This is a genomic window from Asaia sp. As-1742 (genome assembly GCF_011753235.1).
Lineage (GTDB): Bacteria > Pseudomonadota > Alphaproteobacteria > Acetobacterales > Acetobacteraceae > Asaia > Asaia bogorensis_B.
In genome coordinates, this window is the sequence record NZ_VWWA01000004.1 from 1 (window position 1) to 115,343 (window position 115,343).

Below are 115,343 nucleotides of genomic sequence, written 5' to 3' on the forward strand. Positions count from 1 at the left end.
ACAGAACGAGGGACGTTGGCGAGCGCGGTCCCGTCGGACGATCCAGAACATCTGACCGCTTCTTCCACTTCGCGACGGTCTTCTGATTGATGCCGTAGCGCGCAGCCAGTGCCCTCAGGCTCTCTTGACTATGCTGTATCGCTCGACGGACTGCCGCTGTCGTCGTGGCGCTCCCGTGGTGAACCTGGCCCATAGTGCTTCCTTCCATTCCGATGAAAAGATTGCACCATCAAAACCCGGGACCAAACATGTAGCCCACATTCGACCCGCCTGTTTCAGCAAAGCTGGGAACGCGGAAGCCCTTCTGGAACGTACCACGGAGGGTCAGCTTTTCGGTCGGCTTGAACTGCACACCGAATTTCGGCGAGAAATGGCTGAAGCCTTCGGAATAATGATCGTAACGGCCCGAGGCATCGGCGCTCAGCATCTTCACGATCGGTGCATCAGCCTGGAAGAAGGCTGATTCAACCCAGCGGCTGCCCTGAGCATTCACAGGATTGATATAGCTGGTGTATTGGTTGGCCGGATTGGCCGTATCGAGCGGGTTGGCGTTCGGATCGTTCAGGGCTTCGTAACGGACGTTGCCACCGATGGCGAGCTTGGCCATACCACCCGGCAGGTGGAACAGACCCTTGCTGAGCGTGGCTTCGCCCGAATATTCCTGCGTGCGCGCATTGATGACATTACGCGGCGCGATGGAGTTCAGCACCGACTGCGAGTTCTGCGACGGATCCACGAAATTGTAGCTGCCGCTGGTGATGGCGTTCTGGATGCCGGAGATCGTCGGCACGCCCGTGATCGTCTGGTTCAGCAGCGTGTTCATGCCAACGAAGTTGACGTCGTAATTCCAGTCCGAACCCCAGCGAGACGGATGCCAGCCATTGTAGCGCACCGAGCCACGGAAGTTCTGGCTCGTGTCCATGGTGGTCGGAATCAGATCGCCGAAACGGTAATTGACCTGAGCCTGCTCACCCTGTGCGGCGTAAGGGTTGTTCGGGTTGAGCGAGCCATCAGCCAGATAGACAGGCAGATATGTGTTCTGCGCTGTCGCCAGCTTTGCCTGGCTGTAAGACGTGCCACCATAGGTTGAATAGGGCGTACCCGTGATGATGGAACGCGCCTGCGACCAGGTGAACATGGCTGTCAGCTGTGAACGCTCGGTGACATTGGCCGTGAAATGAGCCGTGGCACTGACGCGACGCAGATCAGGCGCAACCTGGGCGTATTTCTGTGTATTCCACGAGCAGGCCTGGCTTATGCCGGTGCTTCCTCCGACGCTTCAGGTCACGAGCCCGTCCAGATTACGGCACCCTGCCTGCTGATTGAGAAGCGACCAGGGCGCAGTGTTGGTACCACTTCCTGTCACAGGGCGGACAAGTGCCACGGTTGACGGTGCAAAATTGGTGATCGAGCCACCCGAGACGATGTTATCGTTACCGTTGCTGCCACCAATCCCGGTCAGGTCACCATTGTTATATGGTGCATTGAGCTGACGGTAATAAAGCGGATCGTCCTGCTGATATTCCGAGTTGATGTAGAAGTTATAGCCGTCCTTATGCAGGTCGCCATGACCCCAGGTGGCGTAGAGGCGCTGATGCCCCGCATCGCCACGCTGTGTCAGGCCACCTTCGGCGTTACCTTCGAAACCCTTGATTTCCTTGCGGGTGATCATGTTGACCACACCGGCAACGGCGTCGGCACCATAGGTTGCCGAACCGCCATCCTGCAGCACGTCCACGCCCTGCATGATGGATTGCGGCATCCAGTTGGTGTCGACAAAGTTGCGCTCGCCGTCATCGGCCAGCGGATAGTACGACAGGCGCTGCCCATCCATGAGGACTAGGGTCGAATCCGTGCTGAGACCGCGGAGCGACGGAGCCGATGCACCGGCGGCAAAGCCACCACCCGCCGACCAGGCATTGGTCAGATTACCTGCACCGTTGGAAGACAGAAGCTGCAGCGCATCGGTCACGGTCTTGATGCCGCGCTGCTGCATGTCCTTCATGGTGATGTGCGTGATCGGTGACGCACTGGTCGTGTTCGGATCGCGAAACAGCGAGCCCGTCACCATGATGGTTTCGGGGCGCGAGGTCGCAGGAGCGTCCTCAACCGGTGCGGAAACAGCCCTGGCGCGCGTCGAGCGACTCTGGGCATTGACCTTCACCTTGCTCTTGGCAGGAGCCTTGGCGGCATTGACAGGGATTGTCGATGTTTCAGGGGCCGAAACACTCTGTGCCCGTGCGTCACTGACGAAATGCAACAGAGAGACACAGGCTGTGGCACTCATGAGACCGGCGGCAAGCGGTCGCTTGCGTCGGGTTGACGGGGCGACGATCGGGTTATGGCGACCCGAATCGTGCGTCTCTCTTGGGAGCAGCGTCATGGAACGTTCCGTCAAAATGGGTTAATTCGCGATATTACGCATCGCAACGTTCCCAAGCCGTAACGGAAGATTGTTAACGCCCGCAAGGCACGTTACATTTATATTACATAGTTCGAGCAATGCTGTGCAACAAAGTCACACTGCCTGAAGCACCGTTACCAATCGGAAATCATTTTCTGTCAGTTACTTACAACGATCACAGATCATCGGGCTCTCGGGTGGCTCAGCTCTATTTCGAGAAAAACCGAAATTTTTGGGAACCATTAATCGTTAACTATTGACAGCGGCACGCATCATTCCCCTGCGCGGCCATCGGCATGAATGGGGGTCGCATGAAACAAAAAAGGCGGGGCTTCGCGCCCCGCCTTTTTCTCCTTCGTCTCAAGAAGGAAACCGGTCACTCAGTGGGAGAAGCCCTTGGCTGAGGCGCGGGTGGAGTGGAGATGGGCTTCCACTTCCGGGTCCAGCTTCAGGAAGTAGGTCAGAACCGCACTGATGAAGTAGATGATGGAGTAGACAACCATCACACCGAACACTCCGAAGGCAGGCTCGAAGATGTAGACGATGGCCGGGCCGATCCAGACACTGGCACCTGCACCGAGGTTCAGCAGCGACATGGCGGCTGCCTTGTTCTCGGGAGCGAGGTAAGGCATCAGGGCGGACAGCGGCACATAGCCAGCCAGGGTCATGCCATAGAAGGCGCCGGCGATCATGACGATGAACAGGTGGTCAGGGCCCAGCAGCGTCGGTGCGAAATACAGTGCCATGGTGCTCAGCGTCGAGCCGATACCACCCATGATCAGCACCGTGTAGCGCCAGCTCAGCTTGTCACTGATGATACCCAGGAACAGGTTGAAGAAGATGTTGCTGATGAAGATGGCCTGAAGAACAGCCAGCCACTGCCCCATGGTGAAGCCGAGCGTATGGGTGAAGTAGAGCGGCATGAACACCAGGAAGCCGAACTCGGCTGAAGTGTTGATGGCGCGCACAATGCAGCCAATACCCACTTTCGGACGCTGCCAGCCGATGGCCAGCGACATGAACAGGGTCTTGATGGCTCCCTTGTTGCCAGTTTCGACGCGAGGCACGCGGTTCATGCCGAGCAGGGCCAGCGCACCACCGAAGACGACGAAGCTCAGGGCGACCCAGAGGGTTGCATAACCACCGATGATGGGCAGCAGGACACCGGCAATCGTCGTACCCAGCGTGGGCAGACCTGCCGTGAAGCAGAACCAGAACCAGCCGACGGCGGAGCCCAGTTTCTGCACGGGCGCCGTGTTCACAACCCAGACGAGAAAGCCGAAGGCGAAGAGCGGATAGCCAAAGCCACGCAGACCGTAGAACAGCGTGATCAATGTCCAGGACTTGGACGGCAGGGCGAAACCCAGGAACCCGATCTGGAACAGGATCCAGATGGCCAGACCCACAAGCATGACCTTGCGGCTGCCCCACATGTCGGAAAGGGCACCCGAGGCCCAGGCCGATACAGCTGCCGTCAGGCCATAGATGGTGAACAGGCCGGCGACGTCATGCTCCTGAAAACCAAGCGAGACGAGATAGGGAGAGAGGTAACCACTCTCTACGCCGTCACCGATCATGAAGAGCAGAGTGCCGATAAAGCCCCAGATCATGATCGGCGGAATGCCGGCCCATGAGATGAACCGTCCGAAAGCCGTCTGTGGCTCAATGTCTGGCAAAGTGTCGGTTGCGGACCGTGCCCCGCCGACGAATGTCCCGCCTGCCATTGTGTTTCTCCTGAGTCTCAAAAAAGGCATCTTGCTGCCCCGCAGCGTGCCTGGCCCGTCCTCCTTTGCGCGGGTTACCCCCCTCCGGCAAATCACAAAAAAGAGTTATAGTTACCAGACGGTCTGTTCGTATGAGACATTCAGGGTGTCAGATTTGGTATGATAAACGTTTTTTAATGAGATCATACAAGAACTTTTATAGAACACAATCTGTATCCCATGCGCAAAATGACAGAAATTTGAATTGTTCATGTAGGAAACTCTGTATTCCACAGATATAAGTCTCATGCTTATACATAGACAACGTTCTAGTTATCTATCACGCCATCGTGCATCGATTGTGTTAAAATCTCACTATCATAGATTTTTATTCGATGGTTACAATCATTCTATAGTATTCGCTCAATGCAACAAACTGGGTATTATTCATGCTTCGTAAAACAAGCTTCATGAACAGAGTTTAATACATATCATTTCATCAGCCGAATCTAACATTGCGGCCAATGGCCGGATCAGACCGAGGGCTCCTCATGACAACCCGCAAGCAACGCGCCAACGCCATCCGTATCCTGGCCATAGATGCCATCTTCAAGGCCCAGTCCGGCCATCCCGGCACGCCAATGGGCATGGCTGATATCTCTGAAGTGCTGTGGCGTGACGTGATGCGCTACAACCCGGCCAATCCGGGCTGGTGCAACCGTGACCGCTTTGTCTATTCCAACGGCCACGGCTCGATGCTGCTCTATGCCCTGCTGCATCTGAGCGGGTTCGACCTGACAATCGAGGACATCAGGCAGTTCCGCCAACTCCATTCCAGAACGCCCGGACACCCCGAATTCGGCTATGCACCCGGAATCGAAACCACCACCGGCCCGCTGGGCCAGGGTATCGCTAACGCTGTCGGGATGGCGCTGGCAGAAAAGACTCTGGCCGCCCAGTTCAATCGCCCCGGTCTGCCTGTCGTCGATCACCACACCTATGCCTATGTGGGCGAAGGTTGCCTGATGGAGGGCATCTCGCATGAAGCCTGCGCTCTGGCGGGCACGCTCGGGCTCGGCAAGCTGATCACCCTCTATGATCGCAATATGGTCACCAATGATGGGCCGATCGACGGGGTTTATACCGATGATACGCGCAAGCGTTTCGAGGCCTATGACTGGCAGGTGATCGGCGAGATTGACGGGCATGACCCCGATGCTGTGCTTGGCGCACTCAACGCAGCACGCGCCGAAACCACGCGCCCCAGCCTGATCATCTGCCGTACCACCATCGGTCAGGGTTGTTCCGAAGGCTATGCCGGTACCAACAAGGTGCATGGCGGTGTTCTTCCCGCCGATGAAATCGCCAGAATTCGTGAGCGTCTGGATTGGGCCAGTCCGGCTTTCGAAATTCCCGACGCCATCTATCGCGACTGGGATCATCGCCCTGCCGGTGAGGTAGCCGAGGCAGCCTGGAACGATCTGTTCTCCCGCTATCGCGATGCCTATCCGGATCTGGCTGCCGAATTCACCCGCCGTCAGGCCGGCGCCTTCCCCGCAGACTGGGCAACCCTGTCGCGTGAGTTCGTCGCCACCCTGCAGGCAGCCCCCAGGGATATTCCCTCGCGCAAGGCATCGCAAAACGCCATTGAGGCCTTTGCCCCCCATCTGCCCGAAATGTTCGGCGGCTGCGCCGATATAACCCCGAGTTGCCTCACACGCTGGTCAGGGTCTTCCTCTGTCTGCTTCGATGCAGCCGGCAATTACGTCGATTACGGGGTGCGCGAATTCGGCATGGTCGCCATGGCCAATGGTATTGCCCTGCATGGCGGCCTCATCCCTTACACCGCCACCTTCCTGATGTTCATGGAATATGCGCGCAATGCCGTGCGCATGGCAGCGCTCATGAAACAGCGTCAGATTCTGGTCTATACGCATGATTCCATCGGTCTGGGCGAGGACGGGCCCACCCATCAGCCTGTCGAACAGCTCGCGAGCCTGCGCCAGACGCCCAACATGGTAACCTGGCGCCCCTGCGATCAGGTCGAAACGGCCATCGCCTGGGTCAGCGCGCTTGAACGTCGTGACGGACCCACCGCCTTTTCGCTCTCGCGCCTGCCGCTCAAACAACACAACCGCAGCGAGGAACAACTGCGCAATGCCTGGCGCGGTGGCTACGTCCTTTCCGACTGTGCGGGCATCCCTGACCTCATCCTGATTGCTACAGGCTCGGAGGTCACACTGGCCCTCGACGCCGCCGCCATTCTGCGCAACCGGAATCTCGCGGTCCGCGTGGTCTCCCTGCCGTCACCCGAAACCTTCGATGGCCAGGACGCAGACTATCGCGAAAGCGTCCTGCCCGATGGCGTACGCACCCGTCTGGCCATCGAGGCCGCAAGCACGATGTACTGGTCGCGTTATGTGGGGCTCGATGGTGATGTCGTGGGCATGACGGGCTTTGGTGAATCCGGCCCGGCACAGGATCTGTTCCGCCATTTCGGCTTTACGACAGCCAATGTCGTCACGCGCGCCGAAGCGCTTCTCGCCCGTCACGCCAGGCGCCTTAGCGCCTGAAAGCACGCCCTTTCCCGACATTTCTGCGGGCGGCACCCACCCATGCCGCCCCCACCCATACTGGATGAATTCATGGACCTTTTCGATCTCTCCGGCGATGTCGCTTTTGTCACCGGGGCCGGAAGCGGCATCGGGCAACAGATCGCCATCGGCCTTGCCGAAGCCGGTGCTTCGGTTGCCTGTTTCGACCTCCCCGGCTCACGTCAGGGCCTCGACGAGACCGCCGACCGTATCCGCGGTCTCAAACGTGCCGCGCTGGTCTGCACGGGTGATGCAACCGACGAAACCAGCCTGGCCGATGCCATTGCGGCCACACAGGCCGAACTCGGCCTGCTTTCGGTTGCCGTCAATGCCGCAGGCATCGCCAATGCCGCCCCGGCCGAGGAGATGGGACGCGACCAGTGGCAGCGCGTGCTTGATATCAATACGACAGGCGTCTTCCTCTCCTCTCAGGCCGAGGGGCGCGCCATGCTGGCCAATGGTCGTGGATCGATTGTCAACATCGCCTCCATGTCCGGCGTGATCGTCAATCGCGGTCTGATGCAGGCGCATTACAATGCGTCCAAAGCCGCCGTCATCCATCTGAGCAAGAGCCTCGCGATGGAATGGGCAACGCGCGGCGTGCGTGTGAACACCATCAGCCCCGGCTATACCGCTACCCCCATGAACACACGCCCCGAATGGGCCGAGCGTGTGAAGGTGTTCGAGAACGATACCCCCATGAACCGCATTGCCGCCCCGCGCGAAATGGTGGGACCCGCCATTTTCCTCTCCTCCCGCGCTGCGTCCTTCTGCACCGGGGTCGACCTGCTTGTGGATGGCGGTTTCTGCTGCTGGTAAGGGTGCGCAGGGCTCCGCCCAGAGACCTTCAGAGGGGCTGACGCCTGCGGAACCTGTTTTGCGTCATCCTGTCTTTCGCCCGTTCCGCCGTTCATCTGTGGATGGGGAAATCCCTGTTGCTGGCATGGCTGTTCAGGGCGCTGCCCTGAAACCCGCAAAGGGGCGTTAGCCCCTTTGATCCCGGATTGTTGTGCCGTTCAGTTTTTACGCATGGGGCGGGACGTGAAGCCGGACATATCGGCCTTGTAAGCTGAACCCGTCCGACGCGCCCTTTACGCCTTGTCCTGCATCGTTGCGTCTCGTGTCGCAAATGATCTGCTCGCTCGACCTCGAAAACAGCCTTGTTCTCGGCCTTCAGGAGGCGAGACGCTCTATGGGAAGTTCGAGCGTATGCTTGATTTCCGACAGAGCCACCATTGAATTGACCTCCTGTATTCCCGGGATCAGGGCCAGTCTTTTCAGAAAGAACTGCTCGTAGGATTCGATATCCCGCGTCACGATGCGCAGGATGAAATCGACCGAGCCAAGCAGAACATAACAATCCTGCACCTCAGGGAATTCACGTATGGCCTCCTCGAACGCAGCCAGATTGGCGCGGGCATGGGCTGTGAGCTTCACCAGAGCATAAACCTGCGCGTTCAGCCCGATCTTGCGCCGATCCACCAGATAGACCTGTTTTTGCAGGATTCCAGATTCCTTGAGGCGCTGTATGCGACGCCAGCACGGTGCCTGCGAGAGCCCGACAGATTCGGCCAGTTCAGCCGTCGGGCGTGATGCATCCTGCTGAAGCAACTGCAGCAGATGGCGGTCAATCGCATCCAGATCTTCAAGCATCTTCATACCCCACAACTCGACTTAAGGCGCATATTTTATGCGCTCAGGCCATATTCATGAAGCTGAAAACGCAATTTTTATCAGAAGATTGCATGATACCGTTCCGGCAAAGAGATGCTGGCTCAACTGGCCGACATCCCGCAAAAACTCCCTTTCTGGAGCCAGACCATGTCAGCCAGCTTCGCCAAGACAAGCACGCTCGACGCCCGCAGTGGTGCCGATATCCTGCTCGAAATCCTTGCGAGTGAGGGGGTCGAGTATATCTTCGGTAACCCCGGCACGACGGAACTCCCTCTTATGGATAGTCTGCTGCGCCGGCCCGATATCAGCTACATCCTCGCCCTGCAGGAGGCGAGCGCTGTGGCAATGGCCGATGGCTATGCCCAGGCAGCGGGCCGACCGGGTTTTCTCAACCTGCATACAGCAGGCGGGCTGGGTCATGGCATGGGTAATCTGCTCAACGCCCATGTCTCGCAAACACCCCTTGTCGTCACGGCAGGGCAGCAGGATCTGCGCCACGCCGTTACCGATCCGCTCCTGTTTGGTGATCTTCTGAAAATTGCCGAGCCTGCGGTGAAATGGGGCAAGGAAGTTGCCTCTGCCGAGCAACTTCCCACGCTGGTTCGGCGCGCCTTTCACGACGCCGATGCCGCACCTTCCGGCCCGGTCTTTCTGTCCTTGCCCATGGACGTGATGGAGGAGATGAGCACCGTCAGTGCCGGGGCCCCTTCACGCATCGACCGCAATGCCATCGCCGGCGCCCTGCCAGAACTGGCAAATGCCCTTGCCGCCATCGCGCCCGGGCGCCTTGCCCTGATTGCAGGCGACGAAATCCATGCCAGCCGCGCCGCTGCCGAAACGGCAACTTTGGCCGAGACACTGGGGGCGCCCGTCTATGGCTCTTCCTGGCCCTCGCGCGTTCCCTTCCCGACCGCCCATCCGCTATGGCGTGGCAACCTGCCCACCACGGCGCGCGGTATTGCGGAAGTGCTCTCCCAGTATGACGCCATTTTCGCCATTGGCGGCAAATCGCTCATTACCATTCTCTATACCGAGGGCTCGGCTATTCCTGAGGGATGTACCGTCTATCAGCTTTCTGCCGATGTGAACGATCTGGGACGCACCTATCCCACGGCGCTCTCGACCTGCGGCCATCTGAAGGCATCGCTCAACGCGCTACAGTCACTGGTGGAAAACGCCTCGCTTGCCCATGCCCCCGCCTATGACGCCCTGCGCCGAGAAGCGGCCACGCAGCGCGCCTCGGAGCGCGCCACCCTTCATGGCCGCGCTGATGCGGCCATGAATGAGGCGGTCATCCCACCCATCCTAGCTGCGCGTGAAGCCGTACGGGCCATCGGCCCCGACACACCGATCGTGGATGAGGCCATTGCAACATCGGGTTTTGTCCGCAGCTTTCTCGAAAGCAGCGATCCGTCCCAGTACTCCTTTCTGCGCGGCGGGGCTTTGGGGTGGGGTATGCCCGCTGCCATCGGCTGCTCACTCGGCCTGAAGCGCGAGCCTGTCGTGTGCCTCGTCGGTGATGGCGCGGCGCTTTATTCGCCTCAGGCGCTCTGGACGGCTGCTCACGAAAACCTCCCCATCACCTTCGTTGTCATGAATAACTGCGAATACAACGTGCTGAAAAACTTCATGCGTGGTCAGCAGAACTACACGGCTGCACAGACCGGGCGCTTCATCGCGATGGATATCGTCAACCCCACCATTGATTATCAGGCACTCGCCACCTCCATGGGCCTGCCTGCCCAGCGCCTGACACGCGCTGGCGATATCGCCCCTGCCATTCAGGCCGGGATTGCGAGCGGCAAGGCCAATCTGATCGAAATCATGATCAGCCGCTGAATGTTGCGGCGAGGGTTCTGCCCTCGCCCCCACACGGGGCCTCGCTGCGTTAGACCCGCTTTTACAACGCCAGATGGAAGAACTGGTTATGCGCGGTGGCCTTATACGGGCCGAAGGGCGGACCACTCTCGAACCCGTAGCGGCGATAGAGCCTTATCGCAGCCTCGAACGATGGTGACGTCCCGGTTTCGAGGCTCAACCGCATCAGACCACGCACTCTCGCAGCCTCGATAAGCGTGCCGAGTATGGCCGCTCCAGCGCCACGCCCGAGAAAATCGGGGTGGGTCCGCATGGATTTGACCTCGCCCACACCCTCACCGAACTGCTTCAGCGCCCCAATGGCGGCGACACGCCCCTCGATACGCGCAGTCCATACCGTAACCTCGGGCGTGGTCAGTCCTGAGAGATCGAGGGCAAAACGGAATGCCTCTGGCGTGCTTTCCGCCATGCCCGACAAATGCAAGGCCAGCAGCGCCCGACTTTCCGCGCTGGAGAGATCGTCGATCCCTATCTCCATGGGCCAATATCCCTTTCCTGTTGCCTGAGCCGCTTCAGAGCAGGAGAATGATCGCAAAGTCGTACCTGGCCCATACGCTCTCCTGCGTTTGCCTGATGATGGGCACACCCTTCCAAGGATCGTCGCCTTTGTCAGCCATTTTTCCGCATAGCGTTCTCGACCGGGCCGAAGCGTTTCTGGCTTCCCAGCCAATTCGGGGTGGAGGCACCTTGCTCGATGCATCCGGCGCCGTCCTCTATAGCGACGTCATGACGCTTGTACCGGGTCCGGTCTATTTCCTTGGGCTGAATCCCGGGGGGAGCCCTGACAACAACCGTGACGGGACCATACGACACTCACTGGCTGCCAGCCGATCAGGGATAAATGCGTTTCTGGACCAGTCATGGGGTGATCCGCCAAGAAACTCGCCCTCAGGAGAGGCGCCATTACAGCGCCGTATACGCAAACTGTTGGCGATGATGGGGCTGGAGACGCGCCAAGTTGCGGCGAGCAATCTGGTATTCACCCGCTCACGCAATCTGCGTTTGCATATGAATTTTGAGAACGCCATCGCGCAATGCCGCCCTGTTCATGAATTCTTTATCGACTCAATCCAGCCGGAATTAATTCTCACGCACGGCAACCGCGATACATTCAGACAGGGAATAGGCGCGCATTTTACCGAAAATCACGAGGCGCATCATGCTGGCTGGAAAATTCACTTAGGCACATGCGCGATTGCCGGCCGGACCATTCCCGTAATGAACATGCCTCACCTTTCATTCTGGGCCATCAATGCGGAAACACCCAAAGCCGAGCGACGACGTGCCATTCTTCGCACCCTTTTCAAGGAATACGGTTTTTCACCGCAATAACCAGCCATCAATGACGCGCTCCACAATCAGAGCCATTCGTCAGATCACGGCACTTCAAACTTGGTCAAAAGCCAGCCATAGCCCGCCAACAGATCCTCGTGATGCCGGCGTGTCAGTGCGGCCAGACAGGCGACATGCTCGAGGGGGCCCGCTGTTCCACCGTCATAAAGCCCATATTCGGCATGGCAAAGCTGGTCCCGGTAAACCAGCCACGCGCGCTCAGCCTGCCTCAGCGCGTCACGATCATTTAATCGCGGCTGATCACTACGCTGAAACAGGGCAATAATTCGTTGATAATCCCTGTTGAGCGCAGCGTCCTCCTGTCGTCGGACCTTTTCAAAACAGTCATAGGTTCCAGCCTGTCCCATTTGCCCATCCTGGCTCCTACAGGCTGCCATGAGCGGCTTGTCCTCATTCATCCTCTGGGCATGGGCGCAAGGCGAAATGCCGCAAAGCACAGCGACGGTGAACTGAAGCGCTATCTTCTTCACCGTTCATGCTTTCTTGAGAAAACATTGAACTGAAACGCCTGAATCGTGCCGTTCGGCGTTTCATGTAAGTGATCGACCGTTCGGAGCAGGGTAAAATCATTCCCCAGCAAAGCACACAACGATGCGCTGTCATGACGCATGACAGGCAGGCCGGAACAGCGAAGGGGCCCATCCGGGGAAAAACCGCCTATGACAGCAATGCCACCGGGCACGAGAGCTGATCGCAAGGCGGTAACGTAGCGTGCCTGATCGGCGGCTTCTGTCAGGAAATGAAACGCCGCGCGGTCGTGCCAGACCATGTAGTGCCTGTCTGGCGACCATGCCGTGACATCGGCGACAATCACATGATGCCGTGTGCCGAAAGGCGCGAGGCGTCTGGCAACACCAGACAGGGCGACAGCAGAAAGATCGAGGCTCGTGACCTCGGCAAATCCAGCTTCAAGAAGCCTGTCGGGCAAGAATGAGGCCCCGCCCCCGATATCGATTACCGGCCCCTTCCCGGGGGCCGCTTTCATAATCAGGTCAAGCGACAGGGTTGGACAGGGCTCGTACCAGCTACAGCCTGTCGAGGGTTTGTCCGTATAGACCCTGTCCCAGTGTTTCTGACGACACTCCATGTTCTCTTGCCCTTTATACTGCCCCCGGTTCTCTATCCTGCCGAGCGGCTCTATAAAATACCGGCCTCCAGCCCGGGTGGGCATATACAGACCGTACAAAAACCGTCCCATCCAACGCGATGACGACCCCAACTCGTGCCAGAACAACCGCCAAGGAATGCGTGATGCGTTCTGAACAACCTTGCCTGCGTACGGGCCTTTGCAGGTCTCTCCCGTGCGTGTCGGTCCGAGGTAGTACAGTCCACTGCCTGCCTGATCTGAATTCTCAACCAGTCACACATCAACCCGAGACCAACACTATATGTCGAATTGAATTCTGTTCGATGAATTCTTGATGACTTCCCCGTTTTGAGTAGTCGCTCCTTCTGCAATGCTCTTTGATGCGCCGCGTCATTCCCTGCCTTTTCAGGATCTGTCGATGCGCTTTCGCCACCTGCTTCATTCATTTCCCACAATCAGCCACACGATGCTTGTCTCAGGGCTTGTCTCGGCGCTTACCACCGTGGGATTTGCCTCTGCCCCGGCATCATGGGCCCAAGATCTTGCCCCATTGAAAACGCACGCAGTCTCGCACACCGTGGACGACGCCGTGCATGTCAACCAGATCCAGGTGATCGGCACCCATAATTCATATCGGCGCGACATCTCGCCGGTGACACTGCAATGGCTGACCAGCCTCTCCCCGCAGGCCGCGGTTGCACTTGATTATCATCACGACACCCTGACAGCACAGCTCGATCACGGTGTCCGCCAACTTGAGATCGACATCTATGCCGATACGCAAGGCGGTCGTTATGCCCATCCCAAAGGTGGCGAATGGGAGCGAAAGGCGGGGCTGACACCCGATGCCGATCCGACCCCGGCACAGGCCATGCAAGGCACGGATTTCAAGGTGATGCATATTGTCGACATCGACCAGAGATCGAGCTGCCAGCCTTTCCGAGCCTGTCTTGAACAGATCAAGGCATGGTCGGACGCCCACCCCAATCATGTCCCGGTCTTCATCGATCTGGAAACCAAGCAGGATATCCCCTTCGGCGGAGGCAAACTGCCCTTCACGCCTCCTGAAGTTTTCACACCGGCCACGTATGACCGGCTCGACGCCGAACTGGTGGCAGTTTTCGGTCGCGACCGCATCATCACCCCCGATGACGTGCGTGGCGATGCCCCGACACTCGATGAAGGGGTCAGAAAGCATGGCTGGCCTGCGCTGTCACAGGCACGGGGCAAGATCGTGTTCCTGTTCGATCGCCCGCATGACACGGCGCGCTACGTCAAGGATCACCCGGCCCTGCGCAATCGTATCGTGTTCACCAATGCGCATCCCGGCGATCCGGATTGCGGCTTTACCGAAGTGAATGAGGGATTCATCGGGGCCAAGGGCAATGGCAGCGATGCGGTGGACAACAAGGCAGCGGCAACGACCATCCCTGCCCTCGTGAAACAGGGCTATCTCGTGCGTACCCGGGCCGATGCCAACACGATCGAGGCGCGTCAGAATGCGCTTGAGCGTCGTGACGTGGCTTTTTCATCCGGCGCACAGCTGATCAGTACCGATTATCCCACCTTCGAGCCAGCGCCCTGGCACAACTACTCGGTCGGGTTCGGGCAGGGTCTGGTGGCCCGATGCAATCCGGTCAATGCGCCAGCCTCCTGCCGCTCTTCGGCTCTTGAGCCGTAAGGCACCCGACGCCGGCGTCACGCTGGTCTGTTAATCTTTGATGACGGCGGGAATGTCATGCCGATATTTCCGCGTCTTGCTCCATTTCTTCATGTCCAGGCCAAATGATCCGAGACATGTTCATGAAACGCTTCTCTCTTTTTCTCGCCGCTTCCGCGCTCACGGTACTCTCATCGTCCGGTCATGCGCAGAATGCGCCAGGCGCCGTGCCGGCATCGCCCGACGAGGCAGTTCACCTCAACGAAATTCAAGTGATTGGCACCCATAATTCCTACCGTGCCGCCATGTCGCCCGTCACCATGCAGTGGCTTTCAAAAGTCGCACCTGACGCCGCAATCACGCTCGACTATCAGCACGCGCCGCTTGCCGTGCAGCTCGATCACGGTATCAGGCAAATCGAGCTCGACCTCTATGCGGACATGAAGGGTGGTCGTTATGCCCATCCCAAGGGGCCCGACTGGCTGCGCAAGGCAGGCCTCACCCCGGAGGCCGATCCTGTCGATCCCGCCATCATGCAAGGCAATGACTTCAAGGTCATGCATATCGTCGATATCGACCAGCGTTCGACCTGCCAGCCGCTCAAGGCCTGCCTTGGCATCATCCGCACCTGGTCAGACGCCCATCCGGGGCATTTGCCGATTTTCATCGATCTGGAGACGAAGCAATCCGCGCCACCGGGAAAAGTCCCTTTCACGCAGCCTGAGATTTTCACCCCATCCACCTATGACCGGCTGGACGCCGAACTACTCGAAGTCTTCGGACGCGACCGTATTCTGGCGCCGGATGATGTGCGTGGCGACGCCCCGGATCTGAACACGGCCATACGCACCAAGGGCTGGCCCAGCCTCGCCAAAGCCCGGGGCAAGATTGTCTTCGTGTTCGAGCGCCCTCATGACACCGAGCGCTATCTGGTAGGGCACCCAGCGCTCAAGGGACGGCTGATCTTTCCCAATGGCAGGCCCGGCGAGCCAACATGTGCCTTTACTGAGATCAACGAAGGCTTTGTCGGCAAGAAGATCGGTGAATTCGAGGCGGTAGATAATGCCAAAGCGGCAAAGATCGTCCCCGATCTGGTCCGACAGGGCTATCTCATCAGGACACGTGCCGATGGCGACACGCTGGAAGCGCGTCACAACGATCTCGCCCGTCGTCAGACCGCGTTTGAGGATGGTGCACAGCTGATCAGCACGGATTATCCGCTTTATGCCCCTGCCCGCTGGAACGGTTACAGCGTGTCATTCCCGGGTGGGGCCATGATGCGTTGCAACCCGGTCAATGCCCCCGCTGCCTGCCGCGATTCGGCGCTGGAACCCACTACACCCAAACTCTGAGCGTTGTCCCGGAACACAGGAAAACAGGGGCAAGTGGAAGAAAATGCAAAATTCTTTCTTCCCCCCTGTTGCCAAACACAATGAGGACTGGTAGTTCCCCCTTCACCGAAGACGAGGTCGCCACAAGTCTCCTCCGACGCGGTCGCCGGAGCGGTAACGCTCCATGCGGGTGTAGCTCAGTTGGTTAGAGCGCCGGCCTGTCACGCCGGAGGTCGCGGGTTCGAGCCCCGTCACTCGCGCCACTTTCCCATAAAAATATGAGAAAATGGTGCCTTACGCTGCCATCGCGTGCGTATCACCTCTTGATCGACCGATCATGCCGGGCCGAGGCGCCTTGCCTCTGCCCCAGGTACCACGCGACCTTGTCTCATGTCGCGAGATAGGCATCCAGCACCGCGCTGGACGGACCATCGAGGCGGATACGCCCTTCCTCAAGCCAGATCAGACGTGTGCACCATTTACGCATGACCTCGGGCTGATGCGATGACATGATGAGCACATCCGCATCCTGCACGAGCGCTTCCAGCCGGAGCTTTGCCTTTTCCATGAAGGTGATGTCACCCGCCATGAACCATTCATCCATTAGCAGAACATCGGGCGTGATAGCTGTCGCGAGACCAAAAGCCAGACGTACCAGCATGCCGCTGCTGTAGGTCTTGACCGGCAGCGCGATGAAGTCGCCCAGCTCGGCAAATTCGGCAACATTCTCCAGCACGGATTTCGTCCCGGCGCGGCTCATGCCATGAGAGAGGCAGCGCAGGCGCACGTTCTCCATGCCTGTCAGCTCCATGTTCATACCAAGCTGGGTATCGAGAAGCGTGCCAATCGTACCACGGATGCGCACCCGTCCTGCGACAGGCTCATAGATACCAGCCAGCGCCCGCAGCAGGGTCGTCTTGCCGGCACCATTGCCGCCGATCAGACCAAGCCGCTCACCGCTTTGCAGGGTGAAGCTGATATCCCGAAGCACATCTACCGTTACGCGGTGGCGACTATCCTCGATCAGGGCGCTTCCAGCACGGTTGGTTGTCCGGCTGGACACGGCCCGCGCCATCGAGCGTTTAAGGGTGCGATTATCAGCATGATAGACGGGAAAGCTGAGTGACAGGCGATCCACAAGAACTCTGGTCATGATCAAACCCAGTACGCGATGCGTGCGCGGAAACGTGTAAAGACAAAGACTGCAAACCCGACCAGCACGGCGCTATGCGCCAGAGCAACCTCCCACAGGGCAAGTGGGGTTGGCTCACCCAGAAGCGGCGTGCGCATGATGGCAATCAGCGAATAAAACGGATCGAGCAATATCCAGTGCTGCAACGTTCCCACCAACTCCGGACGCCAGATGATGGGGGTAATGAAAAAGAACACCTGAAGCAGCGATTGCACGATAGGCGGGATATCGCGAAACCTCGCACCCAGCAGCCCCAGACAGAGCATGAGAGCAAAGCTGTCTACCAGCCAGAGCGCCAGAGCGGGCAAGACCAGCCATATATGCAGGGGCGCGACACGAAAGATGAGAAATACGACCAAAACAACGACAGCATTGTGAAGGAGAACCAGAATGTTGCGCGTGATGGCCTGCAAGGCAAAGACTGTAAAAGGCATGCGGGCTGCCTGGATCATGCGACTTTCCTGGGAAAATACGGTCGTACTTTCTCCGATCAACGTCGAGATATAACCCCACAAGACCAGTGAGAGAGCAAGAAACGGCAGGTAGTCCCTGATCACCATGTTGAAAAGTTCGGCATAGAGAAAGCCGAGTGCCGCTACCATCACCGCTGTCGTGATGGTCAGCCAGAAGGGCCCCAGCATTGAGCCCCGATATCGCATCTTGATATCGAGCCAGCCGAGCGTCATCGCGAGAGGCAGAAGACGCAAACCGGCGCGCATATCTGCCAGGGCTGCCCTGAAACGCCCTGCGGCACTCAGGGGAAACAGATCGAGAATAGGCTCTTTCCGACCTGACTCTGCCTTGATTGTCTTCATGCTTCTTGCTCTTCGCTGGATCAGGAGAAAATCTCTACCTGCTCCGCGCCCTTCCTCCAAGAGCAGGAAAGAGGCGTCGCATGTCGCTCAGAACAAAAACTGGTGCCCGGCTTATCGCTTGCCGTCAGGAGATGGATTCATCACCGAAGATCCGTCTATGATCGATATTCATTGCTCAGGACAAGCAAACAGGAATGAATGCCGGCGATTACTTCATGATCGGTTTTGTCTTTGCGACATACGCGATTGGCCCCCTACTGGCCGCCTTTCTGGTGCGGCGGATCTATCGCTCAGGCCTGTTCAAAGAGCAGGACGATTAAACCCGGCATCGACCCGCATTCCTGCGCCTCTCTCATAAAGCTGCAAAAGAATCACTTGCCGGTGCAGTCCCCCCCCCCCTCCTACGCTTCAACCATTAACAGGAGACTGCACCGCGGCCTCAGACATGGCCTGAATGCACGTCAGAAACGCTGCGTCATGCCCTGACTGGCCAGAATAAAATGCACACCCAGCTGGTTACCCTGATCCAGATCATTGCGGATACGCGTTTGCGCCGTCGGTCCGGCTTCAAGCAAGGGCTTGATGTGCGAAACCAGAACAGGAAAACCCGTCATGGGCACGCCTGCGAGGGCCTGAAGTGTCGCGAGTTCTGACAGCAGCCATCGAGGCGTCAGATGGCCGAAAAGCTGCTTGTCTGTCCGTCGGTTGTCATACGAACATTCGATGATGATCCCGCGTAAATGGCCAGCCCTTATCAGTGGGGCCACCTCGTGCCAGAGCGCCGCCAGATGGCCACCCGGTTCGATGGCATCCGGGCCGGTATCCCCGAGATAAAGCAGGGCATCCTGACCTGAATGGAGAAGAAATGCGGTGGATTCTACCCCGCCATGACTGAGCGGATAAGCCGTAACACTCAATGGTGTTCCTGAGAGCGGCACCGTCTGACCCGGCGTGAGGTCATGATAGTGAAGCAGCCCGAACGCCGGTTTCACGCCCCTGTCACCCAGATTGGGCCAGACACGGTGATTGAACAGGTCATCCTGAAGTACCGACAGAACCGACGGAAGGGCATAGACAGGCTTGCCCGGATCCTCAGGCGAGATGGCCACCAGACCTGCCACATGATCGAGATGGGCATGGCTCAGCAGATAGCCCTTGATCATACGATGGAGGATCATCCCGCTGCGCGAGGCTGATGCGTCCGGGCCCAGATCAATGCCATCGAAGGCATGAGCCGCATCGGCTTTTTCGATGCCGTTGAGGACTGTGCCTGCGTCCAGAAGCACGCCGGACGACGTTCCCGCTTCGCGGACCAGGTAAGCGCTCAGATTGCCATCCTCGAGGCCGCCAGCCGCCCCCAGTACAGTCACGTCAAACTCATGCGCCTGAACGGTGGCAACCGGTACCGTCAGGGCTAGCAGCAGCAATAGCCTGATCAAGCCTGAAGGTAGCGCAGGCAACAGACATGCGGGCAATCGGTAAGAAATCATCGGGCCTCCGGCATCATGAAGACTGAACCCCATGCCAGCTTCTCCCCGAATGATGAAAGATATTTGTCAGCAATACCTGTTGCCTGCACCCGCCCGGCGGGATTCGCACGCTGTGCAGACCAGCGTGGAAACGACCGGGTCCTGACCCGCAGTGAGTCAGTGACACCGTCTGATCGGCAGTCATAAGACGCGTCATGACTGGCAAGCATTCGCAACACATGTAACACTTGGAGGAACAGCCCCGGTTAAGAGCATCCAGATGTCCCGCAAAAACTCATTCTTGCGCTGCCTGCCCCTGATGATGGGCCTTCTTGTACTGGCAGGGTGCGATGACCAGCCACCGCTTCAGCCCGGTCATTGCGAGATCCGGACATTGGGCCGCCTGAGGCTGCGTAGTCTGGCGTCGATCCCGGTGGTTGAGGCCAGGATCGATGGCAAGCCCGTATTGTTCATGGTCGATACCGGCGCTTTCAACTCTGTCATTTTCAAGAAAAATGCCAGCATGCTCAGCCTGAACTACACAGGCGCGACAGCTCAGGTAAGAGGTGTGCATGGCATCGAAAGCAGCGCCGTTGTTCGCATCGACAGGCTTGATCTGGGCTCCGGAGCCACGACCGACCATGCGTTTGTCCTCACAGAGTCGATGGCGCCCAGAACGCCCAAAGGGTTGCCCCCCATTGTCGGCCTGCTCGGCGCAGAGCTGCTGATGGCGTCCGATCTGGTGATCGATATGCCGCATCATGCGATGTATATGCTCGACATGCGCCGGTGCCCCTATATCACCCCCTACTGGCAGGGAACGGTTCACAAGATACCGATTGAACGGGACTGGGACGATAACAAGGTTCGCCTGACATTCACCATCGATGGCAGCAAGCCGATCCCGGCAATTTTCGATACAGGCTCCTCCCACGTTCTGCTGCCCTATTCACTGGCCCATGAGAAACTTGGCATCACCCGTCGCGACCTCAAGAAAGACCCGTCAAGCACGGATAGCATGGCCGTTGGAGAGGACACGGTTACAAGCTATCACCAGCAATTCGACCATCTGGATATGGGAGATTTCCGTATCAGCAATGCGTGGGTGACCATTGATGATGCGGATAATATCGACCATGCCCTGTTCGGTGCGCGATTCCTGCATCAGACCCGCATCTGGCTGACCACGAAGGATGTGATGTATGTGCAGCACGTCTCGGAAATGAAAGATGCGCCGCCCATTCCCATCACCCCGGTCGCTGGCGTTACACCGGTGACGAAATAACCCGGCCGCCCCTTATTCGTTGTTTTTTCACTTGCATATACAGCCCGCCTCGCCGACATGCGGAGCATGCCATACGCTGTGAAGGAAATGTTTGCGACACTTCAGGGAGAAGGGGCCCATACCGGGCGCGCCTCCGTGTTCTGCCGCTTTACCGGATGCAATCTCTGGTCGGGTCGCGAGGAAGATCGTCACAAGGCGGCCTGTCAGTTCTGTGATACCGATTTCATCGGAACGGATGGCGAAGGCGGCGGGCGTTTCGCAACAGCCGACGCTCTGGCTGAGGCGCTTGTGCGATGCTGGCACAGCGAGGCTGGCGATCAGGCGGGTCGCTATGTCGTGTTCACAGGCGGCGAACCGCTCCTGCAGATCGATCCCACCCTGATCGCTGCTGTCAAGGCAGCGGACTTTGAGATCGCTATCGAGAGCAATGGCACGATCAACGCCCCGGAGGGGATCGACTGGATCTGCGTGAGTCCCAAGCCGTCCAGCGTTGTCACGCAGCAGACCGGTCAGGAACTCAAACTGGTTTTTCCGCAGGAAAGTCTGCCCCCCGAACTGTTTGAGGGCTGGGATTTCGAGCATTTCTGGCTGCAGCCCATGGACGGGCCGGATCGCATCGCCAATACCGCCAAGGCCGTCGCCTACTGCCTGAAGCACCCACGCTGGCGCCTGTCCCTGCAAACCCACAAGCTGATCGGGATTCCCTGATGCTCTCTGATGATACGGCCATCGTCCTTTTTTCAGGTGGGCAGGATTCGGCGACCTGTCTCGCCTGGGCGCTCGACCGCTTTCCCCATGTCGAGACTCTCGGTTTCGCCTATGGCCAGCGTCATGCGATCGAGCTGGAATGCCGCGATACCTTGCGCGATGCCATGATGCGCCAGAACCCGCAATGGCGTGAGCGTCTCGGACCGGACCATACGCTCGATCTATCGGTGCTGGGGCAGATTTCGGAAACAGCCCTGACGCGCGAAGCGGCGATCGAGATGAACGAGAATGGCCTGCCCTCGACCTTCGTGCCGGGGCGCAATCTGCTCTTCCTGAGTTTTGCCGCAACACTTGGCGTCCGGCGCAACGCCCGCCATATCGTGACAGGCGTGTGCGAAACCGACTACTCCGGTTATCCTGATTGCCGTGACGATACCATCAAGGCCCTTCAGGTCGCGCTCAATCTGGGTATGGAAACACGCTTTGTGCTGCATACGCCCCTGATGTGGCTCGACAAGGCGGAAACCTGGCGTCTGGCCGAGCGTATCGGGGGTGACGGCCTGGTGGCGCTCATTAATCGTGAGAGCCATAGCTGCTATATGGGCGACCGCGCCCATCTGCATGACTGGGGCTATGGCTGTGGCACCTGCCCTGCCTGTGAGCTCCGTGCCAAGGGATGGGCCAGTTATGTCAGCGCTTGAGTTGAGTTTCACACGGCGTTTCAGCATGGGCCACCGGCTGATCGCTGGCAGTTCGGAGCGCTGTGCGATCCCCCATGGTCACAATGAATTCGTGACCGTCACTTTGCAGGCTCGGTCACCTGCGCGATTGGACGGCGCACGGAATATGGTTGTCCCGTTCGCCGATGCCAAACGGCGTTGGCATGATTTTGTGGATACGCGACTGGATCACGCTTTTCAGATTTCCTCATCTGATCCGCTTTTAGGCTGGTTTCTGGCCAACGAACCCGCGCGTGCGGACCGGCTCGTGGTGACACCGGGAGACCCAACGACGGAGATGATGGCCGCTCTGCTATACGCAAAGCTGCAAGCCTTCCTTCGGGCTGATGGTGATGTTCTGTGCTGCACCAGTTTGTCACTCGAAGAAACACCGACAAACACTGTTTGCCTCACGGGTGGGCCTGAGGCCTATCTACCGGTAACGGAAGAACCACCTGAGGCCCGGTGGTGGAACCGGGCGGATAGATCCATATCTGACTTATGTCCCATCTTATAGCTGGCTGGGTGACAACAGAGGTATGCAGCCTGCAGCGCGCGATCTGTACGGACTGACAACCTCAGGAATGCCGAACGAGACATTCCTTGCTTACTTCGCCCGCGCCTCACTCACAGACCGCGTTTCGCGATGCGTCTGGGACCATTCACTACCGAGTAGCTGCACGTGAACGCGAAAAGCGCCGTGATCATTGGACTTGATATCACACGGCTTGGTCGTGCCCAGTTTGACCGCCTCGCTGATGGGAGGCAATTCAGTCTGAGGCAGGATGACATTCTTGCTCATGACCATCTCCTTTATTGGCACGACAACAGGGGAACGTGTCATCAATCCGGCATCACCGTGAAAGAATGGGGCGCGCGATCGCTGATTTATTCCTGTATGTGCTCAACGCACGATTTACAGGGCAGTTTTACTGCGCACATGAATCCCGAAATTTAATTTCTGGTCCTCAATGTGATGTTTCAAGAAACAATCCGCCCGAAACCCTTCCTGGTCCAGAAAAACAGGTCTGAACAGAGCCATGAGACTGCGCGTTATTGATCTTGAAACATCCGGGGCTCACCCCATCGCCTCCGAAGTCATCGAATTTGGTTCGGTCGATCTCGTTCTGCACGGTGATGTGTGGCTGATCGAGCCGGTCCATACGCAGCTTTTCAAACCGAAAGCGCCGTTGACACCCGAGACACAGGCCGTTCACCATTTGATGGACGAGGATTTTTCCGATGAACTGCCCACGGCCACGCCAGAAACCCTGAGTGCTCTGGTGCGGCGCGATCCAGTGCCTGACATGCTTTGCGCGCATCATATCGCTTTCGAGCGGCATTTTCTGACCGATACGATGACGCAAGGTCTGCCTTGGCTCTGTACGCTGCGTATCGGTCAGAAACTCTGGCCCGACGCCCCGCGCCATACGAACCAGATTCTGCGCTACTGGCTCAAGCTTGATCTGGATCGTGCAAGTGCCTCACCCGCTCACAGGGCGGGACCCGATGCCTACGTCACCGCCCATATCCTGCAACGTCAGCTCGCCTTGGCCGACCCCGAGGCGCTGCTGCGGCTTACACAGGCGCGTCACATCCGCCGTGGTGTGGCCTTGCGTGCAGGGCGTGACATGCAGCGTCAGGAGCAGCTTTTTACCTGACGCCCCATCGTGATCCAGTGCATCAGGCAGCCGCGCCATATCGTGCTGTTGCCTTGATGGTCAGGCCCAGAACACCCGGCGCGCCAGCCCGGCGCATCCCCAGAGGCAACCGCGCATTACCTCCGGTCCAACGCATCGGGGCCGCTTCGAGCCCGTTCCACCCTTCAAGGGCAGCATCGCTGAGATGGGTGTCGATCCGGGTCATACCGCAGCTATCCCAAAGATGAACATCGCCAACCAGCACGCCGAGATGACGCCTGTCATCCACAAACGGCCCCTCGGCCATGTCAGGACGGGCTGCGCGTGAACGTATCCGAACCTCTTCCAGCTCGGACGGGATCTGGAAGATCACCATGTCCTCGATTCGTCTGACCGGTCTGATGATCTCGCCATCGTCACTGACAAGATGCAGATCGGCATCTTCATGACGTGGCGCGCTTCCTTCTGCCGGCGCTCTGGATGACGCGCCGTCTGCACGATCGGCCAGCGAACGGTGCAGGGGCTCAACGAAGCTGCGCTCGACACGCAGAGGGGCCGCCCGCTCGCCCCCTGCGATAGCGGGGATGCTCGGCAATACGTCGCTCAGGACTTCTCTCCGCGCAGAGGGCATCTGTGCCGAAACGGCAGATTCCTGCGGCTCATAAGGCGTGAGACCCATCGTCTCGCCATGATCAAGGAGCGTTTCTGTCAGCATATTGTTCGACCAGACGACCGCGTGGGTCTCGGTACGAAAATGATAGATCCTGAAGCGGGTCCGCGTACGGTCATAGGCAATGCTGTGACCATTGACCAGCATGCGCGCTGGTACCAGAGCCCCATCGATATAAACGCAATGCTCAGGGGTGATGAAGAGGTCACGATCAGGAACGCCATTGCCCAAAGCCCCGGCCCGAATGCGGACAGGGTATCCCGCCACATCATCAGAACGTGCGGGGTCAACCACGATTTCAGCTGAACCGACCCATTCGATCCGATGAATACCGGACCCGCCCGCACCATTCACCGAGACCAGATCACCAACGCGCAAGGTCTCTACTGCCCGCTCGCCCTCAGGCGTGCGGATCATGGTGCCAGCCAGGAAGCACTTGTCATAGACAAGTTCGGTGCTGCCATCGCTATCGGCTTCCAGATGAAAATCGCCCGCCTTGTAGGAGCCTGCAAGTGCAGTGGACCAGCTCGACCCATCCGCATGGGTCACAGTCAGAATGCCGTTACTGAGGGTGATCTTGCCGCCCGGCTTGTAAGACAGGCCTTCGATGTCGATACGTCCCCGCCAGCCAACCGACAGATTTGTCAGGACCGCACCCGGTGAGACTGTCAGCAATCCCACTGCCCCCGTGCTGGAGGTCGCACCAGCCACCACCAGACCGGCAATGGTTGCCCCGGAAGCGACAATCATGGAACCGCCGGCAGAGATAACCGCCTTCAGCACCGTGGCACCCGAAGATACGCTTTGTGCACCTCCCGAGAGAATGGTGGCACCGCTGACAACCCCACCGGAAAGGACGGTTTCTGACGCGCCAGAAGCGATCGTCGCACCGCTGACAACACCGCCGGATGAGACGATAGCCACACCATTTGCTGCAACCGACTGATTGACCACGAGGCCCCCTGACAGCGTCAGCCCCGTGCCACCGCTCCCAATGGTCAGCCCGTTGATTGTACCCCCGCTACCTGCAACGACCGTCCCACCGGCTGAAACCACGGAACTGGACGCCAGACCGCCCTGCACCAGCTGCACACCCGCGCTGAAGATACCATTCATCGCCAGAGCGCCCGACGAGACAACCTGCGTCCCGCCAAAAGTACCGCCGATATCCGTCCCGCCGCTGGCCAGTTGCTCGGTCGAACCGACATCGAACGTGCCGCCGGATATGACCCCGGACCCGGCAAAGGTCTGGCCCTTGATGGTGAACCCACCTCCGACGATCGCCTGACCGCCATTCAGCAAATGAGGCGCAATGGCGCTGGCTTGCGCGCCGTTGTAGCCAGAGAGATTACCTACAGCGAGACCTGCACGGGAGGTGATGGTAGCACTGATGACCACACCCTGATTGAGCGCCGCGAAAGAGCCGCTCTCATAGGCTGTACCACCGTAAGTCGTACCATTGGCGGCTGCGGCAACGACTCCTCCCGAATGGACGGTAGCGCCCGTTATCGTCCCGCCAGATGCGAGGTCGACCGCCGGATTGTTTGTGCCCCCATTACAACCGTAGACGAGATCACCAGAGGTTACCTGTCCACCAGTGACATAATTGGTAGCCCCATTGGCAACGGTGGCACCACTCGTAGTGCGGCGAATGGACAAGAGCGCTCCTTAACGATTTTTAACTGCGATTAATCTGAATATCTCAGGATATGGGCATATATCCCGATATTTAACGGTAACGGCGCCGTGATATATGATTGTATCGCAACGTGACAAGCGTTTTCGTGCGCGCAAGACTGAACTGTATTGTTCATTAAGTGAATTAATTGGCAAATATAATAATAGGTTAAATATACTTCATCCAAGTATGCTGGCGCATATTAAATACACAAATAGTATTTATGACAATACTTGTTATGTCATTATTATAGAAATTCGTTTTATACTTTACTTCCAGAATGGTGACCTCTCATCATGCCACCCGCCTGACCTGCGATCGCCCGCAGGATACGGCGCCTGATCAAGCCACTGACAGGCCGTATCAGAGCCCAGTAGAGCGCCATTCTCCGCCGCTCTGCATCTTCCGGACATGAAATGAGGGTCCGTGTCACAAGATATGTCGTGCCTCGGTCATGGGAGCGCGCCTCGAACTCCAGCAGGAGGCGGGTCTGGCCATACGCCGCCTGCCATGCCTCTGGCGTACACATCCCGCTTCGGGAGAGGCCGTAATCCGCACGCCAGAATTGCCCGCTGAGCCCGTAACGCAGGAACCTGTCCCCTTCCCGACCGAGAAAGACGAAGCTCTTCTTGCTGAAACGATGAGACTCCCGCCCCTTGACCATCCTGCCGGGCAGATCGCGCAGGGCGAGGCAAAGCCTGATCAGCCAGTCCTGATCGATCTCAAAGGCCTCGGCAGCATCCAGACAGGATTTTGCATCAGCTTTGATGACACGGGCATGCTCTTCCCGAAAATACGCATGTCCCAGGATGAAATTATCCGTATTCCCGCGCGACCGATGCGTTCGCAGCCCTGTCATCTACCCCACTCCTGTTTGTTTACGCCCGTTCTGACGGGAGCCTGTATGATCCAGCCGGGAAACAACCGGAACATAGATCCGGAGAGCAGGAGAAAACCATGCGCCGTCTCGAAAACAAAACCGCCGTTATCACCGGGGCGGCCCGCGGCATCGGGCTGGCCATCGCCCGGCATTTTCGTGACGAAGGCTGCACGGTGATCATGACCGATATCGACCGCGAAAACGGCGAGCAATCTGCCGAGGCGCTTTCATGTCGTTTCATACCGCTTGATGTACGGCGCGAGGCTGACTGGCTTGCACTCGAAACCCTTTGTCCTGAACCCGATATCGTTGTGAATAATGCGGGAATTACCGGCTTCGAGCAGGGCACGGTCGCGCATGACCCCGAACATGCCACCCTTGCCGACTGGCACGCCGTCCATGCCACCAATCTGGATGGTACCTTTCTGGGGTGTCGCTACGCCCTGCGCCAGATGGGCGGCAGGGGCACGGGCTCCATCATCAACATTTCATCGCGCTCCGGGCTCGTCGGGATACCCGCCGCAGCGGCCTATGCCTCATCCAAGGCCGCCATACGCAACCACAGCAAAACGGTCGCACTCTATGCCGCGCAGAGAGGCTGGGCGATACGCTGCAACTCCGTACACCCGGCTGCCATTCTGACCCCGATATGGGATGCCATGCTGGGAGATGGTCCTGACCGCGAAACGCGTATGGCAGCGCTGGTTGCCGATACGCCACTCAGGCGCTTTGGAACGGTCGATGAAGTAGCCTCACTCTGTGTCATGCTGGCTTCCGATGAATCAGGCTACATAACGGGGTCGGAATTCTCGATTGATGGCGGTCTGCTTGCTGGTTCTGCCGCCCAGCCAGGCTGAAAGCCTCAGAACGTCTAGACCAGATATCGGCCAGCTGCACAAAGCAGGTTCACAGATATTCCCCTTGCCTGGCGCCATGTTCTAGACAGGCCGGACCAGCCCATGATCAAGACTGGAGCGCCCGATGCGCTTTATCGAAACGTTCGACCTTCATTCCTTCACTGATTCGAGCATCAGCCTGCTCAGCGCCTTCGTGTTCGGCACCCTGATCGGTGCCGAGCGGCAATACCGACAGCGAACAGCCGGTGTGCGCACCAATGCGCTGGTGGCGCTTGGGGGCGCGGCTTTCGTCGATCTGGCGCAGCGTATTGCCGGCGATGTCGAATCCCTGCGGGTTATTGCCTATGTCGTGTCAGGCATCGGCTTTCTGGGGGCCGGCGCGATCATCAAGGAAGGGGCGAATGTACGCGGCATGAACACGGCCGCCACGCTCTGGTGTTCGGCAGCGGTAGGCGCGTGCGTGGGCAGCGATATGCTGGCAGAAGGGTTCCTGCTTACCTTCTTTATCATCGCAGGCAATACCCTTCTGAGACCGATCGTGAGAGCGATCGATCGTATTCCCCTGCAAGCCAAGACCATGGAGACGGGCTACGCCCTGCGCATCGTCACCTGCGCGCTCGACATCCAGACGATGACGGCCCTGATCAAGGAACGTCTGGAGGAGGCCGATTATACGATCGGCAAACTGGCGCTCAGCGACGAGAAAGACGACCAGACTGCCATCGCCATTTCCCTCATGGTGTCGTCAAACGGCCCCGCTGCGCTGGAACAGCTTGTCACGAGTCTGATGACTGACAGCCGTGTCACAGCCGCGTCGTGGTCGCTCAACACCGATAACTGAGCGACCACGAAAAGATAAAAACGCCAGAACAGGCAAATTCACACGCCTGTAGGCGGTCCAGTCCGTAACGTTCTCAGGGTGCCGGTGATGGCAGGGAAATCTTGACCACAAGCCAGGGGCGCTGCTCCTGGTTTACCCCATTATGGAAAGCAGGCTGACGCGACCATTGGCCGATCGTCGCATAGAGCGCGTTGCCCTGATAGGCCAGACCATCAGGGGCGATCAGTCTCGGGTCATGGGCAACAACAGAAATCGTGCCATCCGGCGCCCTTTGCAGGATACCGTGACGCTCGATATCGGTCAGGAAAAGGCGTCCATCGGGGGCGGTGGCCATGCCATCACCCATGCCTGCCTCGCCCTCATCCTTCACGCTGAACTCGATTTCGGTTTCGGTCGCCCGTGGGTCTGCCAGAACGGCTGTCGGGGCCGAATAGAGTTCACGGCTGGTCAGAGGCTGCCAGAAAAGCGTCTGCTGATCGGCACTCAGCCCGATCCCGTTGGCGCCTGCCTGCGCCATTGTCGGCTTGTCCGGGTTGTACCGCGAGGCCTTGCCATCGAGCACGGCCATGAAACCATGACGGGGCATGACCGGCTCTGTATCAGCCAGAAGGCGACGCTGATGGCCGGTGGCGATGTCGACCACGATCAGCGCAGGATGCACGGTCAGGGAAGAATCGGTAATGAACGCCGTCCCCCGATCGCCATGCGTCAGATCGATGCGAACATCGTTGGGATGGCTGTCAGAACGCAATGCCGGCGCCGTGAGCGCAATCTCTTCCACAATCCGGCCTGCCACCGGGTCGATATGAAACAGACGCGCAGCCCCCGGCACAGTGCCCTTCTCTGCGAGAATACCCTCATCCAGCACCCAGAGCTGCCCGCTGGCATCGACGGTCATGCCCAGCGGCGACACAAACCGTCCCTGGCTTTCAGCGTCTGGGAAAGGCGTGAGCTGGCCATGACTGTAAAGGGCAAGACGGGGGCCATCATGATCGTGCAGGCTGCGGGGAAAGCCCAGCACCATGCGATGATCGGACAGGATGGCGATGCCGGAGGGCTGGGCATCCTGAAACCGGCCGATGACCGTCACATTGCCGCTGGGCTTGTAGCCGGCGTCGATACTGTCGGCAGGCGCATCGCCCATGCCGGTCATATCCGGCATGGAGGCGTCGTCAGCCCCGTATGAGGGGGGCGCTACAAGTGTGGCTGCGAGAGACAGCGCAAGGGTACACAGGGTCAGACGTGTTTTCATATTCCCTCTTCCTGTCCGTCATCAAGGCGATCAGGGCTCTCGCGTCAAACCACAGCAGCGTGACGTTCAGCCCTTGAGCAAGGACATGATCTCGGCACGTAACGCCGCATCACGCTGCCAGGTGCCACGCACAACCGTCGTAACCGTACGACTGCCGACATTGCGTATGCCGCGCATGGCCATGCACATGTGCTCGGCCTCAACCAGCACCATGACAGCCTTGGGTTCGAGAACCTCGATGATGGACGCGGCAATCTGGTCCGTCAGGCGCTCCTGCAACTGGGGGCGACGGGCCAGAACATTGACCGTGCGCGCAATCTTGCTCAGCCCGGTCAGGCGCCCGCCCTCAGGCAGATAGGCCACATGAGCCTTGCCGAAAAACGGCAGGAGATGGTGCTCGCACATCGAATGAAAGCCGATATCGCGCACGATAACCGCCCCTTCATGCTGGTCCGCCAGAAACTGCTTGTGCAGATGGTCGCGCGGGTCCTCATGCAAGCCACCCAGCACGTCCAGATACATGCGCGCGACACGACCCGGCGTCTCGAACAGCCCTTCCCGGTCAGGATCCTCACCGAGAGCCTCAAGAATTTCACGCACGGCACCGGCGATGCGTGTCTCGGCATCATCCGGCCTGGCAATCGGTGCGATGGGGCGCTCGCCACCCTGCCCCTTGTGGCGGGCGGCATCCAGCGCCACGAGATCGGCAGTCGGTTTGGTCATTTCTGGTCCTCGGCAATGCAAGACGGGTCTTCCGCGCAGGGGACAACGTCATCAGCCTCGCGGGGGAGCCTGTCCAACATGTCCGAAACCGAAAGTCCACTGATTTTCTGTTCCGATGCGATTTCTGCAAGGGGAACGAGCACAAAAGCCCGCTGCGCGATACCGGGATGCGGCAGGGTCAGAACGGGATTGCTGATTTCCTGTGTCCCCAGATAAAGCAGATCGACATCCATCGCGCGCTGCCCCCAGCGTACCGAAGGCACCCGCCCGAGACGGGTCTCGATATCCTTGCAGACGCGCAAAAGCGCCATCGCATCGAGACTGCTGCGACCCGTGACGCAGAGATTATAGAAATCGGGCTGCTCAACCCCACCCCATGGCGCTGTACGATAGAGGCCTGACACCGCAGTGATTTCAAGACCCGGCGTGAGGCCAAGCCATGTAACCGCAAGCGCGAGCGCACTCTGCCGATCCCCCATATTGCACCCAAGCGAAAATCCGACCGGCAGGGTTCGCTCTCTGGTTGTCTCGACACTCACCATGCCGAACGTATGGGCGATGGGGGCACCCGGCTTGCTCACCCGCACGGTCAGGCGCGCAATGGTGGGGAAATGCGCCAGCAGATCCTGCGCGATGCGGTCGGCCAGCGTCTCGATCAGCTGCACCGGCTCACCAGCGGCAATCGCCACCACATGGTCGCACAGCGCTGCATAACAGACTGCATGACGATAATCGTCGTTGGCCGTCGCCTGGGCGGTATCGGCCGTGACAACCAGATCGATCAGGAATTTCTGCCCGAGCCGTGTTTCTTCAGGCAGTACGCCGTGCCGGGCAAAGACCTGTATGCCGTCAAGGCGAATGACCGACTGGGTCATGACAGGGGGGACCTCTCGGGTTGCGGGCGGAAGGTGCCCAGCATTGCAGCAATACGCACCGCATCGACATGCGGGGCCACATCATGAACACGCAAAATGGCCGCGCCCTGTGCCAGACCGCCAAGATTGGCGGCCAGGGTACCCGACAGACGCTCATTCACATCGCGGCCAAGCAGGCGACCGAACAGCGATTTGCGCGACAGGCCCAGCAGCACCGGCACGCCATATGTCTCACGCAGGAAACCGATCAGCCGGATACTTTCGAGATTTTGCGGGTCTGTCTTGCCAAACCCGACACCGGGGTCGAGCACAATATGCTCGCGCCTGATGCCGGCATGCAGCGCCTGCGTCAGGATTGCATCGAAACAGCGCCGGAATTCGTCACGCAGGTCCAGTCCGGGGTCGATGGTCTCGCGATTATGCATCAGCACGGCCACTGCCCCGGTTTCGGCCATCACCGACGCCATGGCGGGGTCGCGCTGCATGCCCCATACGTCGTTGATCATGACCGCCCCGGCGCGTACTGCTTCACGCGCCACACTGGCCTTGTAAGTGTCGATGGACAGGAAACAGGGTTGGTCGCGCAGCGCCAGTATAACAGGGTGCGTGCGCATGATCTCTTCAGATGCGGGGACAAAAGCCGCGCCGGGCCGTGTGGACTCACCCCCGATATCGATCAGGGCCGCCCCTTCGGCAATCAGCTGACGCGCATGGTCGATGGCAAGGTCCGGGGCGTCATGCAGCCCACCATCGGAGAACGAATCAGGCGTCGCATTGACGATACCCATGATCAGCGGTTCATGCGCCTCATGCGCACCCCATATCGCGGCTCTGAGCGCATCGCGCCTGTCCTGCCACTGGGCCTTGTGAACCGCGGAGCCGACCGCTTCCATAACATCCATTCATGTCGGGACTGAGGGAACCACGCTCTTAGAGTATGGGAGCGGACAGGTCCAGAAAAACGAACCGGCCCCTTCGCCCGCTGTTCTATCCTGCAAGAAGGAGACGCATCATGGCCAACGACCAGTTCGACACCCCCGTGTTCGATGGGGAAGACAACAAGCATCATAGCGCCCGCGCCCTTGCAGAGGCCGCCCTGCGCGCCGAGGAGGAAGGCGAACAGGAAAAAGCGGAGCAGCTTTTCCGCCAGGCAGAAGCCGCCGATCCATCAGCGCTCGAGAGCGTCCTGCTTGAACGACGCAGCGAGCACCCCGGCTTCAGCCCACAGCCCGCCTCGAAGGACGAGGAAGTTGCTGCCATGAGCCGCACCGTCGAACCCGAGCGTCATGCCCCGCCCCCGGAGGCCATGGACGAGAACTACTGATCACGTAACGCAGGTCAGAACGAGACAGGGCCGATCTGGTATCATCCCGACCGGCCCTGACCGCATAAAATACGCCACTGATGGGTCCTACCATGACAGGACCCCTGGCAACCCTGAAAAATGGTTCAGGTGATGGCGTGGATCCAGCCATGCGCATCATTGGTCTTGCCGGCCTGAATGTCGGTCAGGGCTTTCTTGATCGCAAGCGAGACCTCACCCGGCGTCTTGCCGTCGCCAAAGACAGCCTCGCCACCCGTGCGACGCAGGGCGCCGATCGGGCTGATAACGGCAGCCGTTCCGCAGGCAAAGGCCTCCTTGTAGCGGCCAGAAGCGGCACCGGCGAAAATCTCGTCGATCTCAAGCGGGGTCTGCTCGATTTTCAGACCGCGATCCTTCGCAAGCTGCAGGATGGCATCGCGCGTGATGCCTGGCAGGATGGTGCCCGTCAGCGGAGGCGTGACCAGCGTGTTGTCATCGCGCAGGAACATGACATTCATGCCCCCCATCTCCTCGACGAAACGCTGCTCGCGGCTATCGAGGAACAACACCTGATCGCAGCCATGCGTTTTGGAATCGCGCTGGGCCACAAGGCTTGCTGCGTAATTGCCACCACATTTGGCAGCCCCCGTGCCACCCGGTGCGGCACGCGTGTAGTCTTCCGACACCCACACGGACACGCAGCCGGAACCGAAATAGGCGCCCACAGGACAGGCAATGACAATGAACAGATATTCGGATGCAGGCTTGACGCCAAGGAACACTTCCGTCGCGATCATGAACGGTCGCAGATAGAGGCTTTTGCCCTCACCGGTCGGCACCCAGTCCTGATCGATCTTCACGAGCTCATCGACGGCCTGCATGAAAATTTCCTGCGGCAGGTCGGCCATGGCCATACGCTCTGCCGAAGCCCGGAAGCGCCTGGCATTCTCTTCGGGACGGAACGTCGCAATACCCCCCCCTTCGGTGCGGTAGGCCTTCATGCCCTCGAAAATCTCCTGCGCATAATGCAGGACCGAAGCCGCCGGATCGAGGGTGAGCGGCTTGCGCGCGGTGATGCGCGCATCGTGCCAGCCGCGGCCCTCGGTGTATTTCACAATGGCCATATGGTCGGTGAAGACACGTCCGAAAGCGGGATTGGCAATTAGATCCGCACGGTGATCCGCAGGAGTCGGATTGCTGGTGGGCTCGATGGTGAAATGCAGGGCTGCGCTCTCGGAAACCATGGTCTGATCCATTTTCGTGTCAACAGTCAGCGCACTCTATCCCGTTCGCTGCATCTTGACACCCTTTGATAGGGAGAGAGAAGAACAGCCCCTTGTCTGACGCTTTCGTGAGCCTTTCCTGCCATCCGGCAAGGTGCAGGGCCATGCTGGCGGAAATTCACTAAGCAGATCAGGCAAACGGACCATAGACAGGCCTGTGACAGAGGCTGATGAGCAGAAGGGCGTATCATGAGCGCATCGACCCCCATCCGGACCCTCACCCCCCAGGCCGTGAAAGCGCAAAAAGGTGGCGCACCCCTTGTGTGCCTTACCGCCTATACGACACCGGTGGCCCGCCTTGCCGATGCGGCCTGCGATATCGTTCTGGTAGGCGACAGCGTTGGTATGGTCCTGCATGGCCTGCCCTCCACGCTGGGTGTCACCATGGAAATGATGATCCTGCACGGGCAGGCCGTCATGCGCGGCATCACACGTGCCCTGTGCGTGGTGGACATGCCCTTTGGCTCCTATGAGGAAAGTACGGCCCAGGCCTTTCGCAACGCGTCGCGCCTGCTGGCCCAGACCGGCGCGAGCGCGGTCAAGCTCGAAGGCGGCGTGCATATGAAGGAGACGATTGCCTTTCTGGTGGCACGCGGCATTCCGGTCATGGGCCATGTGGGACTTACCCCACAGGCCGTGCATGCTCTGGGCGGCTACAAGGTTCAGGGCCGCGATGAGGATGCACAGCGCGTCATGGACGATGCCCAGGCTGTGCAGGAGGCAGGCGCTTTTGCCGTCGTGCTCGAAAAACTGCCCCGCATGCTCGGTGAATCCATCACGCAGGCTCTGACGATCCCGACGATCGGTATTGGTGCCGGGCCTGAATGTGATGGCCAGATACTCGTCATTGACGACATGCTCGGGCTTTTTGCCGATTTCAAACCGAAATTCGTCAAGCGTTATGCCCATCTTGCCGAGCAGGCCGAACAGGCTCTCGCCGCCTATGCGCAGGACGTTCGGGCGCGCGCCTTTCCGGGGCCCGAGCACAGCTTTGGAGAGCGCTCATGATCATTCGCGATATCGCGACACTGCGCCAGACCGTCCGGCGCTGGAAAGAGGGTGGAGAGACGACAGGGCTCGTTCCCACGATGGGCGCCTTGCACGAAGGCCATCTGAGCCTCGTTAAACAGGCGCGCAAGCAGGCCGCGCGGGTCATCGTCTCGATTTTCGTCAACCCGACGCAATTCAACAACCCGACGGATCTCGCGACCTATCCCCGTACGGAAGAGGCCGATATCGCCCTTCTGGGCGATGCAGATGCAATTTTCATCCCCTCGGTCGACACCATGTATCCGGCGGGGTTCAACAGCCGTGTGCAGGTCATGACCATGACGGCAACGCTGGAGGGCGCCCACAGGCCGGGCCATTTCGATGGCATGGCGACCGTGGTGACCAAGCTCTTCGGCATTACGCAGGCGGATATCGCGTTCTTCGGTGAAAAGGACTGGCAGCAGCTTCAGATCATCCGCCGCTTCGTTCAGGATCTGAATATACCGATCGACATTGTAGCGTGCCCGACCCTGCGTGAAGCCGATGGTCTGGCAATGTCCTCGCGCAACCGTCGGCTCTCCCCGCAAGCGCGTACCATCGCGCCCGAACTGCATGCCACGTTGCAGGAAACTGCCGCGCAACTGAGAGCAGGCACCCCTGTCACCGAGGCGCTGGCTCAGGCCAAAGCGAGGCTTGCCCGGTCCGGTTTTCAGCCGGTTGATTATCTCGCCTGCTGCGAGGCCGAGAGCCTGACTTCCATCAGCGATGTATTCGCAACAAAATATGACCGGGGATCGCTCCGATTACTGGTAGCCGCTGCTCTCGATTCTGTGCGCCTTATTGACAATATCGTTATTTAGTTCTGCGGCGGGGCCGTGCCATGATACCCGCATATTGAGGCGCGACCCGAATGTCGGGCCTCCGGTGCCCTCCTGCCGGAAGGCACCGATGCACAAGAAGGTATGCAAGCATGTCGCTTCCGCTACAGGACAAGGTCGCCGCCGTTACGGGTGGTGCTTCCGGCATCGGTCTGGAATGCGTTCGTCATCTCATCAAGGCTGGCGCTATCGTCTATGTCCTCGACCGCGACAAGGCGGCCATGGAAAAGGCGCGCGAAGAGCTCGGTGACAAGCTGCACGGCGTCGAGGTCGACCTCTTCCGTCATGCCAGCATCCAGCAGGCTGTCGATACCGTGCTTGCCGAGCAGGGCCGTCTGGACATCATGTTCGCCAATGCTGGCTCCTATGTCGGTGGCAACGCCTGGGAAGGCGACCCGGATGTGTGGGACCGTATGCTGAACCTCAACATCAATGCGGCATTCCACTCGGCGCGCGTCGCCATGGTGCCCATGATCAAGCAGGGCAGCGGCGATATCATCATCACCAGCTCGGTGGCAGGCGTTGTGCCGATCGTGGCTGAGCCGATCTACACCGGCTCCAAATATGCCGTGCAGGCTTTCACCCATACCTGCCGTCGCCAGCTGGCACCGCATGGCGTTCGCGTCGGCGCGATCCAGCCCGGCCCGGTTGTCACGCCGCTGATCAATGACTGGGACCCCGAGCGCCGCAAGGCTGCTCTCGAAGGCGGCGGCATGATGCAGCCATCTGATGTGGCCGAAGCACTGATCTTCATGCTGACGCGCCGCAAGGGCACGGTCGTTCGTGACCTGGTCCTTCTGCCGAACGGCTTTGACGTCTGATCCAGAGATCAAGCGCGTCCGGGCTCGCTGAGCCTGAGGGCCTGCGAGACCCTACTGGACAAGAACATGACCCCGCCCCAAAGGCGGGGTTTTGTTTTTTGACGGGGCCGGTGGATGGACCACGCTTCACCGATCATCGCCGCATAACCCCCGAATATCGTCGATGGCATGCCCGGCTGCGCCCCATATCGCCCTAGTGCGCTCAAAGGCCCGGTTCCAGCCTTATCGTCATATTGCGATTGACTATTACTTGCGCACTCACTAGCCAGAAGCGAGCTCAAGCCTTCGTGACTGGAACGGCCCCATTCCCAGCGTGCCAGCCCCCTTGCGGCCTCGCGCCCCCCGTCAAACGGACCGCGGCCGGCCTATCGACCGCTTCATGTGGCCGCTGCGCCCTGTGCGCCCCATCCTGCTGGCCTTTCACCGTTATCTCGGTCTGGTTCTGGCGCCTCTGCTTATCGTGCTCGGTCTGACGGGCAGCATCAGCGTATTCCGGGTCGAGCTTGACCGTATGCTCAACCCGGATCTGTTTACGACGACGCATGGCGATAGCCATCTTGCGCCATCTGACCTGATCAGAACCATCGAAACACGGCACCCCGGTCAATCGCTCATCCTGCTCGATTACAGGCCTGCCCGCTTCGAGACGATCCATGCCTATCTCTCACCGCTCAGGGACCATGCCGGGCACCCGTTATGGGACGAGATCTTTCTCGATCCATCGGATGGTCATGAAATGGGGGGACGAATGAGCGAGGGGTGCTGCCTCGGGCGACGCGCCCTGATGCCCTTCATCTACCGGCTGCATTATTCGCTGGTTGCCGGTCAGACAGGGCTCTGGATCGTCGGCATCACCGCCCTCATCTGGAGTCTGGATTGCCTGAACGGCCTGCTCCTGACCCTGCCGCCTGCCCTTGCTCCGTGGCGGCGGCGATTCTGGCCGGGATGGAAGAAATCATGGCTGGTGGCCTCTCCCCGCAATGCCCTGCGCCTGTTTTTCGACCTGCATCGGGCTGCAGGATTATGGTTGTGGCTGCTGTTTCTCGGCATGGCGGTCAGTGGCGTGGCGCTGGCACTCGGCCCCCAGCTCTTTCAGCCTGCTGTCAGCGCCCTGTTCCCTCTGGCCCCGCCGCAAGCCGAGATTGCCCTGCCCGGGGGCCCGCATGCATTGACCCTCGAACAGGCCGAGAGTCGCGCCCACGAATGGGTTGTCACGCATGGCTGGTCTGCCCGACCCGCCGCCCTGATGCTGACCCACGCCCCTGACACCGCCCTGTTCTATCTGTTCAGTGACTCGGATCGTTTTCCCGCCGGGTTTGGCAGCCCGCTCGTCACGGTAGATTTACAGACCGGCGCGACGAAACAGGCCGTAATGGCGCCCCAAGGCCGCCTTGGCGATATGATCCTGCAGATACAGGACCCTTTTCATAGCGGGCGGATCGCAGGACTGCCGGGGCGTATTCTGGTTTGTCTGAGCGGTGTCGCTACGGCTCTGCTTGCCGCCACAGGCGTGCTGATCTGGCTTGGCAAGCGACGTGCCCGGTCACGGTCTCCCGCGCAGGGAAACCGCCGGAAACAAGACCTCGATCGATAGCACCGGTTTTTGTCTCAAGGCACCTGGACAGCACGGGCAGTGGATATGTCTTCTATCTGGTAGGTTTCTTCTGACAGAACTTCTATCGAAAGCACCCCAGGGTTGAGGCTACCCTGCTCACTGAGAGGTAACAAGGCACTCCCGGATGTCCAGCGCGCCAACGCAGAATGCTGCTCGCACCATCCTGCCAAGCCGGGGCGGTCAAGGTGATGCGTGATCCGGTTGGTCCGGCTGGAGTCGAAAAACGTGATCGTGCCAACCAGGACTCCGCGTGATGGTCCAGCTCCACTGCCTTCAGCCCATGCCGGTTGGCAAAGCCGGGACACCAACTGTACAGCCTGAATATGACCCGGTGCCATAAACACCCATATGTTGCCGTTCCTTCGGGCCACTCTTATACGTCGCCCTCTTTCATCCAGCAGATGAAGACCGGGATCATTGGAAGACGTCAGGACCAGGCTCCCTTGGCATAATGAAGCCAGTTGATACAACGCCCGCGGAACGGCTCCCAAAGTCCGGGGCGCACCTTTACTGACAGGCAGAACATTAACCACCTGTTAGTCAAGATGTAACACAACGTGAACTATCTACTCCTTAAAACCAGCCTGAGCCACCCCCCGCCTTAACCTTTGAGTAAGCTGCGGGGGGCGAGGCCCCGCAATCGATAGTCCACGATGACGCAATGTCGATTTCGGATTCTCGGTAGTAGGCAGGGCACATACCGGCTTTCAGGCGCGCACAGTTTGCTTCGGTGATTTGCGCCGATGTTCCAGACCACAGCCTCCTACTGAGGCACGTCTGGTCCGATACGAATATGCCCGGGAATATCGAAGGGGACTCGTCATCTGCTCAGCCACGGGTGCGGTTCACAAACGATTGAGCATCTCGTTTTCCAGGGAACAACAGCGGCGCTCGGACTTTCATCACGGACCCGTGAAATCGCATTCGTGGTCATTCGACCCCAGGAGCCAGACCATGCCAGAGCAGATCCCTCCCCAGTCGCAATCCCATCAACCCGGCCTAGAGAAGGCAATGCGCCCGCTTGCCGTTCATATCCGCAAGAGTTATCGGGGTAGCGGCAAACTCTCTGGCAAGACAGCTCTGATAAGTGGGGCAGACAGCGGTATCGGCCGTGCTGCCGCGCTGCATTTTGCCCGCGAAGGGGCCAATGTCGTCATCCTTTACCTTGAAGAACATGATGATGCGCATGAGACCGTCAGCCTGATCGAAAAAGAGGGTGTCAAGGCGTTGGCTATCGCTGGTGACATACGCTCAAGCGCCTTCTGCAATGACACTGTAAAACAGACGATCGAGCAGTTCGGCAATCTGGATATCCTCGTGAACAATGCCGGCTGGCAGGTGGTCAACCAGAACAGTGCCAGCATCACCGATGATGAATGGCAGCGTCATATGGACACCAACATCAACGGGTATTTCTACCTGACGCGCGCGGCCCTGGCCCATCTGGGCGAAGGCAGCGCCATCATCAATACCTCGTCCATCAATGCCTATCGTGGCAGTGCAGGATTGCTGGCCTATTCCACGACGAAGGCTGCCGAGATGGGTTTCACGCGAGCCTTGGCACTCGAGCTCGTTTCCAAGGGCATAAGGGTCAATGCGGTCGCGCCAGGACCGGTCTGGACACCGCTCCAGCCGGCAAGCTGGGGACCTGTCGACCCGCAGGAAGTTTCAGAACTGGCCAATTCCGTACCGATGGACCGATGCGGCGACCCGGCTGAACTCGGGCCAGCCTATGTCTATCTGGCGAGTGCTGACTCCTCTTTCGTGACGGGTCAGACGCTGCATGTGAATGGCGGGACGATCATCAACGGCTGATTTCCGTCTCGAGGGCATGGCGTCCTAGTGGCACCATGACCCCGCACACGCGGGCTTGAACGGTCAATACCCCCTAACTGTGTTGTGCCGTTAGGTTATATCAATTAATCCAGATATATGGAAACGTCAGAAGCTCTTGCCGCTTTCGCGGCGCTGTCTCAGGCCACGCGCCTGAAGATCATACGTCTGCTCGTGCGTCATGAGCCGAGCGGCCTGCGTGTCGGCGAAATAGCGACCCAGCTTGAACAACCACAGAACACGATCTCAACTCATCTAGCCATTTTGCAGCGCGCGGAGCTCCTCACATCGGAGCGACAAAGCCGGGCGGTCATTTACCGTGCAGCCGTGGGACAGCTTGCGGAGCTGATGGCGTTTCTGCTGTCGGAATGTTGCACGGACCGCCCTGATCTCGCGACGCCAATCCTGTCCGGATTGCATCTCTGCTCCATGGGCGCAAAGCCAAAAGGTTGAGCGCTGGCACCTTGCTGTCACTGCACAGGATATATGTCCATGCCAGATACACCACTCTACGATCCCCGCCACCTTCATCCTATCAATCGTGACAGGCTTGAGCCTTGTAACGTCGCCACGCACCGGCCACGCATCCTGCTGCTCTACGGTTCACTGCGGCAACGGTCGTTCAGCCGCTTGCTCGTGGGCGAGGCCTCCCGCATTCTGGAAGCGCTCGGGGCGGAAACGCGGATTTTCGACCCAGCAGACCTGCCGATGGTCGATTCCGTGACGGATGACAATCCGAAGGTGCAGGAATTGCGCCGCCTGTCCCTGTGGTCGGAAGGACAGGTCTGGTGCAGTCCCGAACGCCACGGCACATTGACGGCTGTCTTCAAGAATCAGATCGACTGGCTCCCGCTTGAAACCGGCTCCATACGCCCGACTCAGGGACGAACGCTCGCTGTCATGCAGGTTTGTGGCGGTTCGCAGAGCTTCAACACAGTTAATGCCCTGCGCATTCTGGGTCGCTGGATGCGCATGATCACCATACCCAATCAATCCAGCGTTCCCATGGCCTACAAACAGTTCGACGAGAATGACCGGATGATCCCCTCGTCATTTTACGACCGGCTGGTTGATGTGATGGATGAACTCGTCAAGTTCACCCTGCTGACCCGTGACCGTGCCGATTATCTCGTTGACCGCTATAGTGAACGCAAGGTTGCCTTCGAACTACCGAGCGGCCTGTAACGCGTCACAGCCTTGGCTCTCCTCCCAGGCAGCGAGCAGCCCTTCATGACTCTGCCCGATGACGGTGGCCAGATCACGGTCGTACAGACTGTCTTCAACGCTGGAAGAGAAGATTTCGACCGTGCAGGCGCCGCGATAGCCAGCGTCATAGGTTGCCTTCATCAGTGCCCCAAGCGGAATGGCCCCCTGACCGGGAATGAGACGGTCCATACCGGAACGGGGCGTGCGCCAGTCGCTGGCCTGCACAACAAGGATTGCCGTGCCTGCCCGTCTGATTGCTCCCGCGCAATCGGGCTGCTGCCAGATGTTCCAGTAATCCAGACATAGCCCGCATGAGGAATGCCCAACGGCCTCGATAACATCCAACGCCTGATCAATGGTCCAGATGGCCGTCTCGACATTGATCGAGACAGGGTTGAGTGGCTCGATGGCCAGTTTGACTCCCAGATCGGCTGCAAGCGGAGCGAGGGCGCGCAGATGTTTTTGCGTCTCGTCCAGGCAGCGTTGCATATCGCCTTTGGGTGGTGCGCCGGTATTCATGACAAATGACGCACCCTCGGCATAAGGTGCGAGGCGCTTCAAGCTCTCCGCGAAAGCTGCGACACGCGCCTGTGTGGCCTGCGGCTCCGGTTGCATCTGACTGCCGAAAAATGTGCGTATGGCCGGTTGCACCGCACTGATGGCAAGTCCGGCCTCCTTCGCCATTTCCATTTGCCGGGGGGCGTTATCCGCATCGAGCTTGGCTTCGCATATCTCGATCGCCTGCACGCCAAGGCGAGCATAATTCTTGACATCCTGTTCGAACGACCACGGCTGGGTTGTGAATTGATTCATGCCGAATGCAAAAGGGAAAGCGCTCATCGGTCGAGAAACTCCAGCACGGCCTGATTGAATTTCGCTGTTTCATCGATGAAGAGCATGTGGGAGCTGTTCTCGAAATGGAGCACGTCGCATTTCGGCATGTTCTCCGCCACCCAGGCGGGGCCTTCGGGCACGAGTACGGCATCCTTGCGGGCGACCATCATCAGGGCAGGCAGATCGATATGGGGCAACAGGTCTCGCCAGTCATGCACTGTATGGTCCGCCATCATTGCGGCGCGGGCATGAGCAGGGCTTTTGGCCATTTCGGCCAAGAGCATGGTGCGCTCGTCATGCGACAGGGTGGTGGCCAGACAATCCGCAAGATTCTGCTGGTCGAATGCCTCTGGCGTCAGGGTCAGTTTCTGGATGGTTTCAGCCAGTCCGGCCTGATCGTAACAGGCGGCATGACCATATTTCCATTCCGCAGAGAAATACTGGCGCGGCGTTTGCTGCACAAAAATGGCGTTACGCAGATGCGCCTTTCCGAACAGCTCGAGATAAGACCAGATAATCGGGCAACCGATGGACCAGCCCAGAACCGTCACATCATCAAGCTCAAGTTGCGCGATCAGGTCGCGCAGATCCGCCGCGAGGCGCGCGATACGGTAGGAGTGGTCCGGCTTGCCAGACTCGCCATGCCCGCGCAGGTCGAGTGTGATGATACGGGCTTTCTTAGCCAGTGCCGGAATATTGCGATGGAAGAACCGGCCTGAAAATGTCCAGCCATGGATCATGATCAGCGGGCGCCCGCTGCCCTGCTCCTCGTAATGAAGGGTCGTTCCGTCACTGGCAGTAATTTTGGGCAAGGGCCGTTCCTCCGGATGAGGCGGCATACAGGATGCCGCCAGTGCTTCGAGCTCGCATGGCTGCGCAAGCGTCCGGAGACGGGATCGGGTTTCATGAAACGATCGTCACGCTAAGGCGGGAAAACCTCGGGGCTTTCGGGCGTTGAGGGCGATCTTTTGCAGAAGGAAAATCTTCATGGCTCGTGGAAAAGGGCGCGTTCCGACCCGGCCAGACAAGGCAGATCTGCCTGAAAAAATGTGCCCCGTGTGCCACCGCCCGTTTTCATGGCGCAGAAAATGGGCACGCGACTGGGAACAGGTGCGTTATTGTTCCGAGCGTTGCAAACGCCAGACCATGACTGCCACCTAGACAGTCATGGCCCGGCCAGCCAGATGAACGACGAACCCTGTGTCACGAGAGGAGACAGGAATGCGCCGACTCAACCTGAACCATCACACTGCCCGCAAGAGGCGCCCCTCTATGCCTTCAGGCCGCATGACTGAGCTCGCATACGGCCTCACGATAAATAGACGTATCAAGCACGCTGATGCTGAGCATTGCATCGTCTGAGCCCAGGTAATTTCCCACAGGCAGCAGGCCATCACCAGCCGTCCAACGACAGGCTGTATTCTCAAGGGCCGACCATCCTTCGAGATAGGGTGTTTCACGGTGGTCATTGATCACAAGGCAGCCGTTCTCCCGATAAAGATGGATATCACCGATCAGAACGCCCAGTTCCCTTCGATCGTCGATATACGGCCCCTTGGCCAGATCCGGCCGGTCACTGCGCGAGCGAACACGCACGAAACGTGTATTTCCCGGTACCTGAAAAATGTAACCATTCTCCGTCTGGCGCAATGGCTTAAGGTGTCGCCCGGTATCAGTCAGCAAATGCAGATCAGGCTCACGCGTGACAGGCTCCCGTGCAAGAGTTGTTTTCGCCCTGGCAGCAAGTTTGTGCGCCAAGGGCTCGACGAAGGCCTGCGTCGTATCAAGAGGTGCGCAGCGCTCCATTAACGAAAGGGACTTGATACAAGGGGCACCATTCAACGGTTGCAGGCCGTCTGAGCAACCATCACTCCGCGCATCGAGATAACTCTCGGTGCGCGTGTTATTAGCCAGCAGAACCGAGTGGTGCGGGGTCTTGATATGATAATAGGAGTACGTGGGCAGGTCTGTTTCGTAGCGGATCGAATCACCGTTCACCAGCATACGGATAGGGACCAGTCGTCCTTCCATAAGGAAGCAATGCTCAGCCGTTACAAGCAAATCCGCGTCAGGAACGTTTTCTGCAATAGCATCGCGGCAGATGCGGACGGGATAATGCTCTGTCGTCTGCGCCTGCGCCATTTCGCCCACGCCAATCCACTCCACCGGTACGGCGCTGACACTGTCATCGGCTGCGATTACGCAAACCAGATCACCTGCCCTTAGTGTCTCGACAGCCCTGGGCCCCGCAGGGGTATGGATCATGGTGCCGGGCAGGAAGCAGGCTGTTACGACAAGGCTGCCATCAGAGGCCGCACCAAGGGTATAGCCAGTAGCCTTGATACCCTTGATGTTGAGCGTCCGGGTGGAACCGTCGCGCATCGTGATCAGCATGGTGTCGGCAGTTGGGAAGTCGATGCTCACCACGTCCGCACGATTAAGGCCGACAAGTTTGATGCTGTCGCTCGCCGTAGCGGTGCCGTTGAAGCCTGTTATGAGCGATGAAGGCATGGTGTTGGAAAGTATGGTCAGTGTGGCGTAACTGGCACCGGCCAGATCGATTGTCCCCCCGACCGCCCCATCGACGATTGCCGTTGCATTGGCCTGAACCGAGAGTGTCCCCGCCAGGACACCGCCATTATTGATCGCAACAGTCGCGCCCGCCATGACCGTCTGGTTGGCAATCGTTGCGCCGCTGACCACTCTCTCGATCGTACCGGCACCATAAACCGAGCCGCCCGAGACCACGCCGCTGACATTGATGACTCCCTGAAGCCTGCCGCCTGCGAGACCTGATACCGTTGCGCCTACTGCAATATTTGCATCCTTGATAAAGCCGCCATTACTGACAGTGGCGATGCCTCTGCTGTTGACCGTGAGACCTGAAGCAACACCTGCAACACCTAGAGAACCACCGGCATCGACAATCTGTTTGAGAGCCAGCCCACCTGTGGCTACCACATCCCGTCCTGCGTTGGTTGTGGTACAGTTGACAAGCGTACCACCCGCAGTGGTCGTGCGAGAGCCAGCGTTTACCTGACCCGTGATTGTCCCACCAGAACCGTTGGTTATGATGGCGGTAGTGGCAGCACTTCCATTCTGAATAATGCCATTATTGATTACAGTTCCATCGAGGCTCGTGCCAGCACTCGTCATGTCGAGCACGCCCTTGGTATCAATTTCAACTTTGGTGAGTGAGCCGGTAGGCAGCACCTTGAAGTAAGCGTTCGTTGAGATTGTTACGTCTCGTGCGCTGCCCGCGAGATAAACGGTTCCACCGGCACGTACTGTATGCTCGGAGATCGAACCGCCAGAAAGGATATTCTCCGTTGCATAATAATCAGTCACGCATCCCGAGAGTCTTCCGCCATTTGATACGAAGCGTGACCCTGTATTTTTCTGATAACAAGCGGCGCCACCATTCATTATGGTCGTATTTACAGAATTACCGCCACTAACAGTACCATAGACGGTTAATGCGTCGGTGTAATCTTTTCCGGAACCGTTGTGCCTGCACCAATGTATGACATTTCTAGAGCCTCTGTTCAAGTCTCCCATACATAGAAACGTGCAACAATAGTTTCCATACGATTTCATACCCAAAATATTTCAAAATACTTTCTTTTAGACAAACAATGTAATATTTGTATTTTACTTCGTAAGATTGGTCTATTTTCCATTATTTTCGAAGTATTATTTGTAAATAATTGACTCAAGAGACAGAAACCCTACCAGACCTCTTGAAGTGGCCAATACGCCCATGAGGACCCGAGCCAGCAGCGGAGGGGGGGGATTAGATCAGGGAAATTTATGGTGATTACTCTCTTACATTGTACCAGCACAAATATTGGTGCACCAATCTCCACCTGGCCACAGTTCTGTCTTAGGACACACCGGCCCCATTACCCAGATTCGTCACTCATCCAGGGGCCCGCCTCGCGCCGATGTAACGGCAGAAAGCTCAGGTCCGACGCACTCATCGCTCTGCGCCAGGAATTCGACATCAGCCAATGAGGCAGATTTGACGGAGCCAAGACAAAAAAAAACCGCCCTCTTGCGAGAGCGGGTCTTTCCGAAACGTCCCGTACAAACGGGTCGATCCCTGCGGGGCCGGAGCCCCGAAGTATCAGCGCTTCGAGAACTGGAACGAACGACGAGCCTTGGCGCGACCGTACTTCTTGCGCTCGACAACGCGGCTGTCGCGGGTCAGGAAGCCTGCAACCTTCAGAATGCCACGCAGAGCGGGGTCATAATGGGTCAGAGCGCGCGAGATGCCGTGACGCACTGCACCAGCCTGGCCGGACAGACCGCCGCCCTTGACCGTGCAATACACGTCGAACTGGTTGTAGCGATCCGTCAGCAGGAAGGGCTGCGTGATCAGCATGCGCAGAACCGGACGGGCGAAGTACGTCGTGACCGGACGGCCATTGACGATGATGTCACCCTTGCCCGGCTTGACCCATACGCGTGCCGTGGCGTCCTTGCGACGACCCGTTGCATAGGAACGGCCCTGTGCATCGCGCTTGACTTCGTGAACCGGGGCAGCCTGCGTGGCAGGAGCGATACCGGCGAGGTCCTGAAGCGTACCTGTGCGCTCTTGAGTTTCAGACATATCTCTCAGGCCTCGATCACATTGAGGGTGTTCTTGCGGTTCATGGACGCAACATCCAGCTTGACCGGCTGCTGGCCTTCATGCGGGTGCTTGTCACCGGCATAGACATACAGATGCTTCATCTGGGCGCGCTGCAGCGGGCCGCGCGTGATCATACGCTCGACTGCCTTCTCGATCACGCTGCCGGGGTTCTTGCCCTCGAGGCGCTGCGTGATGGTGCGCTCCTTGATGCCACCGGGATGACCCGTGTGGTAGTGGAACAGCTTCTGGCCCACCTTGTTGCCGGTCAGGACGATCTTCTCGGCGTTGATAACGACGATGTTGTCGCCGCAATCGACATGCGGGGTGTACTGGGGCTTGTGCTTGCCGCGCAGGCGGGTCGCGATGATGGTGGCGAGGCGGCCAAGAACGAGCCCTTCGGCGTCGATCAGGGTCCAGCCTTTCGTCACCTCTGCAGGCTTCAACGAAAGTGTGGTCTTCATGATTCTGACTGATCCAGCAACATGTGTTGGTATTGGGGGCGCCTTATGGGGCGCGCCCGCTCGCAGGTCAAGCTTTTTCGACTCTGGCTACCACACGAAAAATGGCTGTTTTCCGCCATTTTTCGTATAACGGTATCATGATACCGCATGAAAAATGCCCGAGATTGTCCCTGTTGCAAAGCCGGACTAACATGCAGCCAGTCGATTGAGGCCGTTTCAAGAGGATGATCTGACGTGAAAAGACCCTTGCTTGCCGCAGGCCTGTGCCTTGTTGTCATCGGTCTGGGTGCTATCGGGGTACGCCACGAATCCAAGGCTGAGTTGCAACGCGCTCTTGCCAGCCTGCGTGCCAACCTGCCGCCGGACTCACGTTTCGAATATGATCAGGCCTATCCGCGCTTTCTCGCACGCGGTGCCGGTTTCGAGAATGCCCGCTTCATCCGCGGTGATATTGTCCTCGCTGCACGGCATCTCACCATCAACAATCCCACGGGTTATCTCGCGACGGGGCTGAGCTTTTCACAGATCCATGCTGATCATGTGACGGTTCAGGGGCCTGTCAGCGGTACCATTGGCGAAGTGACGCTCAAGAAGCTTCTGCTACCGCCCTTCAGCCGCGAGAAACGCGATATCGTCACCCTGCCGCCGGCCTCGCAAATTCATTTTCGTCATGGTCAGATCCATGACATCGCCCTGACCGCATCGAGCGGTTGCACGTTCACGATGGGCTACGCCTCTCTCGATAATTACGGCCACGATGATGGCAATGCCGGAAGCCTTCACGAAGGTCATATGCTTTGCGCAAAAGACAGCATGGTGGCTGGCCTGTTATCCCGTAGTACCCACCAGGTAACCGCACCCGTCAGCCTCGACATTACCGACATGCATGAGAGCGGCATACGCTACGCCCGCTATGTCGGTTGGGCGGAGCAACTCAGGAGCGGTACCATGCCGGCTCACGTCGCGCTTTTGTCGGATACGCAGGAAACCCCTGCAAGGACCGAAGCCAAGGGTCTGTCCTTCTCATTCCTCAACCTGCAACTGACATCGGAGACCAGCGACATGCGCCGCTGGAAAGAGGGTGAGACGATCGAAACACGGGGAGAGACGCGTAATTCCTCTCTCAAGATCAGTCCTGCGTCTCCCCTCTCGCTTGTCCTGCCCCCGGTCATCCACATCAACACGGTCAACCAGACCATGTCCTTCAACACGACCACGCGCGCGGGGTTGATTAATCTGACGGCCACCACCCCGAAATCCTTCACGGTCAATGCCCGGTTCGCCATGAACAATCTCGGGAATTACGATGCGGAGCATCTGCCTGCCCTCGTTTCGACCGATCTGACCTACACGGATGAAGGGGGCAATCTCGATGCGCTCCTGACGCGCATCGCCGCCCAGCGCAACATGACCCTTGAGGATCTCAAACCGACGCTCCTTATGTCACTGGCCTTCGTCGTACAGAAGGTCCCGGGGCTGAGTGCGGTCCCCGAATTCGTGCAGTCCCCTACAGGGAAAAGCCTAACGCTCTCCTTCCGACCGCCAGTACCCCTCGATAATTCCAGCATGATCAGAATGATCAAGCCGCTATCGCAGGATCCTGCCATGGCACGGGCCTGGTCATCACCGCCCGTCCTTTCCACGACGTTGCACTGAACATGGCGTCACCCATCCATCTGATCGGGGCTAGTGGCCGCTCCGGCACCGCCATCGCCCGGGCGCTTGCCGCGCAGGGCGACACGGTGATTGCCGTCATACGGTCCCCGGAAAAACTCGAGAGCGCCCAGCGTCGTACGGCGCGCATGGCCGATCTGAACGACGCCACCGCCCTTGCCACGGCTCTTGAGGGGGCTGAACGGATCGTCTCGACTGCCCATGCCCGCTTCATTCCTGCCATTCTTGCCGCCGCCCCGGCCACTGCCAGCCTGATTGCCCTTGGCAGCACACGAAAATTCACGCGCTGGCCGGACGAGCATGGCAATGGGGTGCTGGCTGGCGAATCTGCCCTGCTGGCGTCAGGGCGCAAAGGCATGATCCTGCATCCGACCATGATCTACGGTGCACAGGGTGAGGACAACGTGCAGCGCCTAGCCAGCCTGCTGAAGCGCCTGCCTGTCATTCCCTTGCCCAATGGCGGGCGCTCTCTGGTGCAGCCTATCTATCAGGATGACGTGACACGCGCGGTTCTTGCCGCGCTGGAACTGGCCGAAACAGGCAGGCTAACCGGCTCTGAATCGCTCGTCATTGCCGGCCCCAGGGCCGTCACCTACCGGCAATTCATCGAGGCGATCCTCAAGGCTGCCGGTTTGGGGCGTCGACTCTTTCTGCCCCTGCCCGGCCCCTTGCTCGAGGCCCTTGCCCCCCTCGCAGCGAAGCTGCCAGGCTTTCCCACCATAGGGCGCGCCGAGATACGACGCCTGCTCGAGGACAAGGCTTTTCCCGTCCAGCCCATGCAGGACCGGCTGGGCATAACGCCAGTTCCGCTCGAGGTCGGGCTGTCCCGTCTCTTCTCCCCCGCCTCCGCACAGCCCCCCCTCTCCTCTGGAATGCGCCCATGACCCGCCCAACACCCCAGCCCGTACCCCGCGCCCTGAAAAGCCTGTCCCGCCTCGGCTGCCTGATGCTGGCGATTGTGTCATGCACCACACTGGCGGGCTGCACCGACCCAACGGGGCCGGTTTTCGGTGACTGGTACGGGTTCAACCCACTCCCCACGCCGCAGGGTAATATCTCGATCGAGCTGGTTCTGGATGGCGCCCCAACCGCGACATCGGGCCGCTATCGTCTGCATCGCCAGTCATTCTGGGCAGAGGACATGATGTTCAACCGGGCCGATACGCTCGATGGCACATGGACGCTCAGGGAATATACTGTGGACGGCAAGATCTGGCGCAATATCTTCCTCAAGGGGCCAGAGCTGCACATCACCCACTATGTGCTGCTGCCCAATGGTTACCTCACCCCTGCAACCGACCAGAACACGCCGGATATGGGTGAAGGGGGATGGAAATGCTGCCGTCTGGCACCCCGCGCGCGCAACAGCTTCGGCTATGGACGCGTTTAGGACCCGAGAACATGAGCATGCTCACGCCATTTCCTTCTGACAGCGCGACCATCGATACGTGGATGGCCCGTTCGGGCGTCACTTTCGGCACAAGCGGGGCACGCGGCCTTGTCTCTGCCATGCGTGATGATGTCTGTTTCGCATATGTATTGGGGTACCTGCAGCACCTTGCGTCACTTGGCGAGTTTGCTCCCGGGGCGCGTGTTGCCCTCGCTGGCGACCTTCGACCGAGCACACCGCGCATTCTGCGCGCATGCGCCGCAGCCATCAATCATGCGGGCGGCGTTCCGGTTTTCTGCGGCTATGTACCGACCCCAGCTCTATGCTTTTACGCCTATGGACATGGCATAGCCTCGCTGATGGTGACAGGCAGCCATATCCCTGCGGATCGCAATGGCATCAAGTTCAACCGGTCGCGCGGCGAATTTCTCAAGGAGGACGAACCCGGCATGCGAGGGCAGGTTGTCACCCTGCCTGTCGATCAATTCGATGACCACGGGGCGCTGGTTCAGGATTGCGCGTTGCCGGATCCTATTGACGTTCTCTCACCTTATATCGACCGCTATCGTGATTTCTTTGGAGACAATGCGCTGCGCGGCCTGAATCTCGGCGTCTATCAACATTCCGCCGTGGGGAGAGACTGCCTGGTCAGTGTGTGCGAAGCGCTTGGCGCCAGGGTAACACCGCTGGCCCGTTCGGAAATTTTCATGCCTGTCGATACCGAAGCTGTACGGCCGGAGGACGTCGCCCTTGCGCGTGAGTGGTGCGCAGATGGAACCTATGACGCGATACTGACCACTGACGGCGACTCGGATCGACCGCTCATAGCGGGCCGTGATGGTCTTTGGTTACGTGGCGACGTGCTTGGGATTCTGGCAGCGCGCTATCTTCGGGCCTGCGCTGTTTCGACCCCGATCAACAGCAATACAGCACTGGAGATGGCCGGGTTTGCCGAGAACGTTTTTCGTACCCGCATCGGCTCACCCTATGTCGTATCCGCCATGATGGATGCAGCACAGTCTGGTCTCTCGCCCTCGGTGGGCTATGAAGCCAATGGTGGCTTCCTGCTTGCAACTCATGTTGCACTCAATGCGCGCATTCTTGGCGCATTGCCGACGCGCGATGCCGTTCTTCCCATGATTTGCGCCCTTGTGGCCGCCCGTGACCACGGCAATGACCTCGGAGCGCTGGCCTCCTCCCTACCACCACGATTTACGCTGAGCGACCGCATCACGCCCCTTGCCAGCAGCAACAGCCTGGCTGGCATCAGCAGCCTCCGCGACGATGTCGCTCGAAGTGCAACAATTGTACCTTTTGCGGCGACGTCTGGGAGGGTGATCCATATCGATGAGACGGACGGGTTGCGCCTTGTTTTCGACAACAACGATATTGTGCATTTCCGCCCGTCAGGTAACGCGCCCGAACTGCGCGTTTACGCGGAGGCAGACAGTCTCACACGCGCTGAGCAGGTTCTTGTAACAGGTCTGGCGCTTGCCACCCCTTGGCGCGACTGACCATTAGCGGCTAGATTGATTGTGGCAAACCAGTACCGTTACCCATTCCGGTTCGCAGCCTGAGCCAACGCGAACGCTCTGCCTCGCGCCATTTCAGTGCGCCCTTTTTCACAGGATCGAGTCTTGTCTCCTGCATCCCTGATCACCACCCATCGCATTGTCCCTGTCATTCTCTCGGGTGGTTCAGGTAGTCGCCTTTGGCCTGTCTCGCGGAGCAGTTTTCCAAAACAGTTCTGGCCGCTCCTCACGGACAAGACTCTCCTTCAAGAAACGGCCCTGCGTGGCGAGGCGGCCGGTCTCGAGCCGCCAATCGTGGTATGCAATGAGGCTCACCGTTTCATCATCGCTGAACAGCTGCGCGCAATCGGCGTCGACAAAGCCAGGATCGTTCTCGAACCCTCTGCTCGAAACTCCGCACCGGCCATAGCAGCGGCCGCGTTTCTGGTTGCCGAGCAGGCTCCCGATGCCATCCTCTGGGTCATGGCAGCAGATGCTGCAATAACAGACCTCAACGCCCTTTTCGCAACCCTGTCCGTTGCCGCCGATACCGCAGCAAAAGGCTATGTAACGATCTTCGGTGTCGAGCCCACCAAACCTGAAACGGGTTATGGCTATATCGAGCGCGGCAATCTCCTAGAGGACGTGACCGGTGCTTTTCAGGTATCGCGCTTCATGGAAAAGCCGGACCTGGCCAGCGCGGCCAAGCTTGTGCAAGATACCCGGTACTCCTGGAACTCAGGCATGTTCGTTGCACGAGCAGACACTCTGCTGCGCGAGATCGAGACTTTTGAGCCCGATATCCACACCAATGTCGCTCAGGCAGTTGCGCTCAGGAAAACAGATCTCGACTTCGAACGCCTCGACCCTGAGGCATTCAGTCGGTCTCCCGATATCTCCATCGACTACGCGGTCGCTGAACGCACCTCTCATGCCGCCGTCGTCCCGGCGCGTTTTGGCTGGTCAGACATCGGCAGCTGGGACGCTTTGTGGGAGATAAGCCCAAAGGACGAGAGCGGCAATGTCACCTCGGGCGACGTGTTCCTTGATGAAACACGAAACTGCTATGTGCGCTCCGACGGACCCGTAACAACCGTGATGGGTGTCGAAGACCTCGTCGTGGCTGTGACCGAAGATGCCGTTATGGTGTCGCACCGCGACAGGGCGCAGGACGTCAAAAAGATGGTGACCCGGCTGACCGCCGCCGGGCGGGCCGAGGCTTCAGCGCATAACCGCATGTATCGGCCCTGGGGGTTCTACGAGAGTCTGATCCAGGGTGACCGCTTCCAGGTCAAACGCATCCATGTCGATCCCGGCCACACGCTCTCTTTGCAAAAGCATTTTCATCGCGCTGAACATTGGGTCGTCGTCGCGGGTACAGCGGTCGTGACGCGCGACAGTGATGAAATCATCATTCGGGAAAACGAGAGCATCTACCTGCCTCTGGGATGCACACACCGGCTCGCCAACCCTGGCCGTATTCCACTCACCCTGATCGAAGTTCAGTCCGGCCCTTATCTGGGTGAGGACGACATCGTGCGCCTGGAAGATGTATACGCGCGCATATGACGGCAATGCACATGATCATCTGGCTTGCATAGCTCGCACACACTGTGCCTGGGGCGATACCGCTCCAGGTAGTTACTCCGTGGCGTGATCGACAAAGCAGAAGCTGTAACCGCGCACAAAACGCAAGCGGCACTGAATAATCGGAATTTTGTGGAAAATGCTGGGGCGAATGACGGGACTCGAACCCGCGACCACCGGTACCACAAACCGGCGCTCTACCAACTGAGCTACATCCGCCACACAGCGACGTCCGATTTAGAGAAATGCGGGGCTGCCGTCTAGCCCCTTTATCGAGATTCTTTTCCACGCTGGGGGGAAACCGGCCATTGACCTGTTCTGGCTGGCAATGCCTCCCGGATATGTTGCTTTATCCCCTGACGCCCGCAAAGGCACGTTGCGGGGGAGAACAAGTCCCTTCCTTCTGATCGATAGCAATTATGGCAGCATAAGTCGCAATCCTGGACACGTATTCCAGACAGCCCCCCTTGCTAAGGGAGACGGCTCTTTCTAGGTTCTGCACATCATTGCCGCGTCGGGCCGGAATACGACGAGACCCTGCTGATCTTTGACCGACGAAAGGAATCGTCCCTTGAACCTCTCGACTTATCGCGCACAGTGGGCTTTCAGCCCGCTGCGCGAGGTGCTGGCTGGAATGGTGGGCACATTTGCGCTCATCCCGGAAGTTATTGCCTTTTCCTACATTGCGGGTGTTTCGCCAGCTGTCTCGCTTTACGCATCGTTTGTCATCAGCGTTGCCATTGCCATTACAGGCGGTCGACCGGGCATGATTTCCGGCGCCGCCGGTTCGGTGGCGCTTGTTGCTGCAGCGCTCGTGCATCATCACGGTATCCAGTATCTGTTTCTGGCCACGCTGATCGCTGGCGCCATGCAGATCGTATTCGGCCTGCTGAAACTGCATGTGCTGATGCGCTTCGTCTCGAAGGAGGTGCAGACCGGCTTCGTCAATGCGCTGGCCATCCTGATTTTCTCGGCGCAGGTGCCGCAGATGCTGCATGTGACATGGCACACCTATGCTCTGATCGCGCTTGGTCTTGCCATCATCTACTTGCTACCGAAGCTGACAACGGCCATCCCCTCCCCCCTGATCTGTATCGTCGTCCTGACACTCATCACCATCTGGTGCCCGATGCCTGTGCATGTGGTGGCTGATCTTGGCGCCCTGCCTACCGGCCTGCCTAGCTTTACCCTGCCGCATGTCCCCCTTACGCTCGAGACATTCGAAATTGTCATGCCCTATGCACTGGCGATGGCTTCGGTTGGTCTGCTTGAATCCCTCATGACTGCGGGTGTGGTGGATGACCACACAGACACCCACGGCGCACCGCGTATGGAATGCACCGGGCTCGGCATTTCCAATATACTGGTCGGACTTTTTGGTGGCATCGCAGGCTGCGGCATGATTGGCCAGACGGTCGGCAACCTGCGTTATGGCGGCCGCGGACGACTCTCCACCTTCACGGCAGGTGCTTTCCTGCTGATCCTGATGGTCCTCCTGCACAGCTATGTTGCGCGTGTTCCCATGGCAGCGCTTGTCGCCATCATGATCATGGTGTCAGTCAGCACATTCGCATGGGGCTCGCTGCGTGATCTCATGCGCCACCCCAAGCTTTCCAGCCTTGTGATGATCATCACCGTGATTGTCACGGTCACCACGCATGATCTTGCGGCTGGCGTGGCGGTTGGCGTGCTGCTGAGCGGCGTTTTCTTTGCTTGGCGGGCCATGGGTATGCTGCGTGTCGAGACCCGGCAATCGGCTGAAGCTGATCTGTATCTGGTGCACGGCCAGGTGTTCTTCGCCTCGGCTGACATGCTGTACGATGCGATCGACTTCCAGACAAAGGCGCCGGTGGTCGAAATCAATCTCGCCGATGCGACATTCTGGGATATCACGTCGGTCGATATTCTGGAGAAGATCGTCAACAAGCTCCAAGGCAGATCAATCTCTGTTCGCGTCGAGGGGCTCCATAGCCGTCGCCACGGGTTGATTGCAGAGCAGTCAGACGATCCCCTGCTCTCGATGTGAACTCTGTAAACGCCGCGCCAGAGCAGCCTGTTCTGGCGGGGTCAACAGGTCAGCCAGTGTCTGCCTGTCCAGAACTGCCATGAAGGCACCAAGGGCCTCTCCCAGCAGGCCCTGAAGGCGGCATGCACCCGTCAGCAGGCAGTTTTGCCCTGTCTGGAAACAGGCAACCAGGGCCATATCCTCCTCCGTAAAGCGGATAAGCTCACCAAGACTGATGTCGTGAGGTGCGCGACCAAGCACAAGGCCGCCACCACGCCCCCGCATTGTCTTCACAAAGCCGCCCTGTCCGAGGCGATGCACGATCTTCACGAGATGATTCTCGGAGATATCGTAGCGCTGCGCGATCTCATGGATGGACACCCGGCGGTCCTGATTGAGGCCGAGATACAGGAGGGTTCGCAGAGCATAGTCTGTATGGAGGGTCAGACGCATATGTGAAGATATCTCATATTTACATCTTTCATACATCAGGTTTAAAAGATGTACATTAAATACATCTTTCACGGAGACGACCGATGGTTGCGCCACTCAGATCAGGAACCCCCGCCATTGTGAAAGCCACGATCCCGGCGCTCGAGGCCCACGGGGTGACAATCACAAAAACCATGTATGGCGCCCTTATGCGTGACCCTTCGATTGCCGCCATGTTCAATCAGACCGATCAGGCCAATGGTCGCCAGCCCCATGCTCTTGCAGCAGCAGTGCTCGCCTATGCCCGTCATATCGAACACCCGGAAAAGCTCGAGGCTGCCTTACGCCTCATCGTCGAGCGTCACGTCGCCGTCATGGTCAAACCGGAGCAATATCCTGTGGTCGGCGAGGCTCTTCTCGGCGCGATCAAGACCGTCCTGGGCGATGCGGCGACACCTGAAATTCTGGAGGCCTGGGCTGACGCGTATCGTTTTCTGGCCGAGGTACTTATTGCGCAGGAAGCCGACACTTATACGGCACGTGCCGCCCTTCCCGGTGGATGGCGCGAATGGCGCTCGTTTCGCGTCGCATCCCGTGTCCGGGAAAGCGACTCCGTCATGTCCTTCTGGCTGGAGCCGGTGGATGGCAAGCCAGTTCTACGCCATGAACCCGGGCAGTTTCTGACATTCCGCCTTGAGCGCGATGGCCTCTCCACCCGGCGCAGCTACAGCATCTCGAGCGCGCCTGACTCGACCGGTTACAGAATTTCGGTAAAGCGCGACCCACTGGGCAAGGTATCGCGCTGGTTCCACGACACGCTCAAGGAGGGCGACTTACTCGATGTCGCGCCGCCGGCCGGGGACTTCACACTCGCCCGGAGCGGCACATCGCCTGTCATGCTGGTCAGCGCCGGAATTGGCATTACGCCCTTCATGAGCATGATCCTGGCGGCAAACGACCGTCAGAACAGCCCGACCATACGGCTGATACACGGTGATCACGATTTCACCTGCATGCCGTTTCTGTCTGATTTTGTCGACGCCGCAGCCAAAACGGAATCTTGCCCGATTGATCTGTTCAGCAGTTCCGGCGAAGGCAACAACCTGCCAGTGCCAAGCCATAAAGGGCGCATCTCGGCGCAATGGATATTCGACCGTATGGAGGCCGGCACCCATATCTTTGTCTGTGGTCCCAGGGGCTTTCAACATGACCTGATCGGGGGGCTGCGTCAGCTCGGGGTGCCAAGCGCGCACCTGCACCACGAATTTTTCGGCTCTGACGAAGCACTCCCCGACTGACCCTCTCTGCGCACATCGCGATAGGTTTGATCACGATGTGCGCCACAACGCTGCTCGCAGCTCTACCGGGTTGCAACGACGGGTCGTTATACTTCCCCACCAATCTTATAATATACGGGAATGATGCATCTCAACGCCCATATTTATGAATTTATTTCACAATCGTAATAGTCATTATTAACATAATAAGGATTTATATGCCAGTAAGTATCTAAAATTAATATTTGTTCTATATATATAATTACGACAAATAAGTTTTCATGATAGAAACTTTATATTACTTTCCTTTTCTCTTTCGAATCTGTACCTCCGCAGAGCTTGTTATCGGGAAAAAGGCGTAATGGCTGTTATCTTCGAAGGTGACGATCTGGTCGTCCACGAAACAGACGGTGATTCCGATTACGCGGTTATTACTTTTGAGCCCGCCGAACAGAGCCAGCACGCGACGACTACTTTTTTTGCTGAAAAACCGTTGCGTTATAATAATATCAAAAGCTTGGGGATAACTGCAAAATCTCCAGTGTGGTATATATCTGACGAAGTCGAACATGTGATCATGATCATCAATGATCGTCTTCAAGGTATCAATAACCGCATTGCCGTTGGCTATTCTATGGGTGGTTACCCCGCTCTGAACTGGTCCCGCCGAATTGGCGCAAAGACAGTTTTCTCGATGTGCCCGAAGTATTCCCTTGATCCGGATCTATGCGATATCGAACAAGGCTATGTAGACAAATATTTTTGCGAACGCATGAGAGGGATGAAAATTGATCCCGAGAACGTATCCGGTCGCGTTTTCATCGTACACGATCCTGACCACACGCACGACAGTTACCACGCAAGACTGATCGAGCAAAAACTCGCTTCCTGCAATGCTACGCTCATCAAAAGTTTTTATGCTCAGCACGATGTGCATCTGACAATACAGGGCAGCGAAAAATTCGGACGCATGATCCGGATGCTCGCCTACGGCTCCGATCAGGAGATAAAAGCAGCCTATGCCAAGGAACGGAAAACGAGTTCCTCAACCCTTGTCACTATGTTCCTTCGCAATATTCGTTTCCAGCCCGAGAGGGCCTTGCGGGCAATACTATCAGACAGAGCCTTGAAACATGCCAATCTGAAACCCGTTCTGGAAAGAACTCTGGATATGGCGCGCCTGTCGCATCGATTTTCCGAGGGAGGTAGCTTCGAAAAAGCCAGTTTCTGCCTCGGCTTACCTTTTCTGGAGGCGAGATATGGCAGGGAAATCAATCGGGAAATAGTGGCCAGTGCAGCGCTGCGCCAGTTCACTCGTGCACCCCTGGGATTCCACGGTCATCTTTTATGTTACGATATGGCCACGAAGAAATTTTCCGGCAGAGACCTGTTTGGGCCCACACCCAATTGCCCTGAGGTAGTGATACGGAGGTCAGGCGGCTATCATCTGATGCAAATCACGACCGGCGAAGAAACGACCTATCTTTATGAACAGGACGGGAAGGTACTGATGTCAGACGTGCCCCGTGATTCCGGCTTCACACTGGAGAGGAGCGCTCGTAATCATCACCATCACATACGCTCGCGTCTCGGATATCTCTGTTCTCACCCGACAGGGCACTATGATCTGGATCGTTCCGTCAAATTTGAGTGGGAAGAATTCTCCATACCGTCAGTCTTTTGACGGACACATAGTCCGGCGTTGATCGAGCAAAACGCCCGGCGCAACGAGCCGGGCGTTCTGGAACGTTTCTCGTCGGCCCGGGCAGGGCCAAAACCCTTCTCAGGGCTTGGGCCATCCAGTCGCGGGGCGGTCGAAATGCGACAGCAGATCCTGATCGGGGATGTTCGTCAGGTCCTTGCTCTCGCTCTTGATCAGCTTCTTGCTGGTCGCCTTCGACAAATGCTCGCGTATGTCATGCAAAACATGGGGGGCGGCAGCAAGCACGAGTCCCTCAAGAGCGGGATTATCGTTGAGCGCCGTTTCGATTTCGTCCGCGATCTGTCTTGCGAAGCGCTCCTTGACTTGCACTTTCGGATCCGAACGCGGCTCTTTTATCGAGGCCACATCGCCTGCTGCATCGGTTGCCTTGTCATGGGCACCAAAGCGTTGGATCGTACGCATCTGCTGGCCATCGTAGCGCAGGAAGCGTGCTTTTTCACCATCGCAAACTGCATAAAGTACTGGGTCCTGAACGGCCATAAAAACCTCTCCTGTGTTCACGATTAATGAACGCCACACGGTAAAAGCGGTTTCTGTTCACACAGTTACTTGAATGATGCGTTTCAGGACAGGGCCAGAGCGTTGCGCAGCAGATGCCACGATGCCTCGTCGGGCGCATAGAGCAGCCCGCGTCCAGGCTCGCTGGGATGGTAGGAAGCACCGTTCAACCGGGCTCCATAGGCGCCTGCCTCATGCATGAGTAGCCAGCCCGGGCAATGATCCCACAGGCAGGTCCTGCTATAAGCCAGGACGTGCCCGTGCCCCGCAGCGACCATGCGATATTCGTGAGCGGCACAGCGCAGGTCCCACAAGCCCGTCATGGCGCGCAGATTCTTATCGGCCCTTTCCGTATCTCCCATGGGCAGCGTGCGCCATGCAATCTTCCCGGTCACATCCTGAATACGGGAGAAGGGTCTGGCGGCCTGCATGGGTCTCGTGGCGCCGCTCGCATCTTCGCTCCAGGCGCCCTCCCCCTGCAAGGCGAGGGCAGAAGAACGTGTGAGAGGATCATGAATGACGCTGGCGACCGGAACGCCATGCTCAAGCACTGCCATCATTACGCCGAACACCGGGAGTCCCGCAGCGTAATTCGCTGTCCCGTCAATCGGATCGATCGTAACGCAAAGGGGAGATCTTCCCGCTTCATCGACGAGTGCTGGACAGGAAGCGCATCGTTCCTCACCGATCAGCACAGCCCCCGGCAGCAGGCTTTTCAACTGACCCGCTATAAATTCCTCCGCCAGAAGGTCTGCAACCGTGACCAGATCAGATGGCGATGATTTCGTGCGTATATCGTCCCCGGAAAGACGACCAAAACGCGGCATGATGATCTGGGTCGCGGCATCCCGTGCGATCGCAGACAGATCCTCAAGCACCGCTCGCGTCACGGTACGGGCCCGCAGCGCTGTCATGGTGGCCTCACCCTTGCTCAATCATTCCTCCCCGGGGAAACCAATATTCTCCCTCAATCCACTATCAGGAGGATTTCAGGCAGACACAAGGCAATCTGGATAAAGCTGGCCAAAGCGTGACCGGTCCTGTTCGAACAGCCGGACATCGAGCGTGATCTCGGTTTCCTGGTCCAGGCGTTCCAGCACCTCGCCATGCTCGTAGAGCCATGCCAGCGCAGCACCGTTGCTGATATCCAGGCTTACACGCGTCAGGCTCATTGATGCCGTCATATGCTGGTCAAGCATCGAATAGAGATTGGGCAGCCCCTCGCCTGTCATGGCCGATATGGCCACACAACCGGGATGGCGGGGCACAGCCTCGATACCGCCCATGAGGTCGGCCTTGTTCAGGACCTCGATGGTTCGCTCGGGCCAGTTTTCATCCAGCATGCCATCACGCACCATGCCATCCAGCACGTTGATGACATCGGCACGCTGAGCCGCACTGTCCGGGTGAGCGATATCGCGCACATGGAGGATGATATCAGCCTCAGCCACTTCTTCGAGCGTCGCACGAAAAGCTGCGACCAGTTCAGTCGGCAATTCGCTGATGAACCCGACCGTATCGGAGAGGATGACCCTGCGCCCCGAAGGCAGGCGCAAGCCGCGCATCGTCGGATCCAGGGTCGCAAAAAGCTGGTCCTGCGCATGGACAGCAGAGCCGGTCAGCGCATTGAACAGCGTCGATTTACCCGCGTTGGTATAGCCCACAAGGGCAACCACCGGAAATGGCACCTTCTTGCGGGCGGAGCGATGCAGGCCGCGCGTGCGACGTACCTGATCGAGATCCTTGCGCAGTCTGACCAGACGCTCATCAATCATGCGACGGTCAGCCTCGATCTGTGTTTCACCCGGACCGCCGAGAAAGCCGAAGCCACCGCGCTGACGCTCAAGATGGGTCCAGAGCCTGACCAGACGGGAGCGCTGATATTCCAGATGCGCCAGTTCGACCTGCAATACGCCCTCACGGGTCGCTGCGCGGGCACCGAAGATATCCAGGATAAGTCCGGTGCGATCGAGCACCTTGCAGTCCAGTGCCTTCTCGAGATTGCGTTGCTGCCCGGGAGACAGTTTCGCATCCACGATCATGACCTTGACGTCATTCTCCTGCACCAGCTCGGCCAGTTGCTCAACCTGCCCTTTTCCGAACAGGGTTGCAGGGCGTACTGCACGGATTGCCAGAACAGCCTGCCTGACCACGACAAGACCGATGGAAGACGCCAGCCCGACAGCCTCTTCAAGACGGGCCTCCGCAGCACGGAACTCGTCATTGGGTGTCGGGCGCGCCCAGGGTAGAATGACCGCAGCGCGTGTCGCGGGGGGTGTCGTACTCGTCGTCACTGACACGTCTTGGGATAACTCCAGTCCTTACAGGCCTAGCTCACTGTCCTGGGCAAAGAGTGCCAGGGGAGCGACAGGCATGATCGTGCTCACCGCATGTTTGTAGACAAGCTGAGTATGGCCGTCACGACGCAGAATGATGGTCTCATGATCAAATTGAGGAATGACACCCTGCAATTTCACGCCGTTGACGAGAAACACGGTCACAGGAAGAGCATGTTGCTGCAGGTGCTGCAGGAACAGGGACTGAACCGTTTCGCCCTCCTGGAACTCCGAAAAGGGGGCGGTCTGGGACGATGGGTTGGGATTTGCTCTGGCCACGATTAATCTTCTTTTTTTCAGGTGTTTGCGGGGGGCCCCTGTCAGGAGGCCGGGAGTCAACGCGTGAAACTTGCTCCCGGCTTTATGGCCCCTAGCTTAACTTTGTTGAAATTGGGTTTCCAGACCTACAGGGTCCTGTCCTCGGGTGTCACACCAAGCTGTTTAAGTTTGCGATGCAGCGCACTACGCTCCATCCCCACGAAATTCGCGGTGCGGCTGATGTTACCGCCAAAACGCAGAAGCTGCACCTGCAGATATTGCGTTTCGAACAGATCCCGTGCCTCACGCAGGGGCAGCGCCATGACATCCGCCCCGGCGTCGAGGCGCGTCATGGACGGTGCGCCCTGACTGACCGTGCTGGGAAGCATGTCGGCGCGAATGAAATCCTGCCCGTTCGGCATCATGATCAGCAGGCGCTCCATCAGGTTCCGCAGTTCCCTGATATTGCCTGGCCATTCATAGGATTGAAGGGCTGCAAGGGCGTCAACTGAGAGCTCACGCGGCGCAAGACCAGCATTCTCGGCGTAGCGACGCAGAAAATGCTGTGCAAGTGAGGGGATATCCTCACGACGCTCACGAAGTGAGGGCAGACGCAACGGTACGACAGCAAGACGATAATAGAGATCCTCGCGGAATCGCCCCAGGGTTATCTCGCCCTGAAGATCGCGATTGGTGGTCGCGATCACGCGCACATCCACCTTGACCCTGGTCGAGCCACCCAGCCGCTCAAACGTCTGGTCCTGCAACGCGCGCACGATCTTGCCCTGGGTCTCGAGCGGCATGTCCGCCACTTCGTCCAGCAGCAATGTGCCCTTATGGGCACGCTCGAGCACGCCGGTGCGGCGCATCACGCCATCGGATTGCCCTTCGATGCCAAAAAGCTCTTCCTCGAACCGGTTCGGAGCAAGTGTTGCACAGTTCAGGGCGATAAACGGACCTGTGCCGCGGCGCGAGCGGGCATGAACCATACGCGCTGCGATTTCCTTGCCCGATCCTGCGGGGCCCGTAATCAGCACGCGTGAATTGGTAGGCGCCACACGCTCGATCTGCCCCCGCACGGCGCTGATGCCGGGGCCGTCACCGAAAAGCAGCGTCTCGTTTCCCGAGCGCAGACGCAGCTCGGCGTTCTCGCGTTCAAGGCGTGCGGCTTCCAGCGCACGCTGGACGACCACAATCAGGCGATCAGCCTGAAAGGGCTTCTCGATGAAGTCATACGCCCCGTGCTGAAGGCTCGAGACGGCTGTCTCGATTGTGCCGTGGCCTGAAATCATGACGACCGGCAGACCTGGCTCCTCGGCCTTGATGGTCTTGAGCAGATCGATGCCGTCGAGGCGCGACCCCTGCAGCCATATATCAAGGATAACCAAAGACGGACGACGCGCCCGGAATGCCGCCAGAGCCTGATCCGAATTGGCAGCAACGCGCGTTTCATATCCTTCGTCACGAAGGAGCCCCTCGATGAGAAGCCGGATATCCGGCTCGTCATCGACGATCAGGATTTCATGCTCCATACGCATTCCTCATCAGAAGTTCACTGCTCCCTGCTCGTCTGGACCATAAGGTCGGGCTGTGCATCGGACATCTCGCGTGCGGGCAGGGTAAGCGTCGAGACGGTTCCGCGCTCATCCGGTCGATCCTCCAGCCTGATCCCACCTGCATGATCCTCCATGATCTTCTTGACAATGGCGAGCCCCAGCCCCGTCCCTTTCGGTTTGTGCGTGATATACGGTTCCGTCAAGCGGTGGCGGTCAACAGAAGGCAAACCGATACCGTCGTCAATGACCTGCACCATGGCTTCGCCCCCTGCAACCCCCAGAACCACGCGAATACTCCCCTGGGTCGTGCGTCTTTCGCCTGCCCCCTCGCCCTGAGCGCTTATCTGACTGCTGTCGCCCTGCTCGTCGCGCTCCTTAGCTGCCATGGCCACGGCATCGGCGGCATTTTGCAGCAGATTGGTCAGGGCCTGGCCAATCAGACGCCTGTCGCAATGCACGAGAGGACCACGGGCCGGCATATCGGTCGTATCATAGATGATCTCGGGATGAGCATTGCGCTGAAGGACCAGAGCCTCTCGCACCAGACGCGACAGATCCTCGTCCTTGAGAACGGGTTGCGGCATACGGGCAAAAGACGAGAACTCATCCACCATACGTCCGATATCGCCAACATGACGCACGATCGTATCCACACACTGCCCGAAGGTTTCCGGATCGGAGCTGATCTCGCGCAGGAAACGACGCTTCAGCCGCTCAGCCGAGAGCTGGATGGGCGTCAGCGGATTCTTGATTTCATGGGCGATGCGACGGGCCACGTCGGCCCAGGCCGCCTTGCGCTGGGCCGCCAGAAGCGCCGTGATATCATCGAACGTGACAACATAGCCTGTCGAGTCATCGCTTCCTTGCTCACCCACAACACGCACCAGAAGTGTGCGGCCGGAAGTACCCACGCTGGGGCCATCGCCAAGCACCGCCCCTTTTTCAGCGACATCGATCTGGATCTCGGCCGTGTGCGCCTGTCCGGGCTCTGCCCGCGCCTGATCGAGCATGGTGCCGAATTCCGGCACAACATCGCGCAGGGCCTGTCCCTTGCCACTGTCCAGGTCACGCTGGAGCAGCCTGGAGGCCGCGCGGTTGGGTAATTCGATCACCTGATGCGCATCGAGACCAATCACGCCGGCCGATACACCCGAAAGCACCGTTTCGGTGAAGCGACGCCGCTCATCAATCTGCTCATAGGCTTCCATCAACTCGGTACGCTGGGTGGAAAGCTGATCGGTCATGCGGTTGAAGGCACGAGAGAGGGTACCAACCTCATCATCACGCCGCGCGTCGCGGGCCCGTGCTTCAGGCACACGCACACTCAGATCGCCCTCGCTCACCCGTCGCGCTGCAAGGATCAGGAGCCCGAGCGGCTGGGTAATCTGTTTGGCCAGAACCAGCCCCGTCAACATGCCTATGCTGAGCACCAGCAGGCCCAGTAGCGCGAAGATCAGCGCAAAGCTCACCTGTATGGCCGAGCGATGCGCGTCGAGACGCTGATATTCCGAAACAACCGCATCGGTATGGCGCATATGCTCGAGAATCTTGGCATCGACCGGGCGTGTGATGACCAGCATCAGTCCGGAACTTGGCCCAAGGCTGACGACAGCGCGCACAGTGCGCTCATCGGGACTATCGAGAATGGCCACATCATTGGTGCGTGCCAGGGTCGTGGCATCCTTTGGCGGCAGGGCAAGCTGCTTGCCCTGCAAGGCTGCCAGACCGCCTGAAGCCACCACCTTGTTGGTATAGGAATCGAACACAACGGCCTCGTTCAGGCCGCGTTCAGTGGCTTCCACATCCAGCATCATCCCGAGCTGACCCGGATCACGCATCAGATCCACGCCGTGGCGATACATCTCGTCATTATTGGCGGTGATGATGATGTTTGCGAGGGCAAAGGCCTCGGTGCGGATGTTGTCGTTATGCTCCTGCAGATAGCCTGCCGCCACGTCACGTGCTTCGGTCAGCGCCGTGTTCACCCTGTTGGAAAACCAGATCTGGATCCCGAAATGGAAGAACAGGGCTGCAAGCCCCCCGATCACCACGGTCGGGGCCACAGCGACCACGCCGAAAAGCGTAATCAGCCTGACATGAAGCCGCGCCCCGGCCAGACCAGTGCGGCGCTCGGCAAGCATGCGCCCGACGCGCATGATGACAGCCGCCCCCAGAAGAAGCAGCACCACGAAATCGAGCAGAAACACGACGGATTCGATCTGGGGCCGGTAAGCAAAGGATAGGCCACGCGCCAGAACGACAAATGTCGTGATCAGCAGGACCAGCGCTGCGCAGGCCAGAACCATTGCCGTCTTGAGACGGCTGACACGCCGTATAACCCGCAGGAAGGCAGAGTCATTCTCTGTCTGCGATCCGCTTCCGGGCATGGCATCATCCGGGATGGGGTCAGACGCTTGCGTGATTACGGGCTTGTCCCTGTCTGTCATGACCGTGTGCGCCCTGTCTCGATCCCAAGAAGCTGCAGCCGTTTGCGCAGCGTATTGCGGTTGATCCCCAGAAGGGCAGCCGCCCTGATCTGATTGCCCTCTGTCGCCCTGAGCACAAGGCGGAACAGGGGTCGCTCGACCTCTGCCAGCACGCGGGCATGAAGCGACCCCTGCACATCGCTTTCGAGATCGAGCATGGAGGGAAGATAACGCGCCAGAAGCCCCTGAAAAGAGGCAGCATCAGCAGTTGTGTCCACCCGATGCAACGCAGCAAGACGTGCCGCCGTCACGACCCCGCCCATTCGGGATTGCGCAGCGTGAGACAGGAGTTGGCGTATCTGGCGGAAATTACCGGGCCAGTCCTGCTGTGCCAGCCAGGCGGCGCAATCCGGATGGAAAACCGCCTCTCCGCCATTCTGTTCGGCCCAGACGGCGCAAAGCGCCCCCATATCGTCATGGCGCTCCCGCATGGCAGGAACGGTGACACAGTGCCGGCTCAGAAGGGTGGCCAGGGCCTCATCCATGCGGCGATCCTGCACAAGGCGCGCAGGCGTCCAGGAACTGGTGCAGATCACCACCGGGCGTTCATTGGCCGGTTTATTGCACAACAGCGCAAGCAGGCTGGCTTGCAGGCCTGGCTCGACAAGGCCGATCTCACCGATGAACAGGCACCCGGCCTGATCCGCCAGAGCCTCTTCAAAAGAGAGGCGATCGATAACCGGCACGAAGCGCCCTGGTCGGGCAGACTGCACCCAGAGATAACGCGCAGCCCGTGTTCGGCCACTACCTGCCTCACCGCACAGCATGAGTGCGTCGAGCGATGGCAGGCAGGCCTCAAGCCGATCTCGCAATTGTCGCACCGCTTCAGACTGCCCGTCGAAACCAAGACTGGCTGGCGCAAGGTGCTTCGGAGCACGAGGTGCAACGCTTGCCGCGCCTTGAGAATTCGTCCCCGCATTTTCTGGAGAGGCGCGATCGTGCGGCATCAGGAGCGCACTGACACGGTTGCGATCATCATGCGCCCGACTGGCCTGAACCGGTAGGGCAAGGCGCGGTCAGATCTTTCTCATTCAGAGAATGCAGGAGTCCAGAATACAAGGACGCATCATGATGCAGCGAACGCGTCATTCAGGCAGCTTCTTCAACCGCATCGCCGGAATCGGGGCGCTGATGCGTGGCTTCACGGTCGCGCACGACCCCGTTGGCGATCTGTTGGTCGTAAAACGCCGTGAGGTGGTCGATCACATCCTGCGCTGTATCCATCTTATTGATGCTGGCACGAAACGCGGCTGAACCGGGAAGGCCGTGCGAGTACCAAGAGACGTGCTTGCGGGCGAGACGCAGGCCGGGGCGCTCGCCGAAATGGTCCAGCATCATCCCGTAATGGCGCAGAACGATGGCTTTCTCTGTCTCGAGGTCCGGATCCGGCATGTTTTCGCCCGAACGAAGCGACTGCGCCACCTGGGCCAGAAACCACGGGCGCCCATAGCAGCCGCGACCAATCATCACACCATCCGCCCCCGAGGCCGCCAGCGCATCGCGGGCGTTCTGGATGGAAACGATATCCCCGTTGACGATCACAGGCAGGGAGACGCTTTCCTTCACCGAGCGAACGAAATGCCAGTCTGCCGTGCCGTTATAGAACATCTGGCGCGTACGCCCGTGGACGGTCACAAGGCGAATACCAACATCTTCGGCAATGCGGGCCAGACGCGGGGCATTGAGCGACTGATGATCCCACCCCATGCGCATCTTCAGCGTCACCGGCACTGAAACGGCTTTGACCGTCGCTTCCAGCAAAGCCGCGGCCTTGACCTCATCACGCATGAGCGCGGATCCGGCAGATTGCCCCACCGCCACTTTTTTCACAGGGCAGCCAAAGTTGATGTCAATCAGGTCGGCGCCCTGATCCACAGCAATCCTGGCGGCCTGCGCCATCGCCTCGGGGTCACATCCTGCCAGCTGAACGGAGTTGGGGCCGTTCTCGGCGCTGCGCGCCATGCGCAGGGTATTCTCGTTCTCACGCACCATGGCCCATGAGGCGATCATTTCCGAAACAACAAGCCCGGCACCGAGATCACGCGCCAGCTGACGGAAGGGCAGATCTGTGACACCCGACATCGGCGCCAGAATGACCGGCGTTTCGATCACGACACCGCCGCCAAGATCGATCGGGCGTAGTTCAAGGCCGCGGCTCGACCCAGCCACGTCGGAAGAGGAGAGATTGCTCATGATAGGCCAAGGATACCGGCGGCCCTTGCGCGAAGCAATCAGAGATCGTCTCTCGTGGCACAGAGAGTCCCTTGCACAACCCCGCCCCATCGCATCGGGATCGTTCAGCTTGCCGGGCTTGTCAGCGCTTTGGTCAGACGGGTCAGAGCGGCCTCATCCGCAGGCAGGCCGAAACGCAGCAGGGTTTCATCCCATGCAAAGCGCCGCACCAGTATTCCAGCCTGCGCCAGCCTTTCCCATATCTCCTGGGCGTGGGCCGTTCGCCAGAGGCTGAAAAGCAGCGTTCCTCCCACAAACGACAGGCCAGCGTCATGCAGGATATGGCGCAGGATTTGTGTCTGATGCGTGAGACGCAGGCCCATCGAGTCGCGCCAGGCCATGTCCAGCAGCGCCTCTCGCCCGATCTGGCAACCCGCCGTGCTTACGGCCCAAGGGCCCATGGCTTCGCGCATGGCTTGAAGCACCGGATGGGTACCCAGCAGAAAGCCAAGACGGACCCCTGCGAGACCATAGGTCTTGCCGAAAGAGCGACAGACGATCAGGGCCCTGTGCGGCAGCAGGGACGCTGCACTGAAGGGTTGGAAATCGGCAAAGGCTTCGTCAATGACCAGCACCCCGCCCGCATGGCAGTGACTTTCGGCGAGAGAGGCTATCTCTCCGACACTTAGAACATGCCCTGTCGGATTATTGGGCGCGCAGATGATCGTAACGATGTTCCTTCCCGGCATTGGCAGGGATGCACCATGCGGAATGAACGTGATCGGTACCCCCGCTGCTGCCCAGGCGGTCTCATGCCCGCTATAAGTGGGTGTCAGGATACGAACACCCTCTACCTTTTGCAGCCGCGAGAGCATGACAGGCAACATTCCGATCAGCATCTGCGTACCCGGACCCGCCAGCACATGGTCTGGCGACACGCCGTAAGCCTGTGATGCCGCAAGGCGCAGCGCCTTTTCCTCCGCGGGATCAGGCAGACGCGAGAGAGCATCTGCCCCGGGCGGGGTGAACGGATAGGCGAACGGGTTGATACCGGTTGAAAGATCGATCAGGGGGGTGGGAGCCTGCGGAAAGCGATGCGCCAGCGTGCTCAGCTGACCCCCATGCGCGGGCCAGGGCGTCATGCTATGATGCCGTTCCTCATGCTTTGCGGTCATCTTGCTCCATGTTCCTTCTCCTGACCCTTTGCGCTCTCGTGACAGAGAGCGTGTTCGGGTATCCGGACGCCCTGTTTCGCCTCATTGGCCACCCGGTAACATGGATTGGCCGGCTGATCACGGCGCTGGACAAGGGGCTTAATCCGCCCGTTGTCGCCTCCTGCGCGTCATCCCCCCGAGGGCAACGCTCGATCGTCAATGCCCGGGCGCGTGGTTTGCTGGCACTTGCCCTCATCATCGCTGTCCCGACGGGGCTTACGATCGGGGCACAGGCTCTTGCCCGTGCCGTCTTGCCAATGCCGGTCACTTTCTGCCTCGAAATCTGCGCGGCCAGCACACTGATTGCGGGGCGATCCCTTCATGATCATGTCCGGGCGGTTCTGACCGGGCTGCGCGCAGGTGGCCTTGACGGTGGGCGCAAGGCAGTCGCGATGATTGTGGGGCGCGACCCCGAGGCTCTCGATCTTGCCGGCGTGGTTCGCGCTGCCACGGAAAGTCTTGCCGAAAATTTCTCTGACGGTGTTGTGGCCCCTGTCTTCTGGCTGGCCGTTTTCGGCTTGCCCGGCGCCGTGGCCTACAAGGCCATCAATACGGCAGACAGCATGATCGGCCATATGACGCCGCGCCATGAAGCCTTCGGACGCGCCGCTGCCCTGTGCGATGACTGCGTGAATATCCCGGCGTCCCGCCTGACCGCTCTCTGGCTTGTTCTGGCGAGTTTCGCGCCGGGCTACGCGACACGGGGTGCCCTGCGCACGGTATGGCGTGATGCCTCCCGCCATCGCTCCCCCAATGCGGGCTGGCCGGAAGCAGCCATGGCTGGCGCGCTGGCTTTGCGTCTGGCAGGCCCGCGGCAGTATGGTGGTACAATCATTGCCGATTCCTGGATGGGCGATGGGAAAATGACGGCCGACACCCGCGATCTTGCCCGCGCCCTCACACTCTACCGTCTGGGGTGCCTGATACAGGGCGGCTTCCTGCTCGCCCTGTTTTGTGGAGTATGCTCATGAGCCCCCCCGCCTGTACCAGTGCGCCGGTTTTCGATCAGGATTTTCGCGACAGGCTCGACACGTTGTTCCAGTGGCGCCGCGATGTCCGCCATTTCCGGCGCGACCCTGTCCCTGAAGAGGTGCTTGACCACCTGCTGGCGGTGACCTGCGCCACCCCGTCGGTGGGACTCAGCCAGCCATGGCGTTTCATGCGCATTGACGCGCCCGAGCGCCGCGAGGCCGTGCGTCAGGAGTTCATGCTGCGCAATGCCGAGGCTCTGGCCGCGAGAAGCGCTACGGATAACACGGCCTATGCCCGCCTCAAGCTCGCAGGACTTGAGGATGCCCCGCATCACATTGCCGTCTTCTGTGACCCCGACCCCGCTCAGGGGCGTGGTCTGGGGCGCATGACCATGCCTGAGACGGTCCAGTGGTCGGCAGTCATGGCCATTCACGGTTTCTGGTTGGCAGCGCAGGCCCATAATGTCGGGCTTGGCTGGGTGTCCATTCTCGACCCGGCGCATATGAACCTGCTTCTGGATGCCGAGCCGCACTGGCAGTTCATGGCCTATCTCTGCGTTGGCTATCCCGAGGAGGAGCACAGCACCCCCGAGCTTGAAAGACGCGGCTGGGAGCAGCGCTCGGGTGATCGTCATCGCTGGATCCTGCGCTGAGCAGCGCCCGGATTACGTCCGGTGCTGTCCGGCCCTGATCTGACCTCTCCCGGGGCCTGACCGCCCCATGCTGCACCCCCTTCAATCGGGAAAAGGCAGCCCGTGAGCGGCGCAGCTCATCCAGTCGATGAACAGACGCACCGCCGCCGAACGCTGTTTTGTCGGGTAGGCATAGGCCAGAATATCACCGCTCTGGGCTGACCACTCAGGCAGGATCTTGACCAGCTGAGACGCGACACTCGGATGGTCGTAGAGAAAATCCGGCAAAACCGAATAGCCCTGTCCAGCCATCAGACTCTCAAGAATCAGGTTGATTGGCCCCAGCGACAGATAGGGGCTTGATCCCAGACTACGGGGCTCACCCCCGGCGGACAGACGCCATCCATCCCGCCCGGGATCATCGACATAGCCGATGAACGGCAGACGGGTGAGATGATCGAAACTCTCCACCGGGCCAAACTGATCCAGAAAACATCGTCCCGCCACCAGACGCCGTTCATACCCCCCGATCCGTCGCACATGCAGTGAAGGGTCATCGAACGGGCGGGTGCGTATCGCTACATCGAACCATGTCATCTTGGCTTCAGACACGTCGTCGCCGAGGGCAAAACTGATCTGACATGACGGATATCGTGCGGCAAAGGCGTGAACCACCGGCAGGACCACATATCGCCCATAGGCCGCATTGGCGAGGATATGGAGTTTGCCCTGGGGGATGGAGCCATGATTCTGTGTGTCGAGAAAAGCTGTCTCGATAGCCTCCACACCTGAATTGCAGCGCCTGTAGAACACCTCGCCGGCCCGCGTCGGGAGAATCTGTTTTGACGTTCTGATCAGCAGATCGGTCTGCAGAAAGGCCTCAAGTTCGATAATCGCCTTGCTTATAACGCTTTTTGACACGCCCAGCGTACGCGCTGCACCGGAGATCGACCCCGCCTCGACCACCGCTATGAAGTAAACCATGCCATTGAAATTTATCTTTTTTCTCATGGATTCCCTCGGGGATCGTTCTAAAAAACCGCACGATCCGTCGCAAAATTTTTCCTTGTTTTTACACAGCATTTCAGCCGATGCTCTAAATCGTAAAAACACGATGAAACTTTAGATACATAACAGTCTTATTCGTTACATGTCGTTAAATATATCGAACGAATCAAATAGGTAACACCGCCTTTACGAATGTCTCTCTAGAAAACGCGGCCCACGATAAAAAACAAGACCGGAGATTGAGATGCACAGATTTAACCCACCTTCGACATTGCATAATGAAACTGTGAACAAATGGAATAATTCCTTGGGGAATTCTGCATTCGTCCGCAATTTTTCCGACTCCCATCACGAGTACTACGAGTCAAAGATGGTATTTGACAGCGCTTCGCATGCGCTCGATGATGACCGCGAGACCCATTGTGTCGAGAACGATGGTCTGGACGACGCCATTTCTTTCCTCGGCACGGATACAGGGCTTCTCGCCCATGCGCAGAACGATCCTGTATCGATCCGAGTCGTCTGGAACCTGCTGGAAAACGTCTCGCGGGTCTACCTCCCCAAGGTTTCCGCAGCCAGTGCAGATGAGACGGTTTGCCTGTCGGTCAAGGGCGATCCGTATTCAGTGCGCGAGAATGGCGTCATGCTCGACGCCCTGAACTACGTGCGCATGCTGTTCTCCGAAACGGCACGGGCTGTCCCAGCTTTCTGAATTCCGGTTTTCTGCATCTCATGGCCCGTGCCGGACGGGCCACCGGTAGCAACTCCCGGCTTCTCCCCGGCACACAGGCAAGATAGAGCGCCCTGCAAGCGACCCGTCAGATCGACAAGAGACGATCGATCGCGACATACTCTTCAAGGTGATTCGCCAGCGCATCGAGCACCGTTTCGATACGGGCCCTGTTATCGAACGGGGAAGATCCGGCGCCAAGCCATGACAGGAATGTAGCGCGCGCTGCCGCCTGATCGAACAGTCCATGCAGATAAGTGCCACGAACACGGCCATCCTCAGAACAGGCACCATCCAGCCGCCCATCGGCAAAGCATAATACGGGCCGTGACAGGGCTGGCCCCTGTGTAATCCCGGCATGAATCTCGTAACCCGAAACTGCGGCACCTGACGGCAGAAGATGGCCGCCTGTCTGACGCACCGTCTTCCCTGGCGCAAGGACGGTCTCGATATCGAGATATCCCAGCCCATCGCGGGTTTGAGGTGTGCCCTCCAGACCATGCGGGTCACTCACGCTGCGTCCCAGCATCTGGTACCCACCACAGATCCCTAGAATACGACCACCACGCCGATGATGCGCTGCGAGATCGATATCCCAGCCCTGCCCCCGGAAGAAATCCAGATCGGCAATCGTCGCTTTCGATCCCGGCAGAATGACCAGATCGCAGACAGGCAGTGCTTCACCCGGCGGTACAAAGACCAGCGACAGGGCTGGCTCGGCGCGCAGGGCATCCATATCATCGAAATTGGCAATCATGGGCATGAGAGGCACCGCGACACGCCACGTTCCTGCCCCCTGCCAGCCGGTAGGCAGATCGCCCGTATCCTCTGGCGGCAATTCGCGCATTGCAGGGAAAAACGGGACCAGACCGCAGGGTGTCCAGCCGGTATGCTCAGCAATGAAACTCATGCCACTGGCAAACAGGCTGGCATCGCCACGCATACGATTGACGATGAATCCCTTGATGCGTTCGGCATCCGAGGGCGGCAGAACCGTGCGCGTTCCAACCAGGCTGGCAATGACGCCCCCGCGGTCGATATCGCCTATCAGGATAACGGGGAGATCGGCCGCCTCCGCAAACCCCATATTCGCGATGTCATTGGCGCGCAGATTGACCTCTGAGGCCGAGCCTGCCCCTTCGACAAGCACAATATCCGCCTGAGCTTGCAGGTGATGGAAGCTTTCAAGCACGGCAGGCATCAGAAGAGGCTTTACCGCCTGATACTCACGCGCCTTGCGCTGCCCCCAGATCTTGCCTTGTACGATGATCTGCGATCCGTGCTCTGATTGCGGCTTGAGCAGGACCGGATTCATATGCACGCATGGCGCCACCCCGCAGGCCAACGCCTGAAGCGCCTGGGCACGGCCGATTTCGCCACCATCTGGCGTTACCGCAGCATTGTTGGACATGTTCTGGGGCTTGAAGGGCCGTACACGTAGCCCGCGTCGGGTCAGTGCCCGAGCGAGACCGGCCACCAGAACAGATTTACCGACATTGGAGCCCGTTCCCTGAAACATCAGGGCGCGAGGGCTCAAAATTCGAAACCCTGCTGGGCTTTTACACCATCACGGAAATGGTGTTTCACAAGGGTCATCTCGGTGACCAGATCGGCAGCCTCGATCAGCCATGCCGGGGCATTGCGCCCGGTAATGACAACATGCTGATGCGCGGGGCGGCTGCCCAGACCTGCCAGCACCGTGGCCTCGTCGAGATAGCCATAGCGCAACGCGATATTCAGCTCATCCAGCACCACCAGCGCCACATCCTCGCGTGCCAGCGCCACACAGGCCTGCTCCCAGGCCCGCTTGCAGGCCGCAATGTCCCGCTCACGGTCCTGCGTCTCCCAGGTGAATCCCTCCCCCAGTGCGTGGAACTGCACCAGATCGCCAAAGCGGGCGAGTGCCCGCCTTTCGCCTGTATCCCATGCCCCCTTGATAAACTGCACGACAACCACCTTGCGCTCATAGCCAAGCATACGCAGGGCAAGGCCGAAGGCTGCTGTGGATTTGCCTTTGCCGGGGCCGGTATGAACCGCGATCAACCCTTTCTCGATCGTCTTTTCAGCCACCTCACGGTCCTGCACCTCCTTGCGGCGCTGCATTTTCGTGCGGTGACGATCGCGTTCGGCCTCCGAAGGATCCCCCTCAGGGGTGGCGGGCAGGTCACTCATCGCATTCGTCTCCAGACACATCATCTTCAGAAAGCAGACTCCGGAAGGAGGCCACAAACATGGTCATTTCATTTCGAGCGCACAGCCTGCCGCGACAAACAGGACGCGCTGCGCCCGCTGGGCCAGTTTCTGGTGCAACAGCCCTGCCTCATCCCTGAACCGCCGTGCAAGGGCATTTTCAGGCACGATGCCGAGCCCGACCTCATTGCCGACCAGCACTGTCAGGGCGCTGCGCCTGTCCAGCGCATCAAGCAGGGTTTCGGTCGCCTGTTCAATATCGCGCTCCTCGAGAATCAGGTTGGTGAGCCACAAGGTCAGGCAATCGACAAGCGCTGGTTCGGGCCCGTCCAGCGCCGTGGCCAGATCGAGGGGGACCTCGATTGTTTCCCAACCGGCGCCGCGTTGTGCCTGATGCAGGGCGATGCGGGAGCGCATTTCATCATCCCAGGCACGCCCCGTCGCGATATAGCGCCACGGCCCCGGCTCCGCCGTTACGAGCGCTTCGGCATGGCGGCTCTTGCCGGATCGGGCACCACCCAGAACAAGTATGGTTTTCATGACCGCTCCCCCTTGCAGAACCGCGCTTATCCCAACACAAAGGCGCCATGTCACCTTTCCTCTCTCTCGAAACCCTCCGGAACGCGTGCGAAACCCTGCCGGAGCCCGATGCTGCGGCACAAGACGCCATCAGGGAACGAGAGGCACGGCTGACAAAACCCGCGGGCAGCCTTGGGCGTCTCGAAACGCTCGTTTCCTGGTTCGGCGCCTGGCGCCCCCTGCATATCAATCAGGCAGCCATCTGCCTTTTTGCCGGGAATCACGGCGTTCTGGCGCAGGGCGTCTCGGCCTGGCCGGCCAGCGTGACCGCTGCCATGATCAGCAATTTCAGACAGGGCGGAGCCGCCATCAACCAGCTGGCCCGTCAGGCCGGTGCGTCGCTTCACGTCGTGCCCGTGGGAGACCTCAACCCCAGCGCCGACCTGACATGCGCGCCAGCGCTCACGACAGAGGCCTTCCTTGAAGCCGTCTCAACAGGGTATGATGCCGTTCCGGCGCAATGCGATCTGCTCGCCCTTGGTGAAATGGGTGTGGGCAATACCACCGCAGCGTCGGCGCTGGCTGCTGCCCTGTTCGGCGGGGATGGCGCGACATGGGCAGGTCGCGGCGCAGGGCTGGATGACGACGGTATCGCGCGCAAGGCCAGGGCCATCGATACGGCGCTGGCCCTGCATGGTCGCGAACACCCGCCTCTGGAACTCGCGCGACGCTATGGCGGATGGGAACTGGCCGCCCTGCTGGGGGCCGCGCTGGCCGCCCGTCACCGGCGCATACCTGTCGTACTTGATGGCTTTGTCGTGACGGCTTCGGTCGCGCCTCTGGCGCTGATGCATCCATCAGGCCTGTCTCACACCGTGCTGGGCCATTGCTCGGGCGAGCAGGGCCATAGCCGTCTTTCCGCCCATCTCGATCTTGAGCCATTGCTCGATCTGGGGCTGCGCCTTGGAGAGGGGTCCGGGGCCGCTCTGGCCATCCCGCTTGTGCGAGCGGCCCTCGCCTGCCACAATGGCATGGCAAGTTTTGATGATATTGCCGTTCTTGATGAGAATAATCGATCAATAAAGAGCTAGATGCCTATCATTCGCGCAGATTTCGCTGCGGGTCTCAGCCTGCTGACACGCCTGCCAACAGGCTGGCTTCTTGCCCCTGACAAGAAGATAGACCTGACACGGTCCAGCTGGTGCTGGCCTCTGATCGGGGGCGCCATCGGTGCGCTTACCGGCACTGTGATGGTGCTGTGCATACGCCTTGGCATGCCAGCCATCGTTGCCACGGGCTGGGCCATCGCCTTCCAGCTTTTCCTGACAGGCGCCCTTCATGAGGACGGGTTTGCCGATACGGTGGATGGGTTTTTCGGCGGCCGCACGCCAGAGCGCAGGCTTGAAATCATGCGCGACAGCCGGATCGGCAGTTATGGCGGGCTGGCGCTGAGCCTGCTGATGCTGCTGCGGGCTGGCACCATGACAACCCTTGCCGCCCAGCCGATCCATATCATCTCGATTCTGGCAACAGCCGGAGCCTTCTCACGCCTGTCGCTCATGCTGCCCCTGCTCTGGCTGCGTCCTGCCCGAGCCGATGGGCTGGCCCATGAGCTGCGCCATCTGCCAGCGCGTGGCCTGCTGATTGCCATGCTCCTGACCGCCCTGATCGCCAGCTCGCTTTCCGTACTTGGTGCGCTATCTCTTTTTCTCGTGGCCTGTCTGGCCACACTTGGCCTGTGCAGCGTCGCCTATCGCCTGATTGGCGGCTACACGGGCGACGTGCTGGGGGCGACAGCCATCATCACCGAGCTTGTGGTTCTGACGGGGGCCAGCCTGCACGGGTTCGACAAGCTGCCCCTGTAGAGGTCAGGGCCTCTCACCCCGCGCAGAGTTAAAAGGCCCGAACGCTGTCAGTCGAGTACGGCGCAGGCGATACGCGCACCGGCGCCACCGATCGGCTGGGTCGTATAATCATCGGGGCTGGTGTGGATGATCAGTGCCGCACCATCAGCATCCTTGAGTGCGGGCCGCTCGCCTGCACCATGCAGCGAAACAAGCGTCGAATACAGCTCGACAGTCGCCGTGCCATCGGGCGCCACATAAAGATTGGGCAGATCACCGGCATCATTCGCGTTTGGCGTAAGCAGACCATGCACGACAGGCGTCACTGCATGAACATGACCACCCGCGCTGGTGAATTTCGGTGAGGTGCAGCTGCCTTTCTCATGGAAATGCATGCCATGCCAGCCAGGCGCCAGACCCTGGGCCGTGATACGCAGCAGAACACCCCGCGGGGCTTCGGTCACGCTGACCGTTCCATGCGCCTTGCCGTCCGTGCCCAGCAATGTGCCCTTGGCACTGTCTGCCGCCTGCGCCCGTGACAGACCAGCAGGGGAGAGAGCGATGACCGCCCCCCCTAGGAGAAAAACAGAAAGCATCTTGTTCATGGCATGACGCATGAGATCTGACCTCGACGTTGAAAAGAACGCTGCTGTTCCGAAACGGATGACAGCCAGGAAAGGTTCTGGACGGGAAACAGAAAGCTTGCCTGAGTTGAGACCGATTCGCAACATACCGTCTTGACGCGTCGTCCCGGTTATTCTCGGTCCAGAACCGTGCGCCACGCTTGTGCCGCCCGCGTTCCTGCCCGAAACTGGTTTTGCTTACCCCCAGGCACAAGGAGGCAACACCATGCTCGAACTCAGGCCCAATTGTGAATGCTGCGACGCGGATCTCTCCCCCGCTACGAACGATGCCATGATCTGCTCTTTCGAGTGCACATTCTGCGTGCGCTGCGCCACCGATCAACTCAAGGGCGTATGTCCCAATTGCAGCGGCGATCTGGTGCCCCGCCCTGTTCGGCCATCACGCTTTCTGGCCTCCAGCCCCGCCTCGACGCGCCGTGTGTTACGGGAGCAACCCTGCCCCGGCCTTTGAGTCGTTCCTGAAGTCGTTTTTAAACCGGAATTTTCTAACACCCTGCGTGTCGATGCTCTAGCCTCAGGCCATGCGTATGCCGTGAGCCCTGCCAGCATGGTGCTGACAGCTCACGGCATACCCGAAGGTACACGAGGCTGATTGGTCATGGCAGACAAGGCTTCAAGCCCCTCGTCCGGTGCGTGGCGCTGGCTTGGTGTGGCGTCTCTTCCCTGCCTTCTGGCCCTCGGCTTCGCTGTCGCTGGCGGATGGTTGAGCCCCCACAGGGTCACACAGAATACACTGCTCGGCGCCTTGCAGGGTGTGGACGGCCATCATCCGGGCTTTCGGCGCAACCATGCCAAGGGTGTCTGTGTCACCGGGTGGTTCGAGGGCAATGGTGCCGCCGCCACCTATTCCACAGCCCCCTTCTTCGAGGCAGGTCGCGTGCCGGTCATCGGGCGCTTCGCTCTTGCCGGTGGCATGCCCTATCAGGGTGACGCGCCGGGCAAGGTGCGCTCGCTGGCGCTGAGTCTGGAAGCACCGAACGGGCAGGAATGGCGCATGGGCGTCAATGACATTCCTGTCTTTCCGGTTCGCACACCGGCGGAGTTCCAGTCACTCCAGATCGCTGTTCGCCCCGACCCGGCCACGGGCAAGCCAGACCCAGCGCGCGTGCAGGCCTTCAAAGCGTCCCATCCGTGGCTCGCTGAAGCCGGCGCGGCGCTGGCCAAAAGGCCGATTACCCCCGGATTTGAAAACGATCGCTATAACAGCCTCGATTCCTTTCTGCTGCATGATGCCAAGGGGGGCACGACCCCTATGCGCTTCGCCCTGCGCCCCGCGGAAAATGTCGTAACCACCCCCTTGACGGGCGATGACGCCCTCTTCGAGCAGCTTGCTGCGGCCATGAGTGCCCATCCCCTGCGCTGGACACTGGTGCTTACCCTGGCCGGTCCGGGTGATGCCATCAATGACCCAAGCAGGGCCTGGTCTGCGCAGGACAGGCAGATCGAGGCTGGCACCCTGACGCTTGACAGGATCGAGAGCGAGGAGACCGGCCCTTGCACCGGCATCACTTATGACCCGTTGATCCTGCCGCAGGGAATAAGCGCCTCGGACGATCCGGTTCTTCAGGCCCGTTCAGCGGCCTATATGCGCTCTTTTGCCGAACGGTCACGCGAGCCCGTGCCTCAGCCTGCCGTCACACCCACGACGCTTGAGCAGAAGATGCCGGAGAAAGCATCATGAGCCCTCACCCTGTTTTCAGCCTGACATCGCGCCTGCTGCACTGGCTGATGGCTGTACTGATTCTGATCATGATCTTTATCGGTCTGTTCATGGCCTCCGGTGTAGGGCCGCACTACCACAGCCTTGTGTCATTTCACCGCCCGCTGGGTATTGCCATTCTGCTTCTGGCTGTCCTGAGGTTGCTCAACCGCTGGCTGAACCCGCCTCCTGCCCTGCCCGCCGATCTGCCGAATCTCATGGCGCTCATGGCCAAAGCGTCGCACTGGGCGCTTTACACACTCATGATCGGGTTACCTCTGGTCGGCTGGGCCATGCTCTCGGCGGGCGGTTACCCAATCCCGCTTTTGGGCCACAGCTTTCTTCTGCCCCCGATCCTGCCGCATGATGCAGCACTCTGGGGCTGGCTACGCCTTGCCCATACCATACTGGCCTTCTGTCTTTTCGGGCTCATTCTGGCTCATAGCGGGGCGGCGCTTTTTCATTTCCTGATCAGGCGCGACAGGGTGTTCCAGAGCATGACGGGGCAGGATCACGAGATCTGACATCGGCGCCTTCCCGTGCCCTCTTGCAAAGCCGCGGGGCAACGGTTCATGGGAGGCAAAACATCTCCGGATCCTCCTGCCATGCCGCGTGTCCCTTCCCCCGCCTGTGGTCTTGCCCTTGCCTTGCTGGCGTGGCAGCCCCGGCCTGCTCTGGCCAGTGAGACAACCGACAGGGCTCTCACCGTCAGCCGGGTCGATGCGCTCTGTGCGGCCGTGCAGCAGAGTGCGCCCCCTGCGAGCGACCGGCCGGATCCGGCGCAACGCGAGGCGTTGAGGGGATGTGACAGCGAGGCCCTGTATTTTGGTATCGGCATGAAGGCCGATCCCGTCAGGGCGCGACTCTGTGCCTTTACCGAACAGTCCCCGGAATCATCCCGGGTCGTGTGGGGTTATACAGGCAGCCATCTGCTGATGATGATCTACGCCAATGGCGAGGGGACCGCCCGCAACATTGCCTATGCGCAGAATCTGGCCTGTTCCACCTCTTTTGCCCCGGCGGAGCGCGACCTGCGGGTGTTGCATCTGCAGGCCATATCCGAAGGCACGGACAAGGGCCCTTTCGATTACTGCCATGACGCCACGGCGGGCGTTACGGGCGGCTATTGCGCGGCCCATCAGGCAAGGATTGCGAGCGAAGTCGAGAACCGGAAAATCCGGGATTTTGCGGCCAGCCTCCCTCACTCTGCCCGCCCGGCATTTTCCGCGCTCGTGGCGCAACAGAAACTCTGGGGAGACGCCCGCGCCGCCAACGAAACAGATCTCTCAGGCACGCTGCGCGCGGCTTTCGAGATACAGGAGCGCATGTTGCAACTGCGCGACTTCACCCAGATGCTGGCACGCCTCGGGCATAGGCCCCTGCCGCCTCTCGGCAGCGCCCAACTCAATACCGCCAATACGCGCATGCAAGTGGCCTTGAAACGCCTTGCTGGCCATCAGAACATCGGCGGCACAACAATCAATTCGAGCGATATCGAAAAGGCCCAGAGCTCTTTTCTGGCCTACCGGCAGGCATGGGGCAGTTTTGCCGCCGTAGCTTATCCTCATTGGGGGCGTGACGCCGCCGAAGCCTGGGTCACGATGAAACGGGCCGACATGCTGGAGCATCTTGCCGCCTTGCTGGATTGAAGAGCGCGGGCAGCGGAAGAACTGATGCCAACCCAGCAACAGGCTCCCGGATATGAAAAAAGCGGCCGGGTGGCCGCTTTTTTCCGTTTCAGTCCGGCTGGAACGCTCAGTCAACCAGCTGGAAAGACAGACCCTGACCACCGGCGGCGAGATGCGCCCCACGTGTTGCGGTCGTGATTTTGATCTTCACGCCATTGCTGTTGCTCAGAATAGCGCCACCGATCCCACGATCCAGCGTCGCGTCGCCGTTCAGAGCGCCGTAACCGCCATCGAAATCGTGCAGGTTCTTCAGGTTATAGACGACACCCGTTGCCTCGATTTTCGAGAAACCGACAGCAGCAATGTTACCGCCCGAAATCTTGAAGCGATAGGTCTTGTGACCATAGGTCAGCGTGCCCTGGCCCCAAGTGTAGCCAATGCCCACATCGGCGGATTTCGCCATCAGGGTGATGTGGCCAACGGGGGTGCCCAGTGCATCGGGGGCTGCATGCGCTACCGGCATGACGGCCAGAGCCGCAGCAGCAAAGGTCGAAGCAGCAAGGGCACGGCGGGTAAATGAGCGCATTGTTATTGTTCCTCTCAGAAAGGGAATGCGTTGCGGTTCGTTAACTCCCTGCATCGCTTTTCGTTCCCGCCCCGCCTGCATGATCGCGAGGCGTTGACCTCCAGGCGGGCCAACGCGGCGCAAAGGGCGCGCGGGGGATGGTTCAGTCGCGCTGCGGCGGGGCCATGAAATCCGGCTCGATGGCATCAGGCACGTTGTCCCGCAGGATGGTCTCGATCTCGGCCTTGTCCTGATCGCTCAGTGACCAGCCATAGGCCTCGGCCACACCATCAATCTGCTCGGGCTTGCGTGCGCCCCAAAGCGCCACAGTCGGTCCCTGGTCAAGCACCCAGCGAATGGCCAGCGCCAGCATGGATTTGTCGTGACGCGCGGCAATAGCCTTCAGCGCCTCGACAGCAGCGAGGTAACGCCCGAATACCGGCTGCTGGAATTTCGGATCGCTGCTGCGCAGGTCATCCTTGGGGAAATGAGTTTCAGACGTCATCTTGCCCGCCAGAAGGCCGCGACAAAGCGGACCATAGGCCATCACGATTGCGTCATGAGCCTTGGCGTAAGGCAGGATGTCGCGCTCGGTTGTGACGCGCTCGAACAGGTTGTAGGGCGGCTGGATGGTGCTGATCGGGGTGATGGTCCCGAACCGGTCCATATCATCAACCGAGAAATTGCTGACCCCGATGGCGCGGATCTTGCCTTCGCGACGAAGCTTTTCCAGCTCATGGGCTGTTTCCTCAACCGGGGTCTTGCCGTCAGGCCAGTGCACCTGCTCCAGATCGATCACATCGGTCTTAAGGCGTCGCAGGGAGTCTTCCACCTCCTTGCGGATGCGTTCGGGACGGCTGTCACGATAGACTTTCTGGTCATCTGACCAGGCCAGACCAAGCTTTGTGGCCAGCACGACCTTGTCGCGTCGCCCGCCCTCCAGCGCCCGACCGATAACCTCCTCGCTGTGGCCAAACCCGTAAACCGGCGCTGTATCGATGAAGTTGATGCCGTTATCGATCGCCTTATGGATCGTGCGTATGGCGTTGTCGTCATCGGGGCCACCCCACATCCAGCCGCCAATCGCCCATGTTCCCAGGGCAATGCGGGTTACAGGCTTGTCGATATTCCTGATGCTGATCGTATCGGCAGTCATGAGATGTTTCTCCGTTCGTGTGAGGTCACATGCTGTTTCATACGGTGGAGAACCGTGTTCGTTGCCTCACTTGCGCCTGATGCGCCGAGCGGGCATCACCGCAGATCATGACACGCCGCGCCCGCCTTACTTCCGTGCTTGATCGCCTTGGTTTCGGGGCGACGCTGCTTCTGCCGGTCTTTCTGACTCATGGCAGGCTGTTTTCAGAGATCATGATGGACCTCCTGGCCATCGGCCTGCTGGCGCGTTCGGCGCTGGGGCTTGGCTGGGGCTGGGGTCGGCAGTTCTGGGTCCGTGTGGCCCTGCTGTGGTGGGGCTGGCAGATTGTTTGCTCCCTGCCCCATATCGGCATTGGCTCGTCGCAGGCGCTCACGCAGTCCATTCTCGCCATACGGTTTCCCCTCATGGCGGCAGCCCTTCAGGTCTGGACGCTGCGCGATGAACCATCGCGGACGACAATGCGCTGGGTTCTGATCACCTGTTGCGGATATTTCGTGCTCCAATTTCTGGTGCAGGCCATCTTCGGGCATAATCTCTTCGGCTACCCGCGTTATATCGACGGGACGCTGACCGGACCCTATGCCCACCCCAGAGCGGCAGCGCCTTTCTCCCGTCTGGTTCTGCCCGTCATGATGCTGGGCTGTGCCTGGCTGATGGCCCGCCCCGGAAAGGCACCTGCCACAGGCTCCCCGGGAACGCGCAACGGCAATCCGCACAGGACAACCCTCCCCGTTTTCTTGGCCATGAGTGGGCTGGCTGTTATTGTGCTGGGGATTATGGTCCTAGCCGGGCAGCGTATTCCCATGGCGCTTACCGCGCTCGGGATCGGCATTTGTGCCCTGTTCTATCGCCCTTTGCGCCCTGCTGCCCTGGTCGGGGCCCTCAGTCTGCCCGTTCTGGTCTTGCTGGTGCGCGTTCTTGCGCCTCAGGCCTTTCAACATCTCATCGTGCTGGCCGCTCATCAGCTCTCGCATTTCTGGGAGTCGCATTACGGTCTGCTCTTTACCCGTGCGATTGTCATCGCGCAGGCCCATCCCGTCACCGGGCTCGGTTACGACGCCTTCCGTCATGCCTGCGCCAATCCGGCCTATTTGCATGGTCTATCCTGGCTCAGCACAGCCAGCGATGGCGGCGGCACGAGCATTTGCGTCCAGCACGCGCATAACCACTATCTGCAGGCACTGACCAATGCCGGGCTACCGGGGCTCTTCCTGTTCGGTGGGCTGGTTTTTGCGTGCCTGCGCGCACTCTGGCCTGTGCAAGGGGCTCATCATGCCTGGCGCATCGGCCTGTTCGCGGCCTTTTTCGTTCAGGAATGGCCCTTTGCCTCAGCCAGCGACTTCCTCAACCTGCCTCTTGGCGGATGGGCCTTCATGCTGCTTGGCGTCGGACTGGCCGAGGCAGCGGCTCTGGGGGCCCCGACCTTGGGGGCCACCTCTGTTCCTCGCGACAAGGCGACCCTATATGCTGTGCCGACCGTAACCTCTCGCTAAGACCCGGAGTGCCGATGTCCGAGACCAAGATCCCCGTCACCGTTCTCACCGGCTTTCTCGGTGCCGGGAAAACCACGCTGCTCAACCATATTCTCTCGAGCGAGCACGGGCGCAAATATGCCGTGCTCGTCAATGAGTTCGGCGAACTGGGCGTCGATGGCGATCTGGTGGTCGATGCGGATGAAGAGGTGTTCGAGACCAATAACGGTTGCATCTGCTGTACCGTGCGCGGCGATCTGATCCGTATTCTCGGCAGTCTGCTCCGTCGTCGTGGCAAGTTTGACGGTATCATTGTCGAGACCACCGGTCTTGCCGATCCGGCCCCCGTGGCCCAGACCTTTTTCGTGGATGAAAACCTGCGCGAGAAATCACGCCTCGACGCCGTCGTGACCGTGGTCGACGCCTATAACGTCATCCAGACGCTGGACGAGAGCCCCGAGGCGATCCGTCAGGTGGCGTTTGCGGATGTGATCATTCTCAACAAGACCGATCTCGTGGATGAAGCCGCGCTTGAGGCCATCGAGGCGCGTCTGCGCGGGATCAATGCCAGCGTGCAGATCCATCGTGCCCAGCACAGCGCCGTGGCACTCAGCACCGTGCTCGATCAGGGCGGGTTCGACCTTGAACGCGCGCTGGAAACCATGCCGGACTTCCTTGAGAACAACGAGCACTCGCATGAGGAGGGCGTTACCAGCATGTCCTTCGCCGTCGAGGAGCCGCTTGACGAACAGCGCTTTCAGGCGTGGATCGGCGCGATCCTTCAGGAACAGGGCGCGGATATCCTGCGGTCCAAGGGCATCATGCATTTTGCGGGCAAGGATGAGCGCTTTGCGTTCCAGGCCGTGCACATGATGGCCGATGGCGACTATATCGGCAAAGGCAAGGAGGGCGAGAGCAAGGAATCGCGCATCGTCTTCATCGGTCGCAACCTCAACCGTCCGCAGCTTCGTCGTGGCTTTGAAAGCTGCCGCGCATGAGCGAGATGACTGAACTCCTCGCCACACGCGGCGCGGAAAAGACCATTGGTTCGCCCGTTACCGTCGCCGCCTGTGCCCGCGATGGCCAGACCTTCGCGCTCGGCACGGTCGAAGGCGAGATCTTCCTGATCCCTGTTGCCGGGATCAGGCATCCTGAAACATGGCAGCGCATCGAGGCTCATGACGGTGCCGTGCTCTGCCTCGCTGCCGATACCGGCAAAACAGGTTTCGTCAGCGGTGGCGAGGATAACCGCCTGTGCCGCACCCTGCCCGATGGCACGGTGAGCGAACTGCACAAGGGCCGTCGCTGGGTGGATTGCGTGGCCACAACACCTGACCATCTGGCCTTTTCGACCGGCAAGCAGCTTGAGATCCGCGACGCCTCTGGGGGGACCACTCTCAAGACCCTTGAGCACCCCTCGACCGTTACCGGCATCGTTTTTGATGCCAAAGGCAAGCGTGTCGCCGCGTCGCATTATAACGGCGTGTCGATGTGGTTTGTTGGCGCGAAAGTGGACACGGTACGCCCCCTCGAATGGAAGGGCAGCCACACCACCCTCGCCATTCATCCAGCTGGCGAGGCCCTCGTGACCGCGATGCAGGAAAATGACCTGCATGGCTGGCGCCTGTCTGACAGCCATAACATGCGCATGAGCGGCTACCCCAAGCGCGTGACCTCGCTCTCCTTTACCCGTAACGGGCGCTGGCTTGCGACCTCAGGCGCCGATGCCATCGTTCTCTGGCCATTCTTCGGCGGCGGCCCGATGGGCAAGCCCCCGACCGAACTTGCGCGCCTGCCCGGCGTGTTCTGCTCGGCCGTTGCAGCCCACCCCAAGAACGATATCATTGCCGCAGGGTTTGAAGACGGCTCGGTTCTTCTCGCCGAACTCGGCTCTGAGCGTGTTCTGCCCATCTGCCTTGGCAAGCGCGGCAAGGTAACCGGCCTGGTCTTTTCACCGCTGGGCGGCGTAATGGTGTTCGGCACGGATGACGGCGTGATTGCCGCCATTGATCTTTCCTCAGCAGGCTAAAACGAGCGGAGACTGATGCGCCTCTGTTGCTGCAAGTCTCACCTTGCAGCAACGCCCCGCAGCAGAGATTTCAAACCTGGTTGCGGTCCCCTTACCCGTGCGCAGCGACCAGGGAAGAAGAGTCGGTCGATGCAAACGCCGCCATACCATGACTGGACTGATCAAGGATCAGAGATACCGCATTGGCGCGGAGTGTTTCGTCATAAGTCGGGGCAGATACAGTCAGGGCTGACACACTGGTGTTATGCAATCGAATGACTGCATCACTTCCATCATAAGACACAACAGCATCCGAACCGTCAGCCGTGACATGCAGTTTGGACAGATCAGTCATATTTGTGGCGACGATTCGACCGTTGGCACCAGTAAAATTGGCGACATCCAGTTTCCCAGACCCATTGAGGTCGACAATATTGGTTGTGTAGCCAGCGCCGTAAACCTCCGTGGCCTCGCCAGCCTTTACATTGACCGTGACATTCGTATTCGTATCGGCAGTGTAAGAAAGCGATTTGCCATTCGCGTTGACGAAGACGTTCTGGCCCTGATCCGAAGATCCCTTGAGAAGGCAGGAGGCGCCATTATTGAGGGTGATCGAACCCTCATCAGCGACAACCGATATGGCCGAATTGTCGGCCGTGAGATTTGAAGCATTACCTGTCAGGGTAAAACCATTCCATCCACGCGAATTCTGGATAAGGCCGTTTCCGAGAAGCGTCACATTGAGCGTATTGATATCGCAGCTATTGACGATCATATCCTTGAACGTGCCGTTGGCAATAATATTCCCATAACCACTTGTATAGAGACTACCGCCGTCACCGAGGACGTTAGCTTTGGCGTTTTCTATATTCAATATGGAATTTGCACCCTGCAGCGTGACGTTGCTATAGGCATAATATCCGGTATTTTGTATCTCACCGTAATTGGTTATGGTACAGAATATCCTATTGTAGTCGTTATTCGTGTTGTGAATGCTCAGGAAATTATAAGTTCCAACGACATTCAGGAGGCCGGTACCCTCGACGAAGGCATTACCGCCATACGAAACAACGTCCGCCGCTACTTTGGTGGGTGCATAGATGGCTTTTGTGACGCCAGAGTCTACAACTTCTTTCTCAAGAAAGAGGCTCCCCGGATGGGTCATGTCGTTGTTGGGCGAAATAGCTGTCCAGACCACACCATTGCTCAACTGGATTGATGCTACGGCGAAATTGTCTCCGGACGCGCTATACTTGTACTGATTCTTCAGGGTAATGGTGTCATTACCCTGACCGCCACTATCGTTTGCAATCGAGAGTTCGACATCATAATTGCTGACAATTCGGAAAGTGATATCTTTAGCCGACACGTCCTCCGGCATGATAAGGAGGCTCTCTCCCCCCTCGATGCTGCTTCCTGACTGCGACTTGTCATAATAAATCTCGCTTTCTTGTGTGGAATCCAACACTTTCGCCTCCATTTCTATGAGAGTGATATTTATACTTGTGTTTATTGAAATCACGTTAATATTGTTTCGTGTTTATTTTGAATTTTCAATATCACAGTTCTGGCATCAGGACGGTACAACCGACTAAAGGGGTATTTCTGGCCAGATTTGAAACACAGACAGGATGAAGCCAGCAGTCTTATCCGCTCCCCTGGGAGGCCACAGTGCTGCAAGACGCTTCACAATCCACAGGAAGCCGCTCTGGTTGACTGCTGCCATGCTCTCGCTAGAGGGATCTCGGCCCGAAGGCTTTCCTTCATCCAGAGCGAGGCTGTTGCCGCCGTAAGCCAGGTCTGTCTGGAACACGCAAAATACCTGACAGCCAGAACCGCACGCGCCGACAGGCTCCCCTCCCTGGCCGTCTCGAAATACAAACGATCTGATTCCGGATTATCGGGGTCGTGAGTACTAAGCCAATCGGCAATCGTGACACCCGCCTCCATCATTCCCTGATGATATGCCCGATACAACCAACGGACACCCTCCTCACTCTGATCTTCCTGCACCAGAAGCAAACGACCCAGTAGCCATTGCGCTGCCGACAAGCCGGCCTGTGCTGAGAAGCGCGCCAGGGTGATAGGATCACCACACTCATACCCATGGAGCGCCGCTACTGCGTAAGCGTAAGATGTCATCCGCCCTTGCGGGATCCGGCTTCTCAACCCAGCGATTACGCTACTCGTTGTTGCTGAGCGCGGCAGTTTGAGAAGCGAAATGACGTATTGCATCACGCACCAGTCGTCGCCGAGCTCAAGACCTTTCTCAAAACTCAGCCGATACGACTCCGTATCGTCCAGCCCCAGACGGCTGAGAACAAGACATTTCTGCGTATGGGCATTCTGGACACCCATCTCGCAGCTGGTCGTTGCATGCGACAAGGCCGTAGCAAGATCCGGCTCGAAAAGATCATAGGCGATACAGGCCGACCGCTTTTTCTCAAGGTGAAGGCAGGAGAGCAGATAATGGGCGTCCGCATGACCAAGAGCGAGCGCCCTTAATAACCAGTGCTGCGCCGCACATGGAGCCCAGGGAACAGGCTGACTGTAGAAGAATCGGCCAATCTCATAGGCAGCAGTGCCACTACCCTGACGCGATTGTTCGAAAGCAGATTTCAGGTCGAATTCGTGCACGTGTGAAACTTTGCCCGTTTGGAACTGCCCGATTTTAAAATATAAGATATTAATACTTCACTATATCACTATGGACACGCCACTGACGTTCATGTGCGATCATCCCGCAGTCTTCGCGATGCCTCCCCCAGAAAGCATGTCGCAAAGTGCCAGATAATCATGCCGGTTATAGAAGGCCGATATGAATTTGGACGGATCATGCGCGATATCACGAGGCCATTCCGAAAGCCGTGACGCACGTGTAAAAGTGTAATGGACATGATGCCTGATGAAATCAGGATCTGCATATGCGTAACGGAGAGCATCCATCTCTGTTCGTAACGTTGAAATCTGGCTTTCCATATACGCTGTATGATCGTGCATGCGCTGTATTATATCCGGTTCCTCCACCTCCTCTCGCGTCACGAAAAGCTTCCTGGTGAGAAACGAGGGCAGTCCTCTCGACGTGAGGCGGCAGATCACTGGACTGAATATCAGGGAGATGATCATCGGCGACGCCCATAAAAGACGGTCATCAAGAGAGAATCTAGGCGCTACTTCCGGAAGAATATCGGGATCATAAAAGAGGCTGTCGAGGTCGACAGGAATGTTCATGAACAACAGAAGGATACCGCAAAATACGGGGATAGCGAAGTTACGCAGGCACTCCGACCATGGCACCTGGTCATCGTCTCGATCCTGCGTTCCCCATTTCACTGGAATCGATTTTATGTACATCAGGAGAAAGCGTACAATAAACACCATCACAATGGGGGCGAAGAGAGCCGAAAATAGCGTGTCCAGCACGCAGGAACACAGCACGGCCAGCAATCCCCCATGATGCCGGAAGCTACGCGATGCGATGCAATGAACGATGCCAATCACACGCGGAAAAAACAGTAGCGTGACTGAAAAGAAGAGAAGATATCTCGTACCGAATTCATAATTTATCTGGTCGATTGCAACGCCATTGCCGCCGATAAAACCCATCTGCATGATCGTCATGATCACAACGAACAGGGCCCAGAAAATCGAACTGAAATAGGCCATGAATCCGGACATCAGAAGATCGCGGTGAATATGTTTCAGCCCAAATCCCCAGGCCACGCGAATATTCTGGATATTACCCTGCATCCAGCGTCGTTCACGTATGAGGAACGCGATAATATTCGAGGGAATTTCCTCATAGCTTCCCATGATCTCCGGAATAAACCACACGTCAAAGCCATGCTTTGACATCAACGCAGCTTCCACCAGGTCATGACTGATCGGTTTACCGCCCCAGGGTGGCAAACCCTCCAGTTTTGGCAAGATACAATAATCGACGAAGGGCGCCACACGTATGATCGCGTTATGGCCTATATAGAACGAGTCACTAAGGTGATAATGTTTGATCGCCTTGAAAAACGGCGCTCCATATAACTGGCATGAAAACTGTAGCATCCGCCCGAATATGGACGTCCTCAGGATAGGAACAGGATTAGTCTGTATGATGCCAATCCTGTCATTACCCTCGCAAAGGAGGGACATACGATGTATGGCGTCTCCACTCATCAGAGAGTCCGCATCCATGACGACCATATATTTGAAATCGGCCGAAAATCGACGCAGGAAATCCATCACGTTTCCCAGTTTTGCGTTCGAATTGATCGATCGCCATCTGTAGGTCAGTTTGATATCGGGTCTGAGGCAACGCGCCTCGAAAACCGCTTTTTCCTCGCATACGCGCTTCAGAAATGGCCGACTGTCAGAAAGCACGAAGAATTCGTAATGGTCTTCCGTGCCTTTCATAACGCGAAGCTGATCCCACGTTGCCAGGATACTGCCAACGACACGTGAGGGATCCTCGTTGTAAACAGGGTACAGAATGGCAATACGCGTTTCGGGCAGAAGGGCCTCTGCCGGGACCGGATCCTTGTTACCCTTGTCTACAGCGTAAGCCAGAATATTGCCGAACAGCAATTTGAGCAGGCTGGTCGTGGCGTGATAGGTCAGAATAAAAAAAATAGCCGAAAACAGCAGACGTATCAGTTCGATCTCGATTGAGGAAACGATTGAGCGATAGCAGATGACCGTGGCGATCACCGATAGAAAAGCCGACAACACCACATTGAAAGAACGCCTGAAAGCGATCGTTCGCTGGTAACTCGTCGGCGTAACAGCACCCAGTCGCGTGAGATCCATCAGTGATGACGTCTCGTTGGGGTCAACATGTGACCCGCCAATCGGGCGACGCCTGCTGCCCGTACGACGGGACAGATGCAAAGGCGGGTCGTCCGTAGCTGTGTTGGCCGGGGAACTGGACGTCCGTCTCATCATCTCATGACCGCTGCTGGAAGGGCGAGCTGGAAGGCGATGTTCATGACCCTCAGCCAAGGCACAATCCGGGCTTCGGGAGCATAGATCACGTCATCGTCCTTGACCGGAAGGGCCGCGGCCGTCGTGACGCCCGTTCCACTCTTGAAATCAATCCTCAGCACTCTGACTTCGTGATCGATACGCCTGAAGACGAAGAGATTCGTAATATCGGCATTATTCGCATTGAAGCCACCCGCACGAGCAACGACCTCCATGAGTGAGGGCGTGTTCGGGAAGCTGTAAGTCCCGTTTTGCAGGATACCTCCGCCCATGACGGTTGCCCTGACAGATGGAATCCTTCTGACGACCAGGCGATCACCTGGTACGAGAGGAATATGATCCCGAAGCGCCGTATCGTAAGGTATGCTGTAGGTCGCACCGTCACGAACGATATTGACGAGGATACGGGTCTCGTTGTTCTTCTTCGAGCTTTCCTGCTCACCACCATCGGTCAAGGTAAGGGCTGTCGCAAGATCCACGCCGCCGGGCTGCCACGCCAGCACTTTGGGGTTGGACACATCTCCTGCAACTGCAATACCGTTGCGCCCGTTGCCCTGAACTGTCAGCAGCGCATAGGGACGGACAAACAGACCGGCGTGATCATAGGCGATCTGTATTGCCTGGCGTGCCGAGACGATACTCTGGCCGGACAAACGCATACGGCCAACATATGGAAGGTCGACACTCCCTGTCTCATCCACAATATAAAGCCCAAGCTCCTTGATCTGAAAACCTTCCAGAACCTTGTCCTGACCTGTGGACGTGACTGTATCCGGTGTGAAACTGGAAATTTTCACATCGATCTGGTCACCATTCTGTATAAGCGGCGTAAAGCGTCGGTATGAACGGCGGAGGGCCGTCAGGTTTTGCTGGTCCTTGTCCTCTCGCTCCTGCCGATCCGCCGCGTTCATTCGGGTCGCAGTCGCTTCATCGACATTGACCAGACGCCCCTGAAAGGACTTTACAACTGCCTCCCGGGATGGGCCCGACGTTGGCAAACTGCATCCGGACAGAAAGAGCGTGACAATACATATATACACATGAATACCGCGCACAGATCAGTCCTTCACTATCCAATAAAGCACACTTATTACAATCAGGGTTATTATGAGTGATCTGACCCTATATGGCCCGAATTCCTGACTGAACCGCGCTGGCTCACTAAGGTAAGTAATTTTGTATCGGGGTATATACAGCTGACCGGTACTACTGATGTTCGGGCGGTCATACTGAACAAGCTGCTGTATGATTCCCTTCAGGTAGGCATCGCGGGTTACCTCCCGCGACAGAAGGTCCCTGTTCTCCGCCAACTCACGATCTACGCTACCCAGCTCTTTCCTGAGCCAGTCTAGCTGCAAGTTCAGCCCGCTCGCATTCGCGGCACCAACACCATAATTCTTTTCCTTGAGAACATAGGCGAGCGTTGCGTCGCGCATTTTCTCCAGCAGATGCTCGCGCCGCAGGTAGATGTTCGGCAGAATAGTCTGGGCCAGTGTCTGGAAATCAGCGTGATGCGCATCCTCGTAAGTGGAAAGCTTCTTCTGATAATATGCGACGGCGTTATCCGCACGCATCTGGTACAACGCATCCTCTTCCCGGGAGCGGGCAAGAAGGTATCTCTCCGCACCCCCCATGATCTCCCGTAGGACGTCATAGGAAACACCAGGATCGAAACTTGATAACGCGATACCTGTGCTCTCTGGACTCTCGGTGATCTTCAGGGATTTTCTGAAATGCTGCCAACGGCGCCAGTCACCCACTGCGTGCAATGAGCCCAGATGAAACAGCCGGATGAACCAGTTTTTCTCAGAGTATAGTCCTGGTTGGACGCCATTTTTCTCAATCAACCAGAAAGGCGCTTCCGATCTCAGCCAGGCATTGATTATTGCACGCCCATCAGCCGATATAACGTAATGCTCATCAGATGACGTGCCCGAAATCGGGCTCGCCATATCCCCTCGCCTCTCCTGAACAATAATGTCGGCTTGGGAAAGATATCTCGGTGACGAGATAAAAAACCAATATATAACACACATCAATATCGATGCGTAATATATTCTCTTTTTTGTATTTGCGGACATAACAGTATATTACCGTTGCTCGATGTACATTTATATGTACTATTATTATTTATAGTATTGGCTATCACACGAATGCGCTTCTTGTTGTGCGTGCCGGCGCGCGTTTCTTCCATAGGATAACCAATCTATGTTTATTTTATATCGCTCGAGATGATATAATTTTCAAAGATATTCACCACTTCTTCATGAAGGAGGATTGGCTTTCGTTATCCCAGGCGTTGATTGTTTAGTACGAAAAAACCAGATCTGGCGTTTCGATTTAACCAAACTCGCAACAAAAATAAAACAACAAACAAATCCGCGTATATTACTGACTACATATCGTTAGTTTTTTATTTATATTTGAGGTTTCGATCATTATTGATCTCTCTATACGAATCGGAACGAATTTTTGACGATTTGTTCTTATATCCACCCCATACAGAATGACAATCTCTTTGTTCAGAAGATGTCCTTACAAAGCCCGCACGCTCACACACCCGGTCGAACCCGCTTCGGCTACGCCTCCCAATGTTCTTGATCGTCGGATATCACCCCATAAGGAAACAGGGCGCGTCGTCCCGATGATCGCGCTGCGTCACCGGTCAGATACTATGTGCCTCACCGAAGCTGGACACGACGGGCTTGTGCCGCCGGATCGACGTTCGGACAGGCGTGCTCTGCTCCCCGCTTTCTGCACAAACGACAGGAATATGAAGTGCAGATTATCCGCCTGATCGAAGCACTCAGGTAACGCGCGAGCAGATCGCCCCGGAAGGATACGTTTGGCAGATCGAGGCACGCGTCGTTTATTTTTCAGGCCTAGCCCTGTCAGGCGCAGCGCTGAGGCATCATTACACGCCACGAAGCGCAGGGCGAAGAGCGCAAAACTCTTTGTGCATATCTAGGGCCCGTCAGATTTCAAGGATACCGTGGATCTGCACAGTTTTTTTAAGACGAGCATGATACGCCCCTTGATTTGTGAGGATGCGTTGCGCATCTGGCATCCATTAATCGAAATACTGTCACCCAAAGGTAAAAGCCGCCAATGAGGCCTGTCTCGAAAAGACCCGTGCAATTGGCAGATGCCTGGTCGTCCGCGCCAAGGCTTCTACAGCAGGGTCTGCCTGTTGGCCAACGAGCGCAGACAAGCCCCGCCATTCGCTTTGGTGACGGAGCAGACGCACGAATTGCCGCGGGCCATGGCGCTTCTGAACGCGTTGCAAGCTACGTCACACACAGTGCCTCAGTGCTGCCAGCGCAGGGCAATGCGGTTTACAAGGATGATCCTGCCCGACACAGGCCTATCAGCAACACGTGGCGATCCCATAGCTCTGTAGAAGAAACAGCTTCAGACGGGTTATCTACGGGTGTGTGGGCCGGATGGATCGTCGATCTTCAGGTTCCTCGCAGGGCCTGAACCAGATTTCCATATCCGTATCAATGGGTCCTGAGGCTATAGACCAAGATCACTCAGCGACAGATGGTCATCAGGGCGACGGCCCTGCGGCCAGTGGAACAGCCGATCAGCGCTGTTGATGGCAAGATCATTGATCGACGCCATACGCTGCGCCATCAGGCCTTGTGCGTCGAAAACCCAGTTTTCGTTTCCGTAGGAGCGAAACCACTGGCCCGATGCATCATGCCACTCATAGGCAAAACGCACGGCAATACGGTCATCCTGATACGCAAAGAGCTCCTTGATCAGCCGGTAATCGTGCTCGGCAGCCCATTTGCGTTCAAGGAACGCGACAATAGCCGGGCGCCCCTGCAGGAACTCATTGCGGTTACGCCACCGGCTCTCGACACTATAGGCCAGAGAGACCTGAGCCGGGTTGCGACCGTTCCATGCATCCTCGGCACGACGTACCTTCAGCCGCGCCGTTTCTGCGGTAAAGGGAGGAGCCAGGGCCGCAGGGTCTTTGGTCATGAACTTGCCTTCCTGAACGCCCCCGCCTGCACAACAGTGAATATCGCCGTCGTCAGGCGCGCTAGATCCTCAGGAGTGATCGTGAGGGCGGGTGTGAGATAGATGATATTGCGAAACGGCCTGACCCAGACGCCACATGCAACAAGCGCGGCCTTGAGCCCGGCCATATCCTCGATCGCTTCAAGTTCGACCACACCGATCGCCCCCAGCACACGTACATCGCGCACGCCAGACAGAGCGCGACAGGGCTCCAGCTGGTCACGCAGCATCGTCGAAAGCGCGGCGACCTGAGCCAGACGCGGCTCACGCTCGAAAAGATCCAGCGAGGCACAGGCGGCGGCGCAGGCCAGCGCATTGGCCATGAAGGTCGGGCCATGCATGAGCGCGGCCATGGGTGAGTCGGACAGAAACGCCTCATAGACATGGCGGCGCGCAACGGTAGCCGCCAACGCCATTGTGCCACCGGTCAGGGCTTTGGAGAGGGTGATGATATCGGGCACAATCCCGGCTTGCTCGCAGGCAAACATGGTGCCTGTGCGCCCGAAACCCGTGAAAATCTCATCGAGTATCAGCAACACGCCATGTTTGTCGGCCAGTTGCCGCAGTCGGGCAAGCACCTCGGGGGCATGGAAAACCATACCACCAGCACCCTGCACCAGAGGCTCTGTAATGATTGCAGCGATACTGCCCGCATGACGCGCCAGAAGCTGATCGAGTGCCTCATAGCGTGCGGCATCGAGGGGTAAATCAGCGATGACCTGTTCAGGAAACACACCGCTGAAGAGGCTGTGCATCCCCTCTTCAGGATCGCAGATCGACATCGTTGCAAGCGTGTCACCGTGATAGCCCCCGCGAAAGGAGAGCAGCTTCGTACGTCCTTTCTCACCGCGATTGAGCCAGAACTGGATCGCCATTTTCATGGCCACTTCGACAGCAACCGAACCGCTATCGGTGAAAAAACAATGGGCAAGATCACCCGGGAGGAGTGCCGTCAGACGCTCTGACAGCTCCATGACCGGCCGATGAACCAGCCCACCAAGCATGACATGGGGCATGGCATCGAGCTGGGCCGCCACCCGGGCGCGTATATGAGGATGATTATAGCCGTGACAGGCCGTCCACCACGAGGCGATCCCGTCCACCAGCGAGCGGCCATCTTCCAGAACGATGCGCGTATCCTGCGTCCGCGCGGCGATAAGCGGCGCAGGCGCTGTTTGCATCTGGGTATAGGGCAGCCAGACGGGGCTTGCAGAAGGCTTGTCGGATGTCATGCCTTACTGCCCGCTATCGGGCTCACGATCGGCATCGTAGAGCACCTGAAGCACGGCGCACCACGGATAGCGCGTATCGTAGAACTGACCCTCGGCGGTTGCAAGCGCACCGTTGGAATCGGTCGGAACATGGGTCAGGGATACCGTATCATCCACATTGCCGCCGATGATGCTCAGCTCATTGCCAAAAGGCGGGGCATTCTGATGCGTGGCAACCACGATGCCGCAATGGGAAGGAAACCCGTAGGAGGTTGGCAGCATGGCAAAGGTCACGCTGCGGCTCTTGCCGCGACCCACGCAGAGCAGATCACCCAGCTGGGGAATATAGGTTTTCGGGTCCTGCGCGCGCAGACCCGTGGACTGTCCCGAAGCGGCGGCATTGATGTAGGTCGAATGGTTGGGCGAATAGGGAAAGCGGTCATTCGCACCGGCCACGCGCATCACATAGGAGATGAACGCCGCCGACCAGGCGTAATGCCCGTCATTCTCGGGGCGGAAGAGCTGACCATCCGCATTGTATTTGCCGCTCCATGAGACTTCCGTCTCATAGGGGTCCTGCCCGATCCACCAGTACTCGCCTACACGCTGCCAGAGGCCGGGAATACGCTCGGGCTTGAGCGAGGGGGCACTTGGCTCGGGACGATCCTCGGGATCGTCATCGCTGACAGGGTTGCCGAACATGCGCCATTCGCGCATGGCGATCGCCACAACATCCTGACGGTTGAACGGCACAAAATTGCGCGAGGCGAAGTCGGGCACATGGCCATCATAGCCATAGGCCCCGACACGGCCATTGGCATATTGCGCCATAGGTGTCTGCGCCGGATGTTGCGCTGCATTCTGAACCGCAGTCGACGCGCACCCCGAGAACAGCATGAGCGCGCCAAGAGCGCCGACAACCCGACTCTGCATGGCAAGGGTATTCTGCGCATATGATCGTAAAGAAAACAGTCCGGCGCCCATGATGTGATTCTTCTCCCTGTATGCGCAACGAGCGCCGAACAGCGCCGGTTCATTACAGCGAGATAGGAACGAGAGCGGCGCTCCGGTCAAGTGCCGCCCTCGTCATGCCTTGGTGACTGCCTTGCGGGAGGCTGCCGGGGCTTCAGCCAGCCTGATCAGGGAACAGGGAAGCGAGAGCCTCGGCAGTTGCCTCGCAGCGGCCACGTTCGGTAATCAGCCCTGAAACCAGTCGGGCCGGGGTAACGTCGAAGGCCGGATTGGCGGCCTTGGTAATCCGGGGGGTGACGCGCACGCGGGCAGCCTGACCCTGCTCATCGATGCCATGAACATAGGTCACCTCCTCGCCCGAACGCTCCTCAATCGGGATTTCCTTCACACCATCGGTTACCCGCCAGTCGATGGTCGAGGAAGGCAGCGCGACCCAGAAAGGCACGTCATTGTCGTGAGCGGCCAATGCCTTGAGATACGTGCCGATCTTGTTTGCAACATCTCCCTGACGGGTCACGCGATCTGTTCCTACGATCACCAGATCAACATCGCCATGCTGCATCAGGTGCCCACCGGCATTATCCGCGACCAGCGTGTGCGGCACACCATGCGCCCCCAGCTCCCAGGCTGTCAGCAATGCGCCCTGATTGCGGGGGCGTGTCTCATCCACCCACACATGAACGGGCAACCCGGCATCATGGGCCATATAGATCGGGGCCAGGGCTGTGCCCCAATCGACCGTGGCAATCCATCCTGCATTGCAATGGGTCAGGATATTGAGACGTTCCTGACCGGGACGGCGCTTCTCCCAGAGCGTACGGAACAGCTCAAGCCCATGACGACCGATGGATTCATTGACCTGCACATCCTCGTCACAGATCGCATCCGCCTCTTCATAGGCCGCCTTCACGCGGGCATCGGGCGCCAGAGGCTGAAGATGCGCCACCATGCGTTCGATGGCCCAGCGCAGATTGATGGCCGTCGGGCGCGTTTCGACAAGACGCGCTGCTGCGTCCTTCAGGCCGGCATCGGAGGCGTCTTTCTGCAGGGCAAAGGCCAGACCATAGGCGGCAACCGCGCCAATCAGGGGGGCGCCGCGCACCTGCATGGTACGAATGGCATGGGCCACCTGATCCTCTTCGCGCAGGGCGAGAACATCGAGCGTCCAGGGGAGCTTGGTCTGGTCGAAGATATGCACGAGAGCCGGGTCTTGGGCGTCGCGCCAGACACTGCGATAGGGCGTACCGTTGATTTTCATATGGGTATCCGTCTTGTGAGCCACGCAATGCGGGGGAACTGCTTCCTGACAAGGGAGCCGGTGTCATGATCAGAGGGCTAGCATGTGGCAAATAAGGGGGAAGGACTCAAGTTCCTGCGCCCTCATTTCCGGTAACGCGTCGGGTGTTTTCATGAATCTGCCACGATACTGACAAGCTGTGGAACGACGCTGATGATCGGGAACAAGGTTTTACGACCGGGCCGATCCGGTCTATATTGAGGCATAGGCAAAAGGACCGGAATATGAGCGAACCGCAATGGCTGACCTGGGCACGGGACGTACAGGCGATCGCCCAGAACGGGCTCACCTTCTGCCAGAATCCCTATGATCGCGAGCGGTACGAGCAGTTGCGCGTACTCGCATCGTCCATGATCGCCGCGCTGGGCCAGGACACACCCGAGACAGTGCTCGCCCTGTTCACGAGTGAAAAAGGCTACGCCACCCCCAAGATCGATGTCCGTGGCGCGGTATTCAACACGGCAGGCGAAATCCTGATGGTGCGTGAAGCCATCGATCAGGATCGCTGGACCCTGCCCGGCGGCTGGGCGGACGTGAATTTTACCACGGCCGAAAACACGCTCAAGGAAGTCATGGAAGAGAGCGGGTACAGCGCGGAAATCATCAAGCTGGCTGCCCTTTGGGACCGTAACAGACAGGGCCATCCGCCTGACGTCTTTTCCTGTGCCAAGGTGTTCTATCTGTGTCGTCTGACAGGGGGCACCCCCACCATCGACAACCTTGAAACCTCGGGGATCGGCTGGTTCAACCGAAATAACCTGCCTGATGATCTCTCCCTGACACGGCTCCTCCCCCATCAGCTTCGCCGCATGTTCGATCATTACGACCAACCGGATCTGGCGACGGATTACGACTGACGCCATGAAGGTCATGACCATTCTCCCCCGTCGGGAGGGCTATGCGCCTGACCGTGCGGGGGCCATCGCGCTTCTGGTCTCTCGTCTGGCCTCCCCGGAAGATATCGTGATCGGCACCGAAATCACTGGCTCACCTCTGCCGGGTGGCCAGTTCATAGCCGTGACCGAACCGGGCGGGCTGCATCGCTGGCGCCGTGACGGCACACGCTATCGCATTGCCTGCCAGCGTGAGATCAGACGGCATCGACCCGATCTGGTGGAGGTCCATAACCGACCGGCTCTGGCGCGTGCGCTCCGGGGGTGCGGTGTCCCGGTTCACCTTATCCTGCATAACGACCCACAGGACATGCATGGAGCCCGTCGTCCGCGCCAGCGTCAGGAGCTCATGCAGCATGTGAAGGTGTTCACGGTCTCTTTCTGGCTGCGACGACGCTTTCTGGAAGACCTCGATGACGGACCGGTCACGGTCATGCCCAATTGTCTCGATCTGTCCGCCCTGCCCGCCGCCCCTGAGAAGCGGGCAAAACTGGTGCTTTTCGCGGGCCGCATGGTGGCGGACAAGGGGGCCGACGCCTTCGTGCGCGCCTGGGCCGCGATCAGCCAGAAGGCGCCGGGCTGGAAAGCAATCATGATCGGGGCCGATCGCTTTCGCTTCAATTCGCCGCGCACGACCTTTGTCGATCGGGTCGAGGCCAGCGCAAGCGCTGCTGGAATCACGCTCTGTGGCTATCAGATGCATCATCAGGTGCTCGAAGCCATGGCTGCGGCCTCGATTGTCGTCGTGCCCAGCCGTTGGCCCGAGCCTTTCGGGCTGACCGCGCTCGAGGCCATGGCGAGCGGCGCGGCTGTTATCGCCTCACCACGCGGCGGCCTGCCCGAGGTCGTCGGTACGGCTGCGCTTCTGGCCCTCCCCGATGACGGGGATGCGCTGGAAAAAGCAATGCTCCGCCTGATTGATGATGAAGACCTCAGAGCAGAATGCGTCAGACGCGGACACGAACAGGCGCAGAAATTTAATCTTTCACAGGCGCGGGAATTACTGAAAAAAACGCGTCAGAAATCGATAAACCTGGGAAAAGCGCGCTAAACGGTGATTCAGGCTGCCGCATATTCGACACATTGGGATCATTGATTATCCTCGTACAGTATTCGACTGAGAGGACACATGTTTAAGACACGCTTTCTGCCCGCCCTGGCCCTGACAGCTCTTGTTTCAGCGCCTGTGGCACATGCACAAACCTCCGGCTGTGATAACAATACAGGCAATACGGGCGTGATCGGTCGCCTCGCCGCCAAGGAAAACTGCCTGAACAACCGGGTGCAGAACTGGCAGAACAAAAACAAAGAAGCGGCCGAAGCCCGTCAGAAGAAGCTCGATGATCTGCGTGACAAATATGCAAACGCCCCCGAGCGCGAGCGCGAAAAGATCCAGGGCAAGATTGATGCCCAGAAGGAGAAGCTGGACAACCTGAAGCAGGAGCGCACCCAGCGTATCGATCAGTTCAAGGCCGATCAGAAGGCCCAGCGTGAGCAGATGAAAGCCCTCTCTGACAAGACAAAACAGGATTTCCGTAATCTCGGCCGCATCAACTGATCATCTGACAGCATGATGCAATGACACGCATCACGTCATGTCATGTTCCCCACCCTTCCGAACCCTCCAGATGGTTCGGAAGGGTGACGGGGCCTTCGCTTGTCCTGCAGCAGGCCACGTTACAGGCGGAATTAAAAAAGACCCCATAGAGCCGAATTCCCATGTCTCGCTTCGACGTTCGGCGTTAAGACAGAGGTCATGACGGTTTCTTCTCCCCTGCGAGACTCCCATCCTGTTGCCCCTTCGCGTGGTTCAGCGCACGCGCCTGAACAATGGCAGAAGGAGCGAAACCTGGTGGTGCTGACGGGTGCTTCAGGGGGAATCGGTGCCCTGATCGGCCGGACCCTCCTGTCGCAGGACTACGATCTCATAGCGATTTGCCGCTCCAAGCCCGATCTTGATCCCGGTCGTACCCTCCATATTGCCTGCGATTTTGCCCGGACCGGCACGCTCGCTCCGGTCAGCGAGACCATCGAGCAATTCGATCGACCCGTTTTTGCCCTCATTCATTGTGCAGGGCTGATCATGCCATCCCCGGTTGCCGAGGCCGAAGGCGCCGCAATCGAAGCCCAGATTGCCCTCAACCTTACCGCACCCGTTCTTCTCACGCGCCATCTCCTGCCGCTCATGAGTGGTCAGGCCAACAGCGACAGGACAGGCGGACATATCGTTTTCGTCAACTCCATGGCGGCGGTCATGCCACTGGCCGGAAGCGCAGCCTATGCCGCGGCCAAGGCAGGCCTGAGGAGCTTCGCACTCTCGCTCGCCCAGGAACTGCAACCGACAAATCTGTCGGTCAGCACTGTTTTTCCGGGTGCGGTACAGACATCCATGCTGCTCCGTGAAATGGCAGAGGGTGGCTCCGTCCTGAACTACGTCAGTACGCCCCTCGACCCTGCCAAAGTCGCGCAGGCCGTCGTCAACCAGCTGGGCAGAAACCGGCAGAATACCTGCCGCGAGCAATTCATGCCCGCTATTGATGGGGTATTTGGCAAGATGTGCATGGTCGCTCCGGCGCTGCTACGTCTGACACTGCCTGTGCTCTACGCAATCGGACGACGTAATTACGCGAAGGTTCGGCATCGCGGCTGAACAGGGACACCCATACCGGGGTCGGGTCATGCCGAAGAATTGACAAGGCCACGCCGTAGCGGCAGGGACAAGCCATGACGCGCTTTGATCCGCTTCTCAGACAGGCACTCGATACGCTGGAATCCCGTTCCCTGCGTCGCACCTTGCGCCCCCTGCATCGCACCCCCGATGCGGTTCTGCGTCAGGGCCGCGAAGTGCTCGATTTTTCGTCGAACGATTATCTTGGTCTCTCGGGTCATCCGCTCCTGCGAGACCGCGCCGCCGACTGGGCCGTGCAGCATGGCACGGGCGCGCGGGCGTCACGGCTGGTCAGTGGCACGCTGGATCTGCATCAACAGGTCGAGGGGCGCCTTGCCCGTTTCAAGGGGGCAGAAGCCGCTCTGCTGTTCGCTTCGGGCTGGCAAGCCAATGCTGCTGTTTTGCCGGCCCTGTTCCGCCTGGCCCGTGAACAGACCGGCGTGACGCCGCTGGTCTTTGCCGACAAGCTCAATCACGCCAGCATGCATCACGGTTGTGCTGCGGCCGGGGTGAAGCAGATCAGATTCCGTCACAACGATCTGGCCCATCTCGAGGCCTTGCTTGAGCGCCACGCCGAACAGCCCGGCATGCGCTTCATCGTGACGGAAAGCGTTTTTTCCATGGATGGCGATACGGCCGATATCGCCGCGCTGAGCGCTCTAGCAAAACGATACAATGCCTTCTTCTACCTTGATGAAGCCCATGCCACGGGTGTTCTGGGCCCCCAGGGGCGCGGCCTGTCTCATGGCCATGAGGTGGATCTCGTCATGGGCACATTCAGCAAGGCGCTGGGCAGCATGGGCGCCTATATTGCCGGTTCACGTGCCCTGTGCGACTGGATCATCACGGCATGCTCGGGGTTCATCTACAGCACGGCTCCATCCCCGCCGATGCTGGGCGCCATGGATGCGGCTCTGGAACTCATGCCTGGCCTGGAGGCGGCCCGCCTGAAACTGCGGCAGAATGCGGCGCTCCTGCGTCAACGACTCAACGAAGCCGGGATCGATACAGGTGGTTCAACCACGCAGATCATTCCTGTCATGATCGGCGATGAAGAGGCGACCCTCGCTCTTGCCGAAACGCTCGAAAAGCAGGGCCTGCTGACCATTGCCATCCGTCCGCCAACCGTCCCCGCCGGGTCGGCGCGCCTGCGTCTGGCACTCAGTGCCAGCCATGATGAAGCCGCCATCAACAGGCTTGCCGATGCCCTGACCGGAGCCCTGCGGCCAGGGCAGTCATGAAGCTCGTCTTTGTTCATGGATGGAGTTTCGATGCCCGGTTCTGGTCCCCGGTTCACGAGGCACTCAGCCATCCTGACTCGGTCTTTCTCGATCGCGGCTACACAGGTGCGCCCGAAACACTGACCCTGCCCGACGCCCCCTATCTTGCCATCACCCACTCAGCAGGCACGACAGATCTTCTTGCCCGCGACCTCGCAGGATGTCGCGGCATCGTGGCATTCAACAGTTTTGCCCGTTTCACCCGGTCGGACGATTTTCCCGAAGGTCTTCCTCCCCGTATCCTCTCACGCATGGCCAATCGCCTGTCCGATGATCCGGCGGGGGTTGTCACGCAGTTCCGGCAGCAATTCGAGCCCTTCCTGCCCTGCACCACGCTGGCACCCGACAGGCTGCAGGCCGGGCTGGATGCGCTGATAGCGGCCGATGCCAGAGCCGAAGCGCGCCGCTGGGGGGCCAGTCTGACAACAATCAGCGGCACGAATGATCCGCTGGTAACGCCTGCCATGACCCAGGCCGGTTTCCCTCTGGCGAAGACCATGCAACGCGAAGGCGGGCATCTTCTGCCCCTGACCGATCCTGAGGGTTGCGCAGCCATCATCCGGGACTGGCTGGAGCAAGGCGCATGAGTGAGGAAGCCAGCCGCCTCGCCCCGATTGCCGCGCGTTTCGACATGGCCGAGCACTATGATCAGGCTGCGCGTGTTCAGGCCCTCACGGCCATCGCGCTTGCACAGCGTATTGCCTCGCATGTCACGCCGGACAACCCGCCCCGCCGGATTCTGGAGCTGGGCTGCGGCACAGGGGCTCTCACCCGCCTCCTGCGCGGGCTTTTCCCGGCGGCAGAGATCACCGCCATCGACCTTTCACCCGGCATGATCGCCCGCGCTGCACGCGCCGTGCCCGATATCTGTTATCACGTGATGGATGCCGAGCACCCGACCCTGCCCGGGCCGTTCGATCTCATCTGTTCCAGCTTCTGCATGCAGTGGTTCAGCAATCGGGAAGCCGCTTTTCGTCGACTGGCCCATCTTCTGGCACCGGGTGGGCGACTTGAGGTGACAACGCTGGCTGAAGGCAGCTTTGCCCAATGGCGCGAGGCCTGCGCCGCGCAATCCCTGCCCTGCGGCTTCCCTGATTATCCCACGGCCAGAACGCTTCTGGCTGAACTCCCCCCGTCGCTTCAGGGCGAATGGTCGCTTGAGACGCAGCGTGATCCTGTAGGTTCCGCACGCACGTTTCTGCTCGACCTCAGGAAAATTGGGGCGACAACGCCCAAGGAGGCCAGCCGCAAGCTGACAGCCCCCGAACTTCGGCGCGTAATGCAGCATTTCGACAGGATGACCAACGAGATGGACTACCAGATCGCTTCCGGCAGCGCCGTAAAGACACGGGGCGTTTTCGTCACGGGCACGGATACCGGGATCGGCAAGACCCTTGTGTCAGCCATTCTCACCCGTGCGCTCGATGCCACCTACTGGAAGCCCTTTCAGACCGGGCTGAGCGATGAAGCAGGCGACACGCATAGCGTCAGCACGCTTGCCGCCCTCCCCGCTTCACGCGTGATGGCCCCCGCCCATGCCTTTCTCGCCCCGCTTTCACCGCAGGACGCAGCGGCGGCAGAGGGCCGGACGGTCAACCTGGAGGGCCTGACCCTGCCGGATTGCACGGGGCCTCTGGTGGTCGAGGGTGCTGGCGGGCTGATGGTGCCGCTCAATGACGAGACCCTGCTGATCGACTGGGCGGCCACACTGGGCCTCCCGGTCATTCTTGTTACCCGTTCCACACTGGGCACGATCAATCACACGCTGCTCAGTCTCGAAGCCCTGAAGCAGCGCGGTATCGCCATTGCCGGCGTGGTGATGAGCGGCCCCCCGAATGCTGCCAATCGGGCGGCCATAGAGCATTTCGGGCAGGTGCCTGTGCTGGCCGAAATTCCTCTGCTGGACGCCATCACGCCGCAAAGCGTGGCGCAGGAGGCAGAACGCCTGCGCGAAACCCTGAGACTACAGGGTTTCTGACGTAGTCAGTGCCGCTGTCAGCCGGGAAAATACAGGGGCAGATTCTGGTATTGCCATCCACAGACCCGCCCGCGCTGACCGTTCGCATCCGGCTGGCCTTCATATCCCTCGACCACATTCACCGCCTCGACATAGCCGAGATGCGCCGCGAGTTCCGCCGTCTGCTGTGAGCGCACGCCTGAACGGCACAGGAACAACACGGGCGTTTCCAGCGACGGCACAAGCTCACGCAGCGAGCGTGCGAACCCATTGGCATCGTAAGGGTCCCAGCTCAGGGTTTTCACATCCTTGTCGAGGGTTGAAAGGTCGGGCAATCCAACCAGCTGCCATTCGCCGGGGGTGCGCACATCAATCAGGACGGCATCCTTGTCTGTCGTCAGGCGTTCCCAGGCAGCTTGTGCCGAAATACAGTCGACCATCGTTTTTCCTCATTTATTTTACATGTCGCGACGTTAAACTCTCAAACCGCAGACGTATAGGATGGAATGTAGATGACCACTCAGAACGTGACCCCCTCCCACGCCACCAGTGTCATTCCGGGCTGGCAGCACCCTTCAGAGGGTATGATCGGCGCCATTGGCGGCACGCCGCTGATCCGTCTGAAGCTGGCGTCGGAAGCAACAGGCTGCGAAATCTACGGCAAGGCCGAGTTCATGAATCCCGGAGGGTCGGTCAAGGATCGTGCGGCTCTGGCTATCATTCTCGATGCCGAGAAGCGGGGCGCCCTCAAGTCGGGCGGTGTGATCGTTGAAGGCACGGCAGGCAATACCGGTATCGGCCTTACTCTCGTCGCCAAGGCCCGTGGCTATCGCACCATCATTGTCATGCCGGAAACGCAGAGCCGCGAGAAAATTGATTTCCTGCGCATGATCGGGGCCGATCTGCGCCTCGTGCCTGCCAAGCCCTTTCGTGACCCCGGCAATTACGTGCATGTCTCGCGCCGTATTGCCGAGGAAACCGACAATGCTGTCTGGGCCAACCAGTTCGACAACACCGCCAACCGCGAAGGCCACCGCACAACCACGGCGGTTGAGATCTGGCAGCAGCTCGATGGTCGTGTCGATGCCTTCACCTGCGCCTGCGGCACGGGTGGTACGCTGGCAGGTGTTGCTCTGGGCCTTGGTGAGCTGGCCGAGGCGGCGGGTCGCAAGCGCCCCGAGATCGTTCTGGCCGACCCGGAGGGCTCAGGTCTGTACGGCTGGGTCAAATCGAACGATCTGAGTGTTTCGGGCGGCTCGATTACCGAAGGGATCGGGCAATCCCGCGTGACGGGCAATCTGGAAGGCATCACGATTGACGATGCCGAACGTATTCCTGATGCCGAGGCGCTTGAGCAGATCTTCTCGCTTCAGGATCGCGAGGGAATCTCGCTGGGCGGCTCGGCGGGGATCAACGTGGCGGCAGCGATTCGCGTGGCAAGACGCCTTGGTCCGGACCATCGTATTGTAACAATCCTCTGCGATGGTGGAGCACGCTACCAGTCCAAGATCTTCAATCCTGAATTCCTGCGGGCCAAAAACCTGCCGACCCCACCCTGGCTCGATTGAGACAGGTTTTCGCAAGTTGTGACGGAATGAAACAGCCCCTTGAAGGGGACATTCGATTCGGACCAATGTTACATTCATGGAAACGACCCCGCACCTTCTCATCGTTGATGATGACCGCGAGATACGCGAGCTGCTCTGCCGCTTTCTCGAGCGCAACCACTTTCGCGTGACCGCCGCACGCGACGGGCGTGAAGCCCGTCGTGCCTGGGCGGCCGGCCATTATCAGCTTGTGGTGCTCGACCTGATGCTCCCTGGCGAAAGCGGGCTCGACATTGCCCGCTGGCTGCGCAGCCAGGACAATGTTCCGATCATCATGCTGACCGCCATGAGCGATGAGACAGACCGTATCATCGGCCTCGAATTTGGCGCTGATGACTATGTGGCCAAGCCGTTCAACCCGCGTGAATTGCTGGCTCGTATCCGTGCCGTGCTTCGTCGCACCGCCGACAGTTCCGACAAGAAGCTTTCGGCGGATTCACGCATGATCCGCTTTTCGGGCTGGACACTTGAGCCTGCGCGCCGTCGTCTGCTCAATCCGGACGGGGCCGAAGTGCCGCTGACGGGTGGCGAATACGACATGCTTCTGGCGTTTCTCGAACGCGCCAACCGTGTCCTGACACGTGACATGCTGCTGGAAATGCTGCGTGGCCGACAGGCCGGGCCGTTCGATCGCGCCATTGACGTTGCGGTGAGCCGTCTGCGCCGCAAGCTGGAGGATGACGGGCGCAACGCCCAGATGATCAAGACGGTACGCGGGGGCGGCTATGTTCTGGCCGCCGATGTTGAACGCCTCTGACACCGTGATCCACCTTCTGCCGCGCTCGCTGCGAGCGCGCACCAATCTGCTTCTGATTGCAGGGCTTTGCGTGGTTCAGGCTGCCGGCCTGACCATCCATGCCCTCGATCACCTCAATATTGCCGACCGGGCGGAGATGCATGACAACGAGCATCATGCCTTTTCGATCTATCATACGCTGGTCGAACTTCCGCCCGCTGACCGTCAGGCCGGGCTCGATGCGATAGAAATCCCCTCGAATTTCAAGATCGTTCTCGACACCAGACCGGACACGCATTTCCCCAACTCTTTCATTCCCCTGCCATTCGCCATGAACCCCATGATGCGCAGCAATCCGCCTTCCGAGCGGCAGGAGGAAGGGGGTTTTCCCCCACCGGGCGACATGGGCGGTGAAGGACACAACCCCTTCCCCTTCGAGGGGATGCCACCTCCTCCGGCAGGTTTCGATCCTGGTGTTTCCGAGGAGCGGAGACCACCGCCCTTCATGCCCCCGGCCCTTTCCGGCATCGGCATGCTGCCTGCGCGTCTGCGCCCGCAACGCATGGTGATGGGCCATAAGCCCGGCACACGCCATTATGCAATGTCGCTGCAGATGCCCGATGACCATCGCTGGCTGGTCATGAACTACACGGTGCGGCCGCCCAATCCGTTTGGCTCACCCACCTTCATGATCTCGTTTGCCCTGATGACGATCTGTGGAGGCGGCCTGATTCTCTGGGGTTCGCTCCGGCTCATCGCCCCCGTCGCAACGCTTGCCAACGCAGCCACGGCGCTCGGCCGTGATGTTCATACGCAGCCATTGCCCGAATCCGGGCCAACCGAGATCCGTCAGGCTGCGATGGCCTTCAACACGATGGCAGCGCGTATCCGGCGTTTCGTTACGGATCGCACCCTGATGCTCACCGCCATCGGCCATGACCTGCGCACGCCCATCACGCGCCTGAAGCTGCGTGCTGAATTCATCGATGATGACGAGTTGCGTGACAAGTTTCTGGCCGATCTGGACGAGATGGAAAGCATGGTTGCTGCGACCCTCGCCTTCGGTCGTGACAGTTCGACCCAGGAGCCCATGACTGCTCTGGATCTGGGCGCACTTTTGCAGACCATCGCGGATGAAGCGGCCGAGGCCCGCCCCGACCTGGCTGATCAGGTGAGCTACCAGGAGCCGGATCATGCGATCCGCATCAAGGCACGTTCGCTGGCGCTCAAACGCGCCCTGACCAACCTCGTCATGAATGCGCTCAAATACGGTGGTTCCGCCACGATCAGCGTGACCTGCGCCCGTGGGCCGGGTCAGGAGAAGAACGTCTGTATCCGCATCGATGATAACGGCCCCGGCCTGCCGCAGGAAGATCTCGAGCGTATGTTCGAACCCTTTGTGCGCGCCGAAACCAGTCGTAACCGAGAAACCGGCGGCACCGGCCTTGGTCTGGCCATCGCCCGCTCTACCGTGCGCGGTCAGGGCGGGGATGTCACCCTCGTCAACCGCCCCGAAGGGGGGCTGCGCGCAAGCGTCATCCTGCCTTTGTAAGCAATCCGGGTTCTGCCCGAACCCGGCCACCTTTCCCTACCCTTCAGCTTGATGACCGGCAAACCCGGTCCGGAAGTGCGCTACGGACACCGCAGGGCGCGGCACGCGGACCCTGCATCAGCCTGCGTGCCCTGCGATTGCTACCCTTTCGGTGACAGGAGTCAGTGACCACTCTAACTGGCTCGCCTCGTTATCTAATCGAGTCCAGAGGCGCGCCTCTGGCGGGGTGCGGGGCAGCGCCCCGCGTCACCTATTGCCTAGCGCTTGACTGTTCGCACCGCCAGAGTACCCGCTCCCTGAATAAGCCCCACAAGGAGGATCAGCACAGCCACCACGGCAAACATGATGGTGGTGTTGAAGCGTTGATAGCCGTAGCGGATGGCCAGATCGCCCAGACCGCCTGCACCGATCGCCCCCGCCATGGCCGAGGCACCGACAAGGGTAATGGCGGTAACGGTCAGGCCTGAGAGCAACCCGGGCAGGGCTTCGGGAATCAGCACATACCGAATGACCATCCAGCGCGTTCCACCCATGACACGCACAGCCTCGATCAGCCCGGGCTCTATTTCCTGAAGGGAAATTTCGGCAATGCGGGCAAAATAGGGAATGGCTGCAATCGAAAGCGGCACAATGGCCGCCAGCGTACCCAGAGACGTACCGGCAATCAGCCGCGTGACCGGAATGAGCAGGACCAGCAGGATGATGAACGGAATGGCCCGGATGGCGTCGATCAGCCAGCCGATGGGGTAGCCAAGCCAGGGCACGTCATACAGGTCCTTGCGACGGGTCGCGATCATCAGCACGGCAAGAGGCAGGCCAAACACAAGGGCCACCAGTGTCGAGGCTGCGACCATTTCCACCGTCTGGAGGGTGGAATCGATGATAAGCTTACCGATCAGCCGGTACATAGCCGAGTATCTCCGTCACATGGGCCTGCTGGTCGAGATAGAGGCTGAGCGATGGGCTCAGCGGCGCGGAAAGGGCCAGGATCATGTCGGTCAGGGGTTCTCCCCCGCAATCGAGCGCCCCGCCCTGCACAAGCGTGATATCCTGATCGAAACGACGCGTGATCTCCGACAGAAACGCCGTGCAGGCAGCCTGTGCGCCAAGCACGACACGCAGCAGGGTTCTGTCTCCGGGGCGCGGATCAGGCGAAAGCTTCTCGCGGACATAGGCTGGGAGGGTCGGCCGGATATCGGCCAGAAGCCGCTCCAGACGCTCATCGCCGCGACTGTCACGCAGCAAGGTGGCCATCGTGCCGTTTTCGATCAGCGAGCCATGATCGAGCACCAGCACGCGATGGGCAAAGCGTCGCACAACATCCATCTCATGCGTGATCAGGATGATCGTCAGGCCCAGATCACGGTTGATCTGCGCCAGCAATTCGAGAATGGAGGACGTCGTGTGCGGATCGAGGGCAGATGTCGCCTCGTCGCACAGAAGCAACGAGGGTGAATTGGCAATGGCACGCGCAATGCCCACACGCTGCTTCTGACCGCCTGACAATTCGGAGGGGCGCTTGTGCCCGCGCCCTTCGAGCCCGACCAGTGTCAGGAGTTCCGCCACGCGTGGGGCAATCCGAGCACGGGGCCAGCCGGCAATTTCGAGCGGCAGGGCAATGTTGCCAGCCGCATCGCGTGAGTTGAGCAGGTTGAAATGCTGGAACACGAGCCCGACCTTGCGGCGCACCGCCACCAGGTCGCGTTCGGGCAGGGCAGCGAGATCGGCCCCGTCGAGCAGGATTCGCCCTTCCGAAGGGCGCTCAAGCGCACAGAGGCAGCGCAGCAGCGTGGATTTTCCGGCGCCGGAGCTGCCAATCACACCGATGATCTCGCCTTTATCGACCTGAAAACTGATATCGCTCAGAGCGGTCTGCGTCCCGAAACGGCACGACAGACCTGAAACATCAAGCAGCGTCATGAAAACGCAGGGATGACAGTATTGGCGTAAACATCAATGAGCGCCTGACGGATATTGGGCTGCTGATAGGCGCTGACCAGCGGCTTTACCCAGGGCGCCTGCACATCATCAGTGTTGACGGCAATCACGCAGATATAGGGATTGTCCTTTACGCCCTCACGCGCAAGCCGCTCATGCACCACATCGACCCCGGCCTTGTGTGCCCAGTCGGTGTTGATCACCGCGGCATCCAGATCCGGCAGGGCACGCCCCACGACCCCGGCATCCAGCTCGCGTATGGTGAATTCATGCAGATTCTCGGTGATGTCCAGCGGCGTCGGCAGCAGGCCCGCAGATGGCGACAGCTTGATGAAGCCCAGCGTCTGAAGCAGCAGCAGCGCACGCCCTTCATTGCTCGGGTCATTGGGCACACCGATCACGGCACCCTTGGGGAGGGCGGCGAGCGTTTTCCATTTGCGCGAATAGAGGCCGATCGGTGCGACATACGTATCCCCCACAGGGGTGATACGGTAGCCATGCGCGTCGCACTGTGCCTTGAGAAACGGCTTGTGCTGAAAGGAATTGGCATCGAGGTCGTGCGATGCCAGCGCCTCGTCAGGTGTCGAATAATCAGAGAACGTGACGATCTTGAGCGCCAGCCCCTGCTTCTGCGCGTTCTGGCTGACCAGACGCCAGATATCCTCATCCTCGCCCGCCATGATTCCCACACGAATGGGCTTGCCCTCGGCGAAGGCCTTACGGCTCCCGAGAGTGAGAGACGAGGCAGCGAGCAGCGACAGCACTGAACGGCGCGGCAGGAGAGGAAGGGTCATAGGCGAACGATCCGGAACTGACAGAACTCGGGGCAATCAACTAAACCAAATCGTTCATCTGTGAACGAGCGGCCGATTGAACGATTGTCATCTGTCATATACCGCCGTGAGGCAGAAGCAATCCTTTCTTTGGGTCACCCTCCCGTGGTTTTGGCATTATTCGCTGGGCGCGCATGCCCTGGCTCCGAAGAACGACATCCTGCTCCGTGCCACAGCTCGGAGCAGGACTTCTCATCCCGACGTCAGGCGGCACATTCAGCTGGTATCATTTCGTGAAATTCGACATGGCCTGCCATCTCGAGCACGGTGAGACTCAACAGCGCTGGCTGTGATGTAAGACCGACATCCAGAGGCAAATGTGCCATGCCATCGGTCCAGCGACACGTTCCATCCTCGACCTCGTGCCAGCCGCGCATCCCGACTTCGGTAAGGTGGTTTGTCACTGCAATCGCTTTGGAAGCGGCATGAAGCTGTATCGCACCAATTCTGAGCCCAAGGCGCCTGCGATCATCCACGAACGGACCCATAACATCACATGGCCTGCCTGCGCGGGAGGTGATCCGCACCTCATGAGTGTAGGCGGGCAGCATGAACATCCAGGTCTGACCGTTCTTGCGTACGGGGCGAAGCACCTTGCCCGAGGCCGTTGTCAGTCGCACGTCCATCTCATAAGAGACGCGCCGCTCCGTCTCGGCTTCACTCCCGAACAGATCGAGCGCGCGCTCACGCAGGGTGTAGAACAAAGGCTCGACGAAGGATCGGCTCGTATTCAGTTTTGCCGCTCCATCCATGGACCAGGTCCTTGTCTCCTTGACCGCGTCACGGCCGACAAAGAGACCGTCATGACCGGTGTCCAGATAGCTTTCCGTTGCCACGCCGTTCGCCAGGATTACGGCGTGTCCGTCGAGTTCGATATGGTGATAATGGTAGATTGGCCTGGACATCTCGTAGTGAATAGAGATGTCGTTGACCAGCATACGTGCCGGCACAAAGCAGCCATCAAGATGCAGGCAGTGCTCGGCTGTTATCAGCAAGTCTGAATGTGGCACGTTTTCTGCGAGAGCATGAGCACGGATCCGGATCGGATAGCCAGCACGGTCACGCGATTCATGCGGGATATAATGGTTTGGCTCGCAGCCTACCCATTTGACTGGTCGATAAGTAATTTCACCGTCCGTAAGACAGGCAATCTCATCGCCAGGAACCAGATCTTCCACCGCGATTTCCCCTCCCCTTGTCTGGATCTGCGCGCCTCGGAGAAAGCAGGCTGTCACAGAAGTGTGGTTGGCCCACAGAACACCACCATTGGCGACAGCGGGGGTATTGATTACTGCCCCCCAGGCCCCTGACATGGCACCGCCTGAACCGATCTGTGGATTGTCCACAATCGCACCGCTATGAATAAGTGCCGGATCGTTTCCGTAACCGCTGTTATACCAGGTATCGTTGAGAGAATATCCACCAGAGTAAATATTTGTCGGAATCGAGTTAAGCAGATTTTCACGACTGATCCCACCAGAATAGACAGTCATACCACCATCGCGGATATAGGAACTTTCAAATATTCCACCGGCTGATACATATATATTGACCGCATACCCGGAAAGATTGGAAGCCACAGCGCCGCTTTTTACGTAAATCGTCGCGCCATTTGCCAGGGCAACCGGAGCCCTGACCGTGACGCCATTGCTTTGATAAACTGTTCCACCATTCACTGCGACGGCCGACCATACGCCTTGCAGACTTGTGCCGACGGATGGCGACGGGGGCGTTGGGATAATCACATCACGCCCGAACCCTGCATAAGTGGTCAGATTGCCGCCAGCACTAACAGTAACATCACCATAAATGGTAACCCCCGACTGGATATTCATAACGGCGCCATTGCCACATGTTGTCGAGCTAATCGTCGCTCCACTGTATATATTTATAGCATCTTCGCCATAACCACTATTGTACCAATTGTCGTCTATAGTAGTTCCACCAGAATAAATCGTACTCGGTATCGAGTTCAGGGTGTTATTCATTGTCACACCACCGGACAGGATCGTGAGACCACCATCTACTATGGTGGAATCCTTCATCATACCGCCGTTTGAGACGTAGACATTGATCGCATAACCCGACAGTCCCGATACGACAGCACCATTCTGGATATAAAATGCGGTACCAGCAGCCGGTGAAACCGGTGGCTGAACAATCGTGGCACCACTTTTGAATACGGTATTTCCGTCAACATTTACGGCGCTCCAGACGCCCCTGATGGTCGTATCCGCCATTACAAATTCCTATTTACTTTAGTTTTTGCAAACTATTCTTGAGGTTTTGCTATGATTTCTGTTTTTCTGTCCTAAACCGACTGTTAATCACAATCGTTTTGCATATCAACCGAATTTTTATGATAATTAACAATTTATACTATCTTTTTTAATTTTTGTTCTTGAATTGGCATTCTTCTGCTTCCCTTTTCGCTCTGCCGGGATAGATTGTTTCTGTGGCAACTTATTTCATCTTCCTGATCGCAGCCCTCGCCGAAATCGCCGGGTGCTTTGCATGCTGGTCATGGTTGCGGCTCGGAAAGTCCGCATTGTGGCTTGTTCCTGGCGTGGCCAGTCTCATGCTTTTTGCTTTCCTTCTGGCGCACGTCGACAGCGATAGCGCGGGGCGCACTTTTGCGAGCTATGGAGGTGTTTACATTACCGCATCCCTGTCATGGATCTGGGCGGTTGAGGGTCGAACGCCTGATCGTTGGGATTTGCTTGGCGGTGCCATCTGCCTCATCGGTACGGCGGTAATTTTGTGGGCACCGCGCTCGACATGACCGGGTTCTTGAGCCATTGACCTGAGGTCTGCCCCACCCGGAGTCGCCTCTTGTTTCATGCCCTCTACCAACGCACCCTGGCCTTGGCGGCTTCGCCTCATGCCGGTTGGTGGCTGTTTGCCGTCGCTTTTGCAGAGGCCTCGTTCTTCCCTATTCCTGTCGACCTGATGCTGATCCCGATGATTCTGGCTTCCCGTGAGCACGCCTTCAGGCTCGCGGCCATCTGCACGGTCGGCTCCGTCACCGGGGCGATGCTCGGCTGGGTGATCGGCGCCATGCTGCTT

Annotated in this window: 110 protein-coding genes and 2 tRNA genes (1 of these 112 running past the window's edge); 56 read left to right on the forward strand and 56 right to left on the reverse strand. The window is 58.9% G+C overall.

Annotated elements, in window-relative coordinates:
- From F3J08_RS07275 to F3J08_RS07285, 4 genes are all read right to left on the reverse strand, one after another.
- The coding region (locus F3J08_RS07275; RefSeq protein ID WP_166929044.1) for a helix-turn-helix domain-containing protein at positions 1-193 on the reverse strand (193 nt) is incomplete at its 3' end.
- Positions 194-229: 36 nt separating this feature from the next.
- Positions 230-1,138 (reverse strand): TonB-dependent receptor domain-containing protein, encoded by a 909-nt coding sequence (locus F3J08_RS17515; protein ID WP_370458683.1) that lies wholly within the window; start codon positions 1,136-1,138, stop codon positions 230-232.
- A gap of 141 nt (positions 1,139-1,279) precedes the next feature.
- Entirely contained in the window at positions 1,280-2,383 is a 1,104-nt protein-coding gene (locus F3J08_RS17520) for a TonB-dependent receptor plug domain-containing protein (protein ID WP_370458684.1), read from the reverse strand.
- 401 nt (positions 2,384-2,784) lie between these two features.
- Positions 2,785-4,128 (reverse strand): MFS transporter, encoded by a 1,344-nt coding sequence (locus F3J08_RS07285; protein ID WP_062163840.1) that lies wholly within the window; start codon positions 4,126-4,128, stop codon positions 2,785-2,787.
- 530 nt (positions 4,129-4,658) lie between these two features.
- Here F3J08_RS07285 and tkt point away from each other — a divergent pair.
- Together tkt and F3J08_RS07295 are read left to right on the forward strand one after the other, a co-directional pair.
- Entirely contained in the window at positions 4,659-6,680 is a 2,022-nt protein-coding gene (gene tkt / locus F3J08_RS07290) for a transketolase (RefSeq protein WP_166929046.1), read from the forward strand.
- 72 nt (positions 6,681-6,752) lie between these two features.
- Positions 6,753-7,520 (forward strand): SDR family oxidoreductase, encoded by a 768-nt coding sequence (locus F3J08_RS07295; RefSeq protein WP_122038623.1) that lies wholly within the window; start codon positions 6,753-6,755, stop codon positions 7,518-7,520.
- 354 nt (positions 7,521-7,874) lie between these two features.
- Here F3J08_RS07295 and F3J08_RS07300 read toward each other — a convergent pair whose 3' ends face one another.
- On the reverse strand, positions 7,875-8,354 hold the full coding sequence (locus F3J08_RS07300) for an Lrp/AsnC family transcriptional regulator (protein ID WP_062165639.1): 480 nt from the start codon (positions 8,352-8,354) through the stop codon (positions 7,875-7,877).
- Positions 8,355-8,522: 168 nt separating this feature from the next.
- Here F3J08_RS07300 and F3J08_RS07305 point away from each other — a divergent pair, with 168 nt between their 5' ends.
- On the forward strand, positions 8,523-10,214 hold the full coding sequence (locus F3J08_RS07305; RefSeq protein ID WP_166929048.1) for a thiamine pyrophosphate-binding protein: 1,692 nt from the start codon (positions 8,523-8,525) through the stop codon (positions 10,212-10,214).
- A gap of 61 nt (positions 10,215-10,275) precedes the next feature.
- On the opposite strand, the gene F3J08_RS07310 is transcribed toward F3J08_RS07305, so the two are convergent.
- Positions 10,276-10,731 carry a GNAT family N-acetyltransferase gene (locus F3J08_RS07310; protein ID WP_166929050.1) on the reverse strand — a complete coding sequence of 152 codons (456 nt, stop codon included), beginning with the start codon at positions 10,729-10,731 and terminating at the stop codon, positions 10,276-10,278.
- Positions 10,732-10,859: 128 nt separating this feature from the next.
- Here F3J08_RS07310 and F3J08_RS07315 point away from each other — a divergent pair, with 128 nt between their 5' ends.
- Positions 10,860-11,585, forward strand: coding sequence for a hypothetical protein (locus F3J08_RS07315; protein ID WP_166929052.1), 726 nt, complete (start codon positions 10,860-10,862; stop codon positions 11,583-11,585).
- 44 nt (positions 11,586-11,629) lie between these two features.
- On the opposite strand, the gene F3J08_RS07320 is transcribed toward F3J08_RS07315, so the two are convergent.
- Both F3J08_RS07320 and F3J08_RS07325 read right to left on the reverse strand, forming a co-directional pair.
- Complete coding sequence (locus F3J08_RS07320; protein ID WP_166929054.1) at positions 11,630-12,076, reverse strand: lysozyme inhibitor LprI family protein; 447 nt, start codon at positions 12,074-12,076, stop codon at positions 11,630-11,632.
- Positions 12,073-12,693, reverse strand: a complete 621-nt coding sequence (locus tag F3J08_RS07325; protein WP_166929056.1) for a trans-aconitate 2-methyltransferase — start codon at positions 12,691-12,693, stop codon at positions 12,073-12,075. The genes F3J08_RS07320 and F3J08_RS07325 overlap by 4 nt, the downstream gene beginning before the upstream one ends.
- 418 nt (positions 12,694-13,111) lie before the next feature.
- Between F3J08_RS07325 and F3J08_RS07330 the strand changes: the two genes are divergently transcribed.
- The 3 genes from F3J08_RS07330 to F3J08_RS07340 all read left to right on the forward strand — a co-directional run bounded on the left by F3J08_RS07330 (position 13,112) and on the right by F3J08_RS07340 (position 15,947).
- A complete protein-coding gene (locus tag F3J08_RS07330; RefSeq protein WP_240149210.1) occupies positions 13,112-14,374 on the forward strand; it encodes a phosphatidylinositol-specific phospholipase C1-like protein in 1,263 nt (420 codons plus the stop codon).
- Between the two features lie 122 nt (positions 14,375-14,496).
- On the forward strand, positions 14,497-15,705 hold the full coding sequence (locus tag F3J08_RS07335; RefSeq protein WP_166929058.1) for a phosphatidylinositol-specific phospholipase C1-like protein: 1,209 nt from the start codon (positions 14,497-14,499) through the stop codon (positions 15,703-15,705).
- Between the two features lie 165 nt (positions 15,706-15,870).
- Positions 15,871-15,947: transfer RNA gene (locus F3J08_RS07340), tRNA-Asp, on the forward strand.
- Positions 15,948-16,072: 125 nt separating this feature from the next.
- Here the strand turns inward: F3J08_RS07340 and F3J08_RS07345 are convergent.
- Both F3J08_RS07345 and F3J08_RS07350 read right to left on the reverse strand, forming a co-directional pair.
- Complete coding sequence (locus F3J08_RS07345; protein ID WP_166929060.1) at positions 16,073-16,837, reverse strand: ABC transporter ATP-binding protein; 765 nt, start codon at positions 16,835-16,837, stop codon at positions 16,073-16,075.
- A gap of 2 nt (positions 16,838-16,839) precedes the next feature.
- Positions 16,840-17,691, reverse strand: coding sequence for an ABC transporter permease (locus F3J08_RS07350; RefSeq protein WP_166929062.1), 852 nt, complete (start codon positions 17,689-17,691; stop codon positions 16,840-16,842).
- A 194-nt stretch (positions 17,692-17,885) separates the two neighbouring features.
- On the opposite strand from F3J08_RS07350, the gene F3J08_RS17375 reads away from it, so the two are divergent.
- Positions 17,886-18,011 carry a hypothetical protein gene (locus F3J08_RS17375; RefSeq protein WP_255493458.1) on the forward strand — a complete coding sequence of 42 codons (126 nt, stop codon included), beginning with the start codon at positions 17,886-17,888 and terminating at the stop codon, positions 18,009-18,011.
- Positions 18,012-18,152: 141 nt separating this feature from the next.
- On the opposite strand, the gene F3J08_RS07355 is transcribed toward F3J08_RS17375, so the two are convergent.
- Positions 18,153-19,118: an MBL fold metallo-hydrolase gene (locus F3J08_RS07355; protein WP_240149211.1), complete on the reverse strand. Its 966-nt coding sequence runs from the start codon at positions 19,116-19,118 to the stop codon at positions 18,153-18,155.
- A gap of 322 nt (positions 19,119-19,440) precedes the next feature.
- Here F3J08_RS07355 and F3J08_RS07360 point away from each other — a divergent pair, with 322 nt between their 5' ends.
- The 4 genes from F3J08_RS07360 (at position 19,441) to F3J08_RS07375 (ending at position 22,389) form a co-directional block, all read left to right on the forward strand.
- Complete coding sequence (locus F3J08_RS07360) at positions 19,441-20,445, forward strand: retroviral-like aspartic protease family protein (protein ID WP_166929064.1); 1,005 nt, start codon at positions 19,441-19,443, stop codon at positions 20,443-20,445.
- A 66-nt stretch (positions 20,446-20,511) separates the two neighbouring features.
- Positions 20,512-21,153, forward strand: coding sequence for a 7-carboxy-7-deazaguanine synthase (gene queE, locus F3J08_RS07365; protein ID WP_166929066.1), 642 nt, complete (start codon positions 20,512-20,514; stop codon positions 21,151-21,153).
- The gene (queC, locus tag F3J08_RS07370) at positions 21,153-21,854 is read left to right on the forward strand and encodes a 7-cyano-7-deazaguanine synthase QueC (protein WP_166929067.1); all 702 of its coding nucleotides are present in this window, start codon (positions 21,153-21,155) and stop codon (positions 21,852-21,854) included. Before queE ends, queC begins: the two co-directional genes overlap by 1 nt.
- Positions 21,841-22,389, forward strand: a complete 549-nt coding sequence (locus F3J08_RS07375) for a 6-carboxytetrahydropterin synthase (protein WP_166929068.1) — start codon at positions 21,841-21,843, stop codon at positions 22,387-22,389. Before queC ends, F3J08_RS07375 begins: the two co-directional genes overlap by 14 nt.
- A gap of 90 nt (positions 22,390-22,479) precedes the next feature.
- Here the strand turns inward: F3J08_RS07375 and F3J08_RS07380 are convergent, their stop codons facing one another.
- On the reverse strand, positions 22,480-22,674 hold the full coding sequence (locus F3J08_RS07380) for a hypothetical protein (RefSeq protein ID WP_122038636.1): 195 nt from the start codon (positions 22,672-22,674) through the stop codon (positions 22,480-22,482).
- Between the two features lie 238 nt (positions 22,675-22,912).
- Between F3J08_RS07380 and F3J08_RS07385 the strand changes: the two genes are divergently transcribed.
- Entirely contained in the window at positions 22,913-23,533 is a 621-nt protein-coding gene (locus tag F3J08_RS07385; RefSeq protein WP_166929069.1) for a 3'-5' exonuclease, read from the forward strand.
- Between the two features lie 22 nt (positions 23,534-23,555).
- Here F3J08_RS07385 and F3J08_RS07390 read toward each other — a convergent pair whose 3' ends face one another.
- The gene (locus tag F3J08_RS07390; RefSeq protein ID WP_166929070.1) at positions 23,556-25,841 is read right to left on the reverse strand and encodes a Hint domain-containing protein; all 2,286 of its coding nucleotides are present in this window, start codon (positions 25,839-25,841) and stop codon (positions 23,556-23,558) included.
- A 281-nt stretch (positions 25,842-26,122) separates the two neighbouring features.
- Positions 26,123-26,719: a hypothetical protein gene (locus F3J08_RS07395; RefSeq protein WP_166929071.1), complete on the reverse strand. Its 597-nt coding sequence runs from the start codon at positions 26,717-26,719 to the stop codon at positions 26,123-26,125.
- 98 nt (positions 26,720-26,817) lie between these two features.
- On the opposite strand from F3J08_RS07395, the gene F3J08_RS07400 reads away from it, so the two are divergent.
- Positions 26,818-27,597 (forward strand): SDR family NAD(P)-dependent oxidoreductase, encoded by a 780-nt coding sequence (locus F3J08_RS07400; RefSeq protein ID WP_166929072.1) that lies wholly within the window; start codon positions 26,818-26,820, stop codon positions 27,595-27,597.
- Between the two features lie 124 nt (positions 27,598-27,721).
- Positions 27,722-28,438, forward strand: a complete 717-nt coding sequence (locus F3J08_RS07405; RefSeq protein ID WP_166929074.1) for an MgtC/SapB family protein — start codon at positions 27,722-27,724, stop codon at positions 28,436-28,438.
- Positions 28,439-28,511: 73 nt separating this feature from the next.
- Here F3J08_RS07405 and F3J08_RS07410 read toward each other — a convergent pair whose 3' ends face one another.
- The 4 genes from F3J08_RS07410 to folP all read right to left on the reverse strand — a co-directional run bounded on the left by F3J08_RS07410 (position 28,512) and on the right by folP (position 32,181).
- Positions 28,512-29,690, reverse strand: coding sequence for an SMP-30/gluconolactonase/LRE family protein (locus F3J08_RS07410; protein WP_166929075.1), 1,179 nt, complete (start codon positions 29,688-29,690; stop codon positions 28,512-28,514).
- A gap of 66 nt (positions 29,691-29,756) precedes the next feature.
- Positions 29,757-30,413, reverse strand: coding sequence for a GTP cyclohydrolase I FolE (gene folE / locus F3J08_RS07415; protein ID WP_122038643.1), 657 nt, complete (start codon positions 30,411-30,413; stop codon positions 29,757-29,759).
- Positions 30,410-31,288: a 2-amino-4-hydroxy-6-hydroxymethyldihydropteridine diphosphokinase gene (folK, locus tag F3J08_RS07420; RefSeq protein ID WP_166929077.1), complete on the reverse strand. Its 879-nt coding sequence runs from the start codon at positions 31,286-31,288 to the stop codon at positions 30,410-30,412. Before folK ends, folE begins: the two co-directional genes overlap by 4 nt.
- Complete coding sequence (gene folP / locus F3J08_RS07425; RefSeq protein ID WP_166929079.1) at positions 31,285-32,181, reverse strand: dihydropteroate synthase; 897 nt, start codon at positions 32,179-32,181, stop codon at positions 31,285-31,287. The genes folK and folP overlap by 4 nt, the downstream gene beginning before the upstream one ends.
- A 119-nt stretch (positions 32,182-32,300) precedes the next feature.
- Here folP and F3J08_RS16940 point away from each other — a divergent pair, with 119 nt between their 5' ends.
- Entirely contained in the window at positions 32,301-32,612 is a 312-nt protein-coding gene (locus F3J08_RS16940) for a hypothetical protein (protein WP_205206826.1), read from the forward strand.
- 125 nt (positions 32,613-32,737) lie between these two features.
- On the opposite strand, the gene F3J08_RS07435 is transcribed toward F3J08_RS16940, so the two are convergent.
- On the reverse strand, positions 32,738-33,835 hold the full coding sequence (locus tag F3J08_RS07435) for a branched-chain amino acid aminotransferase (RefSeq protein ID WP_122048973.1): 1,098 nt from the start codon (positions 33,833-33,835) through the stop codon (positions 32,738-32,740).
- A 228-nt stretch (positions 33,836-34,063) separates the two neighbouring features.
- Between F3J08_RS07435 and panB the strand changes: the two genes are divergently transcribed.
- The 7 genes from panB (at position 34,064) to arsH (ending at position 41,196) form a co-directional block, all read left to right on the forward strand.
- On the forward strand, positions 34,064-34,882 hold the full coding sequence (panB, locus tag F3J08_RS07440) for a 3-methyl-2-oxobutanoate hydroxymethyltransferase (protein WP_166929081.1): 819 nt from the start codon (positions 34,064-34,066) through the stop codon (positions 34,880-34,882).
- Positions 34,879-35,724: a pantoate--beta-alanine ligase gene (panC, locus tag F3J08_RS07445; protein ID WP_166929083.1), complete on the forward strand. Its 846-nt coding sequence runs from the start codon at positions 34,879-34,881 to the stop codon at positions 35,722-35,724. Before panB ends, panC begins: the two co-directional genes overlap by 4 nt.
- Positions 35,725-35,834: 110 nt before the next feature.
- On the forward strand, positions 35,835-36,563 hold the full coding sequence (locus tag F3J08_RS07450) for an SDR family oxidoreductase (RefSeq protein ID WP_122038648.1): 729 nt from the start codon (positions 35,835-35,837) through the stop codon (positions 36,561-36,563).
- Between the two features lie 379 nt (positions 36,564-36,942).
- Positions 36,943-38,157, forward strand: a complete 1,215-nt coding sequence (locus tag F3J08_RS07455) for a PepSY domain-containing protein (protein ID WP_166929085.1) — start codon at positions 36,943-36,945, stop codon at positions 38,155-38,157.
- 975 nt (positions 38,158-39,132) lie between these two features.
- Positions 39,133-39,993: a glucose 1-dehydrogenase gene (locus tag F3J08_RS07460; RefSeq protein WP_166929087.1), complete on the forward strand. Its 861-nt coding sequence runs from the start codon at positions 39,133-39,135 to the stop codon at positions 39,991-39,993.
- Between the two features lie 117 nt (positions 39,994-40,110).
- Positions 40,111-40,464, forward strand: a complete 354-nt coding sequence (locus F3J08_RS07465) for a helix-turn-helix transcriptional regulator (RefSeq protein ID WP_166929089.1) — start codon at positions 40,111-40,113, stop codon at positions 40,462-40,464.
- 33 nt (positions 40,465-40,497) lie between these two features.
- The gene (gene arsH, locus F3J08_RS07470) at positions 40,498-41,196 is read left to right on the forward strand and encodes an arsenical resistance protein ArsH (RefSeq protein WP_166929091.1); all 699 of its coding nucleotides are present in this window, start codon (positions 40,498-40,500) and stop codon (positions 41,194-41,196) included.
- Here arsH and F3J08_RS07475 read toward each other — a convergent pair.
- Together F3J08_RS07475 and F3J08_RS07480 are read right to left on the reverse strand one after the other, a co-directional pair.
- Positions 41,179-42,057 (reverse strand): sugar phosphate isomerase/epimerase, encoded by an 879-nt coding sequence (locus F3J08_RS07475; protein WP_166929093.1) that lies wholly within the window; start codon positions 42,055-42,057, stop codon positions 41,179-41,181. The genes arsH and F3J08_RS07475 overlap by 18 nt on opposite strands.
- Entirely contained in the window at positions 42,054-42,863 is an 810-nt protein-coding gene (locus tag F3J08_RS07480) for an alpha/beta fold hydrolase (RefSeq protein ID WP_122038654.1), read from the reverse strand. Before F3J08_RS07480 ends, F3J08_RS07475 begins: the two co-directional genes overlap by 4 nt.
- A gap of 175 nt (positions 42,864-43,038) precedes the next feature.
- On the opposite strand from F3J08_RS07480, the gene F3J08_RS07485 reads away from it, so the two are divergent.
- Positions 43,039-43,212 carry a DUF2256 domain-containing protein gene (locus F3J08_RS07485; protein WP_166929095.1) on the forward strand — a complete coding sequence of 58 codons (174 nt, stop codon included), beginning with the start codon at positions 43,039-43,041 and terminating at the stop codon, positions 43,210-43,212.
- 117 nt (positions 43,213-43,329) lie between these two features.
- On the opposite strand, the gene F3J08_RS17525 is transcribed toward F3J08_RS07485, so the two are convergent.
- The 3 genes from F3J08_RS17525 to rplM form a co-directional block, all read right to left on the reverse strand.
- Positions 43,330-45,399 carry a Hint domain-containing protein gene (locus F3J08_RS17525; RefSeq protein ID WP_166929098.1) on the reverse strand — a complete coding sequence of 690 codons (2,070 nt, stop codon included), beginning with the start codon at positions 45,397-45,399 and terminating at the stop codon, positions 43,330-43,332.
- A 778-nt stretch (positions 45,400-46,177) separates the two neighbouring features.
- The gene (gene rpsI, locus F3J08_RS07495; protein WP_023977906.1) at positions 46,178-46,663 is read right to left on the reverse strand and encodes a 30S ribosomal protein S9; all 486 of its coding nucleotides are present in this window, start codon (positions 46,661-46,663) and stop codon (positions 46,178-46,180) included.
- Between the two features lie 5 nt (positions 46,664-46,668).
- Positions 46,669-47,145, reverse strand: a complete 477-nt coding sequence (gene rplM / locus F3J08_RS07500; RefSeq protein WP_023977905.1) for a 50S ribosomal protein L13 — start codon at positions 47,143-47,145, stop codon at positions 46,669-46,671.
- A gap of 234 nt (positions 47,146-47,379) precedes the next feature.
- Here rplM and F3J08_RS07505 point away from each other — a divergent pair, with 234 nt between their 5' ends.
- From F3J08_RS07505 to F3J08_RS07525, 5 genes are all read left to right on the forward strand, one after another.
- Positions 47,380-48,801, forward strand: coding sequence for a hypothetical protein (locus tag F3J08_RS07505; RefSeq protein ID WP_166929100.1), 1,422 nt, complete (start codon positions 47,380-47,382; stop codon positions 48,799-48,801).
- Positions 48,802-48,803: 2 nt separating this feature from the next.
- A complete protein-coding gene (locus F3J08_RS07510) occupies positions 48,804-49,703 on the forward strand; it encodes an SDR family oxidoreductase (protein WP_166929102.1) in 900 nt (299 codons plus the stop codon).
- A complete protein-coding gene (locus tag F3J08_RS07515; protein ID WP_240149212.1) occupies positions 49,700-50,209 on the forward strand; it encodes a hypothetical protein in 510 nt (169 codons plus the stop codon). Before F3J08_RS07510 ends, F3J08_RS07515 begins: the two co-directional genes overlap by 4 nt.
- Before the next feature lie 62 nt (positions 50,210-50,271).
- Positions 50,272-51,723 carry a phosphomannomutase gene (locus F3J08_RS07520; protein WP_166929478.1) on the forward strand — a complete coding sequence of 484 codons (1,452 nt, stop codon included), beginning with the start codon at positions 50,272-50,274 and terminating at the stop codon, positions 51,721-51,723.
- Between the two features lie 123 nt (positions 51,724-51,846).
- Entirely contained in the window at positions 51,847-53,289 is a 1,443-nt protein-coding gene (locus tag F3J08_RS07525; protein WP_240149213.1) for a mannose-1-phosphate guanylyltransferase/mannose-6-phosphate isomerase, read from the forward strand.
- A gap of 161 nt (positions 53,290-53,450) precedes the next feature.
- Here F3J08_RS07525 and F3J08_RS07530 read toward each other — a convergent pair.
- Positions 53,451-53,526 (reverse strand) — tRNA-His (locus F3J08_RS07530).
- 352 nt (positions 53,527-53,878) lie between these two features.
- Here F3J08_RS07530 and F3J08_RS07535 point away from each other — a divergent pair.
- The gene (locus F3J08_RS07535) at positions 53,879-55,333 is read left to right on the forward strand and encodes a SulP family inorganic anion transporter (protein WP_166929104.1); all 1,455 of its coding nucleotides are present in this window, start codon (positions 53,879-53,881) and stop codon (positions 55,331-55,333) included.
- On the opposite strand, the gene F3J08_RS07540 is transcribed toward F3J08_RS07535, so the two are convergent.
- The gene (locus F3J08_RS07540; protein WP_166929106.1) at positions 55,307-55,765 is read right to left on the reverse strand and encodes an Rrf2 family transcriptional regulator; all 459 of its coding nucleotides are present in this window, start codon (positions 55,763-55,765) and stop codon (positions 55,307-55,309) included. The genes F3J08_RS07535 and F3J08_RS07540 overlap by 27 nt on opposite strands.
- A gap of 83 nt (positions 55,766-55,848) precedes the next feature.
- Between F3J08_RS07540 and F3J08_RS07545 the strand changes: the two genes are divergently transcribed.
- Both F3J08_RS07545 and F3J08_RS07550 read left to right on the forward strand, forming a co-directional pair.
- Entirely contained in the window at positions 55,849-57,042 is a 1,194-nt protein-coding gene (locus F3J08_RS07545; protein ID WP_166929108.1) for a globin domain-containing protein, read from the forward strand.
- A 340-nt stretch (positions 57,043-57,382) separates the two neighbouring features.
- A complete protein-coding gene (locus F3J08_RS07550) occupies positions 57,383-58,705 on the forward strand; it encodes a hypothetical protein (RefSeq protein WP_166929110.1) in 1,323 nt (440 codons plus the stop codon).
- 99 nt (positions 58,706-58,804) lie between these two features.
- On the opposite strand, the gene F3J08_RS07555 is transcribed toward F3J08_RS07550, so the two are convergent.
- The 9 genes from F3J08_RS07555 to F3J08_RS07595 form a co-directional block, all read right to left on the reverse strand.
- Complete coding sequence (locus tag F3J08_RS07555; RefSeq protein WP_023977894.1) at positions 58,805-59,224, reverse strand: host attachment protein; 420 nt, start codon at positions 59,222-59,224, stop codon at positions 58,805-58,807.
- A gap of 83 nt (positions 59,225-59,307) precedes the next feature.
- On the reverse strand, positions 59,308-60,177 hold the full coding sequence (locus F3J08_RS07560) for an inositol monophosphatase (RefSeq protein ID WP_205206827.1): 870 nt from the start codon (positions 60,175-60,177) through the stop codon (positions 59,308-59,310).
- Positions 60,178-60,231: 54 nt separating this feature from the next.
- On the reverse strand, positions 60,232-61,542 hold the full coding sequence (gene hflX / locus F3J08_RS07565) for a GTPase HflX (protein ID WP_370458685.1): 1,311 nt from the start codon (positions 61,540-61,542) through the stop codon (positions 60,232-60,234).
- A gap of 21 nt (positions 61,543-61,563) precedes the next feature.
- A complete protein-coding gene (hfq, locus tag F3J08_RS07570; protein WP_240149242.1) occupies positions 61,564-61,779 on the reverse strand; it encodes an RNA chaperone Hfq in 216 nt (71 codons plus the stop codon).
- A 203-nt stretch (positions 61,780-61,982) separates the two neighbouring features.
- Positions 61,983-63,368 carry a sigma-54 dependent transcriptional regulator gene (locus F3J08_RS07575; protein WP_122038665.1) on the reverse strand — a complete coding sequence of 462 codons (1,386 nt, stop codon included), beginning with the start codon at positions 63,366-63,368 and terminating at the stop codon, positions 61,983-61,985.
- A 20-nt stretch (positions 63,369-63,388) separates the two neighbouring features.
- The gene (locus tag F3J08_RS07580; protein ID WP_240149243.1) at positions 63,389-65,698 is read right to left on the reverse strand and encodes a PAS domain-containing sensor histidine kinase; all 2,310 of its coding nucleotides are present in this window, start codon (positions 65,696-65,698) and stop codon (positions 63,389-63,391) included.
- A 137-nt stretch (positions 65,699-65,835) separates the two neighbouring features.
- Positions 65,836-66,825, reverse strand: coding sequence for a helix-turn-helix domain-containing protein (locus F3J08_RS07585; RefSeq protein WP_166929112.1), 990 nt, complete (start codon positions 66,823-66,825; stop codon positions 65,836-65,838).
- 142 nt (positions 66,826-66,967) lie between these two features.
- Positions 66,968-68,071 (reverse strand): tRNA dihydrouridine synthase DusB, encoded by a 1,104-nt coding sequence (dusB, locus tag F3J08_RS07590; RefSeq protein ID WP_062163801.1) that lies wholly within the window; start codon positions 68,069-68,071, stop codon positions 66,968-66,970.
- Between the two features lie 104 nt (positions 68,072-68,175).
- A complete protein-coding gene (locus F3J08_RS07595) occupies positions 68,176-69,192 on the reverse strand; it encodes a threonine-phosphate decarboxylase (protein WP_166929115.1) in 1,017 nt (338 codons plus the stop codon).
- Between the two features lie 41 nt (positions 69,193-69,233).
- Between F3J08_RS07595 and cbiB the strand changes: the two genes are divergently transcribed.
- Both cbiB and bluB read left to right on the forward strand, forming a co-directional pair.
- Positions 69,234-70,235, forward strand: coding sequence for an adenosylcobinamide-phosphate synthase CbiB (gene cbiB, locus F3J08_RS07600; RefSeq protein ID WP_166929117.1), 1,002 nt, complete (start codon positions 69,234-69,236; stop codon positions 70,233-70,235).
- Positions 70,232-70,888, forward strand: coding sequence for a 5,6-dimethylbenzimidazole synthase (gene bluB, locus F3J08_RS07605; RefSeq protein ID WP_166929119.1), 657 nt, complete (start codon positions 70,232-70,234; stop codon positions 70,886-70,888). The genes cbiB and bluB overlap by 4 nt, the downstream gene beginning before the upstream one ends.
- Before the next feature lie 81 nt (positions 70,889-70,969).
- On the opposite strand, the gene F3J08_RS07610 is transcribed toward bluB, so the two are convergent.
- On the reverse strand, positions 70,970-71,878 hold the full coding sequence (locus F3J08_RS07610) for a LysR family transcriptional regulator (RefSeq protein ID WP_166929120.1): 909 nt from the start codon (positions 71,876-71,878) through the stop codon (positions 70,970-70,972).
- Between the two features lie 367 nt (positions 71,879-72,245).
- On the opposite strand from F3J08_RS07610, the gene F3J08_RS07615 reads away from it, so the two are divergent.
- A complete protein-coding gene (locus F3J08_RS07615) occupies positions 72,246-72,587 on the forward strand; it encodes a hypothetical protein (RefSeq protein ID WP_166929121.1) in 342 nt (113 codons plus the stop codon).
- Between the two features lie 106 nt (positions 72,588-72,693).
- On the opposite strand, the gene F3J08_RS07620 is transcribed toward F3J08_RS07615, so the two are convergent.
- The 3 genes from F3J08_RS07620 to cobU all read right to left on the reverse strand — a co-directional run bounded on the left by F3J08_RS07620 (position 72,694) and on the right by cobU (position 75,335).
- Entirely contained in the window at positions 72,694-74,124 is a 1,431-nt protein-coding gene (locus tag F3J08_RS07620) for a cobyric acid synthase (protein ID WP_166929483.1), read from the reverse strand.
- A 14-nt stretch (positions 74,125-74,138) separates the two neighbouring features.
- Positions 74,139-74,777 carry a cob(I)yrinic acid a,c-diamide adenosyltransferase gene (gene cobO, locus F3J08_RS07625; RefSeq protein ID WP_166929123.1) on the reverse strand — a complete coding sequence of 213 codons (639 nt, stop codon included), beginning with the start codon at positions 74,775-74,777 and terminating at the stop codon, positions 74,139-74,141.
- 63 nt (positions 74,778-74,840) lie between these two features.
- Positions 74,841-75,335, reverse strand: a complete 495-nt coding sequence (gene cobU, locus F3J08_RS07630) for a bifunctional adenosylcobinamide kinase/adenosylcobinamide-phosphate guanylyltransferase (protein WP_166929124.1) — start codon at positions 75,333-75,335, stop codon at positions 74,841-74,843.
- Between the two features lie 47 nt (positions 75,336-75,382).
- Between cobU and cobT the strand changes: the two genes are divergently transcribed.
- Both cobT and F3J08_RS07640 read left to right on the forward strand, forming a co-directional pair.
- Entirely contained in the window at positions 75,383-76,405 is a 1,023-nt protein-coding gene (gene cobT, locus F3J08_RS07635; protein WP_166929126.1) for a nicotinate-nucleotide--dimethylbenzimidazole phosphoribosyltransferase, read from the forward strand.
- Complete coding sequence (locus F3J08_RS07640) at positions 76,406-77,179, forward strand: adenosylcobinamide-GDP ribazoletransferase (protein ID WP_166929128.1); 774 nt, start codon at positions 76,406-76,408, stop codon at positions 77,177-77,179. It abuts the gene before it with no gap.
- Positions 77,180-77,226: 47 nt separating this feature from the next.
- Here F3J08_RS07640 and sodC read toward each other — a convergent pair whose 3' ends face one another.
- The gene (gene sodC / locus F3J08_RS07645) at positions 77,227-77,754 is read right to left on the reverse strand and encodes a superoxide dismutase[Cu-Zn] (RefSeq protein WP_370458699.1); all 528 of its coding nucleotides are present in this window, start codon (positions 77,752-77,754) and stop codon (positions 77,227-77,229) included.
- A gap of 253 nt (positions 77,755-78,007) precedes the next feature.
- Here sodC and F3J08_RS07650 point away from each other — a divergent pair, with 253 nt between their 5' ends.
- The 4 genes from F3J08_RS07650 (at position 78,008) to F3J08_RS07665 (ending at position 81,150) form a co-directional block, all read left to right on the forward strand.
- Entirely contained in the window at positions 78,008-78,253 is a 246-nt protein-coding gene (locus F3J08_RS07650; protein ID WP_166929131.1) for a DUF1272 domain-containing protein, read from the forward strand.
- Positions 78,254-78,400: 147 nt separating this feature from the next.
- The gene (locus tag F3J08_RS07655) at positions 78,401-79,483 is read left to right on the forward strand and encodes a catalase family peroxidase (RefSeq protein ID WP_166929132.1); all 1,083 of its coding nucleotides are present in this window, start codon (positions 78,401-78,403) and stop codon (positions 79,481-79,483) included.
- Positions 79,480-80,025 (forward strand): cytochrome b, encoded by a 546-nt coding sequence (locus F3J08_RS07660; protein ID WP_166929133.1) that lies wholly within the window; start codon positions 79,480-79,482, stop codon positions 80,023-80,025. The genes F3J08_RS07655 and F3J08_RS07660 overlap by 4 nt, the downstream gene beginning before the upstream one ends.
- 81 nt (positions 80,026-80,106) lie before the next feature.
- Positions 80,107-81,150, forward strand: a complete 1,044-nt coding sequence (locus F3J08_RS07665) for a hypothetical protein (RefSeq protein WP_166929134.1) — start codon at positions 80,107-80,109, stop codon at positions 81,148-81,150.
- Between the two features lie 106 nt (positions 81,151-81,256).
- Here the strand turns inward: F3J08_RS07665 and F3J08_RS07670 are convergent, their stop codons facing one another.
- Both F3J08_RS07670 and F3J08_RS07675 read right to left on the reverse strand, forming a co-directional pair.
- Positions 81,257-81,715, reverse strand: coding sequence for a hypothetical protein (locus F3J08_RS07670; protein WP_023977874.1), 459 nt, complete (start codon positions 81,713-81,715; stop codon positions 81,257-81,259).
- Positions 81,716-81,857: 142 nt separating this feature from the next.
- Entirely contained in the window at positions 81,858-82,850 is a 993-nt protein-coding gene (locus F3J08_RS07675) for an aldo/keto reductase (protein ID WP_166929135.1), read from the reverse strand.
- 107 nt (positions 82,851-82,957) lie between these two features.
- On the opposite strand from F3J08_RS07675, the gene F3J08_RS07680 reads away from it, so the two are divergent.
- Genes F3J08_RS07680 through F3J08_RS07690 form a run of 3 tightly spaced genes read left to right on the forward strand, consistent with a single transcriptional unit; the run spans position 82,958 to position 86,351 of the window.
- Positions 82,958-84,343: an O-antigen ligase family protein gene (locus tag F3J08_RS07680; protein ID WP_166929136.1), complete on the forward strand. Its 1,386-nt coding sequence runs from the start codon at positions 82,958-82,960 to the stop codon at positions 84,341-84,343.
- A 14-nt stretch (positions 84,344-84,357) separates the two neighbouring features.
- Positions 84,358-85,320 carry a GTP-binding protein gene (locus F3J08_RS07685; protein ID WP_122038682.1) on the forward strand — a complete coding sequence of 321 codons (963 nt, stop codon included), beginning with the start codon at positions 84,358-84,360 and terminating at the stop codon, positions 85,318-85,320.
- A gap of 5 nt (positions 85,321-85,325) precedes the next feature.
- The gene (locus F3J08_RS07690) at positions 85,326-86,351 is read left to right on the forward strand and encodes a WD40 repeat domain-containing protein (RefSeq protein WP_166929485.1); all 1,026 of its coding nucleotides are present in this window, start codon (positions 85,326-85,328) and stop codon (positions 86,349-86,351) included.
- Between the two features lie 91 nt (positions 86,352-86,442).
- On the opposite strand, the gene F3J08_RS07695 is transcribed toward F3J08_RS07690, so the two are convergent.
- The 9 genes from F3J08_RS07695 to mtnA all read right to left on the reverse strand — a co-directional run bounded on the left by F3J08_RS07695 (position 86,443) and on the right by mtnA (position 98,774).
- A complete protein-coding gene (locus F3J08_RS07695) occupies positions 86,443-87,798 on the reverse strand; it encodes a calcium-binding protein (protein WP_166929137.1) in 1,356 nt (451 codons plus the stop codon).
- 218 nt (positions 87,799-88,016) lie between these two features.
- Positions 88,017-88,967, reverse strand: a complete 951-nt coding sequence (locus F3J08_RS07700) for a hypothetical protein (RefSeq protein ID WP_166929138.1) — start codon at positions 88,965-88,967, stop codon at positions 88,017-88,019.
- Positions 88,968-89,066: 99 nt separating this feature from the next.
- On the reverse strand, positions 89,067-91,265 hold the full coding sequence (mdoH, locus tag F3J08_RS07705) for a glucans biosynthesis glucosyltransferase MdoH (protein WP_370458686.1): 2,199 nt from the start codon (positions 91,263-91,265) through the stop codon (positions 89,067-89,069).
- Complete coding sequence (locus tag F3J08_RS07710; RefSeq protein WP_166929140.1) at positions 91,262-92,302, reverse strand: polysaccharide biosynthesis/export family protein; 1,041 nt, start codon at positions 92,300-92,302, stop codon at positions 91,262-91,264. Before F3J08_RS07710 ends, mdoH begins: the two co-directional genes overlap by 4 nt.
- Before the next feature lie 60 nt (positions 92,303-92,362).
- The gene (locus tag F3J08_RS07715) at positions 92,363-93,256 is read right to left on the reverse strand and encodes a hypothetical protein (RefSeq protein WP_166929142.1); all 894 of its coding nucleotides are present in this window, start codon (positions 93,254-93,256) and stop codon (positions 92,363-92,365) included.
- A gap of 1,564 nt (positions 93,257-94,820) precedes the next feature.
- Positions 94,821-95,294 (reverse strand): nuclear transport factor 2 family protein, encoded by a 474-nt coding sequence (locus F3J08_RS07720; RefSeq protein ID WP_166929143.1) that lies wholly within the window; start codon positions 95,292-95,294, stop codon positions 94,821-94,823.
- Positions 95,291-96,565 carry an adenosylmethionine--8-amino-7-oxononanoate transaminase gene (locus F3J08_RS07725; protein WP_166929145.1) on the reverse strand — a complete coding sequence of 425 codons (1,275 nt, stop codon included), beginning with the start codon at positions 96,563-96,565 and terminating at the stop codon, positions 95,291-95,293. Before F3J08_RS07725 ends, F3J08_RS07720 begins: the two co-directional genes overlap by 4 nt.
- Positions 96,566-96,568: 3 nt before the next feature.
- Positions 96,569-97,477 carry a DUF2272 domain-containing protein gene (locus F3J08_RS07730; RefSeq protein WP_166929146.1) on the reverse strand — a complete coding sequence of 303 codons (909 nt, stop codon included), beginning with the start codon at positions 97,475-97,477 and terminating at the stop codon, positions 96,569-96,571.
- A 193-nt stretch (positions 97,478-97,670) separates the two neighbouring features.
- Entirely contained in the window at positions 97,671-98,774 is a 1,104-nt protein-coding gene (gene mtnA / locus F3J08_RS07735; RefSeq protein WP_166929148.1) for an S-methyl-5-thioribose-1-phosphate isomerase, read from the reverse strand.
- A 263-nt stretch (positions 98,775-99,037) separates the two neighbouring features.
- Between mtnA and F3J08_RS07740 the strand changes: the two genes are divergently transcribed.
- From F3J08_RS07740 to bioD, 7 genes are all read left to right on the forward strand, one after another.
- Positions 99,038-99,670: an NUDIX hydrolase gene (locus F3J08_RS07740; protein ID WP_166929149.1), complete on the forward strand. Its 633-nt coding sequence runs from the start codon at positions 99,038-99,040 to the stop codon at positions 99,668-99,670.
- Positions 99,671-99,683: 13 nt separating this feature from the next.
- Positions 99,684-100,757: a glycosyltransferase family 4 protein gene (locus F3J08_RS07745; protein ID WP_370458687.1), complete on the forward strand. Its 1,074-nt coding sequence runs from the start codon at positions 99,684-99,686 to the stop codon at positions 100,755-100,757.
- Positions 100,758-100,835: 78 nt separating this feature from the next.
- On the forward strand, positions 100,836-101,264 hold the full coding sequence (locus tag F3J08_RS07750; RefSeq protein ID WP_122038695.1) for a hypothetical protein: 429 nt from the start codon (positions 100,836-100,838) through the stop codon (positions 101,262-101,264).
- A 198-nt stretch (positions 101,265-101,462) separates the two neighbouring features.
- Positions 101,463-102,356, forward strand: a complete 894-nt coding sequence (locus F3J08_RS07755; RefSeq protein ID WP_166929153.1) for an SDR family oxidoreductase — start codon at positions 101,463-101,465, stop codon at positions 102,354-102,356.
- Positions 102,357-102,430: 74 nt separating this feature from the next.
- Positions 102,431-103,615, forward strand: coding sequence for an 8-amino-7-oxononanoate synthase (locus F3J08_RS07760; protein WP_166929155.1), 1,185 nt, complete (start codon positions 102,431-102,433; stop codon positions 103,613-103,615).
- Positions 103,612-104,241: an alpha/beta fold hydrolase gene (locus tag F3J08_RS07765; protein ID WP_166929157.1), complete on the forward strand. Its 630-nt coding sequence runs from the start codon at positions 103,612-103,614 to the stop codon at positions 104,239-104,241. Before F3J08_RS07760 ends, F3J08_RS07765 begins: the two co-directional genes overlap by 4 nt.
- Positions 104,238-105,632: a dethiobiotin synthase gene (gene bioD, locus F3J08_RS07770; protein WP_166929159.1), complete on the forward strand. Its 1,395-nt coding sequence runs from the start codon at positions 104,238-104,240 to the stop codon at positions 105,630-105,632. Before F3J08_RS07765 ends, bioD begins: the two co-directional genes overlap by 4 nt.
- Positions 105,633-105,649: 17 nt before the next feature.
- Here the strand turns inward: bioD and F3J08_RS07775 are convergent, their stop codons facing one another.
- Entirely contained in the window at positions 105,650-106,051 is a 402-nt protein-coding gene (locus F3J08_RS07775; protein WP_122048924.1) for a rhodanese-like domain-containing protein, read from the reverse strand.
- A gap of 144 nt (positions 106,052-106,195) precedes the next feature.
- Here F3J08_RS07775 and F3J08_RS07780 point away from each other — a divergent pair, with 144 nt between their 5' ends.
- From F3J08_RS07780 to F3J08_RS07790, 3 genes are all read left to right on the forward strand, one after another.
- Complete coding sequence (locus tag F3J08_RS07780) at positions 106,196-107,179, forward strand: cysteine synthase A (RefSeq protein WP_240149246.1); 984 nt, start codon at positions 106,196-106,198, stop codon at positions 107,177-107,179.
- A gap of 76 nt (positions 107,180-107,255) precedes the next feature.
- Positions 107,256-107,975, forward strand: a complete 720-nt coding sequence (locus F3J08_RS07785; protein ID WP_023978778.1) for a response regulator — start codon at positions 107,256-107,258, stop codon at positions 107,973-107,975.
- The gene (locus F3J08_RS07790) at positions 107,944-109,506 is read left to right on the forward strand and encodes an ATP-binding protein (protein ID WP_240149214.1); all 1,563 of its coding nucleotides are present in this window, start codon (positions 107,944-107,946) and stop codon (positions 109,504-109,506) included. Before F3J08_RS07785 ends, F3J08_RS07790 begins: the two co-directional genes overlap by 32 nt.
- A 257-nt stretch (positions 109,507-109,763) precedes the next feature.
- On the opposite strand, the gene F3J08_RS07795 is transcribed toward F3J08_RS07790, so the two are convergent.
- The 4 genes from F3J08_RS07795 to F3J08_RS07810 form a co-directional block, all read right to left on the reverse strand.
- Positions 109,764-110,414 (reverse strand): methionine ABC transporter permease, encoded by a 651-nt coding sequence (locus F3J08_RS07795; protein WP_023978780.1) that lies wholly within the window; start codon positions 110,412-110,414, stop codon positions 109,764-109,766.
- Positions 110,395-111,426 carry an ATP-binding cassette domain-containing protein gene (locus F3J08_RS17530; RefSeq protein WP_166929163.1) on the reverse strand — a complete coding sequence of 344 codons (1,032 nt, stop codon included), beginning with the start codon at positions 111,424-111,426 and terminating at the stop codon, positions 110,395-110,397. The genes F3J08_RS07795 and F3J08_RS17530 overlap by 20 nt, the downstream gene beginning before the upstream one ends.
- Positions 111,423-112,238, reverse strand: coding sequence for a MetQ/NlpA family ABC transporter substrate-binding protein (locus F3J08_RS07805; protein WP_166929165.1), 816 nt, complete (start codon positions 112,236-112,238; stop codon positions 111,423-111,425). The genes F3J08_RS17530 and F3J08_RS07805 overlap by 4 nt, the downstream gene beginning before the upstream one ends.
- A gap of 242 nt (positions 112,239-112,480) precedes the next feature.
- Positions 112,481-114,517, reverse strand: coding sequence for a Hint domain-containing protein (locus F3J08_RS07810; RefSeq protein WP_166929167.1), 2,037 nt, complete (start codon positions 114,515-114,517; stop codon positions 112,481-112,483).
- Positions 114,518-114,732: 215 nt separating this feature from the next.
- Here F3J08_RS07810 and F3J08_RS07815 point away from each other — a divergent pair, with 215 nt between their 5' ends.
- Positions 114,733-115,059 carry a YnfA family protein gene (locus tag F3J08_RS07815; protein ID WP_122038706.1) on the forward strand — a complete coding sequence of 109 codons (327 nt, stop codon included), beginning with the start codon at positions 114,733-114,735 and terminating at the stop codon, positions 115,057-115,059.
- Between the two features lie 50 nt (positions 115,060-115,109).
- Positions 115,110-115,343: the beginning of a YqaA family protein gene (locus F3J08_RS07820; protein WP_122038707.1), read on the forward strand. The gene runs 345 nt beyond the window's last position; the window shows 234 of its 579 coding nt (coding positions 1-234); the start codon lies at positions 115,110-115,112; its stop codon lies off the right edge, out of view.

Bases quoted from the DNA above. Each gene is read 5' to 3' on its own strand.
- F3J08_RS17515 (WP_370458683.1), bottom strand. From the start codon at position 1,138: ATGTTCACCTGGTCGCAGGCGCGTTCCATCATCACGGGTACGCCCTAT.
- F3J08_RS17520 (WP_370458684.1), bottom strand. From the start codon at position 2,383: ATGACGCTGCTCCCAAGAGAGACGCACGATTCGGGTCGCCATAACCCG.
- F3J08_RS07285 (WP_062163840.1), bottom strand. From the start codon at position 4,128: ATGGCAGGCGGGACATTCGTCGGCGGGGCACGGTCCGCAACCGACACT.
- tkt (WP_166929046.1), top strand. From the start codon at position 4,659: ATGACAACCCGCAAGCAACGCGCCAACGCCATCCGTATCCTGGCCATA.
- F3J08_RS07295 (WP_122038623.1), top strand. From the start codon at position 6,753: ATGGACCTTTTCGATCTCTCCGGCGATGTCGCTTTTGTCACCGGGGCC.
- F3J08_RS07300 (WP_062165639.1), bottom strand. From the start codon at position 8,354: ATGCTTGAAGATCTGGATGCGATTGACCGCCATCTGCTGCAGTTGCTT.
- F3J08_RS07305 (WP_166929048.1), top strand. From the start codon at position 8,523: ATGTCAGCCAGCTTCGCCAAGACAAGCACGCTCGACGCCCGCAGTGGT.
- F3J08_RS07310 (WP_166929050.1), bottom strand. From the start codon at position 10,731: ATGGAGATAGGGATCGACGATCTCTCCAGCGCGGAAAGTCGGGCGCTG.
- F3J08_RS07325 (WP_166929056.1), bottom strand. From the start codon at position 12,693: ATGGAGTGTCGTCAGAAACACTGGGACAGGGTCTATACGGACAAACCC.
- F3J08_RS07330 (WP_240149210.1), top strand. From the start codon at position 13,112: ATGCGCTTTCGCCACCTGCTTCATTCATTTCCCACAATCAGCCACACG.
- F3J08_RS07335 (WP_166929058.1), top strand. From the start codon at position 14,497: ATGAAACGCTTCTCTCTTTTTCTCGCCGCTTCCGCGCTCACGGTACTC.
- F3J08_RS07345 (WP_166929060.1), bottom strand. From the start codon at position 16,837: ATGACCAGAGTTCTTGTGGATCGCCTGTCACTCAGCTTTCCCGTCTAT.
- F3J08_RS07350 (WP_166929062.1), bottom strand. From the start codon at position 17,691: ATGAAGACAATCAAGGCAGAGTCAGGTCGGAAAGAGCCTATTCTCGAT.
- F3J08_RS17375 (WP_255493458.1), top strand. From the start codon at position 17,886: ATGAATGCCGGCGATTACTTCATGATCGGTTTTGTCTTTGCGACATAC.
- F3J08_RS07360 (WP_166929064.1), top strand. From the start codon at position 19,441: ATGTCCCGCAAAAACTCATTCTTGCGCTGCCTGCCCCTGATGATGGGC.
- queE (WP_166929066.1), top strand. From the start codon at position 20,512: ATGCCATACGCTGTGAAGGAAATGTTTGCGACACTTCAGGGAGAAGGG.
- queC (WP_166929067.1), top strand. From the start codon at position 21,153: ATGCTCTCTGATGATACGGCCATCGTCCTTTTTTCAGGTGGGCAGGAT.
- F3J08_RS07375 (WP_166929068.1), top strand. From the start codon at position 21,841: ATGTCAGCGCTTGAGTTGAGTTTCACACGGCGTTTCAGCATGGGCCAC.
- F3J08_RS07380 (WP_122038636.1), bottom strand. From the start codon at position 22,674: ATGAGCAAGAATGTCATCCTGCCTCAGACTGAATTGCCTCCCATCAGC.
- F3J08_RS07385 (WP_166929069.1), top strand. From the start codon at position 22,913: ATGAGACTGCGCGTTATTGATCTTGAAACATCCGGGGCTCACCCCATC.
- F3J08_RS07395 (WP_166929071.1), bottom strand. From the start codon at position 26,719: ATGACAGGGCTGCGAACGCATCGGTCGCGCGGGAATACGGATAATTTC.
- F3J08_RS07400 (WP_166929072.1), top strand. From the start codon at position 26,818: ATGCGCCGTCTCGAAAACAAAACCGCCGTTATCACCGGGGCGGCCCGC.
- F3J08_RS07405 (WP_166929074.1), top strand. From the start codon at position 27,722: ATGCGCTTTATCGAAACGTTCGACCTTCATTCCTTCACTGATTCGAGC.
- F3J08_RS07410 (WP_166929075.1), bottom strand. From the start codon at position 29,690: ATGAAAACACGTCTGACCCTGTGTACCCTTGCGCTGTCTCTCGCAGCC.
- folE (WP_122038643.1), bottom strand. From the start codon at position 30,413: ATGACCAAACCGACTGCCGATCTCGTGGCGCTGGATGCCGCCCGCCAC.
- folK (WP_166929077.1), bottom strand. From the start codon at position 31,288: ATGACCCAGTCGGTCATTCGCCTTGACGGCATACAGGTCTTTGCCCGG.
- folP (WP_166929079.1), bottom strand. From the start codon at position 32,181: ATGGAAGCGGTCGGCTCCGCGGTTCACAAGGCCCAGTGGCAGGACAGG.
- F3J08_RS16940 (WP_205206826.1), top strand. From the start codon at position 32,301: ATGGCCAACGACCAGTTCGACACCCCCGTGTTCGATGGGGAAGACAAC.
- F3J08_RS07435 (WP_122048973.1), bottom strand. From the start codon at position 33,835: ATGGTTTCCGAGAGCGCAGCCCTGCATTTCACCATCGAGCCCACCAGC.
- panB (WP_166929081.1), top strand. From the start codon at position 34,064: ATGAGCGCATCGACCCCCATCCGGACCCTCACCCCCCAGGCCGTGAAA.
- panC (WP_166929083.1), top strand. From the start codon at position 34,879: ATGATCATTCGCGATATCGCGACACTGCGCCAGACCGTCCGGCGCTGG.
- F3J08_RS07450 (WP_122038648.1), top strand. From the start codon at position 35,835: ATGTCGCTTCCGCTACAGGACAAGGTCGCCGCCGTTACGGGTGGTGCT.
- F3J08_RS07455 (WP_166929085.1), top strand. From the start codon at position 36,943: ATGTGGCCGCTGCGCCCTGTGCGCCCCATCCTGCTGGCCTTTCACCGT.
- F3J08_RS07460 (WP_166929087.1), top strand. From the start codon at position 39,133: ATGCCAGAGCAGATCCCTCCCCAGTCGCAATCCCATCAACCCGGCCTA.
- F3J08_RS07465 (WP_166929089.1), top strand. From the start codon at position 40,111: ATGGAAACGTCAGAAGCTCTTGCCGCTTTCGCGGCGCTGTCTCAGGCC.
- arsH (WP_166929091.1), top strand. From the start codon at position 40,498: ATGTCCATGCCAGATACACCACTCTACGATCCCCGCCACCTTCATCCT.
- F3J08_RS07475 (WP_166929093.1), bottom strand. From the start codon at position 42,057: ATGAGCGCTTTCCCTTTTGCATTCGGCATGAATCAATTCACAACCCAG.
- F3J08_RS07485 (WP_166929095.1), top strand. From the start codon at position 43,039: ATGGCTCGTGGAAAAGGGCGCGTTCCGACCCGGCCAGACAAGGCAGAT.
- rpsI (WP_023977906.1), bottom strand. From the start codon at position 46,663: ATGTCTGAAACTCAAGAGCGCACAGGTACGCTTCAGGACCTCGCCGGT.
- rplM (WP_023977905.1), bottom strand. From the start codon at position 47,145: ATGAAGACCACACTTTCGTTGAAGCCTGCAGAGGTGACGAAAGGCTGG.
- F3J08_RS07510 (WP_166929102.1), top strand. From the start codon at position 48,804: ATGGCGTCACCCATCCATCTGATCGGGGCTAGTGGCCGCTCCGGCACC.
- F3J08_RS07515 (WP_240149212.1), top strand. From the start codon at position 49,700: ATGACCCGCCCAACACCCCAGCCCGTACCCCGCGCCCTGAAAAGCCTG.
- F3J08_RS07520 (WP_166929478.1), top strand. From the start codon at position 50,272: ATGGCCCGTTCGGGCGTCACTTTCGGCACAAGCGGGGCACGCGGCCTT.
- F3J08_RS07540 (WP_166929106.1), bottom strand. From the start codon at position 55,765: ATGCGTCTGACCCTCCATACAGACTATGCTCTGCGAACCCTCCTGTAT.
- F3J08_RS07545 (WP_166929108.1), top strand. From the start codon at position 55,849: ATGGTTGCGCCACTCAGATCAGGAACCCCCGCCATTGTGAAAGCCACG.
- F3J08_RS07550 (WP_166929110.1), top strand. From the start codon at position 57,383: ATGGCTGTTATCTTCGAAGGTGACGATCTGGTCGTCCACGAAACAGAC.
- F3J08_RS07555 (WP_023977894.1), bottom strand. From the start codon at position 59,224: ATGGCCGTTCAGGACCCAGTACTTTATGCAGTTTGCGATGGTGAAAAA.
- F3J08_RS07575 (WP_122038665.1), bottom strand. From the start codon at position 63,368: ATGGAGCATGAAATCCTGATCGTCGATGACGAGCCGGATATCCGGCTT.
- F3J08_RS07580 (WP_240149243.1), bottom strand. From the start codon at position 65,698: ATGGTTCTGGCCTGCGCAGCGCTGGTCCTGCTGATCACGACATTTGTC.
- F3J08_RS07585 (WP_166929112.1), bottom strand. From the start codon at position 66,825: ATGCCGCACGATCGCGCCTCTCCAGAAAATGCGGGGACGAATTCTCAA.
- dusB (WP_062163801.1), bottom strand. From the start codon at position 68,071: ATGAGCAATCTCTCCTCTTCCGACGTGGCTGGGTCGAGCCGCGGCCTT.
- F3J08_RS07595 (WP_166929115.1), bottom strand. From the start codon at position 69,192: ATGACGCCCTGGCCCGCGCATGGGGGTCAGCTGAGCACGCTGGCGCAT.
- cbiB (WP_166929117.1), top strand. From the start codon at position 69,234: ATGTTCCTTCTCCTGACCCTTTGCGCTCTCGTGACAGAGAGCGTGTTC.
- bluB (WP_166929119.1), top strand. From the start codon at position 70,232: ATGAGCCCCCCCGCCTGTACCAGTGCGCCGGTTTTCGATCAGGATTTT.
- F3J08_RS07610 (WP_166929120.1), bottom strand. From the start codon at position 71,878: ATGAGAAAAAAGATAAATTTCAATGGCATGGTTTACTTCATAGCGGTG.
- F3J08_RS07615 (WP_166929121.1), top strand. From the start codon at position 72,246: ATGGTATTTGACAGCGCTTCGCATGCGCTCGATGATGACCGCGAGACC.
- F3J08_RS07620 (WP_166929483.1), bottom strand. From the start codon at position 74,124: ATGTTTCAGGGAACGGGCTCCAATGTCGGTAAATCTGTTCTGGTGGCC.
- cobO (WP_166929123.1), bottom strand. From the start codon at position 74,777: ATGAGTGACCTGCCCGCCACCCCTGAGGGGGATCCTTCGGAGGCCGAA.
- cobU (WP_166929124.1), bottom strand. From the start codon at position 75,335: ATGAAAACCATACTTGTTCTGGGTGGTGCCCGATCCGGCAAGAGCCGC.
- cobT (WP_166929126.1), top strand. From the start codon at position 75,383: ATGTCACCTTTCCTCTCTCTCGAAACCCTCCGGAACGCGTGCGAAACC.
- F3J08_RS07640 (WP_166929128.1), top strand. From the start codon at position 76,406: ATGCCTATCATTCGCGCAGATTTCGCTGCGGGTCTCAGCCTGCTGACA.
- sodC (WP_370458699.1), bottom strand. From the start codon at position 77,754: ATGCTTTCTGTTTTTCTCCTAGGGGGGGCGGTCATCGCTCTCTCCCCT.
- F3J08_RS07650 (WP_166929131.1), top strand. From the start codon at position 78,008: ATGCTCGAACTCAGGCCCAATTGTGAATGCTGCGACGCGGATCTCTCC.
- F3J08_RS07655 (WP_166929132.1), top strand. From the start codon at position 78,401: ATGGCAGACAAGGCTTCAAGCCCCTCGTCCGGTGCGTGGCGCTGGCTT.
- F3J08_RS07660 (WP_166929133.1), top strand. From the start codon at position 79,480: ATGAGCCCTCACCCTGTTTTCAGCCTGACATCGCGCCTGCTGCACTGG.
- F3J08_RS07665 (WP_166929134.1), top strand. From the start codon at position 80,107: ATGCCGCGTGTCCCTTCCCCCGCCTGTGGTCTTGCCCTTGCCTTGCTG.
- F3J08_RS07670 (WP_023977874.1), bottom strand. From the start codon at position 81,715: ATGCGCTCATTTACCCGCCGTGCCCTTGCTGCTTCGACCTTTGCTGCT.
- F3J08_RS07675 (WP_166929135.1), bottom strand. From the start codon at position 82,850: ATGACTGCCGATACGATCAGCATCAGGAATATCGACAAGCCTGTAACC.
- F3J08_RS07680 (WP_166929136.1), top strand. From the start codon at position 82,958: ATGACACGCCGCGCCCGCCTTACTTCCGTGCTTGATCGCCTTGGTTTC.
- F3J08_RS07685 (WP_122038682.1), top strand. From the start codon at position 84,358: ATGTCCGAGACCAAGATCCCCGTCACCGTTCTCACCGGCTTTCTCGGT.
- F3J08_RS07690 (WP_166929485.1), top strand. From the start codon at position 85,326: ATGACTGAACTCCTCGCCACACGCGGCGCGGAAAAGACCATTGGTTCG.
- mdoH (WP_370458686.1), bottom strand. From the start codon at position 91,265: ATGATGAGACGGACGTCCAGTTCCCCGGCCAACACAGCTACGGACGAC.
- F3J08_RS07715 (WP_166929142.1), bottom strand. From the start codon at position 93,256: ATGGCGAGCCCGATTTCGGGCACGTCATCTGATGAGCATTACGTTATA.
- F3J08_RS07720 (WP_166929143.1), bottom strand. From the start codon at position 95,294: ATGACCAAAGACCCTGCGGCCCTGGCTCCTCCCTTTACCGCAGAAACG.
- F3J08_RS07725 (WP_166929145.1), bottom strand. From the start codon at position 96,565: ATGACATCCGACAAGCCTTCTGCAAGCCCCGTCTGGCTGCCCTATACC.
- F3J08_RS07730 (WP_166929146.1), bottom strand. From the start codon at position 97,477: ATGCAGAGTCGGGTTGTCGGCGCTCTTGGCGCGCTCATGCTGTTCTCG.
- mtnA (WP_166929148.1), bottom strand. From the start codon at position 98,774: ATGAAAATCAACGGTACGCCCTATCGCAGTGTCTGGCGCGACGCCCAA.
- F3J08_RS07740 (WP_166929149.1), top strand. From the start codon at position 99,038: ATGAGCGAACCGCAATGGCTGACCTGGGCACGGGACGTACAGGCGATC.
- F3J08_RS07745 (WP_370458687.1), top strand. From the start codon at position 99,684: ATGACCATTCTCCCCCGTCGGGAGGGCTATGCGCCTGACCGTGCGGGG.
- F3J08_RS07750 (WP_122038695.1), top strand. From the start codon at position 100,836: ATGTTTAAGACACGCTTTCTGCCCGCCCTGGCCCTGACAGCTCTTGTT.
- F3J08_RS07755 (WP_166929153.1), top strand. From the start codon at position 101,463: ATGACGGTTTCTTCTCCCCTGCGAGACTCCCATCCTGTTGCCCCTTCG.
- F3J08_RS07760 (WP_166929155.1), top strand. From the start codon at position 102,431: ATGACGCGCTTTGATCCGCTTCTCAGACAGGCACTCGATACGCTGGAA.
- F3J08_RS07765 (WP_166929157.1), top strand. From the start codon at position 103,612: ATGAAGCTCGTCTTTGTTCATGGATGGAGTTTCGATGCCCGGTTCTGG.
- bioD (WP_166929159.1), top strand. From the start codon at position 104,238: ATGAGTGAGGAAGCCAGCCGCCTCGCCCCGATTGCCGCGCGTTTCGAC.
- F3J08_RS07775 (WP_122048924.1), bottom strand. From the start codon at position 106,051: ATGGTCGACTGTATTTCGGCACAAGCTGCCTGGGAACGCCTGACGACA.
- F3J08_RS07780 (WP_240149246.1), top strand. From the start codon at position 106,196: ATGATCGGCGCCATTGGCGGCACGCCGCTGATCCGTCTGAAGCTGGCG.
- F3J08_RS07785 (WP_023978778.1), top strand. From the start codon at position 107,256: ATGGAAACGACCCCGCACCTTCTCATCGTTGATGATGACCGCGAGATA.
- F3J08_RS07790 (WP_240149214.1), top strand. From the start codon at position 107,944: ATGTTCTGGCCGCCGATGTTGAACGCCTCTGACACCGTGATCCACCTT.
- F3J08_RS07795 (WP_023978780.1), bottom strand. From the start codon at position 110,414: ATGTACCGGCTGATCGGTAAGCTTATCATCGATTCCACCCTCCAGACG.
- F3J08_RS17530 (WP_166929163.1), bottom strand. From the start codon at position 111,426: ATGACGCTGCTTGATGTTTCAGGTCTGTCGTGCCGTTTCGGGACGCAG.
- F3J08_RS07805 (WP_166929165.1), bottom strand. From the start codon at position 112,238: ATGACCCTTCCTCTCCTGCCGCGCCGTTCAGTGCTGTCGCTGCTCGCT.
- F3J08_RS07810 (WP_166929167.1), bottom strand. From the start codon at position 114,517: ATGGCGGATACGACCATCAGGGGCGTCTGGAGCGCCGTAAATGTTGAC.